The sequence below is a fragment of the Ensifer sp. VA4 genome, from assembly GCF_055710065.1.
The window spans coordinates 114,129-229,471 of the sequence record NZ_JBVQPO010000007.1 but is presented as its reverse complement, the minus strand read 5'-3'; the positions used below and the strand labels follow the sequence as shown (position 1 = coordinate 229,471).

General features: G+C 62.7%; 102 protein-coding genes, 1 tRNA gene and 1 pseudogene (2 of these 104 cut by a window edge). 51 read left to right on the top strand and 53 right to left on the bottom strand.

Features of this window, described 5'->3' with window-relative positions:
* The 5 genes from AC0C6X_RS14395 to AC0C6X_RS14375 all read right to left on the bottom strand — a co-directional run.
* On the bottom strand, positions 1 to 739 hold the 5' portion of the coding sequence (locus tag AC0C6X_RS14395; RefSeq protein ID WP_247958775.1) for a threonine ammonia-lyase. Its footprint begins 230 nt before the window's first position; the window shows 739 of its 969 coding nt (coding positions 1-739); the start codon lies at positions 737 to 739; its stop codon lies beyond the left edge, outside the window.
* A 140-nt stretch (positions 740 to 879) separates the two neighbouring features.
* Positions 880 to 2,127 (bottom strand): kynureninase, encoded by a 1,248-nt coding sequence (gene kynU / locus AC0C6X_RS14390; RefSeq protein ID WP_472953700.1) that lies wholly within the window; start codon positions 2,125 to 2,127, stop codon positions 880 to 882.
* 15 nt (positions 2,128 to 2,142) lie between these two features.
* Positions 2,143 to 3,066, bottom strand: coding sequence for an ABC transporter permease (locus AC0C6X_RS14385; protein ID WP_472953697.1), 924 nt, complete (start codon positions 3,064 to 3,066; stop codon positions 2,143 to 2,145).
* Between the two features lie 5 nt (positions 3,067 to 3,071).
* A complete protein-coding gene (locus tag AC0C6X_RS14380) occupies positions 3,072 to 3,851 on the bottom strand; it encodes an ABC transporter ATP-binding protein (protein WP_173519034.1) in 780 nt (259 codons plus the stop codon).
* 64 nt (positions 3,852 to 3,915) lie between these two features.
* The gene (locus AC0C6X_RS14375; protein WP_173519035.1) at positions 3,916 to 4,899 is read right to left on the bottom strand and encodes an ABC transporter substrate-binding protein; all 984 of its coding nucleotides are present in this window, start codon (positions 4,897 to 4,899) and stop codon (positions 3,916 to 3,918) included.
* 161 nt (positions 4,900 to 5,060) lie between these two features.
* Between AC0C6X_RS14375 and AC0C6X_RS14370 the strand changes: the two genes are divergently transcribed.
* From AC0C6X_RS14370 to AC0C6X_RS14310, 13 genes are all read left to right on the top strand, one after another.
* Positions 5,061 to 5,834 carry a GntR family transcriptional regulator gene (locus AC0C6X_RS14370; RefSeq protein ID WP_247958779.1) on the top strand — a complete coding sequence of 258 codons (774 nt, stop codon included), beginning with the start codon at positions 5,061 to 5,063 and terminating at the stop codon, positions 5,832 to 5,834.
* 97 nt (positions 5,835 to 5,931) lie between these two features.
* Positions 5,932 to 6,456, top strand: coding sequence for a MarR family winged helix-turn-helix transcriptional regulator (locus AC0C6X_RS14365; RefSeq protein WP_247958780.1), 525 nt, complete (start codon positions 5,932 to 5,934; stop codon positions 6,454 to 6,456).
* A gap of 212 nt (positions 6,457 to 6,668) precedes the next feature.
* Positions 6,669 to 8,990 carry a bifunctional salicylyl-CoA 5-hydroxylase/oxidoreductase gene (locus AC0C6X_RS14360; protein ID WP_472953799.1) on the top strand — a complete coding sequence of 774 codons (2,322 nt, stop codon included), beginning with the start codon at positions 6,669 to 6,671 and terminating at the stop codon, positions 8,988 to 8,990.
* Positions 8,987 to 9,763, top strand: a complete 777-nt coding sequence (locus AC0C6X_RS14355; RefSeq protein ID WP_247958782.1) for an SDR family NAD(P)-dependent oxidoreductase — start codon at positions 8,987 to 8,989, stop codon at positions 9,761 to 9,763. Before AC0C6X_RS14360 ends, AC0C6X_RS14355 begins: the two co-directional genes overlap by 4 nt.
* A gap of 1 nt (position 9,764) precedes the next feature.
* The gene (locus AC0C6X_RS14350; RefSeq protein ID WP_472953694.1) at positions 9,765 to 10,607 is read left to right on the top strand and encodes an enoyl-CoA hydratase family protein; all 843 of its coding nucleotides are present in this window, start codon (positions 9,765 to 9,767) and stop codon (positions 10,605 to 10,607) included.
* A gap of 2 nt (positions 10,608 to 10,609) precedes the next feature.
* The gene (locus tag AC0C6X_RS14345) at positions 10,610 to 11,803 is read left to right on the top strand and encodes an acyl-CoA dehydrogenase family protein (protein ID WP_472953693.1); all 1,194 of its coding nucleotides are present in this window, start codon (positions 10,610 to 10,612) and stop codon (positions 11,801 to 11,803) included.
* Between the two features lie 14 nt (positions 11,804 to 11,817).
* Entirely contained in the window at positions 11,818 to 13,005 is a 1,188-nt protein-coding gene (locus AC0C6X_RS14340) for an acyl-CoA dehydrogenase (protein ID WP_472953691.1), read from the top strand.
* Between the two features lie 10 nt (positions 13,006 to 13,015).
* Positions 13,016 to 13,444, top strand: a complete 429-nt coding sequence (locus tag AC0C6X_RS14335) for an acyl-CoA thioesterase (protein WP_472953690.1) — start codon at positions 13,016 to 13,018, stop codon at positions 13,442 to 13,444.
* A complete protein-coding gene (locus tag AC0C6X_RS14330) occupies positions 13,422 to 13,817 on the top strand; it encodes a RidA family protein (protein ID WP_173519042.1) in 396 nt (131 codons plus the stop codon). The genes AC0C6X_RS14335 and AC0C6X_RS14330 overlap by 23 nt, the downstream gene beginning before the upstream one ends.
* Before the next feature lie 11 nt (positions 13,818 to 13,828).
* A complete protein-coding gene (locus tag AC0C6X_RS14325) occupies positions 13,829 to 15,811 on the top strand; it encodes a 3-hydroxyacyl-CoA dehydrogenase NAD-binding domain-containing protein (protein ID WP_472953688.1) in 1,983 nt (660 codons plus the stop codon).
* Positions 15,804 to 17,006, top strand: coding sequence for a 3-oxoadipyl-CoA thiolase (pcaF, locus tag AC0C6X_RS14320; RefSeq protein WP_472953685.1), 1,203 nt, complete (start codon positions 15,804 to 15,806; stop codon positions 17,004 to 17,006). The genes AC0C6X_RS14325 and pcaF overlap by 8 nt, the downstream gene beginning before the upstream one ends.
* A 231-nt stretch (positions 17,007 to 17,237) precedes the next feature.
* A complete protein-coding gene (locus AC0C6X_RS14315) occupies positions 17,238 to 17,360 on the top strand; it encodes a hypothetical protein (protein WP_282439093.1) in 123 nt (40 codons plus the stop codon).
* 312 nt (positions 17,361 to 17,672) lie between these two features.
* On the top strand, positions 17,673 to 19,742 hold the full coding sequence (locus AC0C6X_RS14310; RefSeq protein WP_472953684.1) for an ATP-dependent helicase: 2,070 nt from the start codon (positions 17,673 to 17,675) through the stop codon (positions 19,740 to 19,742).
* Between the two features lie 60 nt (positions 19,743 to 19,802).
* On the opposite strand, the gene AC0C6X_RS14305 is transcribed toward AC0C6X_RS14310, so the two are convergent.
* From AC0C6X_RS14305 to AC0C6X_RS14295, 3 genes are read right to left on the bottom strand one after another with little or no spacing between them, the layout of a single operon-like run.
* Entirely contained in the window at positions 19,803 to 20,579 is a 777-nt protein-coding gene (locus AC0C6X_RS14305; protein WP_472953683.1) for an SDR family oxidoreductase, read from the bottom strand.
* An 11-nt stretch (positions 20,580 to 20,590) separates the two neighbouring features.
* Entirely contained in the window at positions 20,591 to 21,739 is a 1,149-nt protein-coding gene (dgoD, locus tag AC0C6X_RS14300) for a galactonate dehydratase (protein ID WP_173519046.1), read from the bottom strand.
* Positions 21,740 to 21,792: 53 nt separating this feature from the next.
* Positions 21,793 to 22,554: a FadR/GntR family transcriptional regulator gene (locus AC0C6X_RS14295; RefSeq protein WP_247958784.1), complete on the bottom strand. Its 762-nt coding sequence runs from the start codon at positions 22,552 to 22,554 to the stop codon at positions 21,793 to 21,795.
* 193 nt (positions 22,555 to 22,747) lie between these two features.
* Here AC0C6X_RS14295 and AC0C6X_RS14290 point away from each other — a divergent pair, with 193 nt between their 5' ends.
* The 4 genes from AC0C6X_RS14290 (at position 22,748) to AC0C6X_RS14275 (ending at position 27,286) form a co-directional block, all read left to right on the top strand.
* On the top strand, positions 22,748 to 23,731 hold the full coding sequence (locus AC0C6X_RS14290; RefSeq protein WP_472953679.1) for an arabinose ABC transporter substrate-binding protein: 984 nt from the start codon (positions 22,748 to 22,750) through the stop codon (positions 23,729 to 23,731).
* Between the two features lie 178 nt (positions 23,732 to 23,909).
* Positions 23,910 to 25,442 carry an L-arabinose ABC transporter ATP-binding protein AraG gene (gene araG, locus AC0C6X_RS14285; protein WP_173519048.1) on the top strand — a complete coding sequence of 511 codons (1,533 nt, stop codon included), beginning with the start codon at positions 23,910 to 23,912 and terminating at the stop codon, positions 25,440 to 25,442.
* Positions 25,439 to 26,389, top strand: a complete 951-nt coding sequence (gene araH / locus AC0C6X_RS14280; protein ID WP_173519049.1) for an L-arabinose ABC transporter permease AraH — start codon at positions 25,439 to 25,441, stop codon at positions 26,387 to 26,389. The genes araG and araH overlap by 4 nt, the downstream gene beginning before the upstream one ends.
* 3 nt (positions 26,390 to 26,392) lie before the next feature.
* A complete protein-coding gene (locus tag AC0C6X_RS14275) occupies positions 26,393 to 27,286 on the top strand; it encodes an aldose 1-epimerase (RefSeq protein WP_472953677.1) in 894 nt (297 codons plus the stop codon).
* A 52-nt stretch (positions 27,287 to 27,338) separates the two neighbouring features.
* Here the strand turns inward: AC0C6X_RS14275 and AC0C6X_RS14270 are convergent, their stop codons facing one another.
* The 4 genes from AC0C6X_RS14270 to AC0C6X_RS14255 form a co-directional block, all read right to left on the bottom strand.
* On the bottom strand, positions 27,339 to 29,009 hold the full coding sequence (locus AC0C6X_RS14270) for a DHA2 family efflux MFS transporter permease subunit (protein ID WP_472953675.1): 1,671 nt from the start codon (positions 29,007 to 29,009) through the stop codon (positions 27,339 to 27,341).
* On the bottom strand, positions 29,006 to 30,100 hold the full coding sequence (locus AC0C6X_RS14265; protein ID WP_472953673.1) for an HlyD family secretion protein: 1,095 nt from the start codon (positions 30,098 to 30,100) through the stop codon (positions 29,006 to 29,008). The genes AC0C6X_RS14270 and AC0C6X_RS14265 overlap by 4 nt, the downstream gene beginning before the upstream one ends.
* 47 nt (positions 30,101 to 30,147) lie before the next feature.
* On the bottom strand, positions 30,148 to 30,561 hold the full coding sequence (locus tag AC0C6X_RS14260; RefSeq protein WP_173519052.1) for a cupin domain-containing protein: 414 nt from the start codon (positions 30,559 to 30,561) through the stop codon (positions 30,148 to 30,150).
* A gap of 61 nt (positions 30,562 to 30,622) precedes the next feature.
* Positions 30,623 to 31,375 (bottom strand): SDR family oxidoreductase, encoded by a 753-nt coding sequence (locus tag AC0C6X_RS14255; RefSeq protein ID WP_173519053.1) that lies wholly within the window; start codon positions 31,373 to 31,375, stop codon positions 30,623 to 30,625.
* A gap of 270 nt (positions 31,376 to 31,645) precedes the next feature.
* Here AC0C6X_RS14255 and AC0C6X_RS14250 point away from each other — a divergent pair, with 270 nt between their 5' ends.
* On the top strand, positions 31,646 to 33,232 hold the full coding sequence (locus tag AC0C6X_RS14250) for a winged helix-turn-helix domain-containing tetratricopeptide repeat protein (RefSeq protein WP_173519054.1): 1,587 nt from the start codon (positions 31,646 to 31,648) through the stop codon (positions 33,230 to 33,232).
* Positions 33,233 to 33,325: 93 nt separating this feature from the next.
* On the opposite strand, the gene AC0C6X_RS14245 is transcribed toward AC0C6X_RS14250, so the two are convergent.
* The 3 genes from AC0C6X_RS14245 to AC0C6X_RS14235 all read right to left on the bottom strand — a co-directional run bounded on the left by AC0C6X_RS14245 (position 33,326) and on the right by AC0C6X_RS14235 (position 35,875).
* Positions 33,326 to 34,345: a 2-dehydropantoate 2-reductase gene (locus AC0C6X_RS14245; protein ID WP_247958788.1), complete on the bottom strand. Its 1,020-nt coding sequence runs from the start codon at positions 34,343 to 34,345 to the stop codon at positions 33,326 to 33,328.
* A gap of 64 nt (positions 34,346 to 34,409) precedes the next feature.
* The gene (locus AC0C6X_RS14240; protein ID WP_472953670.1) at positions 34,410 to 35,264 is read right to left on the bottom strand and encodes an EamA family transporter; all 855 of its coding nucleotides are present in this window, start codon (positions 35,262 to 35,264) and stop codon (positions 34,410 to 34,412) included.
* Entirely contained in the window at positions 35,261 to 35,875 is a 615-nt protein-coding gene (locus AC0C6X_RS14235; RefSeq protein ID WP_173519057.1) for a nitroreductase family protein, read from the bottom strand. The genes AC0C6X_RS14240 and AC0C6X_RS14235 overlap by 4 nt, the downstream gene beginning before the upstream one ends.
* Before the next feature lie 104 nt (positions 35,876 to 35,979).
* Here AC0C6X_RS14235 and AC0C6X_RS14230 point away from each other — a divergent pair, with 104 nt between their 5' ends.
* The 5 genes from AC0C6X_RS14230 to AC0C6X_RS14210 all read left to right on the top strand — a co-directional run bounded on the left by AC0C6X_RS14230 (position 35,980) and on the right by AC0C6X_RS14210 (position 42,352).
* A complete protein-coding gene (locus AC0C6X_RS14230; RefSeq protein WP_472953668.1) occupies positions 35,980 to 36,870 on the top strand; it encodes a LysR family transcriptional regulator in 891 nt (296 codons plus the stop codon).
* Positions 36,871 to 37,024: 154 nt separating this feature from the next.
* A complete protein-coding gene (locus tag AC0C6X_RS14225; protein WP_173519059.1) occupies positions 37,025 to 38,209 on the top strand; it encodes a glycoside hydrolase family 5 protein in 1,185 nt (394 codons plus the stop codon).
* Positions 38,210 to 38,407: 198 nt separating this feature from the next.
* Positions 38,408 to 40,240 (top strand): adenylate/guanylate cyclase domain-containing protein, encoded by a 1,833-nt coding sequence (locus tag AC0C6X_RS14220; protein WP_472953666.1) that lies wholly within the window; start codon positions 38,408 to 38,410, stop codon positions 40,238 to 40,240.
* Positions 40,241 to 40,800: 560 nt separating this feature from the next.
* A complete protein-coding gene (locus tag AC0C6X_RS14215) occupies positions 40,801 to 41,967 on the top strand; it encodes a DUF2778 domain-containing protein (protein ID WP_472953664.1) in 1,167 nt (388 codons plus the stop codon).
* Positions 41,968 to 42,085: 118 nt separating this feature from the next.
* Positions 42,086 to 42,352, top strand: a complete 267-nt coding sequence (locus tag AC0C6X_RS14210) for a DUF2277 domain-containing protein (RefSeq protein ID WP_472953662.1) — start codon at positions 42,086 to 42,088, stop codon at positions 42,350 to 42,352.
* A 628-nt stretch (positions 42,353 to 42,980) separates the two neighbouring features.
* Here the strand turns inward: AC0C6X_RS14210 and AC0C6X_RS14205 are convergent.
* Both AC0C6X_RS14205 and AC0C6X_RS14200 read right to left on the bottom strand, forming a co-directional pair.
* A complete protein-coding gene (locus AC0C6X_RS14205; protein WP_432704688.1) occupies positions 42,981 to 43,277 on the bottom strand; it encodes a hypothetical protein in 297 nt (98 codons plus the stop codon).
* 170 nt (positions 43,278 to 43,447) lie between these two features.
* The gene (locus AC0C6X_RS14200; RefSeq protein ID WP_472953659.1) at positions 43,448 to 43,975 is read right to left on the bottom strand and encodes a BA14K family protein; all 528 of its coding nucleotides are present in this window, start codon (positions 43,973 to 43,975) and stop codon (positions 43,448 to 43,450) included.
* Here AC0C6X_RS14200 and AC0C6X_RS14195 point away from each other — a divergent pair.
* The 3 genes from AC0C6X_RS14195 to AC0C6X_RS14185 all read left to right on the top strand — a co-directional run bounded on the left by AC0C6X_RS14195 (position 43,911) and on the right by AC0C6X_RS14185 (position 46,798).
* On the top strand, positions 43,911 to 44,111 hold the full coding sequence (locus AC0C6X_RS14195) for a hypothetical protein (RefSeq protein WP_173518217.1): 201 nt from the start codon (positions 43,911 to 43,913) through the stop codon (positions 44,109 to 44,111). The genes AC0C6X_RS14200 and AC0C6X_RS14195 overlap by 65 nt on opposite strands.
* Before the next feature lie 135 nt (positions 44,112 to 44,246).
* Complete coding sequence (locus AC0C6X_RS14190; RefSeq protein WP_247958795.1) at positions 44,247 to 44,936, top strand: hydrolase; 690 nt, start codon at positions 44,247 to 44,249, stop codon at positions 44,934 to 44,936.
* A 227-nt stretch (positions 44,937 to 45,163) separates the two neighbouring features.
* A complete protein-coding gene (locus AC0C6X_RS14185) occupies positions 45,164 to 46,798 on the top strand; it encodes a PAS domain-containing sensor histidine kinase (RefSeq protein ID WP_472953658.1) in 1,635 nt (544 codons plus the stop codon).
* 31 nt (positions 46,799 to 46,829) lie between these two features.
* On the opposite strand, the gene AC0C6X_RS14180 is transcribed toward AC0C6X_RS14185, so the two are convergent.
* Both AC0C6X_RS14180 and AC0C6X_RS14175 read right to left on the bottom strand, forming a co-directional pair.
* A complete protein-coding gene (locus AC0C6X_RS14180; RefSeq protein ID WP_472953657.1) occupies positions 46,830 to 47,369 on the bottom strand; it encodes an invasion associated locus B family protein in 540 nt (179 codons plus the stop codon).
* Positions 47,369 to 50,467: an autotransporter family protein gene (locus AC0C6X_RS14175; RefSeq protein ID WP_472953655.1), complete on the bottom strand. Its 3,099-nt coding sequence runs from the start codon at positions 50,465 to 50,467 to the stop codon at positions 47,369 to 47,371. Before AC0C6X_RS14175 ends, AC0C6X_RS14180 begins: the two co-directional genes overlap by 1 nt.
* 227 nt (positions 50,468 to 50,694) lie before the next feature.
* On the opposite strand from AC0C6X_RS14175, the gene AC0C6X_RS14170 reads away from it, so the two are divergent.
* Together AC0C6X_RS14170 and AC0C6X_RS14165 are read left to right on the top strand one after the other, a co-directional pair.
* Positions 50,695 to 51,789: a sensor histidine kinase gene (locus AC0C6X_RS14170; RefSeq protein WP_173519067.1), complete on the top strand. Its 1,095-nt coding sequence runs from the start codon at positions 50,695 to 50,697 to the stop codon at positions 51,787 to 51,789.
* On the top strand, positions 51,786 to 52,589 hold the full coding sequence (locus AC0C6X_RS14165) for a LytR/AlgR family response regulator transcription factor (protein WP_472953653.1): 804 nt from the start codon (positions 51,786 to 51,788) through the stop codon (positions 52,587 to 52,589). The genes AC0C6X_RS14170 and AC0C6X_RS14165 overlap by 4 nt, the downstream gene beginning before the upstream one ends.
* A gap of 29 nt (positions 52,590 to 52,618) precedes the next feature.
* On the opposite strand, the gene AC0C6X_RS14160 is transcribed toward AC0C6X_RS14165, so the two are convergent.
* Positions 52,619 to 53,512 (bottom strand): LysR family transcriptional regulator, encoded by an 894-nt coding sequence (locus AC0C6X_RS14160; protein ID WP_173519069.1) that lies wholly within the window; start codon positions 53,510 to 53,512, stop codon positions 52,619 to 52,621.
* Positions 53,513 to 53,658: 146 nt separating this feature from the next.
* Between AC0C6X_RS14160 and AC0C6X_RS14155 the strand changes: the two genes are divergently transcribed.
* From AC0C6X_RS14155 to AC0C6X_RS14145, 3 genes are read left to right on the top strand one after another with little or no spacing between them, the layout of a single operon-like run.
* Positions 53,659 to 54,270 carry a glutathione S-transferase family protein gene (locus tag AC0C6X_RS14155; RefSeq protein WP_173519070.1) on the top strand — a complete coding sequence of 204 codons (612 nt, stop codon included), beginning with the start codon at positions 53,659 to 53,661 and terminating at the stop codon, positions 54,268 to 54,270.
* A gap of 59 nt (positions 54,271 to 54,329) precedes the next feature.
* Positions 54,330 to 56,396, top strand: coding sequence for a 2Fe-2S iron-sulfur cluster-binding protein (locus tag AC0C6X_RS14150; RefSeq protein WP_472953650.1), 2,067 nt, complete (start codon positions 54,330 to 54,332; stop codon positions 56,394 to 56,396).
* Positions 56,397 to 56,447: 51 nt separating this feature from the next.
* Entirely contained in the window at positions 56,448 to 57,668 is a 1,221-nt protein-coding gene (locus AC0C6X_RS14145; RefSeq protein ID WP_472953647.1) for an adenylate/guanylate cyclase domain-containing protein, read from the top strand.
* 11 nt (positions 57,669 to 57,679) lie between these two features.
* Here AC0C6X_RS14145 and AC0C6X_RS14140 read toward each other — a convergent pair whose 3' ends face one another.
* Positions 57,680 to 57,961 (bottom strand): DUF6074 family protein, encoded by a 282-nt coding sequence (locus tag AC0C6X_RS14140; RefSeq protein WP_472953646.1) that lies wholly within the window; start codon positions 57,959 to 57,961, stop codon positions 57,680 to 57,682.
* A gap of 355 nt (positions 57,962 to 58,316) precedes the next feature.
* Between AC0C6X_RS14140 and AC0C6X_RS14135 the strand changes: the two are divergent.
* The 6 genes and pseudogenes from AC0C6X_RS14135 to AC0C6X_RS14110 all read left to right on the top strand — a co-directional run bounded on the left by AC0C6X_RS14135 (position 58,317) and on the right by AC0C6X_RS14110 (position 66,222).
* Positions 58,317 to 60,034, top strand: a pseudogene (locus AC0C6X_RS14135) (ABC transporter ATP-binding protein).
* Positions 60,035 to 60,127: 93 nt separating this feature from the next.
* On the top strand, positions 60,128 to 61,690 hold the full coding sequence (locus tag AC0C6X_RS14130; protein WP_173519074.1) for a D-aminopeptidase: 1,563 nt from the start codon (positions 60,128 to 60,130) through the stop codon (positions 61,688 to 61,690).
* Positions 61,691 to 61,771: 81 nt separating this feature from the next.
* Entirely contained in the window at positions 61,772 to 62,557 is a 786-nt protein-coding gene (locus tag AC0C6X_RS14125; RefSeq protein WP_472953645.1) for a pseudouridine synthase, read from the top strand.
* Positions 62,558 to 63,135: 578 nt separating this feature from the next.
* Positions 63,136 to 63,444, top strand: coding sequence for a DUF982 domain-containing protein (locus AC0C6X_RS14120; protein WP_173519079.1), 309 nt, complete (start codon positions 63,136 to 63,138; stop codon positions 63,442 to 63,444).
* Positions 63,445 to 63,764: 320 nt separating this feature from the next.
* Complete coding sequence (locus AC0C6X_RS14115) at positions 63,765 to 65,411, top strand: caspase family protein (RefSeq protein ID WP_247958807.1); 1,647 nt, start codon at positions 63,765 to 63,767, stop codon at positions 65,409 to 65,411.
* Positions 65,412 to 65,736: 325 nt separating this feature from the next.
* Positions 65,737 to 66,222, top strand: a complete 486-nt coding sequence (locus tag AC0C6X_RS14110; protein ID WP_173519081.1) for an adenosine-specific kinase — start codon at positions 65,737 to 65,739, stop codon at positions 66,220 to 66,222.
* A 19-nt stretch (positions 66,223 to 66,241) separates the two neighbouring features.
* Here the strand turns inward: AC0C6X_RS14110 and AC0C6X_RS14105 are convergent, their stop codons facing one another.
* From AC0C6X_RS14105 to AC0C6X_RS14095, 3 genes are all read right to left on the bottom strand, one after another.
* A complete protein-coding gene (locus AC0C6X_RS14105) occupies positions 66,242 to 66,373 on the bottom strand; it encodes a hypothetical protein (RefSeq protein ID WP_349508018.1) in 132 nt (43 codons plus the stop codon).
* A gap of 5 nt (positions 66,374 to 66,378) precedes the next feature.
* Positions 66,379 to 67,755, bottom strand: a complete 1,377-nt coding sequence (locus AC0C6X_RS14100) for a carboxymuconolactone decarboxylase family protein (RefSeq protein ID WP_472953643.1) — start codon at positions 67,753 to 67,755, stop codon at positions 66,379 to 66,381.
* A 71-nt stretch (positions 67,756 to 67,826) separates the two neighbouring features.
* A complete protein-coding gene (locus tag AC0C6X_RS14095) occupies positions 67,827 to 68,411 on the bottom strand; it encodes a substrate-binding domain-containing protein (protein ID WP_173519082.1) in 585 nt (194 codons plus the stop codon).
* Between the two features lie 127 nt (positions 68,412 to 68,538).
* On the opposite strand from AC0C6X_RS14095, the gene AC0C6X_RS14090 reads away from it, so the two are divergent.
* The gene (locus AC0C6X_RS14090; RefSeq protein ID WP_173519083.1) at positions 68,539 to 69,459 is read left to right on the top strand and encodes a LysR family transcriptional regulator; all 921 of its coding nucleotides are present in this window, start codon (positions 68,539 to 68,541) and stop codon (positions 69,457 to 69,459) included.
* 229 nt (positions 69,460 to 69,688) lie between these two features.
* On the opposite strand, the gene AC0C6X_RS14085 is transcribed toward AC0C6X_RS14090, so the two are convergent.
* The 17 genes from AC0C6X_RS14085 to AC0C6X_RS14005 all read right to left on the bottom strand — a co-directional run bounded on the left by AC0C6X_RS14085 (position 69,689) and on the right by AC0C6X_RS14005 (position 89,372).
* Positions 69,689 to 71,017, bottom strand: a complete 1,329-nt coding sequence (locus tag AC0C6X_RS14085; protein WP_472953640.1) for a sigma-54-dependent transcriptional regulator — start codon at positions 71,015 to 71,017, stop codon at positions 69,689 to 69,691.
* Positions 71,014 to 72,780: a sensor histidine kinase gene (locus AC0C6X_RS14080; protein WP_472953637.1), complete on the bottom strand. Its 1,767-nt coding sequence runs from the start codon at positions 72,778 to 72,780 to the stop codon at positions 71,014 to 71,016. Before AC0C6X_RS14080 ends, AC0C6X_RS14085 begins: the two co-directional genes overlap by 4 nt.
* A 174-nt stretch (positions 72,781 to 72,954) precedes the next feature.
* A complete protein-coding gene (locus tag AC0C6X_RS14075; protein WP_173519086.1) occupies positions 72,955 to 74,235 on the bottom strand; it encodes a dicarboxylate/amino acid:cation symporter in 1,281 nt (426 codons plus the stop codon).
* Between the two features lie 65 nt (positions 74,236 to 74,300).
* Positions 74,301 to 75,719 carry an aspartate ammonia-lyase gene (gene aspA, locus AC0C6X_RS14070; protein WP_173519087.1) on the bottom strand — a complete coding sequence of 473 codons (1,419 nt, stop codon included), beginning with the start codon at positions 75,717 to 75,719 and terminating at the stop codon, positions 74,301 to 74,303.
* Between the two features lie 320 nt (positions 75,720 to 76,039).
* Complete coding sequence (locus AC0C6X_RS14065) at positions 76,040 to 76,231, bottom strand: DUF4147 domain-containing protein (RefSeq protein WP_247958883.1); 192 nt, start codon at positions 76,229 to 76,231, stop codon at positions 76,040 to 76,042.
* Positions 76,232 to 76,465: 234 nt separating this feature from the next.
* Positions 76,466 to 79,438 (bottom strand): NAD(P)-dependent oxidoreductase, encoded by a 2,973-nt coding sequence (locus tag AC0C6X_RS14060; RefSeq protein ID WP_472953634.1) that lies wholly within the window; start codon positions 79,436 to 79,438, stop codon positions 76,466 to 76,468.
* A gap of 129 nt (positions 79,439 to 79,567) precedes the next feature.
* Positions 79,568 to 79,702 (bottom strand): BCCT family transporter, encoded by a 135-nt coding sequence (locus AC0C6X_RS14055; protein ID WP_376741684.1) that lies wholly within the window; start codon positions 79,700 to 79,702, stop codon positions 79,568 to 79,570.
* Positions 79,703 to 79,826: 124 nt separating this feature from the next.
* On the bottom strand, positions 79,827 to 80,159 hold the full coding sequence (locus AC0C6X_RS14050; RefSeq protein ID WP_173519091.1) for a cupin domain-containing protein: 333 nt from the start codon (positions 80,157 to 80,159) through the stop codon (positions 79,827 to 79,829).
* Positions 80,160 to 80,169: 10 nt separating this feature from the next.
* Positions 80,170 to 81,174, bottom strand: a complete 1,005-nt coding sequence (locus AC0C6X_RS14045) for a quinone oxidoreductase family protein (protein WP_472953632.1) — start codon at positions 81,172 to 81,174, stop codon at positions 80,170 to 80,172.
* A gap of 29 nt (positions 81,175 to 81,203) precedes the next feature.
* Positions 81,204 to 82,082 (bottom strand): beta-keto acid cleavage family enzyme, encoded by an 879-nt coding sequence (locus tag AC0C6X_RS14040; RefSeq protein WP_472953630.1) that lies wholly within the window; start codon positions 82,080 to 82,082, stop codon positions 81,204 to 81,206.
* Positions 82,082 to 82,846, bottom strand: a complete 765-nt coding sequence (locus tag AC0C6X_RS14035; RefSeq protein WP_246304510.1) for an SDR family NAD(P)-dependent oxidoreductase — start codon at positions 82,844 to 82,846, stop codon at positions 82,082 to 82,084. Before AC0C6X_RS14035 ends, AC0C6X_RS14040 begins: the two co-directional genes overlap by 1 nt.
* Positions 82,843 to 84,546, bottom strand: a complete 1,704-nt coding sequence (locus AC0C6X_RS14030) for a dioxygenase family protein (RefSeq protein ID WP_472953628.1) — start codon at positions 84,544 to 84,546, stop codon at positions 82,843 to 82,845. The genes AC0C6X_RS14035 and AC0C6X_RS14030 overlap by 4 nt, the downstream gene beginning before the upstream one ends.
* Positions 84,547 to 84,610: 64 nt before the next feature.
* Complete coding sequence (locus tag AC0C6X_RS14025) at positions 84,611 to 85,654, bottom strand: branched-chain amino acid ABC transporter permease (protein ID WP_173519096.1); 1,044 nt, start codon at positions 85,652 to 85,654, stop codon at positions 84,611 to 84,613.
* Positions 85,654 to 86,532, bottom strand: a complete 879-nt coding sequence (locus AC0C6X_RS14020) for a branched-chain amino acid ABC transporter permease (protein WP_173519097.1) — start codon at positions 86,530 to 86,532, stop codon at positions 85,654 to 85,656. Before AC0C6X_RS14020 ends, AC0C6X_RS14025 begins: the two co-directional genes overlap by 1 nt.
* Before the next feature lie 10 nt (positions 86,533 to 86,542).
* Positions 86,543 to 87,271: an ABC transporter ATP-binding protein gene (locus tag AC0C6X_RS14015; RefSeq protein ID WP_173519098.1), complete on the bottom strand. Its 729-nt coding sequence runs from the start codon at positions 87,269 to 87,271 to the stop codon at positions 86,543 to 86,545.
* Positions 87,271 to 88,068 (bottom strand): ABC transporter ATP-binding protein, encoded by a 798-nt coding sequence (locus AC0C6X_RS14010; protein WP_247958818.1) that lies wholly within the window; start codon positions 88,066 to 88,068, stop codon positions 87,271 to 87,273. Before AC0C6X_RS14010 ends, AC0C6X_RS14015 begins: the two co-directional genes overlap by 1 nt.
* Positions 88,069 to 88,094: 26 nt before the next feature.
* Positions 88,095 to 89,372: an amino acid ABC transporter substrate-binding protein gene (locus AC0C6X_RS14005; protein WP_173519099.1), complete on the bottom strand. Its 1,278-nt coding sequence runs from the start codon at positions 89,370 to 89,372 to the stop codon at positions 88,095 to 88,097.
* A gap of 290 nt (positions 89,373 to 89,662) precedes the next feature.
* Between AC0C6X_RS14005 and AC0C6X_RS14000 the strand changes: the two genes are divergently transcribed.
* Entirely contained in the window at positions 89,663 to 90,712 is a 1,050-nt protein-coding gene (locus tag AC0C6X_RS14000; protein WP_173519100.1) for a LacI family DNA-binding transcriptional regulator, read from the top strand.
* 181 nt (positions 90,713 to 90,893) lie between these two features.
* Here AC0C6X_RS14000 and AC0C6X_RS13995 read toward each other — a convergent pair whose 3' ends face one another.
* Positions 90,894 to 91,844: a LysR family transcriptional regulator gene (locus AC0C6X_RS13995; protein ID WP_173519101.1), complete on the bottom strand. Its 951-nt coding sequence runs from the start codon at positions 91,842 to 91,844 to the stop codon at positions 90,894 to 90,896.
* Positions 91,845 to 91,948: 104 nt separating this feature from the next.
* Here AC0C6X_RS13995 and AC0C6X_RS13990 point away from each other — a divergent pair, with 104 nt between their 5' ends.
* Genes AC0C6X_RS13990 through AC0C6X_RS13950 form a run of 9 tightly spaced genes read left to right on the top strand, consistent with a single transcriptional unit; the run spans position 91,949 to position 101,256 of the window.
* Positions 91,949 to 92,809 carry a dioxygenase family protein gene (locus tag AC0C6X_RS13990; protein ID WP_246304513.1) on the top strand — a complete coding sequence of 287 codons (861 nt, stop codon included), beginning with the start codon at positions 91,949 to 91,951 and terminating at the stop codon, positions 92,807 to 92,809.
* A complete protein-coding gene (locus AC0C6X_RS13985; RefSeq protein WP_173519103.1) occupies positions 92,806 to 93,867 on the top strand; it encodes a maleylacetate reductase in 1,062 nt (353 codons plus the stop codon). Before AC0C6X_RS13990 ends, AC0C6X_RS13985 begins: the two co-directional genes overlap by 4 nt.
* Before the next feature lie 39 nt (positions 93,868 to 93,906).
* Positions 93,907 to 95,187, top strand: a complete 1,281-nt coding sequence (locus AC0C6X_RS13980; RefSeq protein WP_173519104.1) for an ABC transporter substrate-binding protein — start codon at positions 93,907 to 93,909, stop codon at positions 95,185 to 95,187.
* A 40-nt stretch (positions 95,188 to 95,227) separates the two neighbouring features.
* Complete coding sequence (locus AC0C6X_RS13975; RefSeq protein WP_173519105.1) at positions 95,228 to 95,947, top strand: ABC transporter ATP-binding protein; 720 nt, start codon at positions 95,228 to 95,230, stop codon at positions 95,945 to 95,947.
* Entirely contained in the window at positions 95,944 to 96,666 is a 723-nt protein-coding gene (locus tag AC0C6X_RS13970) for an ABC transporter ATP-binding protein (RefSeq protein WP_472953622.1), read from the top strand. The genes AC0C6X_RS13975 and AC0C6X_RS13970 overlap by 4 nt, the downstream gene beginning before the upstream one ends.
* On the top strand, positions 96,653 to 97,516 hold the full coding sequence (locus AC0C6X_RS13965) for a branched-chain amino acid ABC transporter permease (RefSeq protein WP_472953620.1): 864 nt from the start codon (positions 96,653 to 96,655) through the stop codon (positions 97,514 to 97,516). Before AC0C6X_RS13970 ends, AC0C6X_RS13965 begins: the two co-directional genes overlap by 14 nt.
* Positions 97,517 to 97,526: 10 nt before the next feature.
* On the top strand, positions 97,527 to 98,612 hold the full coding sequence (locus tag AC0C6X_RS13960) for a branched-chain amino acid ABC transporter permease (RefSeq protein WP_173519108.1): 1,086 nt from the start codon (positions 97,527 to 97,529) through the stop codon (positions 98,610 to 98,612).
* Positions 98,605 to 100,359 (top strand): FAD-dependent oxidoreductase, encoded by a 1,755-nt coding sequence (locus AC0C6X_RS13955; protein WP_173519109.1) that lies wholly within the window; start codon positions 98,605 to 98,607, stop codon positions 100,357 to 100,359. The genes AC0C6X_RS13960 and AC0C6X_RS13955 overlap by 8 nt, the downstream gene beginning before the upstream one ends.
* A 3-nt stretch (positions 100,360 to 100,362) precedes the next feature.
* Complete coding sequence (locus AC0C6X_RS13950) at positions 100,363 to 101,256, top strand: intradiol ring-cleavage dioxygenase (protein ID WP_173519110.1); 894 nt, start codon at positions 100,363 to 100,365, stop codon at positions 101,254 to 101,256.
* A 168-nt stretch (positions 101,257 to 101,424) separates the two neighbouring features.
* Here AC0C6X_RS13950 and AC0C6X_RS13945 read toward each other — a convergent pair.
* From AC0C6X_RS13945 to AC0C6X_RS13930, 4 genes are all read right to left on the bottom strand, one after another.
* Positions 101,425 to 101,520: transfer RNA gene (locus AC0C6X_RS13945), tRNA-Sec, on the bottom strand.
* 55 nt (positions 101,521 to 101,575) lie between these two features.
* Positions 101,576 to 101,830, bottom strand: coding sequence for a DUF4429 domain-containing protein (locus tag AC0C6X_RS13940; protein ID WP_173519111.1), 255 nt, complete (start codon positions 101,828 to 101,830; stop codon positions 101,576 to 101,578).
* A gap of 304 nt (positions 101,831 to 102,134) precedes the next feature.
* Positions 102,135 to 102,335, bottom strand: a complete 201-nt coding sequence (locus AC0C6X_RS13935; protein ID WP_173519112.1) for a hypothetical protein — start codon at positions 102,333 to 102,335, stop codon at positions 102,135 to 102,137.
* Between the two features lie 790 nt (positions 102,336 to 103,125).
* A complete protein-coding gene (locus tag AC0C6X_RS13930; RefSeq protein ID WP_173519113.1) occupies positions 103,126 to 103,722 on the bottom strand; it encodes a helix-turn-helix domain-containing protein in 597 nt (198 codons plus the stop codon).
* Positions 103,723 to 104,018: 296 nt separating this feature from the next.
* Between AC0C6X_RS13930 and AC0C6X_RS13925 the strand changes: the two genes are divergently transcribed.
* Positions 104,019 to 104,195, top strand: coding sequence for a hypothetical protein (locus tag AC0C6X_RS13925; protein ID WP_173519114.1), 177 nt, complete (start codon positions 104,019 to 104,021; stop codon positions 104,193 to 104,195).
* 112 nt (positions 104,196 to 104,307) lie between these two features.
* A complete protein-coding gene (locus AC0C6X_RS13920; RefSeq protein ID WP_173519115.1) occupies positions 104,308 to 104,535 on the top strand; it encodes a hypothetical protein in 228 nt (75 codons plus the stop codon).
* Between the two features lie 126 nt (positions 104,536 to 104,661).
* On the opposite strand, the gene selB is transcribed toward AC0C6X_RS13920, so the two are convergent.
* The 7 genes from selB to fdnG form a co-directional block, all read right to left on the bottom strand.
* Positions 104,662 to 106,701 (bottom strand): selenocysteine-specific translation elongation factor, encoded by a 2,040-nt coding sequence (gene selB, locus AC0C6X_RS13915; protein ID WP_173519116.1) that lies wholly within the window; start codon positions 106,699 to 106,701, stop codon positions 104,662 to 104,664.
* The gene (locus tag AC0C6X_RS13910; RefSeq protein ID WP_376741685.1) at positions 106,698 to 107,525 is read right to left on the bottom strand and encodes a tetratricopeptide repeat protein; all 828 of its coding nucleotides are present in this window, start codon (positions 107,523 to 107,525) and stop codon (positions 106,698 to 106,700) included. Before AC0C6X_RS13910 ends, selB begins: the two co-directional genes overlap by 4 nt.
* A complete protein-coding gene (gene selA, locus AC0C6X_RS13905) occupies positions 107,522 to 108,937 on the bottom strand; it encodes an L-seryl-tRNA(Sec) selenium transferase (RefSeq protein WP_472953615.1) in 1,416 nt (471 codons plus the stop codon). Before selA ends, AC0C6X_RS13910 begins: the two co-directional genes overlap by 4 nt.
* Positions 108,938 to 109,030: 93 nt before the next feature.
* Complete coding sequence (gene fdhE, locus AC0C6X_RS13900; protein WP_472953613.1) at positions 109,031 to 109,948, bottom strand: formate dehydrogenase accessory protein FdhE; 918 nt, start codon at positions 109,946 to 109,948, stop codon at positions 109,031 to 109,033.
* Positions 109,949 to 109,997: 49 nt separating this feature from the next.
* Positions 109,998 to 110,717 carry a formate dehydrogenase subunit gamma gene (locus AC0C6X_RS13895; RefSeq protein ID WP_173519120.1) on the bottom strand — a complete coding sequence of 240 codons (720 nt, stop codon included), beginning with the start codon at positions 110,715 to 110,717 and terminating at the stop codon, positions 109,998 to 110,000.
* Complete coding sequence (fdxH, locus tag AC0C6X_RS13890) at positions 110,714 to 111,655, bottom strand: formate dehydrogenase subunit beta (RefSeq protein WP_247958826.1); 942 nt, start codon at positions 111,653 to 111,655, stop codon at positions 110,714 to 110,716. Before fdxH ends, AC0C6X_RS13895 begins: the two co-directional genes overlap by 4 nt.
* 11 nt (positions 111,656 to 111,666) lie before the next feature.
* Positions 111,667 to 114,753 carry a formate dehydrogenase-N subunit alpha gene (fdnG, locus tag AC0C6X_RS13885; protein WP_210266632.1) on the bottom strand — a complete coding sequence of 1,029 codons (3,087 nt, stop codon included), beginning with the start codon at positions 114,751 to 114,753 and terminating at the stop codon, positions 111,667 to 111,669.
* 554 nt (positions 114,754 to 115,307) lie between these two features.
* Here fdnG and selD point away from each other — a divergent pair.
* Positions 115,308 to 115,343, top strand: the 5' portion of a protein-coding gene (gene selD / locus AC0C6X_RS13880) for a selenide, water dikinase SelD (protein WP_472953609.1). The gene runs 1,023 nt beyond the window's last position; the window shows 36 of its 1,059 coding nt (coding positions 1-36); it begins with the start codon at positions 115,308 to 115,310; the stop codon falls past the right edge of the window.

Genomic DNA, 115,343 nt, shown 5'->3' with positions numbered 1-115,343 from the left:
GCGCGACCGGCCAAAGCTTAGGCACCAACGACGGCGCGCCAATGCTCTTGATGAACGAGGGGCGCATTTCCACCGTCACGATCCGCCCTGCCGCAAGGGCGGCGCAAACCGGGGCAGCGCTGTCATCCTCGACCGCAAAGACACGGCGGCGGTCGGAAGCGATCTTGACGGCACTTGCGACCCCAGTGGTCAAGCTGCCACCGCCATAGGGAGTGAGCACCACGTCGACATCGGGCAAATCCTCGGCGATTTCCATGCCGATGGAAGCGTTGCCGGCAAGCACCGCCTGATCCGTCACCGGATTGATCAGCAGTTCCGGCGCGTCCGGCCGGTCCGCGCCGGTGATGTAATCCCACCACGTTTCTCGGGTGACGAAGCGCACCTCGCCGCCAAGCGCGCGCACGCCCTCGATCTTGGTCTGCGGCGCGCCGCGATACATGTAGGCAACCATCGGCGCGCCGACGAGGCGTGCAGCCCAGGCCATGCCATAGGCCATGTTGCCGGAACTGGTGACCGCCACGCCCTGCCGCAGAGCCGCGGGATCGCGCGACAAGACTGCGTTCAGCGCCGGGCGAAGCTTGAAGGCGCCGATCGGAGACAAAGTCTCCAGTTTCAAGAAGATCTGCCGGTTAGGAAGTCCGAGGTCGAGCCTGACCAGCGGCGTGCGCTTAAAGTGCGGCGCAATGCGCTGGCGGGCTTCGGCGATTTCATTCGGGGTCGGACGGTGTGGCGCAGTCATTGCTTAAGTCCCCCGTTTTCCGTCCGCTCACCTTCGGGCACGATGGCCCCGAACCAGTCCGCTGCTGGGCGGCGACCTTAATCTGCGCCTGAACAGAAGCTGCGGGCGAAATGCCGCCCGCAGTCCGTCAGCGCCATCACTCAGGTCACGGCTGCCCGGACCGCGAAACGCGCGTCCTCCCATGCACCGGTGCTGAGGATCTCTTCCAGAATCTCAACCGCCCGCCAGACGTCGGCATAGCTCACATAGAGCGGCGTGAAGCCGAAGCGCATGGTGGTGGGCGCGCGGAAATCGCCGATGACGCCGCGGGCAATCAGCGCCTGCATGACCTCGTAGCTGTTTGGATGGCTGAACGAAACCTGGCTGCCGCGCTTCGCGCCGTCGCGCGGGCTTTCGAGCTCCAGCCCATAGGCGCCGCATTTCGCCTCGACGAGCGTGATGAAGAGATCCGTGAGCCGGATGCTCTTCTCGCGCAACGCCGCCATGTCGACCTCGGCCCAGACGTCGAGCGCGCCCTTGAGCGCGCGAAGCGAAAGGATCGGTTGCGTGCCGCAGAGGAAGCGACGGATACCCTCGCCGGCGGCATAGTGCTGTTCGAAGGCGAACGGGCGGGCGTGCCCCCACCAGCCGCTCAGCGGCTGACGGATGTCGCCGTGATGACGGGTGGCCGCATAGATGAAGGCAGGGGCTCCGGGGCCGCCGTTCAGATATTTGTAGGTGCAGCCGACGGCGAAATCGACATTGGCGCCGTCGAGATCGACCGGCAGGGCGCCGGCCGTATGGCAGAGATCCCAGATGACCAGCGCGCCATGCTCCTGCGCCTTGCGGGTCAACGCCGCCATGTCACGCAACACGCCGGACTTGTAGTTCACGTGGTTGACGAGAACCACGGCGACGCTGCCGTCGATCAGGTCCTCGATCTCGGGCGCATCAACCCCTTCGAGACGCAGCGAAGCGCCGGGACGGGTCGAGACCACACCCTCGGCCATGTAAAGGTCGGTCGGGAAACTGCCGCCCTCGCTTACGATTACCGAACGATCGGGTCGCAAGGCCATGGCGGCATGCAAGGCCTTGTAGATGTTGATCGACGTGGTGTCGCAGACGACCGTCTGGCCGGCGGCGGCCCCGATCAGCCGCCCGACCCGATCGCCGAGCGCAAGCGGCATGTCGAACCAGCCTGCCGTATTCCAGCTACGGATGAGATCCTGGCCCCATTCCTCGGTCGCGGCCTTGCGCAGTTCGTCGAAGGCGGCGGTCGAGGCGACGCCCAGCGAGTTGCCGTCGAGATAGATGAGGCCCGGCGGCAGGATGAAGCGCTCGCGCATGGGGCGCAGCCAATCGGCTGCATCCATGGCCTCGATCGCAGCAAAATCAGGAACTGCATTCATGAAGGTGGTCCTTGTTTATTCGCGAACGGTTTCGCGGGCGGGTGCTGGCCCGCGGCTTCGCTTGAGGCTCGGAAGAGCCAGCATGGCGAGAACGAACAGGCCGGTCGCAAGTTTCAGATCCGGCGGCGGCATGCCGGCCGCCAGGCAGAAGGAGACCAGCTGATAGTAGACGATCGCGCCGACAAAGGGGGCTGCGAGCTGGCGCAGCACATTTTGCTTGCCGACGATCGCTTCGCCGATCATCAGCGCTGCAAGTCCGTTGATCAGGATGCCAAGCCCCATGTTGACGTCGGCAAAGCCCTGCGACTGCACCATCAGCGCGCCGCTTGCGGCCGAAAACGCGCCCGCAAGTCCTACGCCGCCGATCGTCGCCAGCCAGACATTGATGCCTTGCGCTTCCGCCATGTCGGGGTTGGCGCCGACGGCGCGCACCGCCGTGCCCTTCTCCGTCCGGAAGAAGTGATAGAGCAGGAAGAAGACGATGAGCGCAATCAGCCCGGCGACGACAATCTTGCTTGCCGGGAAGCCCGGCTGCAGCCCCGGCGCCCAGTCGAAGACCGTCGGAGCGCCGAAGACCGAGAGGTTCGATCGGCCCATGATCCTGAGATTGATCGAATAGAGCATCGTCATCATCAGGATGCCGGCAAGCAGCGTGTGGATCCGGAACCGAAGATGAATGAAGGCCGTGCAGCAGCCGGCGACGAAGCCGGCGACGAGCGCGATGCCGATTGCGGCAAGCGGCGACATGCCGGCCGCCATAAGGACGCCGCAGACGCAGCCGCCAAGCGGGAACGCGCCTTCGCTGGTCAGATCCGGAAAGCTCAGCATGCGGAACGGGATCATGATCCCGAGCACGACGAAGGCGAGGATCAGGCTCTGCGCCAGCGTCACCGGAACGAGCGAGATGAAGCTCGCCAGGGTGTTTTGAAGAATATCCATGATCGTCAGCTCGCCAGGAACATGCGGTCGGTTTTGACGGAGAAATGGCCGATCAGGTCCGGCACCGTCGTCTGGGCCTTGTCCTTGCCGTCGATTTCGAGACGCACGCGCCCGGCATCGAGCATGATGACCTTGTGGCCGAAATCCACCGCGTGCTGCATGTTGTGCGTCACCATCAGCGTCGTCAGCTTCAAGGCTTCGACCGCGCGGATTGTCGCCTGCATGACGATATCGGCGGTGCGCGGATCAAGTGCTGCGGTATGTTCGTCGAGCAGCAGCAGCTCCGGTTCGCCGCCAACCGCCATGATCAGGGACAGCGATTGCCGCTGGCCGCCGGAGAGCAACTCCACCCGCGTGTCGAGACGGTTTTCAAGACCAAGCCCCAGCAGCGACAGTCGTTCCCTGTAGGCGGCAAGCCGCGTCGCATTGAGCCCGCGGCGTAGGGTGCGCTTGTTGCTGCGAAGCTCCGCAAGCAGCATGTTTTCCGCGACCGTCATGCTGGCGGCGGTGCCGCGCATCGGGTCCTGAAAAACGCGGGCAAGCCGCATGGCACGCTTGTGGACGGGCATTGCCGTAACATCGTCGCCGTTGATGACGATCTGGCCTGAATCGAGCACCAGCGCGCCCGAGATGGCATTGAGCATGCTGCTCTTGCCGGCGCCGTTCGAGCCGATGACGACGCCGAACTCGCCTGTAGCAAGGCTGAGGTCGAGGCCGTCAAGCGCGACCTTTTCGTCCGCCTGCCCCTTGTAAAAAACCTTGCGGGCCGATCTGATTTCCAGCATTGGCTCCCCCTAACCATGGCGTGACGGCGCTCTTGGCGCCGTCACTGTTGAGACCAACTGGAAATCAGTCGACCACGCAGTTGCACTCGCCAGCGAGCGCCGCTGGTACTTCGATACTGAAGGCGGCCGTCGCCTTTTTCGAGATGAGCGGTGCGTGATCTTCATAGGCCGGACGCGACGGCGCGATGGTTTTCGGGTCCGTGCCCTTGAGGATCTCCGCTGCAATCTTGCCGGCATTGACGCCGACCTGCTCGTAGTTGACCGCAAAGCTTGCCGGCACGACGCCATCGCGGACGGCGCCGTCGTCGGAATTGACGATCGGGATCTGCGCCTGGCGTGCGGCCGCCGAAACGGCGCCGATCGCCGGCTGCAGCAGGTTGGACGCGGGCGTGTAGATCACATCGGCCTTGCCGGCGAAGGAGGCGATGCGTTGCTGGATGTCGTTGACGTTGTCGACGCCGACCTCCACGACCTCGAAGCCGGCGGCAGGGGCTGCTTCCTTGATCTTGTCGAGCAGTGCCGTGTCGTTTGCTTCACCCGGGTTGTAGGGCACGCCGAAACGCTTGGCTTCCGGCAGGAGCTTACGGGTAAAGGCCATGACGGCGGCCACGTCCTGAAGGTCCGTCGCGCCGGTCATGCCATCATCACCCGCCTCCCAGGATGGAACGAGCTTCGCGGCAACCGGATCGGTAACGGCGGAGAAGACGACCGGAATACCGGAGCCGGCAAGCGCCTTCTTGGCGATCTGCGACACGGGCGTGGTGATCGTGTAGACCAGCTTCGGCTGCTCGGCCTGCAGCTTGGCAATCATCTGCGGCACGAGCGAAGCGTCGAAGTTGGTGTGGCTCTCGGTGTAGACGACATCCTTGCCTTCGACGAAGCCGTTTTCAGCCAGCGCCTTCTTGAAGCCGGCGATCGACGCGTTCAACTGTGGATGTTCGCCGAAATTGGCGATCCCGATGCGGATCGGATCGGCGGCAGCCGTTCCCAGTCCCCATGCCATTGCGCCGGCGACGACCAACCCCGAAAGCCAAGTGCTCTTGCTCATAATCCCTCCCAGAATCTGACGAGCGTTACCGCCCTCCTCGGCGGCGTGCGGGGGATGATGGCGAGGGTCGGAGTTCTTGTCAAACAAATATATATATTTCCACGATCGAGGCAGAACTATATATATTTGTATCGATCCGATGCGGGCGCTAAGGGAACGTGATGCAGGACCACGAACAGTCGACCAAAACGGAATCGGCCTACCGGTTGCTACGCCGCGACATTCTGGCGACGCGGCTGAAGCCCGGTGCGCCAATGAAGCTGAGCGCGCTGCGCGAGAGCTATGGGATCGGCTGGACGCCTCTGCGCGAGGCGCTGTCGCGTTTGGAGGCAGAAGGCCTCGTCACGGCGATCAGCAATCGCGGCTTTGCCGTCGCACCGGTGTCACGCGAGGAGCTGGATGATCTCACCCGCGCGCGCCTCGCGGTGGAAATGCCACTGTTGATCGAGTCGATCGAAAACGGTGACAGCGCATGGGAATCCGCCGTCGTCACGGCGCACTATCGGCTGTCCCGCTGCAAGGTCTCCGTCGAACACTTCTCCGAAAGCGAGGTCGACGAGTGGGACGAAAAGCACGCCGGTTTCCATGCGGCACTGATCAGCGCGGCGCAATCGAACTGGCTCGCGCGCTTTCAGGCGACGATCTCCGATCAGCTTCGGCGCCACCATCGTTTCTTAAGCCTTGCCCCGACGATGAGGGCTGCCGCCGGCATGAGCGAGGGCTATGAGGAGGCCGTCGCAGCCTTGCAGGATGCCATGGCGATCACGCATCACACCGAGCTGATGGAGGCGGCACTCGATCGCGACATCGAGCGCGCCAAGGTGCTGATGGCGGACCACATCGGCTTTACCGTCAACGTCTATGTTCAATCCGAGGACGGCGGGCGCGCCTCGGTTTCCACGCGACAGGCGGCGCCCGGGCTTGCGTCCAAATGACGGCCCATGACAGCCTGTCCAAGAGCCGCAAACGCCTTTAAAAGCAAAAGCAGGAAGAGCCTGCCGATTTGCGCAGGATTAGAAGCGGACATTGGGAATGATGGGTGAAGACAAGATCGACACTTCGCCGGAATGGGTGGATGGCGAGACCAAGGCGCTCGAGGCTCCGGGCGATCACCGCGCCGAGCTGAGACTCTGGCTGCGCCTGCTGACCTGCTCGACGCTGGTCGAGAGCGAGATTCGCCGCAGACTCCGGGAAGAATTCGACTCGACCCTGCCACGCTTCGACCTGATGGCCCAGCTCGAACGCGCGCCCGACGGCATGGTGCTTGGCGAAGTCTCGAAGCGCATGATGGTTTCGCCCGGCAACATCACGGTGCTGGTGGAGCGCTTGACCGAGAGCGGCCATATCAGCCGCACGACGCTTCCGACGGATCGGCGCGTGCAGGTCATCGCGCTGACGCCCTTCGGCCGTGCCGAATTCGAGAAGATGGCAGCAACGCATGCCGATTGGATCTCCGAGCTGTTTGCCGGTGTTTCGCCGCAGGACAGCAGCGTGCTGATGGACGAGCTTGCCAAGCTCAAGCGGTCCATTATCGCCGCACTGGCGCGCAATAGCTGAGGCGCTCGCCCTTCCTTCCCCCTCGAGAACTTCCGAAACAAGCACGACGTCTCCGCGTCGTCTTCGACGCGCGCGCTGGCGTCGCATTTGTCCAAACAATTTTAAGCTTGAAATTTCTCCCGAACGAGTCCAACCTGTTCCAGCAGTCCGGGATGACGGCCAACGGCATCTCGACGGCGACACGCGCAGCCGGAGCTCGGGAGGAGAACCATATGCGGATCGTCTGTATCGGTGGCGGGCCGGCGGGCCTGTATTTTGCGCTGCTGATGAAGCGCCAGGACCCGGAACACCACGTCACCGTCGTCGAGCGGAACCGCGCCTTCGATACCTTCGGCTGGGGCGTCGTCTTCTCCGATCAGACCATGCAGTCGATGCGGCAATGGGATCCGGAGACGGCCGAGGCGATCGAGGTCTCGTTCAACCACTGGGACGATATCGAGCTGGTCTTCAAGGGCCGCAAGATCCGCACGACCGGCCATGGCTTCGTCGGCATCGGCCGCAAGAAGATGCTCAACATCCTCCAGGACCGCTGCCTCGAACTCGGCGTCGAGCTCCTGTTCGAGCAGGACGTCGAAAGTGACGAGCAGTTTTCCGATGCGGACCTGATCATTGCCTCCGATGGTGTCAACTCGCGGATTCGCAACAAGTATGCAGACGTCTTCCGGCCCGACATGGTCGTTCGGCCGAACCGCTATGTCTGGCTCGGCACGAACAAAAAGTTCGACGCCTTCACCTTTGACTTCCAGCGCACCGAACATGGCTGGTTCCAGGCACATATCTACCGCTTCGACGAAAACACCTCGACCTTCATCGTCGAGACCACCGACGAAGTGTTCAAGGCCCATGGCCTCGACCGGATGGACCAGGAGCAGTCGATCGCGTTCTGCGAGAAGCTCTTTGCCGAAACCCTCGACGGCCACAGGCTGATGACCAATGCGCGGCACCTGCGCGGCTCCGCCTGGCTGAACTTCGGCCGGCTGATCTGCGAGAAGTGGAGCCACTTCAACGGCCGCAGTCACGTCGTCTTGATGGGCGACAGCGCTCACACCGCCCACTTCGCCATCGGCTCAGGCACCAAGCTTGCGATCGACGATGCGATCGAGCTCACCCGGCAGTTCGACATCCTCGGCCACGACAAGGCCAATATCCCCGCGGTGCTCGCTGCCTATGAGGAGGTGCGCCGCGTCGATGTGGCCCGCATCCAGAATGCGGCCCGCAACGCGATGGAATGGTTCGAAGTGGTCGGCACGCGCTATGCCGACACGCTGGAGCCCGAACAGTTCATGTATTCGATGCTGACCCGCTCGCAGCGCATCAGCCACGAAAACCTTCGCCTGCGCGACAAGCACTGGCTCGAAAGCTTCGAGCGCTGGTTTGCCGAACGCGCCGGCGTCGAGCCGGCCGCAAACGGGGCGGTCCCGCCGCCGATGTTCACGCCATTCCGGCTCCGCGGCCTGACGCTCAAGAACCGCATCGTGGTTTCGCCAATGGCGATGTATTCGGCGACCGACGGCGTGCCGAACGATTTTCACCTGGTGCATCTCGGCGCACGCGCCATGGGAGGGGCTGCTCTCGTCTTCCCGGAAATGACCTGCGTCTCGGCCGATGCCCGCATCACGCCCGGATGCCTAGGGCTCTGGAACGACGAGCAGACATTAGCTTTCAAGCGCATCGTCGACTTTGTGCACCAGCAAACCCCCGCCAAGATCGGCATCCAGCTCGGCCATGCCGGGCGCAAGGGCGCGACCAAGGTGCCCTGGGAGGGGATCGACCAGCCCCTTGACCAGGGCGGTTGGCCGCTCATTTCCGCGTCCGCCCTGCCCTATCTCAAGCATTCCGACACGCCGCGCGAAATGACCCGTGCCGACATGGACCGCGTCGTCGCCGACTTCGTCCAGGCGACGGAACGCGCCCGCGATCTCGGCTTCGACATCCTCGAACTGCACGTGGCGCACGGCTACCTGCTGTCGAGTTTCCTGTCGCCGCTCACCAATCTGCGCACCGACGAATATGGCGGCGATCATGCGGCGCGAGCCCGCTTCCCGCTCGAAGTCTTCCGCGCGGTCCGCAAGGCGTGGCCAGATGACAGGCCTATGTCGGTGCGCCTCTCGACGCACGACTGGCACGAGGGCGGCAACACGCCCGAGGACGCGACGATCTTCGCCCGTCTGTTCAAGGAGGCCGGCGCCGACATGATCGATTGCTCGTCCGGTCAAGTGGTGAAGGAAGAAAAGCCGGTCTACGGCCGGCTGTTCCAGACGCCATTTTCCGACAAGATCCGCAACGAGATCCAGGTTCCGACCATTGCCGTCGGGGCGATCTCCGAAGCCGACCACGCCAATTCGATCATCGCCGCCGGCCGTGCCGATCTCTGCGCGATTGCGCGTCCGCATCTGGCTGACCCCTCCTTCGTCATGCATGAGGCGGCAAAGATCGGCTATGACGGCCAGCCCTGGCCGAAGCAGTACCACTCCGCCCGGGCGCAATATGTGAACAACCTGGCGCGTGCGGCGAGTTCGGCGGGCAAGCCATGAGCAAGAGGCACGCCCTCGTCACAGGCGCCGGCAGCGGTATCGGCAAGGCGATCGCGCTGGCGCTCGCCGCCGAAGGCCATGTCGTCAGCCTCGCCGGACGCCGCGCTATGCCGCTCGAAGCCGTACGGGACGAAATCGCTGCTGCGGGCGGACAAGCCCTTGTCCACGGCGGCTTCGATGTAACCGACCCGGAGGCCGTCGAGCAGGGCATTGCGGCCGCGATCGCTGAAGCCGGAGAGATCGCCGTTCTCGTCAACTGCGCTGGCGAGGCACCCTCGACCCCGTTCGAGAAGACCGATCTCGCACTCTGGCAGCGCGTGCTCTCGATCAACCTGACCGGGGTTTTTCTGGTGACGCAGGCAGCGCTTGCCTCCGTGCGCCGGGCCGGAAACGGCCGGATCGTCAATGTGGCAAGCACGGCGGGTCTCACGGGCTATGTCTATGTTTCGGCCTATTGTGCATCGAAACATGGTGTCGTTGGCCTGACGCGCGCTTTGGCGCTCGAGCTTGCCCGCACCGACGTGACCGTCAATGCCGTTTGCCCCGGCTTTACCGACACACCGCTGATCGACGGCGCGCTCGATACGATCAGCGAAAAGACCGGTCGCTCGCGCGAGGAAGCCCGTGCCAGCCTTGCCCGTTCCAACCCGCAGGGGCGCCTGGTGACGCCCGACGAGGTCGCCCACACGGTCTCCTGGCTGGTTTCGGAAAGAGCGACGGCGATCACCGGCCAGGCGATTGCGGTCGCCGGCGGCGAAGTTCTTGGAGGATAAGATGACAAACCCGATGCAGGCCAAGAAGCGCGCCTTCAAGGACCACAAGGCCAAGCAATTTCTGTTCGAAACGGATGCCGACGGCCGGGTCGCCACAATCACGCTCAATCGCCCGGAAAAGAAGAACCCGCTGACCTTCGAGAGCTACGAGGAGCTTTGCGATCTCTTCCGGTCACTCGCCCGCGCCAGCGACGTGCGCGCCGTGGTGCTGACCGGCGCCAGCGACAACTTCTCCTCGGGCGGCGATGTCTTCGAGATCATCGAACCGCTGACGCGCATGTCGATGCCCGATCTCCTGGATTTCACCCGCATGACCGGCGAATTGGTGCGCCAGATCCGCGCCTGCCCCCAGCCGGTCATCGCTGCGGTCGACGGTATCTGCGCCGGCGCCGGGGCGATCCTGGCGATGGCTTCCGATTTCCGCGTGGCCACACCGGAAGCAAAGACGGCCTTTCTCTTCACTCGTGTCGGGCTGGCGGGTGCCGACATGGGCGCCTGTGGCATTCTTCCCCGCATCATCGGCCAGGGCCGCGCGACAGAACTGCTTTTCAGCGGGCGGGTGATGACCGCGACGGAGGGACATGCCTGGGGCTTCTACAACGCGCTGCACGAACGCCCGTCGCTGCTTGGCGAGGCGCAGAAGTTCGCGCGCAGCATCGCCGACGGCCCCTGGTTCGCCCATGCGATGACGAAAAAGATGCTCGACCAGGAATGGGCAATGGGCATCGACCAACTGATTGAATCGGAAGCCCAGGCTCAGGCGATCTGCATGGCGACCGGCGACTTCCGCCGCGCCTTCGAGGCCTTTGCCGCCAAGGCGAAGCCGGAATTCAAGGGGAACTAAGCATGGGTTCCCATGATACGGTTCTGGGCTCGCCGACACGCGACCATCTCGACTGGCCGTTCTACGACGACAGCCACCGCGCGCTTGCCACTGAGCTGGATGACTTCGTAGCCCGTGGCGGCCTCGGCGGAATTGATCATGCAGATGCCGATGCAGCCTGCCAACATCTGGTCGCAGCGCTGGGCAGGGCAGGCGTGCTTCGCCATTGCGTGCCGAAAGCCTTCGGCGGCGTGAGCGAAGAGATCGACAGCCGCGCGCTCTGCCTCATCCGCGAGACCCTTGCCTATACCGACGGCCTTGCCGACTTCGCCTTCGCCATGCAGGGGCTCGGCACCGGCGCGATCAGCCTTTCCGGCCCCGAGGCGCTGAAGCGGACGGTTCTGCAGAAGGTCGCCCGCGGCGAGTGGATTTCCGCCTTTGCCCTATCGGAGCCCGAGGCGGGATCGGACGTGGCGGCGATGGCCTGTGCAGCTCGCCGCGACGGTGATCACTTCGTGCTCGATGGCGAGAAAACCTGGATCTCGAACGGCGGCATTGCCGACGTCTACACCGTCTTTGCCCGCACCGGCGAAGCGCCCGGCACACGCGGCATTTCCGCCTTCGTGGTTTTCGCCGACACGCCCGGCTTCACAATCGCCGAACGCATCGAGACGATCGCGCCGCATCCGCTTGCTCGGCTCCGCTTCGACAATTGCCGCATCCCGGCCTCGCAGCTTCTCGGGTCCCCCGGTGAAGGCTTCAAGATCGCCATGCGCACGCTCGACATCTTCCGCCCGTCCGTCGCGGCGGCGGCGATCGGTTTTGCCCGCCGCGCGCTCGACGAGGCAGTGGCGCATGCAAAGAACCGCAAGATGTTCGGCGCGACCCTTGCCGATCTGCCGACGGCGCAAAGCACGCTTGGCGAGATGGCGACCGCAATCGACACTGCGGCACTTCTCACCTGCCGCACAGCGTGGCAACGCGACGTGCGGAAGCGGCCGACGACGCGCGAGGCGGCGATGGCCAAGATGACCGCGACCGAGAACGCGCAATGGGTCATCGACCAGGCCCTGCAGCTCTTTGGCGGTCGCGGCGTGCGCGTCGGCGAAATCACCGAACGGCTCTATCGCGAGATTCGCGCGCTCAGGATCTACGAGGGCGCGACCGAGGTTCAAAAGCTCATCATCGGCCGCGAGCTGATGAAGGGCCGATCATGAAGGGGATGTCGAACATGCATGGTTCGAAGGCGTCATTCGACTGGCAGGATCCATTCAACCTGGATGCGCAGTTGACCGAGGAAGAACGCATGGTGCGGCGCACCGCGCAAGGCTATGCCGAAGATCGGCTGGCGCCGCGCGTGCAGGAGGCCTTCCGCCACGAAAAGACCGACCCGTCGATCTTCGCCGAGATGGGCGAACTCGGCCTGCTGGGGCCGATGGTGTCAGAGGCGTATGGTGGGGCCGGCCTCAACTATGTCTCCTACGGCCTGATCGCCCGCGAGATCGAGCGCATCGACAGCGGCTACCGCTCGATGATGAGCGTGCAGTCCTCCCTGGTGATCGTACCGATCTACACCTTCGGCAGCGAAGACCAGAAGCGCAAATACCTGCCTGGCCTGATTGCCGGCACCAAGATCGGCTGCTTCGGCCTGACGGAACCCGACCATGGTTCCGATCCCGGGTCAATGATCACCAAAGCGGCCAAGGTCGACGGCGGTTATCTGCTCTCCGGCTCCAAGACCTGGATCTCCAACGCCCCGATCGCCGACGTCTTCGTCGTCTGGGCAAAAACCGCCGATGGCGCGATCCGTGGCTTCATACTCGAAAAGGGATGGAAGGGTCTGAGCGCACCGGCAATCCACGGCAAGGTGGGTCTGCGGGCATCGATCACCGGCCAGATCGTCATGGACGAGGTCTTCGTTCCGGACGAAAACATGCTGCCTGATGTGGCTGGGCTGAAAGGCCCCTTCACCTGCCTCAACTCCGCCCGTTTCGGCATCGCCTGGGGCGCCCTCGGTGCAGCCGAGTCCTGCTACGAGTCGGCACGCCAATACGTCATCGATCGCAAGCAGTTCGGCCGGCCGCTTGCCGCCAATCAGCTGATCCAGAAGAAACTCGCGGACATGGCGACGGAGATTGCTCTTGGTCTCCAGGGGTGTTTGCGCCTCGGACGGATGAAGGACGAGGGAAATCCGCCGGTCGAGTTAACGTCGATCCTCAAGCGGAACTCCTGCGGCAAAGCGCTGGAGATCGCCAGGATCGCGCGCGACATGCTCGGCGGCAACGGCATTTCGGACGAGTTTCCGGTGGCCCGCCATCTCGTCAACCTCGAAGTGGTCAACACCTATGAGGGCACGCACGACATCCACGCACTGATCCTCGGTCGCGCCATCACCGGCATCGCCGCTTTCGCGAACTGAGGTCGGATCCATGTTCAGGACCAAGAGACCGCTGCGTTTCGGAGACTGCGATCCCTCGGGGATCGCCTATTTCCCGTCCTACCTCCACATCCTTGTCGGGGTGACGGAGGACTTCTTCGCGTCGCTCGGCTTTCCCTGGAAGGCGATGAACGACGAGCGGCGCATCGGCGTGCCGACGGTGCGCCTCGATCTCACCTTCGTTCGCCCCGGCTTCCAGGGCGACGAGCTCGATTTTGCGCTGGCGGTCCGCGGTATCGGCCGGTCGTCGCTCGATATGGAGCATAGGGTCTTGGCCAGAGACACCGTGCTTTGGACGGCGAAACAGCGGGTCGTTGCCACCTCGCTCGACAATCACGCTTCTTTGGCATGGCCGGACGACATCCGCGCTGCGCTGACACAACATCTGGAGACGACCGATGCACACCATCCTGCAACCTGAAGGCTGGGCAAAGCCCATCGGTTATGCCAACGGCGTGGCTGCAACGGGCCGCACCGTTTTCGTCGGCGGCCAGATTGGCTGGAACGCGCAGTCCGAGTTCGAGACCGACGATTTCGTCGAGCAGGTGCGCCAGACGCTGAAGAACGTCGTCGCGGTGCTCGCCGCCGGCGGCGCCGAGCCGCATCACATCACCACGATGACCTGGTACTTCACCGACAAGCAGGAATATGTCGGCAACCTTCGCGGCATCGGCCAGGCCTATCGCGAGATCATCGGCCGGCATTTCCCGGCCATGGCCGCGATGCAGGTGGTGGCGCTCGTCGAAGACCGCGCCAAGATCGAGATCCAGGCCACCGCCGTCGTTCCTGATTGAGGCTTGCCGACATGGCCGAGATCCGATTTTCCGAGAGCGTTTCCGCCCGCCTTGAAGCGGGTGTCCTCGTCGTCACCATCGATAACCCGCCCGTCAACACACTCTCCGCGCATGTTCGCTCCGGCCTGGTGGCGGCGCTCGATCATGCGGCCAATCTTCCAGCGGTCGCAGGCGTCGTGATCGCGGGCGCCGGCAACACCTTCATCGGTGGCGCCGATATCAGGGAGTTCGGCAAACCACCGATCGAGCCGACGCTTCCGGAGGTGATCGAGCGTATCGAGACATTCGACAAATCGGTCGTCTCGGCCGTCAATGGTGCGGCCCTTGGCGGCGGCTGCGAGGTAGCGCTCGCCTGCCATGGCCGCGTTGCCGGCGGGAAGGCATCGTTCGGTCTGCCCGAAGTCAAACTCGGCCTTGTCCCGGGCGCCGGCGGCACGCAGCGCCTGCCGCGTCTGGTCGGCATGATCGCGGCGATCGATCTCATTGGTACCGGACGGGCCGTCAAGGCGGCCGAAGCTGTGACGCTTGGCCTTGCCGACAGCATTGCCGCCGATCCGGTAGATGCTGCACTGGCTTTTGTGCAGGAACATGTCGGCAAGCCGCTCCGTCGGACCGGCATGATCGCCGTTCCCTCGGCGGACGCCGCCGCGCTCAGCGCGGCGGAAGCAAAGGTCCTGGCAAAAGCCCGGGGCCAAGCGGCTCCCACCGAGGCGGTTCGCCTCGTCAAGGCAGCCGGCGAAGTCGACCTGAAACAAGGGCTGACGGAGGAACGGGCAAGCTTCCTGCGTTTGCGTGATTCAGCAGAGTCCGCGGCCCTCCGGCACGTGTTCTTTGCCGAGCGCGCCGCCGGCAAGGTCGAGGGACTCGACAAGGTATCGCCCAGGCCGATCGAGACGGTCGGCGTGGTTGGCGCGGGGTTGATGGGATCCGGTATCGCCGTCTCCGCCCTGGTCTCCGGCTATCGCGTGGTGGCACTCGAGCAGACGGAAGAAGCGGCCGCCAGCGGGCGGGCACGCACTACCGAGACCCTCGACAGGACCGTGCGCTCCGGACGGCTGACGGCGGGCGGCCGCGACGACTGCCTCGCGCGGCTGCAGACAACAACAGAAGCGGAAGACCTCGGGAATGCCGACCTCGTCATCGAAGCGGTGTTCGACGATATCAAGGTCAAGACGGAGCTGTTTCAGAGGCTCGACGGCATCGTCGCCCCCAGCGCCATTCTCGCAACCAACACAAGCTACCTCGACCCTGATGCGATTGCCGCGGCGACAGTCGATCCCTCGCGCGTTGTCGGCCTGCACTTCTTCTCGCCCGCCAACGTCATGCGGCTCGTCGAAGTCGTCGATTGCGCCAGGACAGCGCCCGACGTGCTGGCGACGGCCCTTGCCTTCGTCAAACGCCTCGGCAAGCTGCCGATCGTTTGCGGTGTGACCGAAGGTTTCATCGGCAACCGCATCTTCTCCGCCTATCGCCGCGAGGCGGAGTTCATGCTGGAGGATGGGGCACTGCCGCAGGAGATCGATGCCGCGCTCGAGGCCTATGGTTTTCCGATGGGGATCTTCGCCGTCAACGACATGGCCGGGCTCGAGATCGCCTGGGCGCGCCGCAAGCGCCAGGCGGCGACACGCGACCCCGCCGCGCGTTATGTCGAGATCGCTGACAGGCTCTGCGAAGCGGGACGTCTCGGCCGCAAGAGCGGGCGCGGCTGGTACGCCTATCCCGATGGCGAGCGCACCGCCGATCCCGAGGTTACGGCGGTGATCGAAGCGGCGCGAGCGGTGAAGAACATCACGCCGCGCGATTTCACCGCGGCCGAGATCATGAGCCGGCTTTTGAAGGCGATGGCCGACGAGGGAACGGCCCTGCTGGCAGAAGGCATTGCCGCACGCCCCGGTGACATCGATCTGGTGCTGATCAACGGCTACGGCTTTCCCGCACACAAGGGCGGGCCAATGTTCGCCGCAGAGCAAAGCAAGGACAAATCCCATGGGTGAAGCCTATATCGTCGGCGGCGTCCGCACCCCCATCGGCCGTTATGGCGGCGCGCTCGCGAGCGTGCGCCCGGACGATCTAGCGGCCCACGTGATCCGCGAGGCGCTGGCGCGTGTTGCGTCCGTGCCGGCCGAAGCGGTCGACGAGGTCGTGCTCGGCTGTGCCAACCAGGCGGGCGAAGACAACCGCAATGTCGCGCGCATGGCCTCCTTGCTTGCGGGATTGCCGGATACGGTTGCCGGAACGACGATCAACAGGCTCTGCGGCTCCGGGCTGGATGCAGTCGGCTATGCCGCCCGCGCGATCCGGCTCGGCGAGGCGGAGATCGTTGTCGCCGGCGGCGTCGAGAGCATGTCGCGCGCGCCCTTCGTCATGGCGAAGGCCGAAGGCCCGTTTCAGCGCAGCGCCGAAATCCACGATACGACCATCGGCTGGCGCTTCGTCAATCCCGTCATGAAGGACCTCTACGGCATCGACTCCATGCCGGAGACGGCTGAGAACGTCGCCGCCGAGTTTTCAATCTCGCGGGCCGACCAGGATGGTTTTGCGCTGCGCAGCCAGGCGCGTGCCGCGGCCGCACAAAAGAGCGGCCGGTTCGCCCGCGAAATCGCTCCCTACGCGATCAAGGGACGCAAGGGTGAGACGACGCTCGTCGAAGGAGACGAGCATCCGCGCGAAACGACGATCGAAAAGCTTGCCGGCCTGCCGACGCCGTTCCGCGTCAATGGCTCGGTGACCGCCGGCAACGCCTCCGGCGTCAACGATGGCGCGGCCGCGCTCATCGTTGCCTCCGCCCGCGCCGTCGAGCGCTACGGCCTTCGGCCTCTCGCACGGGTCGACGGGATGGCAACCGCGGGTGTTGCGCCGCTCATCATGGGCATCGGCCCGGTCTTTTCCACACGCAAGCTCCTGGAGCGCTTTGGCCTTGGCATCGGCGACATCGATATCGTCGAACTGAACGAGGCCTTCGCGGCGCAGGCTCTCGCCTGCATGCGTCAACTCGGGCTTGCCGACGATGCGCCCCACGTCAATCCGAATGGCGGCGCCATCGCGCTCGGCCATCCGCTGGGCATGTCCGGCGCGCGCCTGGCGCTGACGGCGGCATTGGAGCTCGAGGCGCAAGATGCGAAGCGTGCGGTCGCCACCATGTGCATCGGCGTCGGACAGGGCATCTCGATGCTGCTGACGCGGCCGTGACGCCCGCTTCCCGGAACATCGATGTCCAACGGCCGACCCGACCGCCGGGCGGCCGAGGCGAACCGCCTTCCGTTCGCGCCCGATTGCGCGGGCGGGAGGTACGTTCCACGGCCAGCACCTCGCGTGCAGAGGCGCGCCATCGACGCTCAGAAATAGCGTCCATAAGTTTACGCCCCCGTTACCAAATCCAGCCACCATCCTGTCAGGCATGATGCCGAGGGGAGAGCAATGATGGGCTATGATTGGGATGGCGCACGCGGGCGCCGCATGAAGATCGTGCGTTTTGGCACGGCCGTCGCTTTGGCTGCCCTTTTGGTATCGGTCGCGGCACAGGTCGTGACCCGGGCGATCTGAGCGTCGCAAACGGTTGAGCCTGTGCGGTGCACCGAAGGTGCAGATCTTTCCGGATGCCGAGATCAACAGTCCGGGATCTCGTTCTTGAGATCAAAAATCCCACCGTCCACGGCTCAGCTCCTGCATCGCAACCGGTGAAAGCCGGCGTGCCGGCTTTGCAGCGGCGAACGAAGCTGATACGTTCCATTTTTGTTCCGAGTCATCTGCTTCGCGCGGCGAGTCTGCGGCTACGAAGCGGAATCCGTGAAGTCTTTCAAAGGGATGAAACGGCGCGAGGAATTGGGGAATCTTGCTGACAACGCCTGGACACGAATGAGCGCCGCCTATCTCGAAAAACTGAACGACCGCCAGCGCGAGGCGGTGGTGCATGGTGTGGGATTGCCGCAAGGCGAAGTCGGCGGCCCTCTGCTGATCATCGCCGGTGCCGGTTCGGGCAAGACGAACACGCTCGCCCACCGGGTGGGACATCTGATCGTGAATGGCGCGGACCCGCGCCGCATCCTGCTGATGACCTTTTCCCGCCGCGCCGCCGCGGAAATGACGCGCCGGGTCGGGCGCATCTGCCGCCAGGTGCTCGGCGATAATGCCGCCGTCATGACCGATGCGCTTTCCTGGGCCGGCACGTTCCACGGGATTGGTGCGCGCATCCTCAGGATCTATGCCGAACAGATCGGCCTCGGCCCGGATTTCACCATCCATGATCGCGAAGACAGCGCCGATCTCATGAACCTCGTCCGCCACGAGCTCGGCTTCTCCAAGATGGAAAGCCGCTTTCCGACAAAGGGCACATGCCTTGCGATCTATTCGCGCGTTGTGAATTCGGACAGCTCGATCATCGACGTGCTGAAGACGGCCTATCCCTGGGCCACGAGCTGGGAACAGCAACTGAAGGAACTGTTTGCCGGCTATGTGGAGGCCAAGCAGGCGCAGAACGTGCTCGACTACGACGATCTGCTTCTCTACTGGGCGCAGATGGTTTCCGATGCGGAACTGGCGCAGGACATCAGCAGCCGATTCGAACATATCCTGGTCGATGAATATCAGGATACGAACCGCCTTCAGGCCTCGATCCTGCTGTCGCTCAAGCCCGAGGGCCATGGCCTGACGGTCGTCGGCGACGACGCCCAATCGATCTATTCCTTCCGGGCCGCGACGGTCCGCAACATCCTCGATTTCCCGAGTGCGTTTTCGCCGCAGCCGGCCGACGTCATCACGCTCGATCGAAATTATCGCTCGACCCAGCCGATTCTTGCGGCCGCCAATGGCGTCATCGGGCTTGCGCGGGAGCGGTTCACCAAGAACCTCTGGACGGACCGGCAGTCGGAGCAGCGCCCTCAGCTTGTCACCGTCAAGGACGAAACGGATCAGGCCGCCTACATCGTCGAGCAGGTTCTTGCCAACCGTGAGGTCGGCATGGCGCTGAAGCAGCAGGCAGTGCTGTTTCGCTCTGCCAACCACAGCGGCACGCTCGAAGTCGAGCTTACCCGCCGCAACATTCCCTTCGTGAAGTTCGGCGGCCTCAAGTTTCTCGACAGCGCCCATGTCAAGGATCTGCTGGCAACCTTGCGGTTCGCGCAGAACCCGCGTGACCGGGTCGCCGGCTTCCGTCTGTTGCAGATGCTGCCCGGAATCGGCCCACAGACCGCGGGCAAGATCCTCGACGCGATCGCCGCCGATCCGGAGCCGCTCGCAGCGCTCGCAGAAATCCCGGCGCCACCGAAGACCGGAGAAGATTGGGCAAGCTTCGTCGATCTCGTTTGCGCCCTCCGCAAAGCCGACACCGGATGGCCGGGAGAAATCGCGACGGCGCGGGCCTGGTACGAACCCCACCTCGACCGCATCCACGAAGACGCCGAAACGCGCAAGGCCGATCTCCTGCAGCTCGAGCAGATTGCCGGCGGCTACCAGAACCGGGAACGATTCCTGACCGAATTGACGCTGGATCCGCCGGACGCCACCAGCGACCAGGCAGGCGTGCCGCTGCTCGACGAGGACTATCTGATCCTCTCGACCATTCACTCGGCCAAGGGACAGGAATGGCGCTCGGTCTTCATGCTCAATGTCGTCGACGGCTGCATTCCGTCCGACTTGGGCGTCGGCACGACGGCCGAGCTCGAAGAGGAGCGGCGGCTGCTTTATGTCGGCATGACGCGGGCGCGCAACCACCTCGCGCTGGTGACGCCGCAGAGGTTTTTCACCTACGGCCAAAACAGCCAGGGCGACCGGCATGTTTACGCGTCAAGAACCCGCTTCATTCCAGCGACGCTGCTGCAGTTCTTCGAGACGACGAACTGGCCGAAGATCTCGGCGGCCGCCGGCGAACGCAGCGCCAAGCAGATCCGCATCGATGTCGGAGCCCGGATGCGCTCCATGTGGAAGTGAGGACGAGCCCGCGACCGCGATCCGCAGGAAACGGCGCGTATTTCAGTATGTTCCTGCGTCTCACGGATGGTGCAGTACGCTCATTCCGCCATCGACCGTGAGGCAGGTGGCGTTCATGAACGGGCACTCGTCCGAAATCATGAAGAGTGCCGCCTTGGCGATTTCCTCCGGCGTGGCGATGCGGCCGCCGGGATGGAGCTTCATCGTTTCCGCCTCCGCCGCGACCGGGTCCGGAAAGCTGTTCCAGTAATCCACGACCTTCTGAGTCCTGACATATCCCGGTGCCAGTGCATTCACCCGCACGGCCTGGCCGGCATATTCCAGCCCCAGCGCCTTGGTCATGCCGAGAAGCGCATGCTTGGCGACGGGGTAGGGAAAGGTGTGCGGAATGATGGTGAAGGCGTGGGTGGAGGCGATGTTGAGGATGACGCCGCCGCCGGCCGCGATCATTCCCGGCAGCACCGCCTTGCTGCAGTTCCACGCGCCCTTGAGATTGATGTCGAAGCAACGCTGCCAATCAGCATCGGAGAGTTTCAGCGGCTCGAAGAACGCGTTGATGCCGGCATTGTTGACGAGTGCATTCGGCTGGCCGATCTCACGGGCGGCAGTGGCGACCGCTTGCTCGATGGCATCCGCATCGGTGATATCGGCCGCGGTGTAGCCGACCTTTCCGCCCGTCGCGCGCAGCCGCACGGCCTCGTTCGCCAGCAGATCGCCGTCGCGGTCGATGAGGAAGAGGCTCGCGCCTTCCGCAAGGAAGGCCTCGGCGATGGCGAGGCCGATGCCCTGTGCCGCACCGGTGATGACGACGCGCTTGCCCTCGAGACGACCCGCCATGTCCGCGCTCCTCACCACTCGGCGACGCTGCCGTCGGCATGGCGCCAGATCGGATTACGCCAGCGATGACCTTCCTTGGCCCGTTCGACGACATATTGTTCGTCCACTTCGATGCCGAGGCCGGGGCCTTGCGGGATCGACACGAAACCATCCGCGTAGTGGAACACTTCCTTATTCGAGATGTAGTCGAGGATATCGTTGGCCTCGTTGTAGTGGATGCCGAGGCTCTGTTCCTGGATGAAGGCGTTATAGCTCACGGCGTCGACCTGGAGGCAGGCGGCCAGCGCGATCGGTCCGAGCGGGCAATGCGGCGCCAGCGCCACGTCATAGGCTTCCGCCATCGCCGCGATCTTGCGGCACTCGGTAATCCCTCCCGCATGCGAAAGGTCCGGCTGCAGGATGTCGACATAGCCGTCTGACAGCACCGACTTGAAGTCCCATCGCGAATAAAGCCTCTCGCCAAGAGCGATCGGGGTCGAGCAATGGTTGGCGATTTCCTTCAGCGCCTCGCGATTTTCCGAAAGCACCGGCTCCTCGATGAACATCAGGTTGAAGGGCTGCAGTTCCTTCGCCAGCACCTTGGCCATCGGCCGGTGCACGCGGCCGTGGAAATCGACGCCGATGCCGATATGCGGGCCGATCGCCTCGCGGATCGTCGCGATGGTTTCGACCGCCTTTTCCACCTTCTCCCAGGTGTCGACGATCTGCATTTCCTCGCAGCCATTGAGCTTGATGGCCTTGAAGCCGCGGGCGACGACGTCGCGGGCATTGTTGGCGACATCCGACGGACGGTCGCCGCCGATCCAGGAATAGACCTTGATACGGTCACGCACCTGACCACCAAGCAGCGCATGGATCGGCTGACCATAGGCCTTGCCCTTGATGTCCCAGAGCGCCTGGTCGATGCCGGCAAGCGCGGACATATGCACCGCGCCGCCGCGATAGAAGCCGCCGCGGTACATGACCTGCCAATGATCTTCGATCAGCAGCGGATCCTTGCCAATCAGGTAGTCCGAGAGTTCGTTCACCGCCGCTTCCACGGTCAGCGCACGCCCCTCGACGACCGGCTCGCCCCAGCCGACGATGCCCTCGTCGGTCTCGATCTTTAGGAACAGCCAACGCGGCGGGACGATGTAGGTCGTGAGCTTGGTGATTTTCATGGTGCGATATCCGCTGGGTGCAAGAAGGCGGCGACGGCCGCAAGGAAAAAGGGTCAGCGCGCCGAAGGGGCGGGCCGGTGACGTTCGACGGCAAGCTTGAGGTCGCGGGCCGCAAGGTCGAGCATGCGCATCGAACAGTCGCGCGCCCGTGCCTTGTCGCGCAGGCGCAGCGCCTCGACCAGCTCGCCGTGAATATCGACAGCTTCGTCACGACGATCGGCCACTTCGTTGGAAGCATGCAGCGAGAACTTCAGCGCTGCCTGGATGATGCCGACCAGCTGCAGAAAAACCTGGTTGTGGCTGGCTTTGAGCAGGCAGGTATGAAAGGCGACGTCGGCGTCGGTGAAACCGATCAGATCCCGCTCGCCGTCACGCATCCCCTGCCAGGCGCGCTCGAGATCGGCGATCTCCTGCACGGTCGCGCGCTCGGCTGCAAATTCCGCCGCTGCCGGCTCGATCGCCCGGCGCGCCTCCAGAATGCAGTTCAACAGATCGAATTCGAAGATGCGTTCACCGATCCATTCGAGCACCTGAGAATCGAGGATGTTCCATTCGTCCTTGTTGCAGACGATCGTGCCGACCCGGGAACGGCCGCGCACCATTCCCTTCGATTCCAGCACCTTCAGGGTCTCGCGGATCACGGTCCGGCTGACGCCATAGCGATCGCAAAGATCGTTTTCGCGTGGAAGGAACGAACCGACCGGGAAGATATCGGCGCAGATGTCCGAGGCGATGGCGCGCGTCACATTCTTTTGAACGCGGGGGCGGCGCTGGCCGCGCTCCTCAATGGCACTTTGGTCCTGCTGCTCTTCCACCGCCACTTTTCCTCTCCCCTCGCATCTCCTCGTCGCTGAATAGCGCAGACGCCGGAACGCAACAACGCGCCGAAGCACACTGCTATCGTTATACACCACTAGCTCATTCATCATACAAAGGCAATTGACGAATATGATGATTCATCATACACAAATGCTTACTGCAGGAGGCAGTTCACCAGGGAGAGACATCATGCGCTTTATCAAGGCAGCCATTCTGGCTGGTACCGTCGCCGTGCTCACGGCTACCTCGGCCTTTGCTGCCGACGTCAAGATCGGCTTCATCGTCAAGCAGCCGGAAGAGCCGTGGTTCCAGGATGAATGGAAGTTCGCCGACGTCGCCGCCAAGGAAAAAGGCTTCACCCTCGTCAAGATCGGCGCCGAAGACGGCGAGAAGGTGCAGTCGGCGATCGACAACCTCGGCGCCCAGGGCGCGCAGGGCTTCATCGTCTGCACACCAGATGTCAAGCTCGGCCCCGGCATCGTCGCCAAGGCCGCCGCCAACGAACTCAAGCTGATGACCGTCGACGACCGGCTGGTCAACGCCGATGGCAGCCCGATCGAAGACGTTCCGCATATGGGCATTTCCGCGACGAAGATCGGCGAGGCCGTCGGCCAGGCGATCGTCGACGAGGTCAAGAAGCGCGGCTGGGACATGAAGGACGTCGGCGCCATCCGCGTTTCCTACGACCAGCTCCCGACGGCGGTCGACCGTGTCGAGGGTGCCCTTTCGGTGCTCAAGGCCAACGGCTTCCCGGAAGCCAACATCTTCGACGCGCCGCAGGCCAAGACCGATACGGAGGCGGCACTCAACGCCTCGACCATCGTCTTGAACAAGAACGCCGGCATCAAGACGTGGGTCGCGATCGGCCTCAATGACGAAGCGGTGCTCGGCGCCGTGCGCGCGACCGAGACGGTCGGCATTCCCGCCGACAACATGATCGGCGTCGGCATCGGCGGCGCGGATTCGGCGATCAACGAGTTCAAGAAGCCTACGGCTACCGGCTTCTTCGGCACGGTCATCATCTCACCGAAGCGTCACGGCTACGAAACCGCGCTCAACATGTATGAGTGGATCGCCAACGGCAAGGAGCCGGAAAAGCTGACACTGACCGCCGGTCAGCTTGCGCTGCGCGACAACTACGAAACCGTACGCAAGGACCTCGGCATCGAGTGATCGCGGTCCCGCGACACCAGATCACGATTGTTTTGGGTCGGACCGACCCAAAACAATAAACGTGATCGATTCCAGTAGTTTAGAGCGGGAATCGGGCGGAAAAACGCGCACACTTTTCCTCATCCCGCTCTATCGACCCGGCGGCTCGTCCGCCGGGCAATCCGCCTCGGAGCCGCGCATGCAAGACTTTCTCGAATTCCGATCCATCTCCAAAGGCTATCCCGGCGTCCAGGCGCTGTCGGACGTCTCGTTTACCGTGCGCAAGGGCGCCGTTCACGGTCTCATGGGCGAGAACGGCGCGGGCAAGTCGACGCTCATCCGCCTGCTGTCCGGTGACCAGGCAGCCGACGAGGGTGAGATCCGTATTGAAGGCGAGGCGCAAGGCTATCGCTCCGTGCGCGATGCCTTTCGGGCCGGTGTCATCGTCATCCATCAGGAACTGCAGCTCGTTCCGGAACTGACGGTGGCCGAAAATCTCTGGCTCGGCCACTTCCCCGGCAAGGGCGGTGTCATCGATCGCCGCCAGTTGATCCGTGTCGTCGGCGAGAAGCTTACGGAAATCGGCATCGACGTCGATCCGTCCGCCAAGATTGCTTCGCTCTCGATCGGCGAACGCCAGATGGTCGAGATCGCCAAGGCGGTCATGCTCGATGCACGCGTCATTGCGCTCGACGAGCCGACATCGTCGCTGTCCTCGCGAGAAAGCGAAATCCTCTTTGCGCTCATCGAACGCCTGCGCTCGAACGGCACCGTGATCCTCTACGTATCCCACCGCCTCGATGAGATTTTCCGCCTCTGCGACAGCCTGACGGTATTGCGCGACGGCAAGCTTGCCGCCCACCATCCTGACATTTCCAAGGTGACGCGCGACCAGATCATCGCCGAGATGGTCGGGCGCGAGATCGCCGACATCTGGGGCTGGCGGGGTCGCGATCTCGGACCCGAGCGCCTGCGCGTCGAGGCGATCGCTGGGCCGAAACTGAAAACGCCTTTAAGCTTCTCCGTCCGGCGCGGCGAAATCCTCGGCTTCTTCGGCCTGATCGGTGCCGGCCGCAGCGAAATGGCACGGCTCGTCTACGGCGCGGACACGCGCTACCAGGGAACGGTCGTGATCGACGGTGCGAAGGTGCCGGCCGACAGCCCGCCGCAATCGATCCGCGCCGGCATGGTGCTGTGCCCGGAGGACCGCAAGTTCGACGGCATCGTCCAGGGGCGCAGCATCGAGGAGAACATGGCGATCTCGTCGCGCCGGCACTTTTCGCTTTTCGGCGTCCTCGATCTCAAGAAGGAAGCGGAGCTTGCCGACCGCTTCATCGCCAAGCTTCGGATACGCACGCCCTCGCGCAAGCAGGACATCATCAACCTCTCCGGTGGCAACCAGCAGAAGGTCATCCTCGGCCGCTGGCTTTCCGAACAGGGCGTGAAGGTGCTCGTGATCGACGAGCCGACGCGCGGCATCGACGTGGGCGCCAAGTCGGAGATCTATGAAATCCTCTACGATCTCGCCGCGGAAGGCATGGCGATCGTCGTCATCTCCAGCGAGCTGCCGGAGGTGATGGGCATCACCGACCGCATCCTCGTCATGTGCCAGGGCCGGATCGCGGCCGAGATCGCGCGCGCCGATTTCGACGAACGCCGCATCCTCGCCGCCGCCCTTCCCGATGTGGCAAACGCCAGCGAACTTCCAACCGAGCAGGTTCAGCCGTCATGACTTCACTGAAAAAACTTCTTCTCGGCGAACAGGGTCTCGTCGTCATCTTCGCCGTCGCCTTCGCCATCGTGGCGCTGACGGTTCCGAACTTCCTGACGGAGCGCAACATGCTCGGTCTCCTGCAGTCGGTCGTCACCATCGGCATCGTCGCCTGTACGATGATGTTCTGCCTCGCCTCGCGTGACTTCGATCTTTCGGTCGGCTCCACCGTTGCCTTTTCCGGCATGGCCGCCGTCATGGCTTCGAACGCTTCGGGCTCGATTCTCGTCGGCCTCATCGCGGCGCTGATCTGCGGTGGCATCGTCGGCCTCGTCAATGGCGTGGTGATTGCGCACTTCCGCATCAACGCGCTGATCACGACGCTTGCCACCATGCAGATCGTGCGCGGCTTCGCACTGATCGCCTCCGACGGTCGCGCCGTTGGCATCAACGATCCGGGGTTCTACCAGCTGGCGCTGTCGAAGTTCCTCGGCATCCCGACGCCGATCTGGGTGATGGGCGTCTTCTTCGTCGTCTTCGGCTTCGTGCTCAACCGCACCGTCTTCGGCAAGAACACACTGGCGATCGGCGGCAATCCCGAAGCCTCGCGCCTTGCCGGCGTCAACGTCTCCAACATGCGCATCTGGATCTTTGCGCTGCAGGGTCTTGTCTGCGCCGTTGCCGGCGTTCTCCTTGCCTCACGCATCACCTCGGGCCAGCCGAATGCGGCGACGGGCCTCGAGCTCTCGGTCATTTCGGCCTGCGTGCTCGGCGGCGTCTCGCTTGCCGGCGGCCGTGCGGCAATGACCGGCGTGATCGTCGGCGTTCTCATCATGGGCATCGCCGAGAACGTCATGAACCTGCTCAACATCCAGGCCTTCTACCAGTATGTCGTACGCGGACTGATCCTTCTGCTGGCCGTGCTGCTCGACAATCTGCGCTCGGCCGCCGCCGGCCGGCGCGGCTAACGCATGGCGGAAGACACCGTCCTTCTCGAGAATGACGACGGGCTCACCGTCGAAGTGAGCCCGCTCGGCGGCGCCCTCCTCGCCGTCCGCTGGCGTGGCACGCCGGTGCTCGCGCCGACGCCAGCTCCAGGTCTTGCCTCGAAGGTGCTCGGCGCCGAAGCGTGCTTCCCACTCGTGCCCTTCGGCAACCGCATTAAGGACAATGGCTTCCACTTCGAAGGCCACGATTACACTCTGACGCCCAACACGTCCGATGCGCTGGTTCTGCACGGCGATGCCTGGCTTCAGCGCTGGTCGATCCTTCGCCGGGACGGACATTCGCTTGCGCTGCACTACCGGCAGGAGGCAAGCGCCGTCACGCCCTTCGCCTATGAAGCGGTGCAGACGATAACGATCGATGGTGCGAAGCTGACCCTTTCGCTCGCCATCACCAACCGCGCCGCGCGGGCGCTCCCCTACGGACTGGGCCTTCATCCCTATTTTCCGCGCCGGCGGGGAATGCGCCTCTTTGCCCACGCCGACCGCTATTGGACGGAACGGGAGAACCACCTGCCGGGCGCAATGCAGCCAGTTCCGCAAGATTTGAACTTCACGGCCGGCGCGCCGCTACCACCGGGCTGGCTGAACAATGTCTTCGAGGGCTGGGACGGCAAGATGCGCATCGAGTGGCCGGAAACCGGCCTTGCGCTTTCGCTGGATGCGGACGAGACCTTTCGCTTCTTCGTCCTCTATTCGCCCTCCATCGATGCCGACTTCTTCTGCTTCGAGCCGATGAGCCACCGACCGAACGCCCACCACCAGCCCGAAAACGGCGGTCTCGTCAGACTGGCGCTGGGAGAAGTCTTGAACGGCACCGTCACATTGCGGGTCGATCAACTGGGACCGTCAACGACCTAGCTATGCCTTCAGGAGGTTGGCCATCCGGTCCCGACCGGAAATCCTGAGGTTGTCAAAGCTTCAGTGATTCACGGAGAACCGGAGGAACAGGCCGATCAAAGGTGCGGCCGTGTATGCCGCTCTTCGGATGCGCCTGCGGTAGCTCTACGCGCCGTATCGTGCGCATCTTTGCGTGACGGGCAAGCACGATCTTGATGCCAATCAACAGGGGAGCGGCGAACAGGAAGAGCAGAGCGACCGCGGCGAATGCAGCGTCGAAGGCGATCACGGTCGACTGCCCTGTCACCATACGACCGACTAAGTTCGTCGCTGCCCGGCCGGCTGCGACCGGATCCAGCCCTTTCGCCGTAAGCATGGCCGTGGTGGCCGCCAGCCGCTCGAGGACAGCGGCTCCGCCGGTGGTGACGTTCGCGCCGAGCACCGCGACATTCGCGACCACATTGTGATCGATCATCGTCTGGAGTGCCGCAACACCCATGAGGCCTCCAAGCTGGCGGCCCGTGTTGAAGAGGCCGATACCGGCAGCGAGTTTTCGGCGGTCGAGGTCGCTGAAAGCGATCAAGGTGATCGACAGAAACAGAAAGCCAAGCCCAAGACCGCGCAACAGGACCGCAGCCATCATGTCATCCGCGCCGCTTTCGCTGGTCGACCCGGACAGCATCCACATGGCCGCCATGATCATCAGAATACCAAAGGGAACGGTCGCGAATGGAGGGATGCGGCGAACCTGGATGAGAAAGGCGGCAACAAGCAGGGCGCCGGCGAAAAGCATACCGCTCGGCAACAGGAGCTGACCCGCATCTGTCGGCGTGAACGCGAGAACCGATATGGCAAATGACGGGATCAGGAATGCGCTCCCGAACAATGCGGCGCCGGCAACGAAACTGACGATGAAGGCGAAGGAAAAATCGCTCGATCCGAACAGGGTGAAATCGAGCAGGCCGCGCCCCAGAACTTGCTGACCAAGAAAGGCCAGCAGCGCCGCAATGCCGATCGCCGTCAGCCAAAAAATGCGAGGCTCCTCAAGCCAGTCCCATCGGCTACCCTGGCTAAGGACATAGGTGCTGCAGGAAAGCGTGATGGAAAGCAGCACGAAGCCGATCCAGTCGAACGGCCGGTGCGTGGTTTTAGCTCCCACCCGATCGCCCGCGGTCAGGAGGAGCCCTGCCGCCGCAAGCGACAAGGGGACATTGCCGAAGAAGATCCAGGTCCAGGAATGGTTGTCCACCAGCCAGCCCTGAAGCGCCGGCGCGACCGTCGCGGGAGCAACCACGGCTCCGATGGCAAACAGGGCCTGCAGGAGCGGCTGGCGGGATCGCGGATAGGCAAGAAAGATGACCGTCTGTCCGGCGACCAGAAGGACGCCGCCGGCGAAACCCTGAACTACTCTGAGAGCGACCAGGAGCTCCAGCCGAACGGTAGCTGCTGCGATGCAGCAGGCTAGGCCCATGGCCAGCGTCGAGACGATGATGAGGTTCACCGGTCGCACTTGGCTGAGCAGCCAAGGCGCCACCATGAAGCCGACGAGCTTGAGCGTAGTGTAGCCGATATCAAGCCAGGCGAATTCGTCTGAAGTGGCATGGATGTCGCCAATGATGTCGCTTCGCCCGAGCGAGAGGACGGTGCTGGCGACCGCCTCCGTCAGCGCGGCCAGCACAACGCCCGTCAAGAGAAGCACGCCTGCGGCCGATGCATCGCGGTTTGATATCGCAGCGGCGGTCACGACCCGCTCTCCAGATCAACCTCGACACGGGCCGACAGGCCAGGCACGAGCCGGCCGGGCAACGGATTGCCCATGAACCGGATTTTGACCGGTACGCGCTGGACGACGCGGACAAAATTCCCCGTCGCGTTATCCGCCGGGAGCAGGCTGAAAGCGGATCCGCTGCCAGGGGCGAAACTGTCGACCGTGCCTTGAAGGCGCTCGTTCGGGTAACCGTCGACGGTGATGTGAACGCGCTGTCCCGGTCGGATTTCTTCGAGCTGCGTTTCCTTGAAGTTTGCTACGATCCAGACATCATCGATCGGGACGATGTCGAGCAAGGCGTTGCCAGGCGCCACGAACCGTCCGACGCGAACCTGGCGATTGCCGATAACGCCATCGACCGGCGCACGGACGACTGTGCTGTCGAGGTCGATCTGGGCGAGATCCCGGGCCGCCCTCGCCTGGGCCACGGCGGCGACGGCCGCTTCGCGCTGGGCGGCGAGAACGGCGATGCGCTGCCGCTGCGCCTCGACCGTCGCGGAAGCCGCCGAAACGCTCGCCTCCGCTCGCGATCGCGCCGCTTCGCTTTCATCGACATGAGCCTGACTGATGGTGTTGCTGCGAATGAGTTCGCGCCGACGCTCGTAGGCTTTCGCCGCCAGATTCATCTCAGCTACCGCCGAGCGCTTCTGCGCTTCTGCCTGCCGGATGAGGACGTGCTGAAGCTCGGTCTCGGCATCGACGTTGACGAGCCGCGCCTCGGCCGCGTGCACATTGGCAACAGCCTGTGCAAATTGCGCCCGATAGTCCCTGTCATCGATCCGGAAGAGGATGTTACCCCTTCGCACAGCCTGATTGTCCCCAACATCTAAGGCCGTGACATATCCGGAGACCTTCGGTGCGAGCGACGTCACGTCCCCTCGGACATAGGCGTTGTCGGTCGTCGCCGCTCCGTGCGAACGGCTCCAGGCCCACCCGCCGGCCACAGCAACAACGGCGCCGAGGCAGAGCATCAGGCCGGCGAGCTTTTTCTTGTTGGGCCGCGCGAGGGGAGCGGTCGCAGTGTCTTCGCCGGTGGCCATGGCAACCTTCTCCTCGAACGTGTCCATCGTCTTCGTTTCCTATTGATGTCGGGCAAGGCCAAAAGCCTGTCAGTTCATTCACCGATCGGCGTTGTCAGTTCCGTTTCGCCGGTGTCGACAACAAATACCGCGAGCAGTCGTGCGGGCTCCGTCTCGCTGCCGTTCGCGCTGACGCCGTGGCGGGAGCCCGGCTCTTCGTAGAAGTTTTCGCCGACTCCATAGACCTTTTCCGGCACGCCGTTGACGCTGCTGCGGATCGAGCCCTCAAGCACGGTCGCATATATGAAAGCGGACTTTGGATGGGTGTGCGCGGGCGATCCACCGCCTGGGCCATATTCGACGAGCACGCCCTTCATGCTCTTGCCGGGAACATTCGGAATAGGACGATCGAAGACGACCGTCACCTTGCCGGCAGGCCGGTCGGCAGCCGACGCTTGGGCGATCGAGAGGACGATTATGGCCGAAGCCGAGAGAAAACGGGCAAGCATTGCACTTCTCCTTTTCCTTTGATGAGCCGAAGGCGGGCTTAAGAGGGTCGAGGCGCGCGTCTCAGCGTGCAGCGTTCTGGCCAAGCCAGTCATCGAAGTGGATCGCGCCGAGGCGCGGGTCCTTGCCGGGTGTCAGCGATTGGTCGTCGAGAACGGCACCGAAGTAACGCGCGCGAACGTCCGGTACGACATTGCGCCCATCCTGAGTCGCCCGCAGGAAGCGTCTGACAACTTCGTCGAGCGGTATGGCGTCTGGTCCGGCGACTTCGATCGTTGCATTAAGCGGCGGCGCGAGCGCGACGTCGGCAAGCGCGGCGGCGACGTCGTCCGAGGCGATCGGCTGAAACAGCGCTGGTGACAGGCGAACCTCATTGCCGACGGTCGCCGATTGGGCGATGCCGCCAACGAACTCGAAGAACTGCGTTGCGCGCAGGATGGTATAGGGAATGCCGGACGCCTTGATGAGAGTTTCCTGCGCAACCTTGGCGCGAAAATAGCCGTTTTCGGGAAGACGCTCACTGCCGACGATCGAGAGCGCGACGTGATGGCGCACGCCGGCCGCGGCTTCGGCCGCAAGCAGGTTGCGACCGGACGTTTCGAAGAAGTCGAGGACTGCCTGGTCTTCCCAGACCGGCGCATTGGCGACGTCGACGACGATCTGCGCGCCGTCCATCGCTTCGGCCAGACCTTCGCGGGTGATGGTGTTGACGCCCGTATTGGGGGCAGCCGCGAGCACGTCATGGCCCAGTTCGCGAAGGTTCTTCACAAGTTTCGACCCGATGAGGCCCGTGCCTCCGACGACAACGATCTTCATGAGCTCTCTCCAACTTTCCGACGCAACCACTGCAATCGATGGAGGAAATATGGCAGCCAGGGTCCGGGAAGTCCCCCAACCGAGATTGAATTGTCCTTCAGGCGAGCTTGGTTTTTCGTCCAAAACGGCACTTGCCGGACCGGCATCACAGCCGCGGACGGTGCACCCCGTTACACCCCGTGTTATCAATAGCCGTGTTATCAATATCAGACACGAACAGCCAATTGCCTCGGCCCAGAGCCATGGGCGCCTGGCCAGGGAACACCGATCTTGCAGTTCATGTTTGGAGACTACGTGCTCGATCAGCAGCGCCGGGAATTGGCGCTGAAGGGTGAGATCGTGGCTATCGGTCCCCAGGTCTTCGACCTGCTCCTTTATCTCGTCACCAACTGCGACCGCGTCGTTAGCAAGGATGATCTGCTGGAGGCGGTGTGGGCCGGCCGGATTGTCTCTGACTCGACGATTACCAGCCATATCAACGCGGTCCGCCGGGCCATCGGCGACAATGGCGAGGAGCAGCGCCTGGTCCGCACGGTGGCGCGCAAGGGTTTCCGCTTCGTCGGCGCGATCACCATCGAAAAGTCAGGGGAGCCCGACGGGTCCGATACAGTTGGGCAAGCCGCCAGCAAACTGCGGGACGCGCCTGCGGTTCTTGTCCTTCCCGACAAGCCCTCCATTACCGTCCTGCCGTTCCAGAATCTGAGCGGCGATCCCGGGCAGGACTACTTTGCCGACGGGGTGGTGGAAGACATCATTACGGCCCTGTCGCGGATCCGCTGGCTGTTCGTGATCGGCCGCAATTCGAGCTTTACCTACAAGGGCCGGGCGATCGATGTGACGGATGTCGGGCGGGAACTCGGCGTGCGTTACGTCTTGGAGGGAAGCGTCCGCAAGGCAGGCAGCAGGGTGCGCATCACCGGGCAGTTGATCGATGCCACGAGCGGAGCGCATCTCTGGGCGGAGCGCTTCGAAGGCATGCTCGACGACATCTTCGAACTCCAGGACCAGATCGCTCAAAGCGTCGTGGGGGCGATCTCGCCGCAACTCGAACGAGCAGAGATCGAGCGTGCGAAGCGTAAGCCGACCGAAAGTCTGGACGCTTACGATTACTACCTGCGCGGAATGGCGAAGCTGCACAGCGGCACCCACGAGGCGATCGAGGCAGCGCTGCCTTTGTTCTACAAGGCAATCGAGCTCGATCCCGAGTTTGCCTCCGCCTATGCCGGAGCCGCCTGGTGCTATTTCTGGCGCAAGCTCAACGGCTGGATGGTCGATCGGGAAAAAGAGATCGACGAAGGCATGCGCCTGGCACGGCTGGCGGTGGAACTCGGGCGCGACGATGCGGTGGCGCTGACCAGAGGTGGCCATGCCATTGGCCATCTCGCCGGCGATCTCGACGGCGGCATCGCTCTCATCGATCGCGCGAGGCTGCTCAATCCCAACTTCGCCCCTGCCTGGTTTCTCGGTGGTTTCCTGCGAATCTTCCGCGGCGAGACGGAGGGCGCGATGGACAATCTTGCCCACGCCGTTCGCCTCAGCCCGCTGGATCCGGAGATGTTTCGCATGCAGGCCGGGACCGCGCTCGCGCATTTCTGCGCCGGTCGGTTCGATTCCGCGGCCGTCTGGGCCGAGAAGGCGCTTGGAAACCTGCCGAGCTTGCTGGTTGCGGTTGCGCTGCTTGCGGCGAGCCAGGCGCTCGCCGGACGGCAGGAAGAGGCCCGACAGGCCATGCAGCGACTGCGTTTGCTTGATCCGACTTTGAGAGTTTCTAACCTCAAGAACTGGCTTCCGATTCACAGGGCGGCAGACCTCGCGCGCTTCGCCGAGGGCCTGCGACTGGCGGGATTACCGGAGTAGCGACACGAGCGCGTCATCCTGCTTCCGACCGTCAGTGCATCATCGAGGACTGTCTGCGATGCCGAGCGCCTGTCTGCGAAGACAGCGCTCTTTCTATCCTGAGCGCGCGCTCTGCCTGAGGTCGGCAAGCAACGCTTCTGCCTCCCACGCCTTCGGCCCGGAGGCGGCGGCCTCCTTGACTAGCGTGCACAGCCGCGCGTTGACCGGTGCCCGACGATCAAGCCTTGCCGCAAGCGCGACGACTGCGCCATTGATCCAATCCACTTCGGGGAAGCGGCCGGCGGCAAGGTCGTCGGCCATGGAGGAGCGCGCCGTGGGGTCGATCTTCAGCATGCGACCGGCAATGATCCGGAACAGGGCATCCGGCAGGCTCAGGACGGGCGGCAGCCAAGCTGGTGGCAGCGGTGTCAGGCGTGCCGGCTGGAGGCGCCCCTCAGCGGCCAGCAGCGAAAGTGCTTCCCGCTGGGCAATCGCCAGACAAAGGCGAAAGCCCCGCATCCGGAGCTCTTCACGCAAGGGCAAGCCGGAGAGCGCGTTGATCGCGTTGTTGAGGTTCATCAGCAGCTTCGCCCATTGCACCGCTTCCATATCGCCGCGCAGGTCGAGCGCCAGTCCCGCGGCCCTGAAGAGCGGTACGGCCGCGGCCGTCACCGGGTCGTCCTCGACGGCAATGCTCCCTTCCGTTGCACGATGCAGATGAGCCGGTCCGGGTGCCGTCACGTTGAACGGAACCATGCCGCGCAGGATTTTGGCAGACGGCAGAAGCTGCTGCAGGATCGCTGTGTTGCTCACCCCATTCTGAAGGCTGAGGACGCGAATGCCGGAGCGTAGCACCGCGCAGAGCTCTTTCGCAGCAACCGCGGTCTGCCCGGACTTGACCGTCAGGAGGATGAGATCGCAAGCCGCCAGGCGAGAAACCGACTCGGAGTAGACGACCCGTTCGGGCGCGACGAAATCGTCACGTCCGTCCAGATCGGTGAGGCGCAATCCATCTTTCTGCCAGGCGGCACCGCGGGCCGACCGGCCGACGAAAACGACCTCCGCGCCACCAGCCAAAAGGCACCCGCCGACAAAACCGCCGACCGCGCCGGCACCGAACACTCCGATCTTCACGACACCCGCCCCCTCCCGCATGCCTGGGAGTATAGGCCGGCATCGTCGCTTTCCAACTCGTCGTTCATGATCGAGCGGAAACGCCTTGACTGAGCCAGATGCTGCCGACGACCGACAGGATGCCGACAAGCTGAAAGGCATTCAAGGACTGGCCCAGGAATACCCATCCGAGCAGGACGGCGGTCAGCGGGCTCAGGAAGAGAAGCGCCGACACCGCCGCCGAATCCACCCGACCGATGCCGCGAAACCAGAGAACATAGGTCAGCGCCGCGCCGATCAGGCTCAACCAGGCGAGCGCAAGCAGATTGGGAACGGTCGGCAACGGCACCGCCGGCTCGAAGACAAGGGCGACGGGAACGAGGAGCAAGCCACCGGCCGTAAGCTGCCAGGCCGTGGAGGTGAGCAGCGATTCCGGCGACTTCCATCTTCGGGCCAGGACATTGCCGAAGGCCATGGAAACTGCCCCGGCAAGACCGGCTGCGATCCCGACCTCGTCGAGTGCGGCCTGCGGTGTCAGCACCAAAAGGGCCACACCGACAATGCCGACCATGGCCGCGACAACCGACAAGGGGCGGATCGGCGCCTTCAGGAGAAGCGCCGCGATGAAGACGACGACCAAAGGCTGGACCGCCGCAACGGTTGCAGCGACGCCGCCTGGAAGCCGATAGGCTGCGACGAACAGCATGCTCAGAAAGATCGAGATGTTGAGCGCGCCGAGCGCAAAGGCGCGAAACCACCAGATGCCGGTCGGCAGTCGCCGGACGATCAGCAGCAGGAGCAATCCGGCTGGCAATGCGCGCAACAGGGAGACCGTCAGCGGCGAGAAGCCCTGCAGGAACTCGGTGGCGACGATATAGGTGCTGCCCCAAATGACGGGAGCGATTGCCGTGAAGGTGATATCGGAAAGGTCGGCTTTCATGAGAAGTGAAGAACCTCGGCGAGCGGTCGGCGTGGTTTTTGCGGCCAGTTTCCGGGTGCAGCGCGGCCAACCGCGACAAGCATTGCCGGCAGTTCGTCCGGCCCCAGATTGAATTCCTGCGCCACGCCCTCGGCATCGAAGCCTCCCATCGCGCCGGACGACAGTCCCAACGCTTCGGCGGCGTAGATCAGGGTCGCGGCACCGAGGGTCGCCGAACGCACCGCTTCGTCGCGGGCAACCTTTGCATCGGCATATTGCGCGCGCACGGCTTCCTGCCAACCGGAGACCATCTCGGTTTGCATGTATCCAGTCTCGACGAAGGGACGCAGCCTGGCAGCGAGCGCCGCGTGATCGGGCAGCAGGCCGCAGATGATGAAGGTGACGGCGGCTTCCGAGACCTTGGCTTGCCCGTGCGCCACCTCACGCAGCCTGGCTTTGCCTTCCGGTGTGCGCACAGCGATGAATCGCCAGTTCTGAAGATTGTAGGCCGTTGGCGCGTGGGTCGCGAGGCGCACCAGTTCCTCGATTTCCGCGTCCGCCAACGCATGGGTCGCATCGAACCGATTGGCGGACGCGCGCCGTTCGATGAGGGCGATCATGGGATGTGTCATTCTTTGAGTCCGATTGAAGGTCATTCGGACCGACCGTATTGAAATCACCCGCGATTGATAATATCGCCATTTCACAAGACATCATTCACCGGTGGAAAACTATCGTGGATCGCTATACCGCCCTCCAGGTCTTCCGCCACGTGGCCGAACTCGGCAGTTTTGCCGAGGCCGGGCGTAAGCTCGGCCTGTCTCCTGCCGCAATCAGCAAGAATGTTGCCGAGCTCGAAGCAAGCGTCGGCGCGCGGCTCATCAACCGAACCACGCGACGCATGGCGCTGACGGACGAGGGGAAACTCTATCTCGAGCATGTCGTGCGCGGACTGGATGCATTGAAGGATGCCGACGCGGCGCTATCGCCCATCCGGCAAACGCCGGGCGGAACGTTACGCGTCGCCGCTCCGATGACCGTGACACTGATGCGACTTTCCTCCGTCATCCCCGAGTTCCTGTCCCGCTACCCGGACCTCAAGCTCGATCTGCATCTCGACGACAGGCGCGTCGATATCGTGCGGGAGGGATTCGATCTCGCCATTCGCGGCAGCGACAACCTGGAGGATTCAAGCCTGATCGCCAGGAAACTCGCGGTCATGCCGCATGTCGTCTGTTCGGCACCCGCCTATTTCGAGGCGCATGGCGAACCGACGGACCCCGTGGACCTGAAATCGCACAACTGTATCCGCTTCAGTCTTTCGGGCCATGCGGACTTATGGGAGTTTCGCAAGGGCAGTCGAACTGAAAAGGTGACCGTGAAAGCCCGCTATTCCGTGACGTCAAGCCTTGCCGTTCGCGACGCACTGCGCGCCGGCTTCGGGATCAGCCTGATACCCCTTCCTTATGTGGAAGACGACCTGAGGACCGGTCGACTGCAGCGTGTACTCTCCGATTGGGATGCGGTCGAAACCACGCTCTACGCCATCTACCCCTCGCGACAGCACGTCGCGCCGAAGATCCGGGCGTTTCTCGATTTTCTCGCCGAAACATTCAGCAGCCCGTAGTCACGCGTCCGGGCGCCGCGATCAGGCCGTCGCGCGACCGGCAGGTGATCTGGCCGCTGCAAGCAGAAAACGTCTGGCCCTGTTCCCTGGGAAACATCGGCCAGGCGATGCGCCAGGTTACCGGCACTCGGACCAGATCCCGAAGGATGACCTTATGCGCCTGCTTGCCGCCACCCTCTTCGCTCTCAGCCTTGCCGGCCCGGCCAATGCGGCTGATCTGATGACGTTCTGGGACAAGCCCCAGCATGGCGGCAACAGTTTCAACCGGCTGCCGCCGGACGAGGCCTATTTCAAGGCATTGGCGGGCTATGGCGCCACGTGGGTGCGCCTTTCCTACGACAAGTGGAAGCCGGCAAAACGCGACTACCTGATCGGCGACGCCGACAGATATGCGGGTATTCCGGCCGCCGATCTCGAAACGTTGAAGGCGACGCTCGACCGCGCCGACGAGGCCGGGCTCAAAGTCGTGATCGCACCGCTGTCGCTGCCAGGCATGCGCTGGGCCCAGAACAACGACAATACATTCGACGGCCGGCTTTGGCGCGACAAGGCCTGGTGGGACCAGGCGGCAAATTTCTGGCGGGATCTGGCGCGTGAATTGAAGGACCATCCGGCGGTCGCCGCCTACAACATCGTCAACGAACCGGCACCGGAGAAGAACAACGGCCTTGCCGAGCACGCCGATCCGCAGGCGATGCAGGCCTGGTACGCCAGCACGCAAGGCAGCGCCGCGGATCTGGGAGCCTTCTACGAGACCATCATCACCGCCATCCGCGCGGTCGATCCGGCAACACCCATCATGGCAGATGCCGGCTGGTATGGGGCAGCTGACGCGTTTTCCTACTGGCCGTCAGGGCTCACGGACCAGAAGGTGCTCTACAGCTTTCACATGTACGAACCCTATGCGGCGACGAGCGCGCCCAACATCAAGCGCGACAAACCCTATGCCTATCCGGGCAAGGTGCCCTTTGGCGAAGGCGAAGAGACCTGGGACAAGGCGCGAATGGCCGGCTATCTGGCAAAGCCGGTTCAATGGGCCAAGGACAGGGGCATCCCGCTCAATCGTCTCGTTGCCGGCGAATTTGGCTGTATGCGGCGCTGGTCGGGCTGCAAGACCTATCTCGAGGACGTGTTGACAGCGCTCGACAAGGACGATCTGCACTGGGCCTTCTACAGCTTCCGCGAAGATGCCTGGGATGGCATGGACTATGAGCTCGGCTCGAGGGCCGTGGCCTGGGAATATTGGCAGCAGATGGAAGCCAACGAGCGCGACACGACGCCGCGCAAGTCGACGCTGGAGTTTGCGCCCATCAGCAGGCGCCTTGCCAATGATCGGTGATCAGTTTTGCCGGAGCGCTTGGAATCTGGCTGTACGGTGGCCGAACCGTCACAAAGCGCTCCATTGCTACGCACATCACGTCGCGGCCTTCGCCCAACCAATCGGACCCGATCCGCTTGGAAAAAGGGCAAGAATCGTTAGAACAACTTTTAACCTTGCGAGCGCCGCGACGTCCGTGGTGCATTGAAAACTTGGGGCATGTCTGTGGAGACGACCGGGGCGGCCGACGCCGACACACGAAAGCGAACGATTTCCCTGTCGCGCACGCTGGCGATCGTGATGGCGGCGTTGGTGGCGCTGACCGCCGCCGTCATCCTCTCCGTCGTCTGGTATATGTCGGCCGGTGCAACCCGCGAATTACTCGCCCAATCGGCCCATCTCGGCCTCGACGCCGTCCAGACGAAAATCGGCAGCCGGTTCGCCCCGGTTGAGGACCAGCTGGCGTTCCTCGCCAAGGAAGTCGGGGCCGGACGCCTCGATCCGAGCGACACCCTGGCCCTGGAGCGCGTAATGACTGGTGCGCTGGCGGCGACCCCGCAGGTTCGCGTGCTCTCCTTCGTCAGGCCAAACGGCGAAATCTTTGGTGTGACCCAGGGCCCCAAGGGGGTCTTTTCCTTCGCCGACACCATCAAGACCGACAACGAGCGCATGGAGATCGACCAGACGCGCCGCAGCGGCAAAGCCCAATGGGGGCCGGTCTATTTCGTTCCGGACCCGGCGATACGCACATCGGTCACAAACCGACAGCAACCGGCAAGCGCGGGAGACCAGTTTGCCGGCGTCTTCAGGGCAACGATCACGGTTGATGCCATTTCGGACTTCCTGCGCCAGATCGCCGTCTCGAATCCCGGGACGACACCCTTTGTCCTTTATGGCCGCGACCAGGTACTCGCCCATCCCCTGATGGCGTCGGGCCATCCATTGTTATCCGCGTCGCACCGGCTGCCGAAGCTTGACGAACTTGGCGATCCGTTCCTTGCTGCACTGTGGGAGGGGGAACCTCAGACCTTCCATGACTCCGCACTGGAAGCGCGCTTTGTGGAGGCGGGCCAAGACGACCGTGTCATTCTCACCCGCGAGATCAGCGGCTATGCACCGGCCCCTCTCATCGTCGGCGTCGAGATACCGATCGAATCCCTGGAAAAGCCTATATGGGACCTGCTGCGCGCCGGCATAGCCGGTCTCGTGGTCCTGCTCGCAGCTATTGTCATTGCATGGGTCGTCAGCCGCCTGATCGTTCGCCCGGTTGCCAGCATGGCGCATGAGGTCCGTGCCGTCGGCATGCTCGACTTTGCGGCTCTTCACCCCCTGCCCGGCAGCCTGTTCACCGAATTGAACGAGCAGGCGCGGGCCTACAATACGATGCTGACCGGGCTGCGTTGGCTCGAGACCTACGTGCCGAAGAAACTGGTACGCCATCTCCTTGGAAGCGGCGATCTCGTCTCGACGCAGCGAACGGTGACGATCATGTTTACCGACGTGGTCGATTTCACCGCCACGGCTGAAAAGACCACCGCTGCCGAAGTCGCCACGCTCCTGAACAGGCATTTCGACTTGCTCGGCCGTTGCATCGAGGATGAAGGCGGCACGATCGACAAGTTCATCGGCGATTGCGTGATGGCATTTTGGGGCGCCCCCGATGACCAGCCGGATCACGCCGATCGCGCCATGCGCGCGGCCCGCGCCATTACCCTCGCGGTCGCGGAGGACAACGCGGACCGGCGTCGGCAGGGACTGTCTCCCCTCCGCGTGCGCGTCGGCGTCCATTCCGGGCCGGTCATTTCGGGTAATATCGGCACGAGCGGGCGGTCCGCCTACACGATCGTCGGCGATGCGGTGAACGTGTGCAATCGCCTGGAGCAGCTCGGCAAGTCGGTTGCGCCAAATGAAGAGATCGTCGTGCTCCTGAGCGGTGAAACAGTCGGTTTCCTGACCGAAGACCGCTCCGACCTCACACCACTTGGCAAACACTGCCTTCCCGGTCGGACGGAACAGACGGAAATCTACCGGTTGCCGACCAAAGCGGGATAGGCGGCCCGCCGGTGCCGCCGGTCTGCTCAGTTCGTTGCCATTCGCCTCCAGGAGAAATCGGCCGCGCTCCGGCTGTCGGTATGCGTCCGCAGTGACGGACAATGGGCGCTGCCCGCGCTCCGCCTTTTCGGTCTTCTCGCAGGTGACAGACAATCCTGAAGCGCATTCGTCGGCGGGCAGCGCGCGCTGCGAGCAGACCCTTTCAGAATTTCGGATGGCTGCTGATAAAAATGCTGCTTTTCGCCGGCTGGAAAGCAAAATTTAACCATACTTCTCCATCCTTTGTCCATCAGTCGTCAAGAAGGGGACAATCCGGAAAGTCGCGTAGCGATGGTCGCTCGCCGGCCTGGGGCCTTTTGCGTGAATTTCTGGCTTGATTTGCGTTGTTGAGTAAGATCATTCGCCCACAGTCTTTGAATCGTCTGTTGCGTCCATTGTTGATCACTTGTTGCGGCACCGCTCTTGTCGGCGCGGCTGCGTGGTCACTCGTCGGTATGGTCGCGATGGGCGGTTCCTTCGCGCATGGTTCGGGGCGCCTGCTGCCCAAACCGCAGCTCCATTTGGCTGAAAAAACGAAAGAGCGCGCCTGGGACAAGCACGCCAGGGTCAACCAGGCGACGCGGCTCGTCGCGGCCGCCGCGGCGCAGCCATTCGTCTCCGCAACGAGATTTGCGAACGATCCCGAATTCCCGAGAGATGCCGAATTGCTCGGCAAGAGCGCGCGTCTCGCGGCGACAGTGAAGAAGGCCGTATTGGCGTCCGAACAGCTCGCCAGCACTTCCGCTCCCTCGGTTTCCGCCCAATCTCGCCAAGTGACCGCGATGGCCGGCGTAGCCGCGCCGGCGCGCTTCGCCCCGATGACCACCGGTTTCGCCGACAAGCCGGCGATCCAGCTCGCCTATGCCACCCCGTCTCAGAGCCACGTGGAAAGCGGCGCGTTCTCCGCCGTGCTGACCGCGCCTCCCGAGGACGATCTCGCCGAACAGCCGGATCCGGACACGGCGGATGACACGGCCGCGCTGCCGAGCCATGAAGACACGCCGTCCGTCGGTCCCATGCCGGAGTTCCGCCCGCGCAGCGAACAAGCTGAGAAGCCCGCTGCCGAAACCCAGAAACCTGCGACGAAACAGGCCGAAGTCGAGGCTGCGGCGAAGCCCGAAGAGACCGGAAAGGCCGGCGAACGCGAAACGCAGGCAAAGCCGAAGGTCGCTTATGCGCGGCCGCAAGATCCGGCGGAAAACAGTTCCGGCACCGGATTCGGCCAGGCGCTGCGCAACATGTTCGGCGGTGGAGCCAAGGCCGGCAATGGCGTCGCCGTCTACGACATTACTGCCGCCAAGGTTTACATGCCCGACGGCAGCGTGCTCGAGGCCCATTCCGGCATCGGCAAGATGGCCGACAATCCGCGTTACGTGGACGTCAAGATGACCGGCCCGACCCCACCGCACACCTACAATCTCAAGATGCGCGAGACGCGCTTCCATGGGGTCGAGGCGATCCGCATGCTGCCGGTCGACGGAAAGAACAAGCACGGCCGCGACGGCTTCCTGACGCACAGCTACCTGCTGCGCGGCGGCCGGGCGGAATCGCATGGCTGTGTCGCCTTCGCCGACTATCCGCGTTTCCTGACCGCCTTCAAACAGGGCAAGGTCAAGCAGATCGTCGTGGTGCCGAGTGGCGGACGCGCGGCCGGTCTGCGCCTGGCACAGAACGGCAGGAGTTCCTGACGGGAAGCGTCCGACAGTCGGATTGCAGGACAAGGACGGTGAAGGTCTTCCGCCAATGGGGAACGGGCATTAAGATCCGGGCCTCAGGAGCGAGAACGAAGAGGACCGGGAGCTCGTCATGTGCCGAAACATAAAACCCCTGTTCAATTTCGAGCCGCCGGCGACGGACGCGGAAATCCATGACGCCGCGCTGCAATTCGTGCGCAAACTGAGCGGAACGACCAAACCGTCCAAGCGCAACGAGGCGGCCTTCGAGCACGCGGTCAATTCGATCGCCGCATGCGCCCGGGAATTGCTCGATTCACTCGAAACGTCGCAGCCGCCGCGCAACCGCGAGGAAGAGGCCGCCAAGGCCCGCGCCAGGAACGCGATCCGCTTCGCCTGAGTCGACGCAGCCTCATGCCTTGGCTGCAAGGCCGATTGCGGAGCGGAGGGAGGAAGCAGGGGCCAGAAAGAAAAAAGGGCCGACGGAAGACCGCGGCCCATAAGGTGTGAAGGTCAATAAACCTCCAGAGGGGAACAGCTGCTGCGGCGGCATTGGGAGGAGAACCGCCATGTGCATCAGCTGTGGGCTTTATGCCTGATTTTTGACCATCTGGAAAACAATTATTGTGCAATGCAGCTATGCGCTTGCCGCACAGGAGCAAATCCACGCCATGCTTCGGCGAAGCGGCGCCTACGACCAAAGAAAGATCTGGATAGAGGATCGGGACCGGCGCGAAACACCGGTCCCGATGATATAGCTGCTACACTAGCGACCGTGGGATCGGCCGCATCTGCATGCTAGGGCGGTTTTCTCGATCCGAAAGCCCGGCCTCGGAGCTGCCCGGGTTGTCCGCATTCTATCCACCGGTTGTGCACAGGCCGATCTTGCCGCAACGCCTTGGCAGAGCTCCCATTTTTTTGGCTCTGTGATTTGCGCTTTCTTCAGCGGGGGGGGGGGCTGGGCGGATTCGCCTGCGGACCTCATGCCAGCGATTTCTGGCGGGTTTCCGCATCGATGAGGCAGGCCGCTATCGCAGCCGCGAGCAACAGGCCCGCAAAGGTGCCGATCGCAGGCCCACAAAGCCGATCAAGGACGGGGCGAGCAGACCGCCGACACGGCCAGGATCAGAAGACTGCGGCGGCGCAGATCTCCGGAGAAGATACCGGCACTCGGTGAGGCCGCAGGAAGCATGATCGACACCGCTGTTTCGAGTTGAGGCGGCGATGGTGACGAGCATCCGATTGACGATGGCTTTTGCTTCGACGGCCTTGCCGCCGATACCAAAGGCAATGCGCTCTTCGTCGCCCTCATTCGCGATCTGCACAGGATCAATTCCGATATGCCGCCGCCGGCGACCCACTGGTTCAGGCAGCCGGACTGTTGAACAGCAGCCGGATCAGAAGCACCGTGCCGGCAGGTGCTGCCGGCTGACCGAAAGGCGGTGGTCACTCTATTCGTCGAGCGGTGACCTTCTCAAGAAAGCCTGTGGACTCGTCAGTAGGGCGAGACGCAGATCCGCCGCGGACCGTAATAGGGCTGGAACGTGTTGTCGTAAGCCCTGTAAGACCGGTAACGGGCATAGCACCAGCTTGTATGCGCGTCGCCGCCGTAATAGGTCTGACGATAATAGCGCGGCGCATAGTAGCGTGGCGCATAGTAGCGTGGCGCATAGTAGCGTGGCGCATAGTAGCGCGGACGATAGTAGGTCGGGCCATAGTAGCCTTGGTCGTAATAGCCGTCACCGTAGTAGCTTGGGCCATAGTAGCGCGGCTGCGCCAGCGCTCCACCGATGATCGTCCCGACGGCCAGCCCGCCGAGCGCCCAGGCCCAATCGTCACTGCCACCGTGATGGTGTCCGCGGTAGCCACCGTGGTAGCCGCCACCGTATCGCCGGTACTGAACCAGTTGCGCTTGCGTCGCCTCGATCTTCGGGACGTCCGCGGCTGTAGGAAATGCCATGGCCGACGGAACGCTCGTCAGCGTCGACGCCACGGACAAGGCAATGATCGTTAGCCTGTTCATCGGCTTACCTCCATTTTCCCTGCTTGACCCCAATTATACATCGGAAATGGCGCCGAAGCACTGCGTTGGGATGCTGCGCCCGGTCGTGGTCGGTGGAAGCCAAAGCCATTCCAATTATTTCATTTACTGCAATTAAATTGCAGATATTATTTCTATTCTTCGGCGCGATCAGCCGCGCTAATCTCACTTCATCGGCAGCAACCGACGGGCCAGGATGGCCCAACGAATTCCATACCCCGCCCGCCGGCGGCCACCACTGAGGAGAGAAGACATGTCCAGCAAGCTCGAAGTCCTGACCCCCGCCAACAGCCAGCTGATCTTCATCGACCAGCAACCACAGATGGCTTTCGGCGTTCAGTCGATCGATCGGCAGGTCCTGAAGAACAATGTCGTCGGCCTGGCCAAGGCGGCCAAGGTCTTCAACATCCCGACGACGATCACGACTGTCGAAACCGGTTCCTTCTCCGGCCACACCTACCCCGAGCTGCTGAGCGTCTTCCCAGAAAACGACATCCTCGAGCGCACCTCGATGAATTCATGGGACGATCAGAACGTCCGCGACGCACTGGCAAAAAATGCCGCGAACGGCCGAAAGAAAGTGATTGTTTCCGGGCTCTGGACGGAGGTCTGCAACACCACCTTCGCACTGTCCTGCATGCATGACACCGACTATGAGATCTACATGGTTGCCGATGCATCCGGCGGCACGTCCGTCGATGCGCACAAATACGCCATGGACCGGATGGTTCAGGCCGGCGTCGTCCCGGTCACCTGGCAGCAGGTCCTCCTGGAGTGGCAGCGCGACTGGGCGCATCGGGAAACCTACGACGCGGTCACTGCAATCGTGAAGGAGCATTCCGGCGCCTACGGCATGGGCATCGACTATGCCTACACTATGGTTCACAAGGCAGCCGAACGCGTCGCACATGGCAAGACGATCGGCCCGAACCCGGCGAAGTGATCGCCAAGCCTGCTTGGGTGAACACCAGCAAATACGCACAGTCGCCAGGAAGAAGACAAGGCCGGCCCTGAGGGGGCGGCCTTTCCGTTCAGTCCGCATCCACGCGCCCTAGCAACCCGGCGGTGATCCAGCTTTGGGTCAGGTCCTGTCGCAAGCAGCTCCCAAGTGCAACTTCAGCATTAACGATTAAGGAATACACCCGCTTTCCAAATTATGTTGACGGTCCGATGTTCCGCGCGCATTTTAGAAAGCAACAGTTTTCCTATTTTGCCTTTCGCCCCGCCACACGGGGGAAAGGAACCGGCCATGATCTTGAACCTTTACTGCGGCGCGTGCTGGAGCGCGGCGAGACAGTGGTTGCGAAAGACCGTCCCTTTTATATCGAGCGTCACGGTTACCCCGAAACAGTTTATTTCGATATCTCCTATTCGCCCGTCCGCGACGAAAAACAAAAAGTTCGTGGCGTTTTCTGCATCGTCAACGAAACGACGGAGCGGGTGAAGTTCGAGGGCGCCTTAAAATCAAGTGAAGAGCGACTTCGCGCCATTTTCTCGCAGTCGGCCGCCGGCATCAGCCAGACGGACCTGACGGGCCGCTTCCTTCTGGTCAACAATCGTTTCTGCGAAATCGTCGGCTACAGCGAAGCCGAACTGCTGACGTTACGGATGCACGACATCACCTTTCCCGAAGACATCGCCGAAAGCGCTCGCCTGTTCAAAAGGATGGCGAGCACCGGCCAGAGCTATGAAATCGAGAAACGCTATCTGCGTAAAAATGGAGGACTCGTCTGGGTTACGAACTCGGTCTCCGTGCTCCGCGACGAGCGCGGCAATTTTCGGCAGACCGCCGCCGTCATCGTCGACATCACCGAGCGCAAGCGCGCCCAGGAGGTCGAGCGTCGCCTTGCGGCCATCATCGCATCCTCAAACGATGCCATTCTTGGCATCGATCTCAGGATGAGGATCACGACCTGGAATGCGGGCGCCGAAAGGCTCTACGGCTATTTGGCGGAAGAAATGGTCGGCCGCTCCGTCATGACGCTGGTTCCCGAGGATCGAATTGATGAAGAACCTGCGATCCTCAGACAGGTCAGCGCAGGCCTCAAGGTTGAGCCATACGAAACCAGACGGCTCCACAAAGACGGCCGATGCGTCGACGTCCTCCTCAGCGTTTCGCCGATCTATGACGCCTATGGCAGCATCGTCGGCGCTTCGAAATTGGCTCACGACATTACGGTGCGGAAGGAGGCGGAGCGCCTTCAGACCGTCTTGGTCGGTGAACTGAACCATCGCGTCAAAAACGTGTTTGCGACCGTCCTGGCAATTGCCCGGCAGACCCTCGGGCGCAGCGACACAACGGATGTCGGAGAGGTGGAGGCTTTTGAGGCGCGTCTTGTTTCGATGGCACGAGCGCACGACCTGCTCACCCATGGAAATTGGGAACGGGCGGAGTTGAAGACGATCATCAACCAGGCAATCTCCCCCTACGCACGGGAACGGTTTGTCGTTTCCGGCCCGCAGGTCCAGGTACCGCCGAGGATGGTCGTATCGCTGTCCTTGGCGCTGCATGAACTCGCTACGAATGCTGCAAAGTATGGCGCGTTATCGACCGGGCGCGGCCGGATCTCGATCACCTGGTCTCTGCAGACCGGCACACCGACCCGGTTGACGCTGCGCTGGCAGGAATCTGGCGGTCCGGTGGTAAAGCACCCATCGCGCAAAGGGTTTGGCTCGCGCCTAATTCAAACCCTATTGGCTGCCGAACTGAATGGCCAGGTGGAGATCAGCTATCACCCGTCGGGTCTGGTGTGTTCTGTCGATGCGGCCCTACAAGGCGGGTGGGACGAACCCACCTCGCCCTGATTGGGCCGTGACACGCAAGCACGACGTTGGCCTACGCCTTGCCGGAAAGTGCAAGCACGCGGTCCAATGCCGCCGCAAAGCCTTTGAGCGACACCGAGAACGCGACGTCCTTTTCCGTATCGCTCGCATGGCCACCGATTTTCAGCGTCGTTCCACTGCGCAGCGAGGCGACCGTGCCCTCGGTAAAGGTCAACGATACGATGCAGCCGATGGGCAGGCAGGTTCGGAATGGCGTCGGCTTGCCGCCGGTCGCCTCATCGACGCCAAGCGTGACGCCCTTTTCCAGATAGAGGCCGAACGGAAGCGCGAGGCTCCCCTCCAGACCGGCCGTTTCAGCCGGCCGAAGCTCGAGCGTCAGCACATGCTGGCCGCTCTTGTGAAACTGCCGCTGTGACAGGATGCAGTGCCTTTTACCCTCGACCTCGGCGCAGGCCACGCTCCAGTCCTCATAAGTTTCGGAAAGCTGGGAGGGTGCAGAAGCCTTTCCAGCCGCCGCGTCCTCGCCATGGAGCGGCGTGCTGGCGACGAATGTCGCCACCAGCATTGTCGAGAGCCACACGAACCGACGCATCAGAAGCGTACGTCAAGCTTGGCGTCGACCGCATTCTGCGTCGTGCCGGAGCCGAACTGGCCGGTGTAGGTGATGCCGAGGCTGGCATTGCCCGTCAGTGCGAAATCGATGCCGGCCTCGATGATTGCGGCATCTTCGGCGATCGGCGTCCCGGCCACCGAGAACGCACTGCCCGTGCCAAAGGCCATGGTCGAGAACGGCGTCGTGTCGCCGAAGGCGTGTTGCCAGCCGAGCATGCCGCGCACCTTTGCGTCGGTCGGGCCAAGGCTGAGCGGCGCAGAAGCACGCAGACCGAGCGTCGTGAAGGTCGTATCGGTTGTGTTGCTCCGGCTCGAAAGCGCTGCCGCGGCACCGCGCTCGGTGAAGCCGTCAGTGTGCAGGCTGACATAAGCGAGGTTCGCAAAGGGCTCGAGCGCGACACTCGGCAGATCGATGCGGTAGCCGACTTCGCCGAACGCCTGGAAGGTTCCGGCATCGTAATCGGCCTTCAACTGGTCGGTGAAACCGGGGAAGGCAACGGAGCGCGCGGTGTTGATCGAATGCCAGGTGTAGGCCAGGCCCGACCGCAGCGCGACATCACCCCAGCGGCCGCCACTATAGACACCGAGGTGGTAGTTGTCGCTGTCGCCGCTGGAGGCACGGCTGTCGACATCGAAGTTCGTCCGGCTGTAGGCGGCCATGATGCCGATCAAAGCATTGTCCGAGACCGCGGCATCGAAGCCGGTGACGAAACCGCCCGTCGACTGGTCAAGCGCGCCAGCGTTGCCGTTGCCGTCGGTGTTGGTCCAGGAGCCGAACACCTGGCCCCAGCCGGCCATCGCCGGCCGGGCCACCGATGCCGCGTTGATCGCCCCGACGGCACCGGTTGTGATTTTGTCTTCCGGACCATAGGCCAGAACCGGGACATCCGCCGCTGCCACGTCGTCGAAGGCTGCGCGAATGCGGTCGTTCGCGGCGTTGCGCAACAGACTGCTGTCGTTGATCAACGCCGTCTGCGCCGAAGCATGGACTTCGCCCGACAAAAGGTCGAAGGCACGACGTGCTGCATCGCCGTCCAGCAGGATCAGGGCATTGTAGAGCCCGAGCGAAGGGCCGCTCTGGCCGAGCGTGTTGAGGGCCAGCGCCGCCTGTCGCTGGTTGCCCGTGGCAGCTTCGCCTTCAAAGACGCCGGGCTCGGGTTCGCCGGGTTTCGGTTCGCCGGGCTTGGGTTCACCCGGTTTCGGCTCGCCCGGCTTTGGTTCCCCGGGCTTCGGTTCGCCTGGCTTGGGCTCCGTGCCCCCGTTTTTGACCTTGATCTTGAGGTCGACCTGCTTTTCCTTCTGGTCGAGCGACACTTCGAGGAAGGCGGATTTCGAGATCGCTTCGGCGAACTGCCCCTCGATCGCCCGATCCGCGGTCAGGATCGTATAGGTCTGTCCGGTCTTGTAGCTGGTGTTCGCGTCGAGTGCGGTGACCTGAACGTTGGTACCGCTGCCGATCTTGGCGATACCGGTGTTTTCGTTGGTGCCAATGCTCTTGACGACGATCCGGTCGGAACGGCCGTCGCCGGCGATGTCCGCCTCGTAGATCGAACCGGTCGCCATATCGAGCCGCCCCATGACCGTCAGCGTGCCGGTGGAACTGTTGCCGGGCGAGATGATCGCCTTCGAGTCGATGTAGGTGTCGCCGACTGTGCCGGAGCCGCCCAGCCTGCCGAAAGAGGTCGAGTTCGGATCGCGGATGCGGTTCATCTCGCCGAACACGTCCACCTCATTCGTATAGAAACGATCGCCCTCAACCCGTCCCGTCTCGCCGTCGACGATCAGTGTTCCACCGGTCACTTCGAACCGGGTCTCGCTGTAGTCCGTAATGCCGGTATCCGGATCATTGTCGATCGTGTCGAGGTTGCTCTTCAGCACCAGCTTGCCGCCGGAAACGTTCACCTTGCCGTAGAATTTCGTCAGGTCGCCGCTGACGATGGTTTCGCCGGAGAAATTGCTGATCGTGCCCTTGCCACCGATCGTGTTGGCAAACTCGTAACCCGCGTTCGTATGGTTGAAATTGACGTAACCCCTTCGCGGGCCGAAATCGATCTTCGCCGCCGGATCGACCGTGCCCGCCGCCTGCGCCTGCCGAGCAATGGGCTCGGCGATATTGTTCAGGTCGACTTTGCCGCCGATCGTCAGGCTGCCCATGCCTTCGTTGTTGACGCCACCGATGCCGGAAAGCACGATGCCGCCGCCCGCCGAAAGCTTGCCGCCGTTTGCGACGGAAAGGTTGACCCTGCCGCTATCGCCGATCGTCAGCGTGTCGGCAACCTTGAGCTCGCTGCCGGCGCCATCGACATAGGCTTGGATTGTGTCGACGCTCTCGTCTTCCTGCAGGACGGCGGTGTTGGTCGAGACGACGGCGCCCTTCTCGATCGTGAGGCTGTCGCCGATCGTCAACTCGCCGGTATTGACCCAGCGCGAATTCTCGCCAGTCACCAGAACCGTGCCGTTCTCGAAGTAGGCCGTCCTGGAATTGATGAGACCGCCGTTCTCGATCCTGACTGCGGCGGTGTTGAGCGTCAGCGCACCATCGGCGACACCCAGATAATCGGTGGAAAGCATGGAGCCGGCGCCGCGCACCACGAGCGTTCCGTCGCCTTCCTGTAGCGAACCGACATAGGTTTCCTTGGCTGAGACCGTGCCGCCGTTCTCGATGATCAACGTGCCCTTGCCGCCATAGATGCCGTTTTCGAAGCCGCCGACGAAGAGCGCGCGATAGCCGTTCGGATTGCTATCGACAATGTTCCAGGTCGAGCCTGGACCGGAGACGACGACCGTTCCGACGGAACCGCGGCCATCGGCGATGTAGCCGTTGGTGCTTTCAACCTTGGCGCCGTCCTTGATCGTCAGGGTGGCGCCGCCGGTGCCGCCGCGGATCACCAGGTTGCCGTTGATCGTATGGTCGCCGGTCCAGGTTGTGTCGCCCGGAACGAGCAACCCGGCCGCGTTCGCCGGAGACGGGATGAACGGTGCGGCCGCCAGCATCATCGAGAGAAGACCGGCGCGGCCAAGCGCGGTCGAACTCAGAAGGTTGATCCTCGAAACGTCCGCCTTCGCAGAGATAATCAATGTCTGCCCCTTTTTCATTTGCACATGTTTGCGCACAACTCCCAGGCGAACGGTTTCGCCGGGACGCGCGGGTCATGGGCGGCTATAGCAAGCCGGCGAAAGGGGAGAATTCGGGTTTCTGCAAACGGCAAATTGCAGCGCTGAAGGGTTGTGGCTTTCTGCAGACGGCTTGATTTCGCCGACGAACGGCAATCGACATCGGCGCCCGCTTCAACCATAAAAATGGCATGAAACCAGAAGATGAAACCAATTCAGTGGACGAAGGCGCCTATATCGCCAGCGTGCGGCGCGCGACGCTCTGGCTCGGATTTCTCTATTGGTTCATTGAATTCATCATCAGCAGCATCCTGTGGGGCATACTCGGAATCGATCCGATCATGTCGGCACCGGGAAAGCTGCTCCTGATGATCTGCGGCATGACCTTTTCCTATGGCATCGCCGCGGCGATGTTTGGCGTGCGGCGGCACCATATCGCAATCAAGATCGTCGTCGGTTTTGCAACTTCGCTCGTGGCCGCATTCGCCAATACCGGCGTCGACTTCATGCTCTACCTTGTGATCGTGCGTCCCGATCCGATCACGGTCGACTGGACCAGCATCGGCTATACGCTCGTCTACAGCATGGCGACCTTCGTCGGCTGGTCGTTCTTTTTCGTCGCGCTGCTCTACAGTTTCGAGCTGCGCGAACGCGAGCGACGCCTGGCGATCACGCGCGAGGAGGCGCTCGCGGCGCAAATGCGGGCTCTCCGCTACCAGGTCAATCCGCACTTCCTGTTCAACACGCTGAACTCCATCGCCGGACTGATCGAGGAAGGGCAGACCGTTGCCGCAACGCGCATGGTGATGTCGCTTTCAAACTTTCTGCGCACGACCCTGGAGCTCGATCCCTTGCACGACGTGCGGCTGGCGGATGAACTGGCCCTGCAGGCCGGTTATCTTCACATCGAAGGCGAGCGTTACTCCGACCGGATGAAACTCAGGATGGACATTGCCAGCGGCCTGGAAGAGGCGCTGGTGCCGAGCCTGATCCTGCAACCCCTGATCGAGAACGCGGTCAAACACGGCGTCGGCCGCTCGCCAGAACAGGTCGAGATCGTCATCAGCGCGGCCAAGGTCGGCCAGGCGCTCGAAATCACCGTCGAGAACGATATTGCCGCAGAGGCCGACAATGGCCGGCGCCAGACCTCCGGCACCGGGATCGGCCTCAAGAATGTCGCCGACCGCGTCCAGGCGCGCTTTCCGGGTGTCGGCGCCTGTGTATCCGGGCTGGTGACGCCCAGGCGTTTCAGAGCCGCAATTACGATACCGCTGAGGCTTGCATGAACGAAATCCAGACAGTCTCCCTTTCGATCCTCGTCATCGACGATGAGCCGCTCGCCAGACGTCGCCTGCTGCGCCTGCTCGGCGCAATGCCAGACGTCGAGGTATTGGGAGCCGCCGGCAATGTCCAGCAGGCCTGCGACCTCATCGCCGAGCTGCAGCCGGACGTGATCCTGCTCGATATCCAGATGCCTGGCGGCACCGGCTTCGACATCCTGGGGAAGCTGGGGAGCAATGCGCCCGCAGTCGTCTTCGTGACCGCCTTCGATCACTATGCGCTTCGCGCCTTCGAGGCGGCTGCCGTCGACTATGTCACCAAGCCGATCGAGGCGAACCGCCTGCGCACCGCAATCGAGCGGGCGCGCGTGGCGATTGCGGCGCGAACGAGCACCGAACGTGTATTGGAACTCAACGAAACCGTGCATGCGCTGCGACAGGCACTGCGCAAACACGAAGCCCAGTCGGCCGATCTCTGGATCAAGTCCCGCGGAGAATTCGTTCGCATCGCGCTTGATCGGGTCGTGCGTTTCCAGGCGGAGCGCGACTATGTCCGCATCCATATCGAGGGTCGGTCCTATCTGCATCACGAAAGTCTCGCATCGCTCGAACGCCGGCTCGACCCGGCCGAGTTTCTGAGGCTACATCGCAGTTCGATCGTGCGCCGCGACTGCATCATGGGACTCAAGCAGGCCCCCTTTGCTGCCCTTATCGCCCTGCTCTCCGATGGCAGCGAAATCCGCGTCGGGCGGACCTATGCGCGCCATATCCGGCCGACCACCGCCGAGCGCCCACCAAGCGCTTGAAGGGCCGCGCGCGGAAGATCGCGACATACTTAGCGCAAGACTCCGCGCAGCCGTGGCACCGCAAAATCCACGAACGCCCTGAGCTTCATCGGCACCAGACCCTGCGGCAGATAGACCAGCTGGACCGGAAGCGGCGGGTGTTCGAACGCCTCCAGCAAGGGAACGAGCAACCCCTCTGCGACGGGACGCGCCACCTGATAGGAAAGCACCCGCGTCAGGCCGAGGCCGGCGATGGCGGCATCGACGGCCGATTCCGCCGTGTTGACGATCAGCCGCGACCGGATCGGCGCAGCCAGTTCGCGCCCATCGTCGAGAAAGCGCCAGACATGGGCGGCCGTGACGTTTTCGAAGGTGATGCAGTCATGCTCGGCGAGCTTGTTCGGATGCTGGGGCGCGCCGAGCCGCGCGACATAATCGGGGCTTGCATAGACCACGCGGCGGACGGTGCCGAGCTTGGTCGCAACCAGATTGCTATCGGGAAGATTACCGATCCGAAGCGCCACGTCGATGTGGTCGTCAACGAGATTGGCAAACCGGTCACTCAGCGCCAGCCGCATGTCGATCTGGGGATGAGCCTTCAGGAAGTCCACGACGACCGGAAGGACGTGCAGGCGGCCGAAGACGATCGGAGCAGAGATCGTCAGGTCGCCCTTGACCGCGCTGTATTCACCGGCGGCCACTCTTTCCGCCTCTTCGACGCGCGCCAGGATCTCCTTGGCCGCTTCCACATAGGAGCGGCCGGTTTCCGTCAGAAGGACTTTGCGGTTCGTCCGGGTGATGAGCTGGGCGCCAAGATGCGTCTCGAGTTCCGAAACTTTCCGGCTGACGGTGGCAAGCGGCACCTTGAGCTGCCGCGAGGCGGCCGACAGGCTGCCATTCTCGATGACGGCAAGCAGAACGCCCATGGCGTCGAGACGGTCCATTCTTTCCTTCCAAAAAATGAGAATCTGACTACCGAATATCCATTCTACTGCCAAAAATTGGAAAGTCATAGATTGCTCTCGAAGGCGGTTCATCCCGAACCGCCGGAGGGCCGCGACGGTTCTCACGCACTCGAGGGACATCCCCCATGAAACTCTATCGCCATCCGCTGTCCGGCCATTCACACCGGGCGCAGCTCTTTCTGTCGCTGCTCGGCGTACCGCACGAACTGATCGACGTGGATCTCAAGGCCCGGGCACACAAGGAGCCGGAGTTCCTGAAGCTCAATCCGTTCGGTCAGGTTCCGGTTCTCGATGACGACGGCACCATCATTGCGGACTCCAATGCCATCCTCGTCTATCTCGCCAAGAAGCTCGGCCGCATCGACTGGCTCCCGGAAGATCCGGCCTTGGCCGCCAAGGTACAGAAATGGCTTTCGGTTGCCGCCGGCGATATCGCCTTTGGCCCGGCGGCTGCCCGGCTCGTCACCGTGTTCGGCGCCAATCTGCGGGCGGAAGAGGCGATTGCCCGGGCGCATCGCGTGCTGGCGCAGATCGATGCTGAACTGACCGGCCGCGACTTCCTGCTCGGCGCCCGGCCGACCATCGCCGACGTTTCGCTCTACAGCTACGTTTCCGCCGCGCCCGAGGGCAATGTCGACCTCTCCGACTATGCCCAGGTCCGGGCCTGGCTTGCCCGCATCGAGCGCCTGCCCGGCTTCGTCGGCTTCCAGAAGACGGCTGTCGGCCTCGCCGCCTGACGAACCGGGCCCCGGGGCAGCCACCCTGTCCCGCCCTCACCCCAACGAGGTTTCAGATCATGCCGGACAATGCACAACAGAAACGGCCGGACTCTCCCTGGCACGAAGGCGAACTTGCCATCCAGCGCAGCCTCGGAGTCGTCGAACGCATGGATGCAACGGGGCGGAACTTCGTGCGCAGCTTCATGCCCGAGCAGCACCAGCGGTTCTTCCCCATGCTGCCATTCGCTGTCTTCGGCGCGGTCGACGCAAAAGGTGACGTCTGGGCGACGATGCGCGCCGCAGCCCCCGGCTTCATGCAGGCTCCCGACGCCTTGAACCTCGACGTGCGGCTGCCGCGCGAACCCGATGATCCGGCGGATGCCGGCATGGATGACGCCCATTCGATCGGCATGCTCGGCATCCAGCTCGAAACCCGGCGCCGCAACCGGCTGAACGGCGCGATCCTGCGTGAGGGCGACGACGGGTTCACCATTCGTGTGCGCCAGAGTTTCGGCAACTGCCCGCAATATATCCAGCTCCGGCAATTCTCCTTTTCCCGTGCCCCGCACGATCCGGCATCGCACCGGCCGGTCCGCTACACGGCGCTCGACGAGCGCGCCCGGGCGATCATCGCCAATGCCGATACCTTTTTCGTCGCCTCCTATTTCGACCGCGATACCGGCGAGCGGCAGGTCGATGTCTCCCATCGCGGCGGAAAGGCTGGTTTCGTCGAGATCGGCGACGATGACGTTCTCACGATCCCCGACTTCTCCGGCAACCTGTTCTTCAACACGCTCGGCAACTTCATGGTCAATCCGCGCGCCGGTCTGCTGTTCATCGACTTCGCGACCGGCGACATGCTGCAGCTGACCGGTAGCGCCGAGGTCATTCTGTCTTCGCCCGAGGTCGCCGCCTTCCAGGGTGCCGAACGCCTGTGGCGCTTCCGGCCCGAACAGGTCGTTTATCGCCAGGATGGCCTGCCGCTTCGCTGGGCCTTCGAGGATGGTGGTTGGTCGCCCAACCTGCTGACGACAGGCGACTGGGAGCAAGCGAAGGCACGCCTGCAGGCCGCGACCCTGGCCGAAAAGTGGCGGCCGTTCCGGGTTGCGCGCGTCGAAGAGGAAAGTACGACGATCCGCTCGCTCTACCTCGCGCCGGACGATGGTGTCGGCCTCATGGCCCACCGGGCCGGCCAGCACCTGCCGATCCGGATGCGGACAGACGCGAACGGCAAGGCTCTTGTCCGAAGCTACACGCTCTCCTCCGCCCCGACCGATGCGCTCTATCGCATCAGCGTCAAGAAGGACGGCATCGTTTCACGGCAACTGCATCGACTCAAACCCGGTGACCGGATCGAAGCGCGTGCGCCAGCCGGCAGTTTCACGATCGATGGCACGGAGCGGCGACCGGCGGCGCTGATCGGCGCCGGCGTCGGCATCACGCCGATGGTGGCCATGCTCCAGCACATCGTCCACGAGGGTCGCCGCAAGCGCCGCACGCGTCCGACCTGGCTTTTTCAGGCCGCCCGCTCCTTGGAGGAACGTGCCTTCGACCGGGAAATCGCCGCTCTGGTCGAGGAAGGCCAAGGCAATATCCGCCTCGTGCGCGCGCTCAGCCAACCGGAGGGCGCGACCGAAGGGCAGGACTATGACGTCAGTGGCCGGATCGATCTCACTCATCTGAAAGCCACCCTGCCTTTCGACGACTACGACTTCTATCTGTGCGGCCCGGCGGCCTTCACGCAGTCCCTCTATGATGGTCTTCGCGCGCTCAATGTGGCCGACGCCCGCATCCATGCGGAAGCCTTTGGGCTCTCGTCGCTGACACGGCGGCCGGATGGCGGTTCTCAGCCGATCATGGCACCGCCGGCGAGCGTTCCCGTCCACGTCGTCTTTGCGAAATCCGCCAAGGAGGCCCGCTGGCAACCGGGCGACGGCAATCTGCTCGATCTCGCCGAAGCGCGCGGGCTGACACCCGAATTCGGCTGCCGCAACGGCAGTTGCGGATCCTGCAGGACGTCGGTGCTCGAAGGAAAAGTGACCTATCCGTCCGCGCCCTCTTTCCCGGTGGCAGAGGACGAAGCGCTGATCTGCTGTGCCGTTCCGGCTGAAGACGAGGAACACAAGCTGCATCTTTCGCTCTAAGCCATGTATCGGCTATTGATGGACATCGTCAGTAGCCGTGCGGGATGCAGAATGAACGATCAACAGATCCGCGATATCGTCCTCTGGCTTTCGGAGCAGGGCCTGAAGGGGCTGGATGAGCCGGAGCTGTTCGCTGGCTTCTGCGAGCAGTGCCGTGCAGCCGGCCTCGACCTTGCCCGCGCACTGGGGCTGATCGACACGCTGCATCCGGAATTCGAAGGCCGCGCCTTCCAGTGGAATGACGAGACGGATGTGACGCCCGATGTCATCCAGTACGGCTCGACAACGACCGGCGAAGCCCTGTTGAATTGGCAGAATTCCATCTTCTACCACATGCTCAACGATCATGAGCCGGAACGGCGCACCCGCCTCGCGACCGAGGAAACCGTCAGCTTCACGATGCTGAACGAGCTGAAGGAGCAAGGGCACACCGATTGCGTCAGCATGATCCACCATTTCACCGATCAGGGTCGCGTCGGGGGAATGGATTGTTTCTATTCCTATTGGACGACCCGCAAGCCGTCCGGTTTCGCCGAGGACGACATCGCTGCGCTCCGGGCCCTGTTGCCGACGCTCGCGCTCGCGGTGAAGACCGGCTCCTGCATGCGCATCATCAGCACGCTTGCCGATGTCTATCTTGGCGCCGACGCCGGAAAACGCGTTGTCGAGGGAAGCATCGCCCGCGGTGCGGCGGTGCGCATCGAAACGGTCATGTGGTTTTCGGACCTCAGGAGCTACACCCGCATCTCGGACACCGCCTCGCCCGACCAGATCATCCCGCTGCTCAACGATTATTCGGGCACGGTGATCACGGCCATTCACGACCATGGTGGCTGCGTGCTGAAGCTCATCGGTGACGGTGTGCTTGCGATCTTCAATGCCGACGACCCGGCTACCGCCTGCGCCAACGCCATTGCGGCCGAACGGCAGCTCCGCCGCATGCTCACCGAGCTCAATACGAGCCGGCAGGCGGAGGGCAAGCCGACGACCGACGTCTATCTCGGCCTCCATATCGGCGAAGTGTTCTACGGCAATATCGGCAGCCAGACCCGACTCGATTTCACCGTCGTCGGTCCGGCCGTCAACGAAGTGAGCCGCATTTCATCGATGTGCCGTTCGGTCGAGCGGCACATGATCATGTCTTCTGATTTCGTCGAGGCCTGCCCGCCGGAACATCAGGTCCATGCGGTGTCGCTGGGGCGTTTCGCGCTGCGCGGCATCGCGCGGGCAAAGGAGCTGTTCACGTGGGATCCGGAACTGCCGGCGAACTGAAAAGCGTGCCGTTACTGGCTCATCACGCCCTGAGAGACGCGCGAGAGATGGCGGTGCTGCAGCTCGGCTTGAACCTCACCCTGGAAGTCCATCACCTGCCGGCGCACTTCGTCTTCCGAGCAGCCGCAGGCAAGAAGTTCGTCGGCGAGGGCGCGGCACCGGCGGCGCCAGAATTGCAGGGCTTCGGCGCCATGCAGATCTTCAAGCTCGACGGCAGCGGTGCGGATGGCGGTCAATCTCCTTGCCACCGGAAACGGAACGATCGTGCTCGCATCGGATTCCGTGGCTTTCACTGATTGCTTGCCTGCCATCTTCTCATTTGCCCCCTGGAGCTTCGTGCGTTGACGCGAACGCATGAAGACGCCCTACGCTTGTCGATGTCGAGCACCTCACGCGCCTGCGGTGTCCCCAACCGCAGGCGAAGCACTCTGGTGATTCCTGTTCTACGAAGCCTATGGTTAACGTTTCCTTCCCGCCGCCGCCGCCAGATGCGGATTGACCGCTTGTGGGACAGAAGATGTCGGCCTCGTCAAACCGGCGACACGGTCGTCCGCTTTTCTGGGTTGGTTTCCGACATAAAACATGACATTGGAATTCATATTTATACCCACCACCCTCGGTCGCCGCCCCCCCAGTGAGTGCAGCTGCATGTTGAAGCGTTTCTTCGCGTTTTACCGCCCCTATCGCGGCCTGTTCATTCTCGACTTTTCCTGCGCCGTGCTTTCCGGCCTGCTCGAGCTCGGCTTCCCGATCGCAGTGAAGCTGTTCGTCGATCAGCTTTTGCCGAGCCAGGAATGGACCCTGATCCTGTTGTCCTCGGCGGGACTACTGCTCGTCTATCTGCTCAATACCGGCCTGATGGCGACGGTCACCTATTGGGGCCACATGCTCGGCATCAACATCGAGACGGACATGCGGCGGATGGCCTTCGACCATCTGCAGAAGCTCTCCTTCTCGTTCTTCGACAACCAGAAGACCGGTCATCTGGTCGGGCGCCTGACGAAGGACCTCGAGGAAATCGGCGAAGTCGCCCACCACGGGCCTGAAGACCTGTTCATTGCGATCATGACCTTCATCGGCGCACTCTTGCTGATGCTGATGGTGCATTGGCAGCTGGCGCTGATCACGGCCGCCGTCGTGCCGATGACAGCCTGGGTTACCAGCCGCTACGGCGGGCGGATGACCCGGAACTTCCGCAACCTTTACGGCCGGGTGGGCGATTTCAACGCCCGCATCGAGGAGAATGTTGGGGGGATACGGGTGGTACAGGCCTTAGCCAAGAAGCGCATGAGCGCAGCCTCTTCGAGACCGACAACCAGAACTATCGCCGCACCAAGCTCGAAGCCTATCGCATCATGGCCGCGAGCACGTCGCTCAGCTACATGAGCATGCGGCTGACGCAGCTGATCGTCATGATCACCGGCTGCTACTTCGTGCTGACCGGCGAGCTGACGAATGGCGGCTTCGTCAGCTTCCTGCTTCTGGTCGGCGTGTTCTTCCGCCCCGTCGAGAAGATCAACTCGGTCATCGAGACCTATCCGAAGGGTATTGCCGGCTTCAAACGCTTCCTCGAACTCATGGAAACCGAGCCCGATATCGAGGATCGGCCAGATGCTGCCGACGTCACCGACCTCAAGGGTGACATCACCTATAGCGGCGTCTCGTTCGGCTACAGCGCCGAGAAGCCGATCATCCAGAACATCGACCTGACGATCCATGCCGGCGAGACGATCGCCTTCGTCGGTCCCTCGGGCGCCGGCAAGACGACGATCTGCTCGCTGCTGCCACGCTTCTACGAGGTCAGCGAAGGTTCGATCACCATCGACGGCACTGACATCCGCGACATCACGCTTTCCTCGCTGCGTGGCCAGATCGGTATCGTCCAGCAGGATGTCTTCCTCTTCGCCGGCACCATTCGCGGCAACATCGCCTATGGCCGGCTCGGTGCCAGTGAAGCCGATATCCTGGATGCCGCCCGGCGCGCCAAGCTCGACGGCACGATCCAGGCGTTGCCGGACGGCATGGACACGGTGATCGGCGAGCGCGGAGTCAAGCTTTCCGGCGGGCAAAAGCAGAGGCTGGCGATCGCCCGCATGTTCCTGAAGAACCCCGCAATCCTCATCCTCGACGAGGCGACCTCCGCGCTCGACACCGAATCGGAACGGGCGATCCAGCAGTCGCTGGCCGAACTTTCCAGGGGCAGGACGACATTGATCATCGCGCACCGGCTGGCAACGATCCGCGATGCCGATCGCATCGTTGTGGGCGACGGCAGCCGCATTCGCGAACAGGGACCGCACGAAACACTGCTCGCCGCCAAGGGCGCCTATAGCCGCCTCTATCACGCCCAGGCAGGTACCATCTGATGATGGCCATGGCAGCGTAGGCATTGCATGCGGAAGGAGGGGACGATACGAACGGAACACATTGCACCCTCCGTCCGCCAGATCCTTAGCGCCATGAACACTCCTGATCTTTCCGTCCTTGAACGCGCCATAGCAGCCTTGCCGCAGCACCACCCCGGACCGGGCGGCGTTGCCGGTGTGGTGAGAGACGGCGAGGTCCTGTTTCGCCACGCCTGGGGCTATGCCGACCTGACGGCCCGCAAACAGATGACGATGGCGACGCGGATTCCGATCTGCTCGATCACCAAGCAGCTAACCTGCGCGGTGCTGCTGGACGCGGTTGGTCGTCCCGAGAAGCTCGACCCCGCGCTCGACGCCTATCTCCCCTTGCTCGAAGGCAAGCGCCCGACCGCTGCCCATCTCTGTCACAACCAGTCCGGACTTCGCGACTACTGGGCGTTGACGGTGCTTGAGGGCGCCAGCCACGATGGTGTCTTCCGCCGTGAGGATGCACGCCCGCTGCTGTCCAAGGCGCGCTCGACGCATTTCGAGCCCGGCACCCGCTATTCCTACTCCAACGGCAATTTCCGCATTCTCGCCGACCTGATTGAAGAGCATACCGGCCGCTCAATGGCGGAACTCTATCAGAGCTCCGTCTTTGGTCCCGCGGCCATGCAGACCGCCGCCCTGACCCCGGATACCAGCCTGCCGCCGGACGGTATCGTCGGCTACGAGGGCAACGAGGCGATCGGCTATTTCGAGGCGCTCAATCGCATCTATTGGGCGGGCGACGCCGGTGTTTCCGCCTCGCTCGACGACATGCTGGCCTGGGAGTGCTTCATCGACGGGACGCGTGACGATGCGGACGGGCTCTATCGCCGCCTTTCTGCACCGCAGACCTATGCGGATGGTCGCCCGGCACCCTACGGCTTCGGCCTCGCACACGAGATGATCGGCGATGTCGCGATCAGTGGTCACGGTGGCGCGCTTCGCGGTTTCCGCTGCCGCAGGCTTTACGCACCCACCGAGCGTCTCTCCGTCGTGGTGATGTTCAATCACGAAGGCGATGCCCATGCGGCTGCAACGACGCTGATGAAGATCGCTCTCGGCCACGAGGATACCGAGACCACGTCCGGGAGCTGGGACGCGCGGAGCACCGGAAGCTACCTGGATCCGGAAACGGGCCTCGCCCTTGTCGCCAGACCGACGGCATCGTCCCGCATCGAACTGCGGTTCGCGACTTCGCCCGAAACGCTTGCCGTCAGTGCCGACGGCAGCGCCCGCTCGGCGGCGGTGACCCTGACCGCGCAAGGCGCCGCGCTTCGCATGGAACGGCCCCGCGAAAATCTGACGGTGAATGCCGAACGTATTTCCGGCACGGCGTTCCCCGACATCGCCGGCCGCTACCATTCGGCTGAACTCGACGCTCATCTCGACATCGTCTCCACCAATGGCGTCTTCTACGGCGGCTTCGACGGTGCGCTCGGCACCGGAGCGATGCATGCCATGCGACCGCTGGCCGAAGACGTCTGGCTCCTTCGCTGCAAGCGCGCGATGGATGCACCGGCACCGGGAGACTGGACCATGCTCGTCCGGCGCAACGCGCAAGGCGAGGTTGCAGGCCTCACCATCGGCTGCTGGCTCGCCCGGCGGATCGACTACACGAAAATCGGCTGAGGCCGTGATCGAGGCGCCGGATATGCTAAGCAGAGGCGCGGCGATGGGCCGCGACATGACCAGAAACCGGAAGACCACGGCGTGAAACAGAAGCGACCAACGGCTGCGCGAGACAACGGCCGCCGCCCCGCAGCCGATGCCGGCAAGCGCGTGACCGTTGCCCGCGCACTTTCCAAGCTCGGCTACTGTTCGCGCACGCAAGCCGAAAAGCTCGTTCTCGAAGGACGCGTCAGCGTCAGCGGACGCAAGGCCACGAGCCTTTCACATTGGGTCGACATCGACAAGGATAGCATCGCGGTCGATGGCAAGCCGGTGCATGCCGAAGAGAAGATCTATCTGATGCTGAACAAGCCGCGCGGATTGGTCACCACTCGGCACGACCCCGAGGGCCGGCCGACGGTGTTCGATTGCCTGACGGAATCCGACTTGTCTTTCCTGTCCCCGGTCGGTCGCCTCGATAAAGCCAGCGAAGGGCTTCTGCTCTTCACCAACGACACAGTGCTTGCCCAGCGCCTGCTCGATCCTGAAACACATCTCGGCAAGGTCTACCACGTGCAGATCGCCGGTCAGGTCGGTGACGGGCATCTCAGGCAGATGGTTGCCGGCATCGAGGAAGGCGGCGAGGTGCTGCGCGCCGCACGTGCCGTCCATCTCAAGGGTGGCGACAAGAACACATGGATCGAAGTGGAGCTGGAAGAGGGGCGCAACCGCCAGATCCGCCGCATGCTTGATGCGCTCGGCTTCGAGGTTTTGCGCCTGCTTCGCGTTTCGATCGGGACGATCGCGCTTGGCGACTTACCCAAAGGCGCCACCCGTACACTCACGGCGGAAGAAATCACCTATCTGAGACAACGCACGGGTCTTTGACGGGCCATGCCGGAACATTCGAGTGCCTCGAGACCCAGGCTGGCCGCTGCAATTTTTAGGAACACCCTGCCGTGAGGTGGGCGGTCATCTAATGCGACGTCCGAAACGACGACCTCACTCCACCGGAACATGCACGCGACAAGCGCGTGGTTGGCCGGTAGCCGGTTCCGACCTCAATTCTCCCGCATGGCCCTGCGAAATGTCCGTGCCAGCGGCTCGCCGATATAGGCGAGCATCGTTGTGCCCGAAAGAATGAGCGAAAACGGCACCGCTAATCCTGCGGCCGCAATACTTGCGGGGAAGAGGTGATGCTGGCGGGCTCAGTCGCGACGCGATGGTCCTTCTGCCCCGGAAGAGAGCCGAAAAGGCTTCGAGATCCAAGAACGCTACCGGCGACAATCGACTAAACCGAAGAGCGGCCTCGATGCGAACCTCTACGTCATTCGCATAAATCCGTACGACGAACGGACGAGCCCCGCCCCCTTGGTACCTGCCGTGTTGACGTTGAACCGCGGGGGCCGTCGCTGTATCATTTTGGTGTTCTTTTTCATCCTGTTAGCCTGCGGAAGGAGGACATTATGCGCCTTCCTGAGATACCTTGGGCGGTCCCGCTATCTGTTCGTTTGCAGTCAGGATCGAACCGCATTTTTGCATCGGTCTACGACGCACTGGACTTTCTAGAACATGAATGGCCGATACGGCACGGACAAGGCTATGAACGCGCCGTCATAACGTGCCGCTGTGCGCTGAATCGCTCTGTTCCAGCAGCGGTTGCTCGTGATGCCTTCATCGGTGCGTGCTTGGAGGCTGGTATGGCGACGTCAGCGGTTGCCAACCACTATCACCATGCCAGCCCGGGATCTCACGGCAACAAGCCATTGAGCTGACAACGCCAAGCGTGGCTGTGGCCTGATTGAACTCCGATCTTCACCGATAACCACTTCCAGAATGTGGTGATGGGGATCCGACCGATCCAGCCAAGAAACGACGAGCGGACTGCGTACCGATTATGTGACTACACCCGACGGCGCCGCTAAGCTTCGACAACATTCGGGTCTTGGTTGACGACATGCGCGCCTGGGATCATTCTTAATTCATCCCGACTGCAATCCCTTGGGCTGGTCCGATGCGCTGACAGCGACAATCGGAGGTGTGCCTGCCAAACGTCGATTTCGACTTGGGAGCATGGTCGGTGGGGCTGGCTCCTATGTATTTTCTTCGTGCGGCCGTTGTGCTCTCGCTCTTTTTTCTAAGCTCGTACGCTTGGGCCGAAAAGCGCGTCGCGCTGGTCATTGGAAACTCGGCCTACCAGCACGCGCCACAGCTTACGAACCCGCAGAATGACGCCAGCGACATGGCGTCGAAATTGACAGGACTGGGATTCGTGGTGGTGACCGGCCACGACCTCGACCTGGCGGGAATGCGTCGATCGATCCGAGAGTTTGTGGGAAAAGTCGAAGGCGCTGACGTGGCGCTCTTTTTCTATGCCGGTCATGGGCTGCAGGTAAACGGGGCCAACTACATGATCCCGGTCGACGCGCAGCTTCGTTCAAACAACGATCTGGATTTCGAGGCGTTGCCGATCGAGCTCGTGCTCTCCGCCATGGAGCGTAATGCCAAGGTCAACTTGGTGTTCCTCGACGCGTGCCGTGACAATCCACTGGCCGTGACACTGGCACGCTCCCTGGGAACGCGGTCAATGGTCGTCGGGCGGGGGCTAGCGAAACTCGATACCGGCGTGGGCTCTCTGATTGCGTTCGCAACTCAGCCGGGAAACGTTGCCCTTGATGGGGCTGGCAGGAACTCCCCGTTCACGACGGCCTTGCTGAAACACCTCGGCACACCCGGGCAGAGCATAACGGATGATCTGATTGCAGTGCGTCGCACCGTGTTACAGGTCACGGACGGCAAGCAGATTCCTTGGGACAGCTCATCCCTGACAGGCCCCGTTGTTCTAAATCCATCGCCGGTCCTGGCCCCAGCAACGAGGCCGCCGGCGACAGCGGATACCGACAGAACCGTGGAGCTTGCCTACTGGAATTCCATTAAGGATTCGACCGAAAGCAATTTCTTCGAAGCATACCTCCGGGAATACCCCAATGGCGCGTTCGGAACGCTTGCGAAATTGAAGATCGCGGCGATCGGAGCGCGCGAAAAGGAAAGGCAGGCGGCGGAGCAGGAAACGGCCGATTCCAAACGTGCCGTAAACCTTGAAGGCAACGCCGGGCCAACTGACGTTGCTGTTCTTGGACAGGCCAACTCAAGGGCACAGGCGTCAGGTGCGCCGGCGGCCAACATGACGGCCGGTGAACTCGCGTTCGCCGCCCAAAGGGAACTGGCGCGCATCGGATGCCTCAGCCGGGTTGACGGCAAATGGGGTGACAGCAGCCGGAAGGCCCTGCAGGCATATGCCGGGCGCAAGGGACTGAAGCTTACCTCACTCGCACCGACCGAGGAGCTTTTGAATGGGCTGAAAGCGATCGGGAATCGTGTTTGTCCGCTAGTCTGCGGCAACGGATTGGAAGCCCGCGACAACCGCTGCGTGGAGCTCGGCCTGAGTGCCTTCGACGGCACATGGCGGATAATAAGGCATGCAAAGACGGACTGCGGCGACTGGCGCGAACTCTCGTCAACCGTTTTCGTAAGTCACGGCACAGTGTCGTCGAGCTCTGGGTTCTCGGGAAAAATCTCCAGCAACGGAGCCGTCACGATTAGCCACACGTTTGTCCATAAGGGAAGGAAGGGAGGCAACATCCTGACGGGGATGATAAAAGGAGATAAAGGGACCGGCAAGTTCAGGGGGACCGGAGCAGGCAGCGGTTGCTCCGGAGTTATTACTATGGGCAAGATGTAGCGTGAAGGTAGTGTCAGGGAGACTTCGATGTGCGTGCGACCTGCCCCGAACTTTCATCCAGCGGCGACATTCTTAAAGCCTGCGGCGCGATCCACTTCAGCGTCATAGGCAGATCCCTGGGCCGTGCGCGTCGAGCCGACTGGATCTTCGCTCGGTTCCTGCGCGATCGTAAGTCCAATGGAGAAAGCGTTTGCCAAGGTAGCAACGGCCCGCAAGCGGTATTCCGCCGCTCCGTCGCTTTAGGTCCCAGCGCAACATGGCCGCTTGAAATCACCCTGCACGGGCCTAGCTACCATTACATTGCCTACCTTGAAGGAGCGCAGCCATGGAACTCACCGTGGTGCCCATCGTCAAGCCGGACGCCGCCAACTTCATTTTCGGCCAGTCGCATTTCATCAAGACTGTGGAAGACCTCCACGAGGCGATGGTGGGCGCGGTTCCTGGCATTCGCTTTGGGCTCGCCTTCTGCGAGGCCTCCGGTAAGCGGTTGGTGCGCTGGTCGGGTAATGACGAACCCATGCTCGCCCTTGCACGAGACAACGCATTGGCAATTGGCGCCGGGCACACCTTCCTAATCTTCCTGGGTGACGGATTCTTTCCCGTCAATGTGCTGGCCGCCGTGCGTGCCGTGCCGGAGGTCTGCCGCATTTACTGCGCGACGGCCAACCCGACACAGGTGATCGTCGCACAAACGGAGTTGGGTCGCGGCGTGCTTGGGGTGGTGGATGGCGCCTCACCGCTGGGTGTCGAAACGGATTCAGACATTGCGTGGCGGAAAGACCTGCTGCGGCAGATCGGCTACAAGCTTTAGTGCCTGGATTAGGCCCATGTCAGCGCGCCGGTGCGGCCCGCGCGCCACCGAAGGCCATCCCAATCCAGGTATGGCCGGTGGCGCGTTGGAACGGACAGGCCGAAATCTCCTGGCCGGCACGGGCAATACCGATGATGACCATTCGAGCCACGCAGGTTAGGGACCCTCCTCGGCTTCGGTTGCGTGAAACACCTGGCTTGCCGATGCCATCGCCGCCTGCACACGACTGAAACCGGCATAGGGCAGCATGTGGAGAATGGCCTCCGTCACTTCCTGTCGTGTGGCTCCGGTGTTCAGCGCCCCTTGGACGTGAACCTTGAGCGGTATTTCGTCTGCTGCGGTTCCACGCGCCGCAAGCGCGGCGACAGCCGCCAGTTCGCGCGATTTGAGGTCGAGACCGGGCCGCGAGAACACATCGCCGTAGGAAAATTCGAGGATGTAGCGGCCGAGATCGGGAGCGATGTGACGGAAGGCTTCAACCACGGCGTGGCCAGAGGCCCGGCTGATGTCGCCCATGGCTGCGACGCCTCTGTCGAAGCGGGCCTCGTCCGTCTCTGCCTGCGTACGCTCCTCGGCCAAGCCCTCACTTGCCTTTGACGGTTCAGCCAGACCGCCCGGCTTCTCCGCTTCTGCGAATGCGGCGAGTGCCGGTTCGACTGCGGTGAGCGCCTTTGGCCAACCGATGTAAACCGGCAGCTGGATCAGCAGTTCCGTGATTTCGGCCCGCGTCCAACCGGTCCGCAAACAGGCCTCCACGTGAAAACGCACCGTGCTATCGAGATTGCCGATCGCAACCACCATGGCGAGGGTTGCAAGTTCCCGGTCCTTGACCGCAAGGCCCGGCCGGTTCCAGATTTCGCCGTGGGCAAACTCGACCGTCAGCCGATCAAGATCGGGAGATGGGCCAGATCCGTCGACCGCGCGGCGGACAAGTGCGCCGGCGTCGTCTTTGCCTGTCTTGAGCAGCTGTTGCACCCCGAGCACCCAGTCATCACCTTCCGGTCGACCGGAGGCGGTGTCGACGGCAACGCCGCGCGCAGCAAATACGTCCCTGGCCAGAAGCATGGCGTCCTGGGCGAAGGGAAAGCCGCCGTAGACCACACTATGAATCAGGGTCTCGACAACCTCACGCGGGTTCCAGCCGGTCTCCAACATGCCGGCGATGTGAAAGCGAAGTGCAGGCCGCGCTGTCCCCAGGACGGTGATGACGGCCACATTGATAAGCTCGCGGGTTTTCTGCGAAAGGCCGGGCCTTGCCATCACGTTGCCATAGGCATCTTCGATCAGAATCCGGGATAGATCCGCGGAAAGCGGATCGAGCGTTCGGCTGAAGTCTGCGCCGCCAACGGCGCTTAGCGCCTCAAGCCCCTTTGCGCGCCGATTCTCGGCTGCGGCATCAACCCCTTGTGCGGAAGCGGGTTCGCCGAGTGCGGCGGTAGCCACCAGGCCTGCAGAAGTCTTGAGCATGGTTCGTCTGTCCTGATCTATCGTGCCGTCGCCGTTCAGCTCGGCATCTTTCCACTTGCTGGTCATTGTCTTCGGATCCTTTTGGTCTCACGACGCTGTGCTTCGGGGCGCGCCTAGTTTGACCACGTTGCCTGGAGTCAGCCGTCAGCCCGGATCGCTTCGGCGATAAGCGGGACGAGATACGGCTCGGTCCATTCTGCGGAGAGTGCGATGGATGTCGTCGTGCCCATCCGATAGAGGCGACCGCCCGAAATCGGCCCCAGCGCCTCTTCGACCTCGCGCACAGCGTTGTCTGACGTGGAGAAGTTCAGAAAGAAGACGTGATCGGCAGGGGAGCGCCGCAACGCGTGGAGGCAGAGAGACGTCACGCCCGAAGCGCCGACATCGACGCCTTCCGGTAGAACAGGCCTGAAGCCCAACTGTTCAAGAACGCGCAGGACCGGGCCACCGACATTGTTCTCCGTGTTGAAAACGTAGAGCGTCGGCCCATGGAGTTCGGCGAGCAGCACGCGTTCACCGGATGCCAGTGCATCGGCGACGCTCGCCTTTGCGGCATTGATTGCGTCGGCGACGGCAACCGCTTCGATTTTCGTCTGCGCGACCGCTGGCGAGACAAGCGCAAGGCTGATCGCCGGAGCCGCCAGGCTCGTGATTGCCAGATGAAGCGATGTGACGAGCGAGACAGTCTTCCGGTGACGGGAAATGGTGGAGGGGCTGGGCAAACATCTTCTCCTTCAGCGGGCTCGAGTTGGTCGAGCGGCGATTGGATCGGTCTGAGGGACCGAAGGAACGCGGCCATTGAAGGTCTAGCGATTGCGATAAATCCAATGAATTAATAATATCGCCGCCATGAAAACAGTTAATATCGCCAGCATCGACCTCAATCTCCTGGTCGTGTTCGACGCCCTGGTGGCGGAAGGACATGCGACCCGTGCCGCCGAACGGATCGGGCTCACGCAGCCGGCCGTCAGTCACGCACTCAATCGACTGCGCGCCCTCTTCGGCGACCCTCTGTTCGTTCGCTCGCCGCGCGGCATGATTGCGACGCCGGTTGCGCTTGAAGCCGCTCCGGCCATCCGCTCGATCCTCGAACAGGTCGAAGTCGTGCTGCGCGGCGGCCAGGCATTTGAACCAAGAGAGAGCGCACGCCAGTTCGCACTCGGCTTGTCCGACTATGCGGCCTACGTGCTCTTGCCTCGACTGACTGCGCGCCTGGAACACGAAGCGCCGAACGTCTCGCTCGTGGTCCGCAACACCAGTCACGGCGTCGGCCTGCCGATGCTGGAAGAAGGATCGGTCGAACTCATCGCCGGCAACTTCCCCGGACCCCCTACGCACCTGCGCGAGGAGCTGCTCTACGAAGAGGATTTCGTCTGCGCCGGCCGGGGCGATCACCCCGCCCTTGCTGGCCCTCTCGACCTCGACCGCTATCTATCGCTTCGCCATCTCCAGGTATCGACGAGGGGCAATCCGTACGGTTACGTCGATGCCGTGCTGGCCGAGCGCGGGCTGAAACGAAAAGTGGTGGTCACCGTCGGGCACTTTCTGATGGCACCATTCCTGGTCGACTCATCGGACCTGGTGGCAACGGAACCCCGCCGGCTGTTCGGGCGGCTGCCAGGAGGGCTGCCGCTTCGGTTCTTCCCGCCGCCCATCGGAATTCCGCCCTTTCGGGTCGTTCAGGCCTGGCATGCGCGCCATGAGGCGGATGCGGGACACCAATGGCTTCGACGCGTGATCCGAGAGATATCGCAAGAGACGGATCAATAGCGTCGCCGAAAGTTGCTCCGATCGATTGGGGCGGCCAACGCCATCCGATCCACTTGCGCCCGACCGCGCCGGCGTCCAATGTCGATGATTTCGAATTGGCCCCGAAGCCAATCGCGCCGCTCGTGCCATCGTGAAAACAGCATGGAACTTCAGAGGGCGCTAATTCCCCAAACGACCACTGCATCAAAGATGCCGAGATGTCTTCGCAGTGCCAAGCCCCAGATCGGTATCACGTCAAACCGTACTTGCGGATTTTATCGTGCAGGGTCGCCTTTGGCGTCAATAATTCCTCGCTGGTGCGGGCGAGGCTATTGCCGTTGCGACTGAGGGCTTCGGCGATCAGCGCGCGCTCGAAAGCTTCGACGGTTTGTGCCAGAGGACGAGAGGTCGCATCCGCCGCTCCGCCGAAAGGCGGAAAGCCGGTCTCGATGCCCAGCACGCAGCGCTCAGCGACATTGCGCAACTCGCGCACATTGCCCGGCCAATGATAGGCAAGCAGCCGCCTTGTCCGCTCGGCATCGGGATCGAGCACGGCCCGCTCGTGACGTGACGCCGCCTGCAGGGCAAAATGCTCGAACATCAGGCCGATGTCCTCGCGGCGTTCGCGCAGGGGCGGCAAGGGTAGCGTCGCGACATTCAGCCGATAATAGAGATCGGCACGAAACTCTCCTCGTTCCGCAAGCGCCGCCAGATCCACCTTGGTCGCAGCGACGACGCGGCAGTCGATGGAGATCGGCGTGTTCGATCCAAGGCGCTCGAGCGTTCGCTCCTGCAGCACCCTGAGCAGCTTCACCTGCATGGCCATCGGCATGCTCTCGATCTCGTCGAGAAACAGCGTGCCGCCACTGGCGTGCTCGATCTTGCCGATCCGGCGCTTTGCGGCACCGGTGAAGGCGCCCGGCTCGTGGCCGAAGATTTCGCTGTCGAACAGGTTTTCGGGGACCCCGCCGCAATTGATGGCGACGAAATTGCCGCTCCGTCTCGGGCTGGCATCGTGCAGGCAGCGCGCCACGAGTTCCTTGCCGGTTCCTGTCTCCCCCTGGATCAGTACATCCGCGGCGCTGTTGCCGAGCTCGCCGATGAGGTGACGCACCCTCTCGATAGCGGCAGAGTCTCCGATGATGCGAGCGGCGGTCATTTGCCTGTTCTCGAGCCGCGCGCGCAGTTCGCGCACCTCCAGCGTCAGCCTGCGATTTTCAAGCGCTCGCCGCACGACCTCGACGAAATAGTCGGGCGAGAACGGCTTCTCGATGAAGTCGTGTGCTCCGTCCTTCATCGCTTGAACCGCCAGAGAAATGTCGCCATGCCCGGTCATCAAGACGACCGGCAGGTCGCGGTCCTGCCGCAGAAGATCATGCATGAGCGCCATGCCGTCGTCGCCCGGCAGGCGGATGTCGGTAACGACGATCCCCGCAAAGTCGACAGGAACGAGCCGTCGCGCCTTCTCGGCGCTCTCCACCGCGTCGACATCCATGCCTTCAAGTTCGAGTGTCTGCTGGCATCCAAGGCGGACGTTCGGTTCGTCCTCGACGATCAGGACCTTGAGGTTGTCGCTCATGGCGTTTCTCCGATACCGGGTGCGGGCAGGACGACGGTGAAAACCGCACCGCCCTGAGGGTGGTTCGCCCCGGTCAGCGCTCCACCGAAATGGTGCACGATTTCCGACGAAATCGCCAAGCCGAGCCCCAAGCCCCTGTTGCTTTCCTTCGTCGTGAAGAAGGGTTCGAAGAGGTGCTCGCGCACGTGTTCCGGCAGGCCCGGCCCGTTGTCATGGACCTCGATGACCGCGCGTCCATCTTCGCGCCAGCCGCGAAGGCGTAGAGCAGGCGACGCTGCGTTTTCGATGGCGTCCAGCGCATTGGCAATCAGGTTGACCATGACCTGCTCCAAACGGTTGGCATCGCAGAGCGCCGTAATCTCGCCCGTCGCGATCTCGGTGGACACGTCTACATTCGCGCGGCGCAGGCGCTGTTCGAGCAGGAACAGTGCGTTGCCCACCGAACGTCGGACATCGATCGGACCCGGCGTACCCGAGGATTTGCGGGCGAAGGACTTGAGCTGGTTGGTGAGCGTGCCCAGCCCATCGACGATGCTGCCGATGCGGTCAAGGTTGCTTTCGGCAGTCGCCACATCACCCCGTCGGAGGAACTTGACCGCATTGCCGGAAAGCGTGCGCAGCGCCGCGAGAGGCTGATTTATCTCATGGGCAAGGCCGGCGGAAATCTGGCCGATCGTAGCCAGCTTGGCGGTATGGACGAGTTCGTCCTGCGCGGCCCGCAACGTCCGTGTCCGCTCCTCAACCTTGCGCTCCAGCTCGTCATGGGCGCGCTGCAGCGCTTCGCGAGCCCGCAGTTGGTCGTGCAGATGCCGCCGCCGCTGGTCGAGCAGCACAAGTACAATTCCGACGAAGGCACTGGCGATCGCCGCCAAAGCAGCACGGGTCCAGGCGATCGCCCTGACCTCACCGGCGGGGGAAAGCACCGTCAGCGACCAGCCGGTGTCGCCCATCGGGGCGGTCTGCGCCAGAAAGTTGCCCGACAGCTTGGAACCGCCGCCGACGTCCGCCGATGGCGCAAGCCGCACGAGGGTGGCATTTTCGCTGAAAGCCTCCTCGCGCCGCAGTCCGAGCGAGGGAAGCGGGCGGGCGTTGTATTGCAGGCTGCGCTCCAGACGCCGCCGCTCTTGGTCCGGCAGCGGGCGCAGCGTAGTGAACTTCCAGGAGGGTACGGACGCAAGGATGACGACGCCGTTCTGGTCCGTGACGATGACCGGCACTTCGACGGTCGCCCAGGACTGCTCCAGCTGTTCAAGGCTGACTTTGACCGCAGCCACGCCGACGACCGCGCCTTTCGCGAGCAAAGGCGAAGAGAGATAGTAGCCAGGCTCGCCGCGGGTGGTACCGATGCCGAAAAGCCGGCCGGGCCGCCCCTGCATGGAATCGTTGAAATAGGACCGGTAGGACAGGTCCTCGCCGATGAAGCTGTCCGGGCGGTTCCAATTGCTGGCGGCGACCACGTGCCCCCCGCGGTCGAGCAGGTAGATCGACAGCGTGCCTGCCCGCTGGTTGAGCTGCTCAAGGTAGCGGTTGACGGTGTCGGTGAGCGGCTTACCGTGCGCGATCAGGTCGATCACGTCCCGCTCCAGGCCGAGCGTCGCCGGGAAATAGGCGTATTTGTCGATCTGCCTGTTCAGGCTGGTGGCATAGAGCTCGAGGCGTTGCGTGCCCGTTCTCTGTAACTCCGCCAGGCCCAGGGTCTCGCTGATGCGAAAGCCCGCAAGGCCGACAACCAGCGCCACGGCGGCGAGGCCGGGGAGCAACAAACCGTATTTGCGGACAAAAGAAGCGATCGACATTGGGAACGAATGGGAGCGGATGCACACGCCGCAGCACTATTGTTGATCCGGCTCCCTACCACATCCGATGAGGCCGAGCGAGCTTGCGGTGATCTGCCCGCCTATCAAGAGAAAGCGGGCAGACAGTCATTGGGCGTCGGCCTATTCGGCTGCGACCAGTCTTTCGCGCGTGCGCTGTTCCGCTTCGTCAGGAATGTCGAGCGCGTTTTCCCACTTGGCGACGACGGTCGTGGCAATCGCATTGCCCAGCACGTTGGTGGCGGTGCGCCCCATGTCAAGGAAGTGGTCGATGCCCATGATCAGAAGCACGCCGGCCTCAGGCAGGTTGAACATCGGCAGCACGGCGGCAACGACGACCAGCGCGGAGCGCGGCACGCCGGCTATGCCCTTGCTCGAAACCATGAGGACCAGCAGCATGACGATCTGCTGTTCCATGGTGAGCGGCAGGCCATAAGCCTGGGAGATGAACAACGCAGCGAAGGCCGTATAGATCATCGAGCCGTCGAGGTTGAAGGAGTAGCCGAGCGGCAGGACGAAGCCGATGACGCGCTCCCTCACACCGAAGTCTTCCAGCTTCTCCATGACGCGCGGATAGGCCGCTTCGCTGGAGGCGGTGGAGAAACCGACGAGCATCGGCTGGCGCACTTCCTTCACCAGGCGGAACACGTTCGAGCCCAGCACCAGGAAACCGGCACCGATCAACACGGCCCAGAGCACGACGAGCGTCGTGTAGAAGCTGCCGACGAACTTGCCGTAGACCATCAGGATGCCGAGGCCCTGGACGGTGACGACGTTGGCGACCGCGGCAAAGACACCGAGTGGGGCGAAGCGCATTACATAATCCGTCACCTTCAGCATCACCGGGACGGCACCTTCGATGACCTCGATCAAGGGGCGGGCCTTCGTGTCCTTCAGGCTGCCGAGCGCAAGACCGAAGAACACCGAGAAGACGAGGATCTGGAGGATCTCGTTGTTCGCCATCGCTTCGAAGATGTTGCGCGGGAAGACGTGGGTGATGAAGTCCTTGAGATTGAGCGACGACGTCTTCAGGTCGGCGGTGGCCGAAATGTCGGGCAGCGGCACGCCGACATTAGCGCCGGGTTGGAAAAGGTTGGCGAACACGAGGCCGATCGCCAGCGATGCGAGCGACGCCATCAGGAACCAGCCGAGCGCCTTGCCGCCGATGCGCCCGACGGTGCGGGCGTCGCCCATACCGGCCATGCCGGCGACGAGTGTGGTGAAGATCAGCGGCGCGATGATCATCTTGATCAGCCGCAGGAAAATGTCCGTCACCATCGCGAAATATCCGGCGATGTCCTTTGCTGCAGCCGGGCTGCCCGACAGAACATTGCAGCCATAGCCGACGATGACGCCCAGGATCATCGCGATGACGATCCAGGTCGTCTGCTTGTTTATCTTCATGATAATCTCCTTCCTCCCTCCGCTCGGCTCATCCGGGCGGATTTTCAGTCAACAGTTGGGGTGGTTCAGTTGCGCGCGATGATCGGGCGCGGTTTGGTCAGCGCCTCCGGGCGCAAGGCTTCGGCAAGCGTTTCGGCCGTCATCAGGCCGCGCGCCTCCACGAGTTCGGCGACGCCTTTGCCGGTCCGGTGGGCCTCGGCCGCGATCTCGGTCGCATTGGCATAGCCGATGATCGGGTTGAGTGCAGTGACGATGCCGATCGAGCCCAGCACGCTTGCTTCCAGGCGTTCGCGGTTCGCGGTGACGCCGTCGACGCATTTGTCGGCGAGGATCAGGCATCCCTGGCTGAGGTGGCCGATGCTCTTGAACAGGCTGTGGGCGATGATCGGTTCGAAAGCGTTGAGCTGCAGCTGGCCCGCCTCGGCGGCGAAGGTCACCGTCAGGTCGTTGCCGATCACCTCGAAGGCGATCTGGTTGACGACTTCCGGGATCACCGGATTGACCTTGCCGGGCATGATCGAGGAGCCGGCCTGGCGCGGCGGCAGGTTGATCTCGCCGAAGCCCGCCCGCGGGCCGCTGGAAAGCAGCCGCAGATCGTTGCACACCTTGGAAAGCTTCACCGCGACGCGCTTCAAGACACCCGAAAGCTGGACGAAGCTACCGCAATCCTGTGTGGCTTCGATGAGATTGGGCGCGGTGATCACTGGCACGCCGCTGATCTCGGCAAGCAACCGGCAAACCAGGGATGCGTAGTCGGGATGGGCGGTGATGCCCGTGCCGATGGCGGTGGCGCCGAGGTTGATCTCGCGGATCAGCAGCGCAGCCTCGCGCAACCGCTGCTCGTCTTCGGCCAGCATCACCGCATAGGTGGAGAACTCCTGCCCCAGCGTCATCGGCACTGCGTCCTGCAACTGGGTACGGCCCATCTTGAGAATGTCGTGGAATTCGTCCGCCTTGCGCTCGAAAGCCGCCCGGAGATGCGCCATGGCATCAATCAAACGGAAGATGCCGCTATAGGTCGCAAGCTTCAGCGCCGTCGGATAGACGTCGTTGGTGGACTGGCCAAGGTTGACGTGTTCGTTTGGATGTAGATGCCGGTAATCACCGCGTACGCGCCCCAGGACCTCGAGCGCCCGATTGGCGATCACCTCATTGGCGTTCATGTTGGTGGAGGTGCCGGCGCCGCCTTGGATCACATCCACGACGAATTGGTCGTTGAGCGCGCCGCCTTCGATTTCCCGGCAGGCCGCAACGATCGCCTCCGCCCGTTGAGCATCGAGCTGCCCCAGTTCCAGATTGGCCCGTGCGGCCGCCATCTTGATCTGCGCGAGCGCGCGGATCAGGTCCGGATAGTGGGAGATCGGAATTCCGGTCACCGCGAAGTTTTCGACGGCACGCAGGGTGTGAACGCCGTAGTAGGCGTCCATGGGGACCTCGCGGTCCCCGAGCAGGTCATGCTCTACGCGGCTCAAGGCAACAGTCATTGAATGTTTTCTCCTCTCCATCCACCCGCTGCCGAGCGGGGGTTGCCTTGGGAGAGCAACACGCGTGCCAATTCGAGCGGACGCGAGCAGCGCCGCTAAACCATTGAAATCAAACCATCCTATTTGCCGTCCCGTTCGACCATGTTCGGATTTCCGGATGAAGCATGGCCAGCGCGTTCGGAAACCCGAATGATGTGACCCCGTTCCGACAGCAAGCCTACTTCCTGTCGTCGTTGCCCAAACGAGACTCGTCCTGATGCCGGGCTTTTGCTTAGCCAATTCGCTTGGACATGATCCGGCATTGGCAGGGATTTTTGGATTTAGCTGCCTCCACGCCACTGTCGCAATTGCGCCCGCGAACGAACGAATGCGCGCGTGATGAGCAACGCGAGCCGGTAAGTCTGAGCTATCGCGTCCGCGAGCGCCATGCCCGCGGGCATCGGCAGCAGCGCCGAGCCGCCGCCGGAATTGAGCGCGATTACGAGATCCTTCGCAGACAGACTCGAGACCACCTTCAAAGCCGCCTCGAAGGCGAGGAACCCGCCTCGTCAGGTACGGATGCAATCCTTCGATAATTTGGATCCTGTCGCAGGCGTCGCCGAACCCTTGCCCGCACCGACCACAACGGTGCGGCCCTTCGGGCGCGGCGATAGATTGACGACGATCCTTTTGCCGGATCGGCAGCAGCGACCACCATTAAAGAGCGAGGTCGAGAACGGACGACGCTCGTCGGCCGACAACCAGTATCACTCCTCCGCTGGCCCGTAGAGGCCGAGCTTTTCGAGCAGTGTCCGCTGCCGATCGACACTTTCAACGAGCAAGCCGGTGTAGCGATCGACGATCCGGTCGCGATGGTCCGGATCGGAAACGGCAGAGAGTGCGCCGAGGATCGCAGCGACCCTTTCGGACGTCCGCCGCAGGTCCCCAAGGAGGTCCGCCTTGCCGCCGAGTTCGGTGACCGCTCTCTTCGAGACCCGGCCGATGCCGGCGGGAGTGCAACTGCCTGCCGACACATAGCCAATCGGCAGGTCACCCTTGAGATTGGTGACCGACTTGAATTGAATGGCATCGAAGATCTGGTCGACTGCCTGCTTCGCACCGGTCACGCGCGTGGGATGATCGGTGTCCGCAGCAGCATGCGGCAGCAGTTCGAGCTTGCCCTTATGGCGCTCCTCGAGCGGCAGGTAAGGCAGCATCGGTCCGCTGAGCTTGCCGGTCGCGGCATCCTTGAAGAGGTCGGCGTCGATCGCGGCATGCGCGATCTTGCCGGATGACAGCGCCTCGTCGAGCGCGACCGCATCGACGACCTCGCCGCGGTCGTAATTGACCAGCACGGACCCGTCATTCATCGCGCCGAGCACCTTCGCATCAACCGTCCCGGCGTTGGAATAGACGCCGCTTGCCGCGTCGAGGCGACCGAGACCAATATGAACGGAGAGGACGTCGGCACCAGCCGCCGCCGCGACCGGACTTGCGGCATAGTCGAAGCCCTCCGCCTCGATCCAGCGCTTGTGATGCTCGCGGGCGTAGATCGCCACCTTCATGCCGAAGGCCTTGGCGAGCTTGGCGACTTCACGACCGATATTGCCATAGCCGAGAATGGCGATCTTCCGGCCTTCGAGCTTGGCGGTGGGAAAATCCTTGAGCTGACGGCCGGTGTCGAAGTCGCCCTCGGCGACCATCCGGTGCAGCCTGTGGACCGGCAAATCGGGAACGACCTTCACGACCGCCTTCATCGCCATCTGGGCGGTCGCCCGGCTGTTGATCCCCGGCGTGTTCATGAGCGGCGCCTCGCCGCCCTCGCCATTGCCGCCGCCCCAGGAGGCCGAGCCCATGTTGCCGGTGCCCGCGCCAATGCGCACGCCGCCGAGCGGGAAGACGGAGGCCTTCGGAATGAAGGTCGCCGCGGCAATCAGCGCGTCGTACTGGCCCTTATCGGTCTGCGGCAGGATCTCAGCCTCGGTGCTGAGATTCGGCTGGTAGAAGAAATGGATGCGGCCCTTCTCGAGCGCCGACCGGTCGCCGATCGGCCCGAGATGGAAGACACCGCCCTTTTCCTCGATATAGGCCTTCACCTCGCTGTGATCCGGCTGGCCGTCGGCGCCGAAGCGCAGGCCGATCATATCGGCGATCAGCACGGTATAGGCACGCGTCAGATCGTCCTTGCGGACGGGCCCATCGGCCTTGGCCGGAGCCTCGAAGGTGACGCCATTCTTCGCCAGTTCCTCTTCAAGAACGACGATCTTGGCACGCAGATAGGCGTATTGCAGGTTCTCCAGAAGCGCGACGACATCTTCCGGCTCGCGGATGCCGCCGACCCAGGCGCGGTAGTCGCCGGGCGTGCCCGGGAAGGCATTGACGTAGCGGGCCGCGTCGAGGCCGGGCTCGTAATCGCCGTTCGGGTGGGTAATGCCCTCATAGCCGAGCAATTGTTTCGAACGGGCGATGATGCGGGCGTGGATGGCAGGATCGCTGATGCCACCGTCCTCCACCTTCAGCAGTGTCACGGCCGCGCCGCGCCGCTCGGCATCGGTGACCGTCAGCGACAAAAGCGGATGCGCCTTGACCCACTCCTCGACCACCTTGCGATTGGCGGCGGATCGACGGTTGAGATCGACGACAGAGCCAACCCGAGCCTCCGACTGCAACAGGCCGAAGGTGGTCTCGGCAAAGGCGAGCGCGCTGTAGGTGTTGATGACGCCGCCGAGCATGCGATCTTCGGCCGGGTCGTAGAACGGCCCTGCGTCGACGGAGCGCTTGGCCGAAAAGGGCTGCCTGGGATCGACGGGCGGCGCAATCTTCAGTTGCCGGGGGATCGCCCAGGCGGGAGATTGCTGGTTCTTCTCGATCAGTGCCAGGGCGTGCGGCGTGAAGGAGGCGACAAAATAGCCCGAAATGCCGCCGATCGCCTTCTGGAAAGGCATGAACAGGCAGCACTTCACCATAACGGCAGCGACCAGTTCGGGCTCCCACGGCATGGCACCCAGCATCGAGGTTGCGTCGAACACCGCATGGCGGTTTGTCGGATCGCCATCGATCCAGTTCAACAACTCGCGGATCTCGCCGCTGGTATAGGCATTGGCACCGGTCGTCTCGTGGCCAACACCGACGAAGATCGAAACGCCAAGGGAGGAGAGCTCTGCCGCAGTCGGAATGACGCCTTCGGAGGCGGCGAAATGGATACGGCTCTCGCAACCCTTTTCGGCGAAGCGCTGCATTTCGATCAGCTGTGTTGCCCAGGACTGGCGGAAGAAGCCCGCGGCCTTGGACGGATCGCTCTCCGGCCGCGGCGTATCGACATAGATGCGTTGGGAGGTGTCGTTGGCATTCATCAGATGCTGGACGCAAACGGTGAAACCACTGTGGCCACCGCCGAGCCCGACTGCCATGCGGTTCGTCTTCGGAAAGCCGAAATAGCGATGGATCGCCCGCATCATGTCGGTCAAAATCTTATCGGCCGGATAGCCTCGGTGCATGCTGCGGGAAATCTCGGCGGTTGTGAAGCCGCCAATGTCGTTGCCCCTGTCGTCGAACTTGCGATAGGTCTTCTCGATCCAGGCGTCGAACGCGATCCGCCGCAGGCGGCTGTCCACTTCGTCGGTGGTTGCATCGGTGATCGGGCCGACACCGAAGAATGGGTTGGACGGCGGCCTCGGCGCGCCCGATTTGGTCAGTTCGATTGCCTTCAGTCGCTGTTCCTGCATCTGCGCGATATTCATCGTGATCTGCCTATCTGTTCTCGAGGCGAAGGATGATCGGCATAGTGGATCGAACCCATCGGAAAGAAGACTTCATCTGCGGCGAACAGCAGGCGAAATGCGCCATGGGCGCGCTGTAAAGCATGCCCATCACGATCGCGCCGGCATCCACGCCCAGGTCACGCCGCGCGGAATGAGGAGCATACCGATCACAAGATCGCGGATCGTGCGGACACGCGAGATGCAGGCAATGAGCACGCCGACGAAGGGCGCCAGAAGCCCCACCTCGCCCCTGCCTAGCGCGCCGTGTCCATTTATGGGAGATGCGAGCGATCTCAGTCCCGCACGACGATTCCTCGCCTTATTCATCTCTGTTAGCTGCTGGGCTTCATGCCCATCGACATGAAGCTCAAGTCGGCATTGCGAGCAGGATCGATGCCGGCGCGTTCGTCCGGTTGACCAGCGCCCGCGCCTCACCCGGTGCCAGCCTGCAACTGTCGAGCAAGCCGAGCGTCACGCTCCCGGTTGGCGTTTCGATTGTCACCTCGCCCGCAACGACGATGTAAATCTTCTCCACCTCGGCCGCCTTGAGAGACGTCCGGCCAGCGGGAAGGAGATGTGACAGACCGATCCAGATCGTGTCGGTTTCCGTCGCCTCCTTGCCTTGAAGCCGGAGGCAGCGCATGTCGTAATGCTCTGCTGCCTCGTAAGCCTTGGCCGCGGCGTAGCGCGTGACCTGCATCCGGCTCTCCTTACGGCTTCAGCAGCACGCGGTCGGCCGTGCCGCGCAGCACCGAGGCATAGGCCTTGGCCGCATCCGCAAGGCCATAGACAGTCGCCGGGTTGATTGGGAACGGCTTCAGTTTGCCTGCTTCGAACATCGGCTTGAGCTTGTCGAAGATGCGTGCGCCCTCGACGGAGGAGAGAGCCAGCGTATCGATGCCGATATATTTGTGGCGGCCGCGGAAGAAATTGAAGATATCGAAGGGCACGGCGCGATCGAAGGTGGAGATGAAGATCTGCCGCGCCTGCTTCGCCATGGCATTGTTGCCGATTTCGAAATAAGGGCTGCCGACCGTATTGAAGACGATGTCGGCGCCATGACCGCCGGTCTTTTCCTTGACGATCGCGGCAACGTCGTCTTTGGCGCTGTTCAGCATATCCACCGGAGCGTTCGTGTGGGCAAGCAGCGGCTGCTCGTTATATTCGAGCGCGAAGACCCGTGCGCCGGCAAGCGTGGCAAGCTGGATCGCCGCCTGGCCAACCTTGCCGTTGCCGCCACAGACGAGCACGACGTCTGTCGGCTGCACGCCGCCGGCCTCACGCAAACCCTCATAGGCGGTGATGAAAGGAACGCCAATCGACCCCGCCTCTTCCATCGTGAAGTTCGAAGGTTTGGCGCGCACGGCCTTCTGATCGAGAACCATCCATTTGGCGTGGCTGCCATCCTGGGTGATGCCGAGCTCACCGCCGCCCCCCCAGATTTCCATACCGATCATCGAAGCCGGTCCCTCGCGCACGACGCCGCCGAAGTCGCGTCCCGGCGTGCGTGGCCAGATGGCATGCGGCATGTGTCCGAGAGACGCCTTGACGTCGCTGGGGTTGACACCGGCCGCAACGATCTCGACCAGCACCTGGCCAGGGCCCGGCCGCGGAATGGTCACATCGGCCAGATCAATCTTGAGATTGTCGAGATCGGGCGATTTCTCGTTGACCCTCAACGCTTTGGCGATTTTTGCGTCGACCTGGATATTCATGTCTCATCTCCCTGAACTGGTTGTCAAAATCATGCCGGAAGGCCGAGCATTTCGCGCGCCTGTGAGGGCTCGGCGATCTTGCCGCCGAGCTTCTCGATCAGGTCACGAGCACGCTCGACGAGTTCGCCGTTGCCTTTGGCGAGCACGCCCTTGGCGATGTAGGAATTGTCTTCGAGGCCCACCCGCACATGGCCGCCGAGCAGATAGGACTGCACCGCCATCGGGAAAGACATTCGGCCGACGCCGAACCCGGTCCAGACGGCATCGCCAGGCAGCATGCGAGCGGCGGTCGCCATGATATCGGTCGTCGACGGAAAGCCGTATTTGACGCCGGTGACGATCGTAAACATCGCGGGCGACTTCAGGGCGCCCGCTTTCAAGAGGTCGTGCGCGAGCTGGATGTGGCCCGTGTCGAACACTTCGAGCTCGGGCTTGGATCCCGCGTCGTTGATGATATCCGCCATGACCTTCACGTTCTCTGGCGTGTTGATCACCACCTCCGAGCCGAAGGTCATCGTGTTCAGGTCGAGCGTCGCAATGTCGGGCTTGAGCGCCGCGATGTGCTCGACGCGCCGTTCCGGCCGCATCAACGTGGTGCGCGGCCCGGCGACGGCTGGATTGTCCTCGCTCGGATGGTACCGGCCGCCCGGACCGGTGGTGATATTGAGGATCAGGGCGTTGTTCCTGGCCCGAATCCGCTCGACCACCTCCCGATAATATTTGAGCTCCATCGACGGCTTGCCGGTCTCCGGATCGCGGACGTGGATGTGGGCGATGGCGGCGCCCGCTTCTGCCGCTTCCAGGCAGGAATTGGCGATCTCCTCGGGCGTGACGGGTAGACCGGGGTGGTTTTCCCGCGTGGTGAGATTGCCTGTAACCGCACAGGTGATGATGACATTTTGCTGCATCACAGATGCCTCCCACCATCGACGACGATCCGGTCGCCGGTCGAGAATTTGAGATGTGTCGCGCAGGCGACGATCGCCTCGGCCACATCGAGCGGCGAGGTGATGCGCTTCAGCGGCGTCGTCGCAGCAACTTTGTCGTTGAACTCCTTGCCGCGGCCGGGGACGAACTGAGTGTCAACCGCGCCCGGCGACACCGAGAGTACACGGATGGCTGGTGCCAGTGCGCGAGCGAGCGATTTCGTCATGATGTCGAGCCCCGCCTTGGCGCCGCAATAGGCGACATTGGAGCCGACGCCCGTGAAGGCGGCGATCGAGGAGACATTGACGATGAGCCCGTCGCCACGCTCCGTCAGTGCGGGCGCGAAGGCGCGGATGGTCGCGAAGACACCGCGCCAGTTGTTGACGAAGATCTCATCGATGAGGTCGTCCGTTAGCGCATCAAGGTCGCCGTGCGGGATGGGCTTGGTGATTCCGGCGCTGTTGACGAGAATGTCGGCGCCGCCCATTTCGCCGAGGACGCGGTCCCGGAAGGCCCCGATGCTGCTGCTGTCTTCGATCGAGACAGCCTCCGCCATGTGGCCATCCCCCGCCAGGCTCTCCTTCAGCGTCCGGGCTTGTTCGGTGGACGACCGGTATCCGATCGCCACTCGGGCGCCCGCTTCGGCGAGAAGCCGGCAGGCCTCGCGCCCGATGCCGCCGGAGCCGCCGGTGACGACGGCCACCTTGCCGGCGAGCGGCAGTCGATGTTCATACGTTGCCATCATGACTTGGTCCCCGAGATCGGCGGCACGGGAAAGGTCGACTCGCCCTCCGTCAGGCGGAACTGATATTCGCAGGTGTAGAAGGGCGACGGCGTATCCGGGTGATCGGGATGCGGCTCGCGATGCTCGACGAAATCGCCGACGATCTGCTGCTTGGCGCCGAACACAACATCATCTGCAAGCGCCTCCGACGTATCGGAAAAGATCTGCGTGATCAGGGTCTTGTATCCGGGCGCCGAGACGATGAAGTGGATGTGGGCCGGACGCATCGGACGCCGCCGCTGGGCATGCAGCAATTCCCCCACCGGTCCGTCAGTCGGGACCGGGTAGCCGGCGGGTTTTACCGAGACGAAGTGGAACGAGCCTTCCGCGTCCGTATGAAAGACGCCGCGCAGGTTGAAGTCCTCCTGGTCCGGATCCTGGTTCTCGTAAAGGCCAACAGGAGAGGCCTGCCAGACATCGAGCTTGGCGCCGGCAATCGGCGTGCCGTCGACCCCGGTCACCTTGCCCTGGAAGAAGAGCTTCGGCCCAGGTGTTTCCGAGCGAGCAATGCAATCGCCACAGGCGCAGGCGGGAGCCTTGCCGCGGTAGAACGGGCCGAGCAGCGCGGACATAGTTTCGCCCTGCATGCCGTCATTGTTGATGAGGTCGATCAAGGTCGACGCGCCGAGAACGTCGGCGGCGAGCACGACCTCATTGTTGGTCTCATTGGTGTGATGGCCGAGGGCGGCGATCCATTGCAGCGCCTTTTCGAATTCCGCCTCGGTCGGAAGCGTCTCGATGATGAAGGCATGGAGGTGACGCGTCGCGGACTCCATCAGCGTGCGCAGGCGCGCGTCCGGTGTGGCCGCCATCGCCGTGACGACCGTCGGCGTCACATCCTCGAGGGTCGATATCAGTTTCGGTTCGACTTTTACGTGTTGCATGACATGTCTCCTGGCTGTCGCAGCCGGCCTCAGGCGGCCGTCGTCTTCAGGGATTGCAGGTGCGGGTATTTCTCGGTCAGCAGCGACCCGTGGTAGTCGGATGAGGTCCAGCCAGCGGCCGACGGCCGGTGACGATGCCCACAAGTGACCAAGATTGATGTCGTCCATGCGCACGATGACCGGCATGATGGCGATGTCGGCGAGCGACAGAATGCGGCCGAGGACAAAGGGGCCGCCGCTCTCGTCGAGCCAGCGCGCGAAGCGGTCGACACCGCGCTGCAGGCGGCCGAGCGCTTCGTCCATCTCGGCCCTGGGGAAGCCGGTGCGGCCCATCTTCAGGAGGAACTCGCGGCGCAGAGGCTTGCTTTCGCAGACGGCCAGAAACTCCTCCGCGGTCATCGCCTGATAGTGTGGCAGGAAGGCGAGATTGTAGGAAGGTACGCGCACGGCCGGTGTCGGCACCTCGTCGATGTAGCGCATCTTGGCCCGCATTTCGGCGACCTTGAGCGGGTCGGACGGGCGAAGCGGCGCCACCTCGGGATGGATGTCCTCGAGATATTCCATGATGACGGAGGAATCGAGCACCGAGGTCCCGTTATGAACGAGCGCCGGCACCAACCCGTTGGGGTTGACCGCCAGGTACTCGGGCTTCAACTGGTCGCCCCGGAAGAGGTCGAGCTTGTGCTCGACGAAAGGAAGCCCCTTCGTGTGCAGCGTGTAGCGAACGCGCTGGCTGCAGGTCGATTGCGGTGCGTTATAAAGTTCGTACTCGGACATGCCTTCCTCCTCCTGCGGTTCTGCAGGTCAGTCATGTTGCGGTTCGATGTGTCGGGGCTGGAGCTCAGTCCCAGTTGAGCACACGCGGCAGCTTGCCGCGTCGCGCGAGCGTTCCCACCAGGCCGAGCGGAAAGAAGATCAGCCCGAGCGCCATCACCAGGCCGGTGCCAAGGATGTTGAGTTCCGAAGCGCCCATCATGGCAACGAAGAGCTCGTTGAGCGCAACGATCAGCACGGCGCCGATGACAGGGCCGGCAACGGTTCCCTTGCCGCCGAGGATCGCCATCAGCACGAGGTTCACCGCGATCGGCATGATCAGGAAGATATTGGGGCGGAGATAGGTGATGTACTCGCCCCAGACGGCGCCAGCCATGCCGACGAAGAAGGCCGAGAGCGCGAAGGCCATGACCTTGTAGAAGCGCGTGTCGATGCCGGCGCTTTCCGCCTTGATCTCGTCCTTGGAAATCGCCCTGAGGCCAAGGCCGAACTTGGAGTGCTTGATGCGATAGCTCGCCCAGACGCTGAAGGCGGCGATCGCCAGCATGGCGTAGTAGTAGGGGATCTTCGCCCAGAGCACCGGTAGACTGGTGACCGGCAGCGTGACGCCATTGGCACCGCCGACGAATTCCCAGTTATCAAACAGGATGCGGGCGATCATCAGGAGCGCGATTGACGAGATGATGAAGCTCGGACCGCGAACCTTGAGCGTGACCATGCCTATCAGATAGCCGATTACGGCGGCGACGAGGCCGGCAAGCGGCGCGGTGACGATCGTCGAGACGCCGAAACGGGCCAGGATCATGCCGGAGAAATATCCGCCGATCGCGAAGAACACGGCGTGGCCGAGCGAGATGTAACCGGCGAAGCCGCCGAGGATGTTCCAGCCCGAGGCCATCGCCACATAGCTCGCGGTGAAGAGCACCATGTGCAGCACGTAGTTGTAGTTGCCGGTAAGCTGCAGCAGCGGCAAGGCGACAAGAACCGCCATCAAGGCGAGCGGGAACCAGGCTGCCCGCGTCTGGTCGGCCTTGCGGGCGAGCTTCTCGTTGTGCAGGCGGCGCGCTTCGAGGACGCCGCTGGTAGTGGATTGCTGAAGCGTGACGGTCATCATGCCATCTCCGGTTTTTCGCCGAACAGCCCCTGGGGCCGGACGAGCAGGATGAGGAAAAGAGCGACGAAGAAGGTCAACGTCGACCACGTCGCGCCAATCCAGGCGCCGACGAAGGCGGCAATGACCGACAGGAACAACGCGGCCACGACCGTGCCGAGAATGCTGCCCATGCCGCCGAGCACGACGACGGACATCAGCATCGCAATCCACTCGCCGTGTTTCGCCGGGAAGAAGCTGAAGACGAAGCTGACCAGCGAACCGGCCGCGCCCGCAAGCCCGATGCCGATCGCAAAGGCGAGCACGCTGATGAAGTTGACATTGACACCGAGAAGCTCTGCCGCCTCCCGGTTTTGCGTCGTTGCGCGGATAGCATAGCCAAGACGGGAGTATTTGAGGAACAGCGTCAGTCCGACGATGATCGTCAGGGAGACGATACCGGCGTAAAGCTGGCCCTTCGGGATGAAAAGGTCACCGATGAAGAAGGCATCGGTCGCATAGTCAGGCGAGACGATGCGCTGCGTGTTGGTGAAGAGCCCGCCGAGCGCGCCTTCGACGACCATGGCGAGCGCAAAAGTCAGGAGCACGGTCATCTCGGAATATTTGGCGCTTTTCGTCTGCCTCTCGAGCATCAGGCGGTAGAGCAACACGCCGATAGCCGCCATGATGACGGAGGCGACGGGCAGCATGACAATCGGATCGACGCCAAGAAGCTTGAACGCCCAATAGGTGATGTAGGCACCGGCGATGATGAGCGACGGGTGCGCGAGGTTGACGATGCGCATCACCCCGAACACCAGCGACAGACCGGAGCCCATCAGCGCGATGACGCCACCGAGAGCTAGGCCCAAGATCAGAATTTGAAGTATTTCAGCCATCATAGCTCCTTCAGGCGGCTTTCTTGCCGCCGAGATAGAGTTCCTGGATGCGCGGGTCGGACAGGATCATCTCGGCTGGGCCCTCGAAAAGCGTGCGGCCGAGGTCGAGCACCACGCCCCAATCGGAATTCTTGAGCCCCATCAAGGCGTTCTGCTCGACGAGTAGCACCGTGACGCCCTCCGCCGACATCATCTTCATGATGTCGAACATCTCCTGAATGACCTTCGGAGCGAGTCCGAGCGATGGCTCGTCGAGCATGACGATGGCGGGCTTGATGATCAGCGTGCGGGCCATCGCCAGCGTCTGCTGCTGGCCGCCGGACATGGTACCGGCGTGCTGGTCGGCGCGCTCGCGCAGGATCGGGAACCGCTCCAGAATGCCGTCGATCCGCCGCTCCAGTTCCTTCTGGTCGTTGAGGATGAAGCCGCCCATACGCAGGTTTTCGCGCACGGTCATTTTCGGGAACAGCGCCCGCTCCTGCGGCACGAAGCAGATGCCCTCGCGCAGGATCTGGTCCGGGCGCATGCCGTTCAGGCGCTTGCCCTTGAAGATCACGTCGCCCTTGCGGATCGTCAGCATGCCGCAGATTGCTTTCATCAGGGTCGATTTGCCGGCGCCGTTCGGGCCGATGATGCAATGGACCTTGCCGGGTTCGACGGTGAGATGGGCGCCGTCGAGGATCGCCGGACCATCGCCGTAGCCGGCGGTGATGTTGGTGACCTGAAGAAGCTCGCTCATCACGCCGCCTCCGCTTCCAGGATGCCACCAAGATAGGCTTCGAGCACCTGCGGATCCTGGCGAACGACATCCGGCGTCCCCGAACAGATGACGCGCCCCTGCGCCATCACCACGACCTTGTGCGAAAGACGCATGATCAGGTCCATGTTGTGCTCGACGATAAGCACTGTCAGGCCCTTCTCGTTCAAGGCGCGGATGTGACCGATGATCTCTTCGAGAAGTGACGGGTTGACGCCGCCTGCCGGTTCGTCGAGCAGGATGATCTTGGGATCGGACATCAGCAGAGCCGCAAGATCCATCAGCTTCTTCTGCCCGTAGGAGAGATTGTGGCCGTCCTCGTAGGCGATGCGGGTGATGCCCAGGAACTCCAGGATCGACATCGCCTTGTCCTTTTCCTCCGCGCTCATGGCGGGACGGAACAGGCCGGACCAGCCATCGACCCGCGATTGCACGATGACGTTCTCGATAACCGTCATGTCGGCGAGATTGCGCGAGATCTGGAAGGTTCGGCTCAAGCCGCGCGCCGTCACCTTATGTGGTCTCAGATGATCGATGCGATCGCCGTCGAGCCGGATCTCGCCCGATGTCGGCGTGACGGTGCGACTGATGCAGTTGAACGCCGTGGTTTTGCCGGCGCCATTCGGGCCGATCAATGCGGTGATCGATCCCTTCTCGACGGTGAAGCTCGCACCGTCGACGGCTCTGATGCCGCCATAGTGCTTGCAGAGATTCCTGACTTCGAGCATGCGCTCGACCTCCCGTTCCTTCAGTCCACAGGAATGTCGCGAGCCGGACATTTACCGCCTCGCGTCGGCTTCACCGGTCAGAAGCCGGCCTTGGGGTAGCTGAAGGGCACGACGCCTTCGAACTCGCCCTTCGGATAGACGAACTTGAGGTTGCCACCCTGCCACTGGGTCATGATGTGGGATTTGTTCTGGGCGAGGCCGCGCTCATCCCAATTGAAGCGGCCGAGCACCGTTTGCACGGGTGCATCCTTCGTGCGCGCGTGCAGCCATTCCGCCATCTTGGCATTGTCGGTGGAACCGGCGCCAGTGATTGCCTGCTCGATACCCTGGCAGACAGCGAACGGGATGGCGCTGTCCTCGTCCGGCTCGACGCCGTAGGCAGCGGTGAAAGCCTTGACGAAATCGCCATTGCTGAACGGCTTGCCGGCGAGCGTGCTCTCGAAGGGCACGTCCTTGTGCCAGGTGGTGTGGATCATGACGCCGTCGGCCGCGTCCTTGCCGACGCCTTCGATGAATTCGTTTTGCGCGCCCTGGCTCAGGTAAACGAGTTTCGGCGTGGCCCCAACGGTCTTCAGCGCGCGGGTCAACTGCACGGCTTCTTCCGCCGAGGCAGTGAGGCCGACGACCATTTCGGCGCCGGAGCGCTTGATCGAGTTGGCGAGGTTCAGCCAGTCGTTGAAGCCTTCCTCCGGCCACTTCTCCTGCATCACGACCTTGATGCCGGCATTGGCGAGGTAGCCCGGAGCGAGATCGGCGATCTCTTTGTCGGTCGCCGGATCCTTGACCTTTTCGCCGAGCAGGCCGGCGGCAATCGCATTGGCAAAGAAGTCGTCCGCAGACACGATCGCAGCGCTCTTGGGCCCCTCGCCTGCCGGGATCAGGTCGTGGATGACAGCGGTCACGTCCTTTCCGGTATATTCGGCCGCACTCACCTGGAAATAGAAGAGGTTGCGGTAGCCCTGCTCGTAGATGCGCAATGCGCCGCCGGAGGGAACCGCGTGCACCATGTTGTACTTCGACAGGATCGCGGCGACGGGGAACGTCAGGCGGCTCGAGAACGTCCCGTAGACGGCGTCGACCTTGTCGACATTGATGAAGCGTTCGTATTGGTTGATGGCGGTCGCCGGATCGGAACGATTGTCGCTGACGATCAGGTCGACCTGCCGGCCAAGAATGCCGCCCGCTTCATTGATCAGCTTGGTGCAGAGCTCGTAGCCCCGCTTGTGCTTTTCGCCGCTGACGGACAGGCCGCCTGTGATCGGCAGCGACGCGCCGATACGGATGCTCTCCGCGTGCGCGGCGGTTGCTGCAAACACCATTGCGGTCGTTGCTGCCAGAATTCTTGCCAGAGTCATCGATGCTCCTCCCATCAAATCGGCTACCGGTTGTCTTCATTGCCCCTTATGTCATGCAATCGATTGCATACACGGACGCAAAACAAACTAATAAACGCCTGGCGCGTGCCCTGCGATCTCCTCCATCGTCATTAGGGCACAGCTTGGCACAGCCGCCTCGTATCGGCCACGCCTTTGCAATCGATTGCGTAATGTATCTAACACGGCTAATATGTCGCGTCAAGATGATTGTGCAATCGATTGCCTCGACGCTCGAACGCGGTAGAATGGGATACGGACGGAGTAACCAAATGAAGAAAAAGAGAATTACGCTCAAAGACATAGCCCGCGAAACCGGCGTTCACGTCTCAACCGTCTCGCGGGCGCTCGACCCCATCGAACGCAAGTCGATTACCGACGACGTCGCCAATCGCATTCAGGCCGCGGCCGAACGGCTCGGCTATCGTCCGAACCGCATCGCCGCCGGATTGCGCACCAACCGCACGATGACCGTGGGCGTCATGATTCCCGACATCACCAACCTGGTCTTCCCGCCGATCCTGCGCGGCATCGAAAGTGTGCTCGAACCGCTCGGCTATGCCGCGATCATCGTCAACACCGACAGCGAGCGCGACCGCGAGGTTCGCCTGCTTGATGTGCTTCGCGACCGAGGCGTCGACGGCATCATCCACGCTGCCGTGCTGCGAAGCGATCCTTCGATCGCGCGGGCTGCCCAAGACGGCCTGCCCGTCGTCACGCTCAACAGAAAGGTGGAGCAATCCACGATCCCCAGCGTGGTCAATGACGAAGATGCCGGTATCTGCGAGATGCTGCGGCATTTGAAAGAGCTCGGCCACACCCGCATCGCCCATATCGCCGGGCCGCAGGAACTTTCCACCGGTCAGCTCCGCCTCTCCGCCTTCCGCAAAGCGGCCGATGACCAGGCGATAGAGGTCGACGAGGCGCTTATCCGGGTGGCGACCCGGTTCAACGAGGAGGATGGAGCCCGCTGCCTTCTTGAACTGCTCGATGGCGGTAATGTCTTCACTGCCGTCCTCTGTGCCAACGACCGGCTGGCGCTCGGCGCCATCGAAGCCCTGCGCGACCGCGGCATCGACTGCCCCGGGCAGATCTCCGTGAGCGGCTTCAACGACATGCCGCTGCTCGACCTTATCCGACCGAAACTCACGACCGTTCGCATTCAGCAGTACGAGGCAGGTCGTACGGCAGCGAAACTGCTGATGCGGCTGGTTAATTCCGCCGAAGACGACGCGATACCACTCGAAACCGTTCTGCCCGTGGAACTCGTCGCCAGGGAGAGCACGGCCCCCGTGGCCGCCGGCGGTCCGAGTTCTCGATAACAGGGACCGGTCAACACAAGATCGTTGAACAGTTCGAGCGGTTCATCAAGCGTTCATTGACTGCAGATTCTTGAACTCGCCTACATCAGACTGCGGCGATATCCGCTCGCCGAGCACATTCGTAAGCTCGGCCAAACACAGCTGCCTTGCGGTCACCGGGTTAGCGTGGGCGCCTATTCAGCTAAACACCCCACACCACGGCCTGTTCATGTCGATGAATCAGGTGCTGAAGCCGGTCGAAGCTGTGGCGGATATGTTGCGAGAATTTCTCGATGGCCGGGGTATGCGCCGAGGTCGCGCGGCTCAAGAGCCCGAGAGCGCGTTCCGGGTGCGGGACCGAAACCGGAAGTGCCGTGATCGATTTTTCGTTGCGTAGCGCAAAAACGACGCTGTGCGGAAGCACGGTCAAGGCGTCGATACCCTTGAGGTAATTGACGAGGCTCATCAGCGAGCCGCCTGTGTAGCGTATCTTGATCTCGGTCGCCCCGAAGGAGAGCAGCAGGCTATGAAGATCCGCAAGCAGCGGGCTTCCCGGCGGCGGCGCCACCCAGGGATATTCGAGAAGCTGCGACGGCTGCGGCCGTCTCTTCAGCAGAAGCGGATGCGTCACCCGGCAAGCGACGACGTTTCGACCGGGAAGCACCTTCTGGAACGCCAAGCCCGATCCCTCCTCAAGAATGTCGATCGGGCAGATGGCAAGATCGATCTGATCGCCCTTCAAGGCAGCGCGCAGATCGGCCATGTAGCCGTAGCTCTGGTCGATCCGGACGTCAGGGTTTTGCACCTGGAAGTCTGCGATCATCGGCGCAATCAAGGCGTCCATGAAAAATGGCGTGCCGCCCACGCGTACGAGACCGCTTTTGCCGAGGCGAAAGCTCTCGATCGTATCGGACGCCTTGCGCGAGGCCGACAGCATGACCTGACCGTGATCGGCGAGCGCGCGCCCGAGCGGTGTCGGCTGCAGCGGCCGCCGCCCCTTGACGAAAAGCGGTTCGCCCAGGCGCCTTTCGAGCATGGCAATGGTGCGGGAGATCGCCGGCTGCGACAGCCCGAGCAGCGCCGCGCCTTCGGTGACGCCGCCCGCTTTCACGACCGCAGCGAGCTGGACAAGATGGCGTTCGTCTATCTTCATAACAATTGATTATATTAACTGAGAGTAAAATCATCAATCGCGCCTGGGCCCCGTGGTAGCTTTCATTTCAGCCAAGTGTCTGGAGGAGTGTGATGCGGGGCGCGATGGTTTCGAATCCTAACGAAACAGCCTTCGCCGAGGCTTTCGCACAGCGAATTTCGAAAGCCGATGACGGCGCGCTGCCGCAGGTGCTGCGCACGGTCGTGACCCACCTCCACGGGCTCATCAGGGAATTGCGCCCCAGCGCCGCCGACTGGCGCAAGATGATCGAATTTTTGACCGAGGTCGGTCACACGACCGACGAGCGGCGGCAGGAATGGGGTTTGCTGTTTGATCTGCTTGGTGCCTCGGCGCTGGTCGACGAGATCAATTCGCGTCGGCCGAAGCAGGCGACGCCCAATACTGTCCGTGGGCCCTTCTTTCGCGCCGACACGCCACAGCGCGCTTCCGGCAGCAATATCTCGCTCGATGGCGTCGGCGAGCGGCTGGCGGTTTTCGGACAATTGCTCGACCTCGACGGGCACCCGATCGAGAGCGCAGAGGTCACGACCTGGCAGGCGAACGCCGCCGGTTTCTACGAGAACCAGCAACCGGACCTGCAGCCGGAGTTCAATCTGCGCGGCGTCTTCAAAACGGACCGGGAGGGACGGTTCGACTACCTGACGGTGCGCCCGACCGGCTACAGCGTCCCGGTAGACGGGCCGGTGGGCAAGCTCCTTGGTCAAGCGGGTTGCTCGCTCCGGCGCCCAGCCCATCTACATTTCATCGTCACCGCCCCAGGATTCCATCCGATTACGACGCATATCTACGACGGCAGCGATCCCCATATCGACGAGGACGCGATCTTCGGGGTCAAGCCGGAACTGGTGCACGAATTCAAATGCTTCGACATCGGCGGCAAGTCCGGCTGGCGGCTGGACTTCAAGTTCCTGATGGCGAGGGCAAGGCAAGGATCTGCGTCGTGAGGAACAGTTTCACCTATCAGGGCAGCGCAGCGCACATCGTCTTTGGCGAAGGCAAGAGCGACGAGGCAGGAGCTTGGGTCGAAAAGCTTGGGTGCAAACGGGCGTTGGTGCTTTCAACGCCCCATCAACGGGCAGACGCGGAAACACTGGCGGAGCGGCTCGGGCCACTTGCCGTCGGCGTCTTTGCCGGGGCTGTGATGCATACGCCGATCGATATCACGGCAAAAGCGATGGAAGCGGTCAAGCAAAGCGGCGCCGACTGCCTCGTCTCGCTTGGCGGGGGCTCCACCACCGGGCTCGGCAAGGCGATCGCCTATCGCACCGACCTGCCTCAAGTCGTTATCCCGACGACCTACGCCGGCTCGGAAGTAACGCCGATCCTCGGACAAACGGAAGGCGGCCGAAAGACGACCGTTCGGCATGCTTCGATCCTGCCGGAAGTGGTGATTTACGATCCGGGACTGACGCTTGGCCTGCCGGTCGGCATGAGCGTGACGAGCGCGCTCAATGCCATGGCCCATGCGGTCGAAGCACTTTATGCGCAGGACCGTAACCCGATCTCTTCGCTGATGGCAGCCGAAGGCCTGTTCGCTTTCAAGACGAGCCTGCCGAGGATCGTCGAGGCGCCGGGAGATCGCGAGGCGCGAGCCGAGGCGCTTTACGGAGCCTGGCTCTCGGGCACCGTGCTCGGCACGGTCGGTATGGCGCTGCATCACAAGATTTGCCACACGCTCGGCGGCACCTTCGACACGCCGCACGCGGAAACGCACGCAATCATGCTGCCACATACGGCCGGCTACAACGCCGCGGCCCTGCCTGACCTGCTTGGGCCCGTGGCCCGGATGCTCGGCGGTTCGGTTGGCGGTGGCCTGTGGGATTTCGCAAAGTCGCTCGGCGCGCCGCTTGCCCTGAAAGATCTCGGGCTCTCCGAAGCCGACCTCGATCGCGCAGCCACGATTGCGACCGAAAACCCCTACTGGAACCCGCGGCCGATCGACCGCCAGTCCATTCGGGCGCTGCTGCAGGATGCCTGGGAGGGCAACCGGCCGACGAACTGATGACACCCTTCGGGAGGAAGGGCATTGAGAGGAGGAACCATGCTGACGAGACGCGATTTTCTGAAGACGACAGCCGCAGGTGGCGCTGTCGCCTTTTCATCGGCACTTTCGATGCCGGCGATAGCCAAGGGCACGGCAATCAAGCTTGGCTATGTCAGCCCGCAGTCCGGGCCGCTCGCCGCCTTCGGCGAAGCCGACAAGTTTGTGATCGATGCCTTCCTGGCGACAACCAAGGCCAAGGGCCAGAACTTCGAGGTTGTCGTCAAGGACAGCCAGTCGAATCCCAACCGGGCGGCGGAAGTCGCCAAGCAGTTGATCGTCGTTGACGAGGTCAATCTCGTCCTTGTCGCCTCGACGCCGGAGACGACGAACCCGGTCGCAACCACCTGCGAAGCCGAGCAAATGCCCTGCATCTCGACGGTCGCGCCATGGCAACCCTGGTTCATCGGCCAGCAAGGCAATCCCGGCGATCCAGCCTCGTGGAAACCGTTCGACTATGCCTATCACTTCTTCTGGGGTCTCGAGGATGTCATCGCCGTCTTCACCAACATGTGGGCTCAGGTGGAGACGAACCACAAGGTCGGCGGGCTCTTTCCCAACGATGGCGACGGCAATGCCTGGGGCGACGGGACCGTGGGTTTCCCTCCAGTCCTCGAAAAGCTTGGCTATGGCCTCACCGATCCCGGCCGCTACCAGAACATGACCGACGACTTCTCGGCGCAGATCAATGCGTTCAAATCGGGCGGATGCGAGATCGTCACCGGCGTGGTCATTCCCCCTGATTTCACGACCTTCTGGAACCAGGCCAAACAGCAGGGTTTCGTGCCGAAGGTCGCCTCGATCGGCAAGGCCCTGCTCTTTCCGCAGGCAGTCGAAACGCTGGGCAAGGCTGGGCACAATCTTTCGTCGGAAGTCTGGTGGTCGCCGAGCCATCCTTTCGCCTCGTCGCTAACTGGCGAGACATCCGCTCAAGTGGCCGAAGCCTTCACCAAGGCGACCGGCCGGCCCTGGACCCAGCCGATCGGTTTTGCCCACGCCCTCTTCGAACTGGCCGTCGACGCCGTTACGCGGGCCGACGATCCGACCGACGGCGATGCGCTGGCTCAGGCGATTGCCGCCACCAGGCTCGACACGCTCGTCGGTCCCGTAGCCTGGGACGGTAAAGGCTTGCCGCCCTTTGCCGCTCGAAACGTGGCCAAGACGCCGCTCGTCGGCGGTCAATGGCGGCTCAAGGACAGCGGCGGTTACGACCTCGTCATCACCGACAACAAGACGGCGCCGAACATTCCCGTCGGCGGGAAAATGGAAGCGATCGTGTGAGCGCCTCAAGGCGTGGGACGGTGACCGAGGAGGGTCAGGCATGTCTCTGTTAGAACTCGAGCGGATCTCGAAGCGCTTCGGCGCGCTGACCGTTGCCGACGAGATCAGCTTCTCGGTCGGCGAGGGCGAGGCGCTCGGCATCATCGGGCCGAACGGCGCCGGCAAGTCGACGCTGTTCAACCTGATTGCCGGCAACATCGCCCCCGACAGTGGCACCGTCCGCTTCGGCGGCATGGATGTCACCCGAACACCGCCGATGGGCCGCTGTCTGTCGGGCATGGGGCGGACTTTCCAGATCCCGCAGCCCTTCGAAAAACTGACCGTCTTTGAGAACCTGCTCGTCGCCGGCAGTTTCGGCGCGCGGCGGCGCGAGGCGGAAGCCTGTGACCGCTGCGCCGAGATCCTGGTGGACACGGGCCTGTTCGACAAGGCGAATGTTCTGGCCGGCGGCCTTACCCTGCTGCAGCGCAAGCGGCTGGAACTGGCAAGGGCGCTCGCCACCGAGCCGAGGCTGTTGCTGCTGGACGAGATCGCCGGCGGCTTAACGGAAGCCGAATGCCACCAGTTGGTCGCGACCATCAGTGCCATACAGCAGAAGGGCGTTGCCGTCATCTGGATCGAACATGTGCTGCATGCGCTGACCTCGGTGGTGGAGCGGCTGCTGGTTTTGAACTTCGGCAAGGTGATCGGCATCGGAAAACCCGACGAGCTCATGGCGTCGCGTGCGGTCCAGGAGATCTATCTGGGGATCGAGCTATGACAGCGATGCTCGAAACCAGGGGCCTCAGGGCCTTCTACGGTGACTTCCAGGCACTCTTCGGCGTTGATATCGCCGTTGCCAAGGGGGAAACCGTCGCGATCATCGGGGCCAATGGCGCGGGCAAGACCAGCCTGATGCGCGCCATCTCCGGCATACTCGCGAGCGAGCCGGGCATGATCGTCTATCGCGATGAACCGATCGGTGCGCTGGCAGCACCCGATGTTCTTGCCCGCGGCATCGCCATGGTGCCCGAGGGACGCCGGCTGTTCCCGTCGCTGAGCGTCGAGGAAAACCTGCTGATCGGCGCCTATCGCCGCAACGGAGAGGGACCTTGGACGCTCGAGAGTGTCTATGAGCTCTTCCCGATCCTGCGCGAGCGTCGAAACAACCCAGCGACAGCCCTTTCCGGCGGCCAGCAGCAGATGGTGGCAATCGGCCGGGCGCTGATGTCCAACCCGGACGTGCTGCTTTGCGACGAGATCAGTCTCGGCTTGGCGCCGGTCGTCGTTCGCGACATCTATGCGGCCTTCCCGCGCATCCGCGAGACCGGTGCTTCGATCGTCATCGTCGAGCAGGACATCGCCCAGGCGCTGAAGGTCGCAACCCAGGTCTATTGCCTGATGGAAGGGCGGGTGACGTTGTCTGGGCATCCGGAGGCGCTGACCCGCGAGCAGATCCACCAGGCCTATTTCGGAGCGCCGCGCCATGGGCATCATTGACACGATCGTGCAGGGCGTTCTGCTCGGTGGGCTCTACGCCCTCTTTGCCGCCGGCCTCAGCCTGGTCTTCGGCATCATGCGGCTCGTCAATCTCGCCCATGGCGACCTGATCGTGCTTGCCGCCTTCCTGATCCTTCTGCTGTCCTCGGCGCTCGGCCTCAATCCATTTTTCGCGGCACTCATTGCCGCGCCGCTGATGTTCGTTGCCGGTTGGGCACTGCAATATTTCGTGCTCAATCGCACGCTCGGCAACGACGTCTTGCCACCGCTGCTCGTTACTTTCGGTATCTCCACCGTCCTCCAGAATGGCCTGCTCGAAGCGTTTTCCGCCGATAGCCGCCGTGTCTCCATCGGTGCGCTGGAGGGTGCTTCGACCGGTCTCGGCCCGCTCAACGTCGGCCTGATGCCGTTGATAACTTTTCTCTCGGCTCTCACCGTCATCTTCGGCCTGAACCAGCTGATCTATCGGACGGCGCTGGGACGCGCCTTCCGGGCAACGTCCGACGATATCGTGACGGCTGGGCTGATGGGCATTCGCCCACAACGCATCTTCGCGGTCGCGACCGGGCTTGCCATGGTCGTGGTGACGATCGCCGCACTCTATCTTGGCACGCGCGCCAACTTCGATCCGACGTCAGGTCCGTCGCGGCTGATCTACGCCTTCGAAGCGGTGATCATCGGCGGCCTCGGCTCGCTCTGGGGAACACTTGCCGGCGGGGTCATCCTCGGCGTTGCGCAGACACTTGGGGCGGCCGTCAATCCGGAATGGCAGATCCTTGCCGGGCACCTCGCCTTCCTCGCCGTTCTCGTCATCAAGCCGCGCGGGCTATTCCCCCGCGCCGTCGATTGAGGTCAAGCCGATGTCCATCGCCATTCCGTCCTTCAAGGTCGAAACGCGGAGCGGAACCTCATCGCTTGCAGCCTTGGCGGCATTTGCCGGCCTTGCGCTCGCGATTGCAGCTCCCCTCGTCGTGTCCCGCGGTGTCGTGCAGGATCTCTTCTTCATCCTGACCACGCTGGTGCTCGCGCAGAACTGGAACCTGCTTGCCGGCTATGCCGGGCTGATCTCGGTCGGTCAGCAGGTTTTCGTCGGCTTTGGCGCCTATGCGATGTTCGGTGCGGTCATTCTGGCTGGCCTCGATCCCATCGCCGCCATTCTGATTGCCGGCGCTCTTTCGGCACTTCTTGCCATTCCGACGGCCTTTTTCACCTTCCGGCTGCAAGGGCCCTATTTCGCCATCGGCACCTGGGTGGTGGCCGAGGTGGTGCGGCTGCTGCTTGCTCAATGGAAGGCGCTCGGCGGCGGCACCGGCACCTCGCTGCCGCGCGATGCCACGCGCGATATGATAGGCGTTGACCTCATCCGCGACCTCTTCGGCATGAAGGCGGCCGCGGCCAGCGATGCCCTCACCTATTGGATCGCACTCCTGTTGGCGCTCGCGACTATCGGCTTCATCTACCGCCTGCTGCGCAGCAAGCAGGGGCTCGGCCTTGCCGCCGTGCGCGACAACGAGCAGGCCGCCCGGGCCGTCGGCGTCGACGCCCGGCGCATGAAGGCGCTGGTCTACGTGGCGACGGCGTTCGTCACCGGTGTGGCCGGTGCGCTGATCTATGTGCAGAAGGCGCGCATCTCACCGGACGCGGCCTTTTCCGTCACCGACTGGACGGCCTATGTCATCTTCATCGTCGTGATCGGCGGCATTGGCACCATCGAAGGGCCGATCGTCGGCGTCGTTCTCTTCTTCCTGCTGCAGAAGCTCTTTGCGGATTTTGGCTCCTGGTACCTGCTGGTCCTTGGCGTCATCGGCATCCTCGTCATGCTCTTTACGCCGCGCGGCCTCTGGGGTCTGTTCTCCGATCGCACCGGCATCCAGCTCTTTCCGGTCCGCCGCACGTTGATCGGCGGACCACCCGCACACACGCCTAAGGGAGGACCAAATGGCTGACATCACAACCGACGTACTCATCATCGGCACGGGGCCGGCCGGGTCCGCCACCGCCGCGCTGCTTTCGAGCTACGGCATCGAAAACATGGTGATCAACCGCTACCGCTGGCTGGCCAACACCCCGCGCGCCCATATCACCAACCAGCGCACGATGGAGGTGTTACGCGATCTCGGCCGGGACGTGGAGGACGAAGCCTATATGTTCGCCGCCGAGCAGGATCTGATGGGCGAGAACGTCTTTTGCACCTCGCTTGCCGGCGAAGAGATCGGCCGCATGAAAAGCTGGGGCAAACATCCGGTCTCACGCGCCGAACACCAGCTTTCCTCGCCGAGCCAGATGAACGACCTTCCGCAGACCTTCATGGAACCGCTGCTGTTCAAGACGGCTTGCTCACGCGGCACCCAGGCGCGGATGTCGACGGAATATCTCAGCCATGTGCAGGATGACGACGGGGTTACCACGACCTGTCTCGACCGGTTGACCGGCAAGGAATTCACCGTTCGCTCAAAATATCTGATCGGCGCGGATGGCGGCAACTCGAAGGTCGCGGAGGATGCCGGACTCAGCTTCGAGGGCCGGATGGGCGTTGCGGGATCGATGAACATCCTGTTCGAGGCGGACCTGTCGCGCTACGTCGCGCATCGCCCTTCGGTGCTCTACTGGGTGCTGCAACCGGGAGCCGACGTCGGCGGTATCGGCATGGGCCTCGTGCGCATGGTCCGCCCCTGGAACGAGTGGCTGATCGTCTGGGGATACGACATCAACCAGCCGGCACCGGCCGTAGACGAAGCCCACGCGAAGAAGGTGGTGCGCGACCTGGTCGGCGTGCAGGATCTCGATGTTACGATCAAGCAGGTCTCGACCTGGACGGTCAACAATATGTACGCGACGACGATGTCGAACCGACGCGTCTTCTGCATGGGAGATGCCGCGCACCGCCATCCGCCATCGAACGGGCTCGGTTCCAACACCTCGATCCAGGATGCCTTCAACCTTGCCTGGAAACTCGCCTTCGTGCTGAAAGGTCAGGCTGGCGAAACGCTGCTCGATACCTACACCGCGGAGCGGGCACCGGTCGCCAAGCAGATCGTCACGCGCGCCAACAAGTCGATTGAAGAGTTCGGCCCGATCTTCAAGGCACTCGGCCTGCTCGATTCCATCGATCCCGTGAAGATGCAGCAGAACATGGACGGGCGCTGCCGCGATACGCCGGCGGCGGAAGAACAGCGCGCCAGCATCCGCAAGGCGATCGCCGCAAAAGTCTACGAGTTCGACGCCCACGGCGTCGAGATGAACCAGCGCTATCGTTCGGATGCGATCGTTACCGATGGTCAGCCCGAGCCGGTCTTTACCAAGGACCCAGAACTGCACTTCCAGCAGACCACCTGGCCGGGGGCCCGGGTTCCGCATGCCTGGGTCTTTTCGAATGACGGCAAGAAGGCCTCGACGCTCGATCTCACCGGCCACGGCCGGTTCACCGTGCTCACCGGGATCGGCGGACAGGGCTGGATTGAAGCGGCGAAGGTCGTCGGCCACGAGCTTGGTGTCGATATTGCGGCCCACGTCATCGGCGCGCGGCAGCATTGGGATGATTTCACCGGCGACTGGGCCGCACTCAGCGAAGTGCGTGACAGCGGCATCGTTCTCGTGCGTCCTGACCATCATGTCTGCTGGCGCTCGAAAGGGCTGCCGGCAGATCCCGTCGCAGACCTTCGCCGGGTCATGACATCAGTCCTTGGGAGGTGATCCATGGAAGCGCATGAGAAAGGCTTCTTCACCGAAGAAAACTCGATCGAGGTCGTCACCGGCCGCAACAGGAACGCCAAGGACGAACGGCTGAAGCAGATCATGGAAGTGGTCACGCGCAAGCTGCACGAGGCGGTGCGGGAAATCGAGCCGACGCAGGAGGAGTGGATGGAGGCCATCCTCTTCCTCACACGCACGGGGCAGATGTGCAACCAATGGCGGCAGGAGTTTATCCTGCTGTCCGACACGCTCGGCGTCTCGATGCTTGTCGATGCCATCAACAACCGCAAACCGTCGGGTGCCTCGGAAAGCACCGTGCTCGGGCCGTTTCACGTGCAGGATGCGCCGGAGCTCGAGATGGGGGCCAACATCTGCCTCGACCAGAAGGGCGAGGAGATGGTCGTCGGCGGACGCATCCTCGACACCGAGGGCAGGCCAATTGCCAATGCGCTGATCGACGTCTGGCAAGCCAATGACGAAGGCTTCTATGACGTGCAGCAGAAGGGCATCCAGCCGGAATTTAATTTGCGCGGCGTCTTTCGCACAGGGCCTGACGGCGAATATCGGTTCCGGGCGGTAAAGCCGAAATACTACCCGATCCCGAATGACGGTCCGGTCGGTCAGATGCTGGAGCATCTGGGCCGCCACCCCAACCGCCCGGCCCATCTCCACTACATCATCAAGGCCGACGGGTACGAGACGCTTATTACCCACATCTTCGATCCAGATGATCCGTATATCCATTCGGATGCGGTATTCGGTGTGAAACAGAGCCTGCTCGCGACCTTCCGGCACGTTGAGGACCCGGCACGCGCCAAGGAATACGGATTCTCCGACCGCTTCTGGGAAGTGAACCACGACTTCGTGCTGGCGCGGTCAAAGGGCGGCACCCGCTGACACGATCCAGGAACCACTACCTTGCCGAGGTGATCCGGAAAAGTACCGTCGCTCAGGCCGCGGGCCCTTCCGCGGCACAACCACGCCGAGCACTCTTGGCGCGCCGTGCCTTGGACGCGGAAGCAGGCCGTCTTCGGAATGCGCCCACGCAAGGGTGAGGTTCCGCCTTGGCGGAAGAGAGTGGGAGTCGAACCCACCAAGGACCGTCTGTCAGCCCCTCCCGGATTTGAAGTCCGGACATGCCACCGGGCATGCATCTCCTCCAAACATTTGACTTCTATTGTCTTTTCTCTTTGGCGATCCACCTCGACATAAGCCTTTAATTCAGCAAAGCCGCTTGGTTTGCACTCGTGAACATGACCGTATTCTCGTCGGTCGTGGCGTCCCATACGCCACTCTCAACCCCGCCCGCTACAGACAACTGAATATACCCATTGGTGAAGCCAGCCTTTTTGAACTGCACCGCCGTTATGCTGCTAAACGGGATGCTCTTTTCACCGGACAGTCCATGCGCAAGGAACGCGAGCGCCCCCTTGCGCTGTATAACCAGCTTGTCCTCGAAAATTTCGATCACCCCCCGACGCCCTGCAACTTCATGTTAGCCCCCCACGCTCTACAACCATGATGGTGCAATGCTCTCACAGCGCAGGTTGCAGTCAAGGCTTATTTAGCCTTCTCTAAATTTTAACGTGTGTTATCGTCCGGCGGGAGGGGGGTCAATTACTTGGACTGGGAGCGGTGGTTCTGTTCTGAGGAGGCGGCTCACGAAGCCGGGTGGAGAAGAGCCTACAAGTAGTCATCAGGAGAACATGCCGCCCCATCTGGTGCAAGATTTGGTCGGGCGGATCGGCCCTGTAGTGCGGCGCATCCATGACGATCTACTGGGACAGCAAGAAGCTGCTTTCGGATTGGCTGCTCTCGATTTCGAAAATCTCGCGCTTCAGACGCGCAATGTGCGCATACGAATACTGCGCATCCTCTAACAGCATACCGGCTCGGTCTTCCGCGAATTTCGCCTGGCGGCGATGGTTGTCGATCTGCGCCAATTTTTGTTTGATCCGAGAATCGTCCCTGGTCATTCCCAGCCTCCCTGGAAAGCGCCCTGGGCCGACATCTTAGACGAACAGCGAAGTTTGTCGATTTACCCATCCGGCGGATGCCGCTTCAACCCTTTCGGATAGTGGCTTTCGCCAATCGTGTCGGAGGGAAAGGGGCGGCGCGACCCGTAAGGTACTTTCTGGAGCACATTGGCAGACTAGAGCTTTTCCTTCAGGACGACGGCACTTTGAGGGAACATGCTTCCGCGATCAGTTATCGGCTTCGGTCATAGGAGAGGAAAGGGTCGTCCGCATGGCGTTCAATGATGATGAGTACGTGTCGGCCTGGCAGAATGGTGGAAGCACCGCGGTTGAAGACTTGCTCCGTGAACGTTGCCCAGATGATGATGCTAGAGTCCGAGTGCTGCCGCGCCTCGATGATCTCGGTACGTGGGATATTCTGTGGCACCGGTCGTCGGATACGGGTGAGCTCGACTACGGAATAGTTCGATCCCATCTCGGCTAGACGATGCAACAAAAAAGGCCGGATGATCCGGCCCTTCCGTGATCTCCTCCCGCCGCTGCCAGTACATCCGTGGTCAGCAGGCGAGAGGGACCGTATGCCTCCAATATAGGCGTGATTGAAATTTATTCAAATCGGAAATCAAAAGGCCTCGCCCTGCAGCGGCAAATGCTCGGGCACGCGTTCGCCCTTGTCTTGATGCAGGCGCCACGCTGGACGGCGGAAATCGGCGTCCCACGCAGAGATTTTGAGAGCAATTGACGAGACGTCACGCGTTCTGAAAGGCAGTTACAACAGCGTTCCGCCCTTTCACAACGGCTTTCCTGGGAGCCCAATGCCGACGGCCAAACGTCTCTTCAAAACCGACATCGACGAGCGGCTCGTCGCGTAGACTTTCATGGCGAAGCGTGAAGTAGGCGGTGAAGCTCTCACCCACGCCGATTTTCTTCGGAAGACCGCCGCTGAACATTCCGGGTGTGTGATCTTCTCAATCGGAAAATCGTGAAGGGGGTTCAGTATAAAGAGCTGAACTTTCTTGAACCATCTCTTGCGAGAACGGTCCACCGCCAAGTAGAGCGTAACATTCCCCGGCCCGAGATTTGTCGCAAGCAAGGAGATGACCTTGAATCCGTCATCACTGCCGCCAATAATCGTATTAACGGAGAAATGAACGCTGACTTTGGCCTTTGGATAGATAAACTTCGACCAAACGTTCCAGATAAAGCACGCAAGAGACACGAAAAACGAGCACAGGCTTATGACTAACGCCCAATCGGCAGTGGTCATCCTCTCGACGCTGCTCACGCGAGCATCTTGCCCCGCCTCGAAGCGGTTGACCGTGTTTGCTCCCACACCCGCCTTTTGTGCGAGTTCCTGGGTGCTCCAATTGAGGGCTGCACGCCCCATTCGACACTGATTTGCAAATCCGCGATCGCCTCGAAGCTCACATAGAGCGGGTGATTGCTCTGCTCGATGAGATCGACGGCGCCCCGACCTTGAGCCGGCGCTTGCCTGGCCCTTCCACGGCCCGCAGTGGCTTTCCGAGGCCGGTATCGCTGACGATGACCGGGAATGGGAGGACGAGCGGGAATGGGACCCCGCGGAGATGGGCATCGCTGATAGCGACGGCGCAGCCGAACAATGGCCGGGATTTGGTCTGGCCGGGAGCTACACACTATGAGCGCGATCAGCAGAAGACCCTCTTGGGCGGCCCTGCAGGTACGGCCGGTGGCGTCATCGGTACCGCCATTCCCTTGCCGGCGCCGGCCGCGGTCGACGATCCTGTTATGACGCCGGAGGAACGCATGCAGGCAGCGATCGAAGAACTGCAGGCTGCGGACTCTGTCGCGATACCGAGCGTGAAGCGGTGGCGGATCTGATCCCGAGCACGGCTGCCCGCTCATTGTGACAGCATTCACGTTCTGAGGGGGAGGATGGGAGATGGATGGCCTATCAACCCTCCAAGCCCTTATAGACGCCCATAGGGCCGCTATGGGGCGCTATGACAGCCTTCCAGGCGGTGATGTGCCTGATGACATCGCCGCCGAGATGATGCGAACCGGTGGGGCGCTGTGCTCCTACCGGCCGGCGACGATCGAAGGAGTCCATTTCAAGGCCGCCCACATGGTGACCTGTGACGCGTTCGTCGGCGGAGAAAATGGAGATCCAGATTTTACGCACCTGCAGTTGGTGAGCGGGTTTCTGCCGGCGACACCGTGAACAGCACGGGAACATCATTGCTACCATTTTGCTACCCAACGCGGTAGCACCGACCGAAATCCAATAACACGATCTAACATAGGGGGCAACGATAACGCCGGAGCTTCCGGCACTTTGAAGGATGGGTCAGGACGGGGAAGTACGACCGCGATCAAATTTGAAGTCCGGACGCCCCACCGGGGACGCATCTCCTCCTCGCGCGTCCGATCGGACGAGTGGCACTCCAGGGACAGCATTCGGCAAATTGCCGAAGAAATCCAGACGGCTTCGGTTGAGGCGGCGGAGGTCCCCGCGCCTGAAGGTGACGCTGTGACGATCGAAGAAGTCAAGGATCTGGATAGCAACCTTGCGACCGTTTTCGAGGCGATCGCGAAATTGCATCGCAGTGAACCAGCCCTGGTCGGCGACCGCACCGATCTCTGCCGTGATAGCGATCATCTCGGCGACCACCTGGCGCAGGAAGAAATGATCATGCGCCACTTCGTGCACCCGGCCCATGCGGCTGCCGAGTTTCAGGAGACGGCGCGCCTGCACCTCCGGGATCGCCAGCAACACGGCAATATCGCGCACGCGTGGCGGGCGGAAGCGTTCGGATCCACCGAGCAGCGGCTCGATCTGACGCCAGAGCCGTTCGTCAGCGGGGCCCATGGTGACCTGATGTTCGACAAGCCGCACCCAGGCGCCATCCACCACAATCTCTACCGACGCGACGAGGGCCTGCAGGGCCGCGCGGAACGCCGGTGCCGGCAGGCGCAGCGGAAGCGCTGTCCGCAACCGCTCAACACCCATGCCCAGCAGATCCGGATTTTCCGCATGAAAAACCGTGAGCCGGGCAAGAATGTCGCCTCGGAGTTTCTCCCAGCTTTGCAAGGACATGACGAGCCTGGCGGCATCCGATGGCAGTTCAATCACGCCTAGGGATCGCGCCAGAGCTTGCGCTTCCGCGGCAGCAATCGCCCGATCGCGGCCGAAGGCGCCGATGTCGATGAAGAAGGGTGGAATGGCGAGTAGCGCTTCGATCGTCTGTCGTACTTCGCTCAAGCACAGTGCATCGAGTTGCGCCATCCGTTCCGGCGTGCGGCGCTTCCTTGCGGGGGCGCGCAAATCCAGGAACCGACCGCCGCCGATCGTGCGCCGGGCGGACGTATCGCGAACAACATAGCGGTCACCGGCGGCCGCCGCGATCGGCCGGTCCAGTACCAGTTGGACGCGCGCGCGCGTTCCTGGTGACACGGCCTGTTCGGCCAAGAGGACGATGCGGGCTCCAACTTCCACGGAGGCGTGATGAAGCCGCACCGGGAACCAATGGCCGATCGGCTTCGGCTCGGAGCCAAGCACGCGTAAAGTCGCGTCGATGCGGTCGGTCGGCGCATATAGGCCGGGGTCGCAGATCACGTCGCCGCGGCCGACGGCCGCCTTCGTGATGGCGGGACCAACGAGGTTGAGCGCGCAGCGATCGCCAGCGCGACCGGTTTCGCTTTGGCTGTTCTGCGCGTGGATTGATCGCACCCGTGCCTTGAGGCCCGAAGGGCTGACGACGATATAATCTTCGACCGACACCTGGCCCGAAAGAACGGTTCCGGTGACGACCGTCCCTACGCCCTGGATAGTGAAGGAGCGATCAATGGCCATGCGGAAACATCCGTTTGCTTGCCGCTGCGTGAAACGCCGTGCCACGTCGAGGATTTCGTCGCGAACCGTCGCCACACCTTCGCCCGATATCGACGAAACCGGGATAATGGTCGCATCCGCAAGCGCCGTTTCCGCGAGGTGGTTGCGCATCGCCTGCTCGACGGCCGCAACGCGAGCGTCTGTCACGAGATCGGCCTTGGTGATGGCGATGACCCCGTGCCTGATGCCAAGCAGATCGACGATAGCGAGATGCTCGCGCGTCTGCGGCATGACGCCGTCGTCGGCCGCGACCACGAGCAGCACGAAATCGATGCCGCCGGCGCCTGCAAGCATGGTGTGGATGAATTTCTCATGGCCGGGCACGTCAACGAAGCCGATCGTCTCCACGCCCTCGACCGGCATATAGGCAAAACCGAGCTCGATCGATATGCCGCGGTCCTTCTCCTCCTTCAGCCGATCCGTGTCGACTCCGGTCAGCGCCCGCACGAGCGACGTCTTGCCATGATCGATGTGGCCGGCTGTGCCTACGATCACCTTTGATCCCTCTCATTCGTGGGCCGAAGCGGCACCGCCGCCTCGGAGAGCGGCAGCGAGGCTCGCCGTTCGGCCTCCTGCAATTCCTCGTCATTGAGCGCGGCGCGCACGACGTCGAAGAACGGCGCCGCCAGCGCACTGCCTCCGCCGCGCGCCCTTATCAGCCAGGCAAAGGCCTCGATCGGGTCGTGGGCTGTGCCGCTTCCAAGATGATAGGCCGCGCCAAGCATCGCCTGACCGTCGGCATCGCCAGCGCACGCGCCGCGCCGCCACCAGTAGGCAGCCTCGACCGGATCACGCGCCACCCCGATGGCATTGTGATAGAGCATGCCGAGCCGCGTCATTGATGCCGCGGAACCGTTCTGCGCGGCCGCCAGCGCCCACCGACAGGCTTCGGCAAAATCGGGCTCGATGAGATCTCCTTCGAGCGCCATCCAACTCAGCATGTCCTGAGCTTCCGCGTCATTTTGTTCGGCGGCCTGGCGGTACAGGCTTGCTGCGCGCTCGTAGTCCGGCGGGATCCCCTCGCCCTTGAAGAGAAGCGACGCGAGGTTGCGCTGACCGACAGGATCGCCGGCCTCTGCAGCAAGACTGAGCCAGCGATAGGCAAGGCCGGCATCCCGGGCGACTCCCAAGCCGCCGGCAAAGCATGCGCCGATATTGTTCTGGGCCCGGGCATTCCCCGCCTGTGCAAGAGGTCCCCAAAGGGCGAGAGCGGTTTCGTAGTCGCTGTTGCGCGCTGCGGCGAGCGCCTTTGCCATGGGTGCTTCCGGGCCCCCCTCACCCTTGGGCGGCCTTCCAAAGAGACGGCTGAGAAGGTTCACGATGCAGCTCCCTCTTCTGCCAACGGTTCGAGGACCGCGAGATTGGCGACGAAGCCTTCCTCGTCCTCGAGGCAGCGCAGGTCCAGAATGAGCGACCCGCGTTCGATGCGGCCGATGACCGGCATCGGCAGGCGCCTCAGGGCCGCGGCCAGTTCGGCAAGCATGCGGCCGCTGCCGGACAATGACGCAAGTGCCAGACCCGCGCTCGGCACGGTGACGAGCGGCAAGGCGCCGGAACCGATCTGGCTGCCGCAATCGATGACCGAGACTTTGAATGCGCCATTGACCGCCCGCTCCACCGAGGGGCACAACCGCTCGGCCTGCTGGCGGACCTCGGCCTGCGGACGCGCGAGCAGACGCATCGTCGGAAGGCGCTCGCTCAAGCGGTCCGGGTCGCGATAGAGCCGGAGCGTTGCCTCCAGTGCCGCCAAGCGGATCTTGTCAAGGCGCAGCGCCCGCTTCATCGGATTCCTGTTGATCCTTTCGAGGAGGTCGACGCGCCCGACGATGAGGCCGGCCTGCGGTCCACCAAGCAGCTTGTCGCCGGAAAAAGTGACGATATCGGCACCGTCGGCGACTGCTTCGGCGGCGGTCGGCTCATGAGCGAGCCCGAAGCGGTCGAGATCGGCAAGTGTGCCGGAGCCGAGATCGTTGATCAACGGCAGCCCGTGCTCATGGGCGATTGTCGCCAGCTCGCGCGCCCCGACCTCCTTGGTGAAGCCCTCGATGCGGTAGTTGGAGGTGTGGACCTTCAAGATCAGTCCGGTCTCGGGCCCGATGGCGTCCCTGTAGTCCCGGGCATGAGTGCGGTTGGTGGTGCCGATCTCGACGAGTCGGACCCCGGAGCACTGCATGATGTCCGGCATGCGAAACGCCCCGCCGATTTCGATAAGCTCTCCGCGCGAGACGATCGCTTCCCGGCCGGCCGCCAGGCTGTTCAGCGTCAGCAGCACCGCGGCGGCGTTGTTGTTGACCACGGTCGCACCCGCCGCGCCAGTTAACTCGCAGATGAGCGCGCCCAGGTGATCGTCCCTCTCCCCGCGTCTGCCGCTCTTGAGGTCGAATTCGAGCGCGACTGCTTCGCGCATCGCAGCCGTCGCGGCATCGATCGCCGCCTCCGCCAGCAATGCGCGGCCGAGATTGGTGTGGAGCACTGTTCCCGTCAGGTTGAATAGCGGGCGCAGCGTCGATCGATCATTTGCCTCGAGCGCCGCGACGGCAGCCGTGGCAATGGCGTCCGGAGAGGGAACCTCTTCGCCTTTACGCACGTCCTCCCGGATCATGACCAGGACACTCCGCAAGGCTTCGGTCACAGCTCGCCGCCCGAAGCATTCGATCGCTTCGACAAGGGTCGCCGATCTCAGAAGCTCGTCCACCGAGGGGATGTCACGCAACCTGGCATTGGCGTCCATTCCGGCTCTCCCTGGGGCGCGCCTCGACCCGATCCCACCAAGTTAGAGCGGGATGCCGGCGGATAAACCACTCAGACCTTTCCTCATCTCGCTCTAGATTCCGGCCAGAAGCGGTGCAAACCCACCCCGGCGATAGGGACCTTCACGCATCAGGAGATCGAGGCTGAGGCTCGCAACATCGTCGGCAATCGGCTCGGTCGCCGGTGCTCTGTTCTGATAGAAGATCTTCGTCCAGCCATGGCATTCGTCGCAGGTTTCAGCCTTGACGGTGCCACCGTGGTTCTCGATCTCGCGATAGCCGATCCCCTTGGTGGAGCCGCAAAGTACGCACTTAATGCGGACATGGTGCCAGAGGGTCGAACAAAGCGAGCAGCAGCAGAAGCGCGCGCCGTGCGAGCCCGGCCAGCCGACGACCATGGACGAAGCGGGCCTGCCACCGCAGGCCGGGCAAATGCCGTCGGCGACTGGCCTTAATGTGGCGGGGTCAAGCACGGATGCCAGCCGAGCGAACTGCACCTGAAGCGCGGCCCAGACGAAGATGTGCTCGGCAACCGCGTCTTCAGGCAATGAGCCGGAAAGGATGGTTTCGGCCATGGCAAGACGTGCTTCACGATCGGCGCCGATCACCCGAGCGAGGGCGTCGGCAGCCGCGGCCGGCTTTTCGATCGCGTCAGCGGCGGCGAACAGACGGTCGAATGTGGCGTGGATTGCTTCGCCGTCCTCGATCCTGTTGCAGTGGAGCGGCGGCATTTCGAACTCACGGGCGCGCAGCAGTGTCGCGGCGTCGGGGCTCTCGGCGGGCGGGAGGTCGGCTTGGATGAGGTGCTGCGCGGTCGTCAGTCCTGCAAGGAAGTTGAGATAGGGTGCAAGGCCGCTCACCTCGGCCAGATGACTGAAACGCGTAGCTCGCGTGGCAAAGAGGGACGCGATGTTTGGCAGGCGCGCAAAGGGTGGCGAGGAGACGTCTCCAATAGCGGTCGGATCGGGCGCTGCGGCGTCTTTGCGTGTCATCACACTCCCTCACGAACCCGACGGGTCACGTGATGCGAACCCAGAAAAACTACTCGGCTGCGGTCCTTTTTCTGTCTGCCGTCGGCTCTTTCGTCGGCGGTCTGGCGACCAGTTCGCGCAGCCACTTGCGGTGATATCGCCAGGCCCAACCGCCCGTCACGGATCCACGTACCATCGCCCGTATCGTACCCTTTACCCAGATCGCTGCATAGACGTGGGTGATCCAGACGCTGATCGCGAGGATGGCGGCGATCGAGTGCACCAGAAGGGCCCATCGCTGCTGCTCGATCGTGGTGTAAGCCGCGAAATACTGATTCCATATGACGATACCGGACCCTATCAGCACGATGATCAGGGTCGACATGGACCAGAAGACCAGCTTCTGCCCGGCATTGTACTTGCCGACCTCAGGCAAGCGTTCGTCATGGGCAGCGAGCACGTCGCGCACGCGTGCAAGCCAGGTGCCGTCTTCCCGTTTCCAGAGGTTGAGCTTCCAGAAGCGCAAGAAAAGACCAAGGAAGCTGAAGAAAAGGACGACACCGATCCAGGGGTGAATGGTCCGCACCCATTGACCGCCGCCGAAGAGCGCAGACAGGAAGAAGAGCCGCGGGTGGAACAGGGATAGGCCGGAAAGCGCGAGCAGGACGAGGCTCGTGGCGGTGATCCAATGGTTGATCCGCGCGCCGCCGGTATAGCGATCGACCGTGACGGGTTTGCCGGGGTGAACGCTGTCGCCTTTCCCGACGTCATATCCACTATCCGTACTCATGAGGACCGATCTCCCGTGAGCCGCTGAGCCGCCTCCTCGTCTTCTTCGGAAACGCGGTTCGGGCCGTTGACCATGTAATGCAGGAAGCCGGTGACCGCCGCGACGCCCATGACGGCGAGGCCGGCATATTTCGTCACGCCCTTCCACGCCTCGACGATCGGGCTGATCGCCGGATTGTTGGGCAGACCGGCATAGATCTCCGGCTTGTCGGCATGGTGCAGCACATACATGACATGTGTGCCGCCAACGCCCGGCGGATCGTAAAGGCCCGCACTGTCAAAGCCGCGAGACTTCAGGTCGGCGACCCGCCCCTCCGCATGTTTCTTCATCTCCTCCTTGGTGCCGAAGACGATCGCCTGCGTCGGGCAGGCCTTGGCGCAGGCCGGTCCCTGACCGACGGCGATGCGATCAGAGCAGAGCGTGCATTTGTAGGCGGTGTGATCGACCTCGGAAATCCTGGGAATGTTGAACGGGCACCCTTTGACGCAATAACCGCAACCGATGCAGTTCTCGTGGACGAAATCGACGATGCCGTTCGAATATTGAACGATAGCCCCGGGTGCGGGGCACGCCTTGAGGCAGCCAGGGTCCTCGCAATGCATGCAGCCGTCCTTGCGGATCAGCCATTCCAGATTGTTCGTATCCGGATTCTCCCACTCGGTGAACCGCATCAGCGTGAACATGTCGGGGGTCAGGTCGTGTGGATTTTCGTAGATGCCCGTATTGCTCTCGAGTTGCGGATGAGTGTCGTTCCATTCGATGCAGGCCGATTGGCAGGCCTTGCAGCCGATGCACTTCGAGACGTCGATGAGTTTCGCCACCTCGGTCTGCCGCTGGGCCGGCGGCGTTACCGTAGACGCCGATCGCCGCATCAGGTCCCTTTCGCCGAACTTCGGCTCTTGAGGTACGGTGGTGGGGTTTGGGACGGGAGGGAACATGGCACAGCCTCCTACGCCACCGGCCCAGCAATGGGCTCGATATTGACCAGGAACGCCTTGTATTCTGGCGTCTCGATGTTGGCGTCGCCCACGAACGGCGTCAGCGAGTTCGGACCGAAGCCTTTTCTAGCCGCGCCGGTGAAGCCCCAGTGCAACGGTATGCCCACGACGTGGACCGGTTTGCCGTCGCAGATCAGCGGCTTTATCCGCTTGGTGACGACGGCCTTGGCCTGGATCGATCCGCGCTTGGACCAAACGCGCACCCAGCCACCCTTGGTGATGCCCTTCTCGGCCGCGAGTTCCTCGGATATCTCGACGAAGAATTCCGGCTGCAGCACAGCATTCGTCCGGCAATGCTTGGTCCAATAGTGGAAGTGCTCGGTCAGCCGGTAGGACGTCGCCGCATAGGGGAACTCCTTCGAGGCGGTTTCGGCGAATTGTTCGAAGTCGCCCTTGAATACCCTTGCTGCGGGATTGCCGCGCACCTTCGGCGCCACGAGGTTGTCGAGCGGCGATTCGAACGGCTCGTAATGCGCCGGGAACGGCCCGTCACGCATCAAGCCGCGCGTGAAGAGGCGCGAGACACCCTCGGGATTCATGATGAACGGTCCGACATCTGTGGGCTTGGCTGTCGGCGCGATATCGGGCACGTCATAACCCGCCCATTTTGCGCCGTCCCATTCGATCAGCTTGCGGCTCGGATCCCACGCCTTGCCGTTTACGTCCGCCGAGGCTCTGTTGTAGAGGATGCGGCGGTTGACCGGCCAGGAGAACGCCCACTTGGCATAGGCGCCGGTCTCGTCCGGGTCGGATGTGTCGCGCCGGGCCATGTTGTTGCCGTTCTCGTTGAAGCAGCCGGAATAGATCCAGCAACCACTCGAGGTCGAACCGTCGTCGCGCAGCGCCGCGAAGCCCGGTAGCAGCTTGCCGGCCTCAGCCAAGACCTTTGTCGGGTCGGCAGCATCGTAGACGGTGGCAAGCGCCTTGCCGTTGATCTCCTTGGCAAGCTCTTCGGCTGTCGGTTCCCCGGCATCCGCATAAGCCCAGTCGAGATTGATGATCGGATCAGGGAATGCTCCGCCTTCCTTGCGGTAGAGTTCCTTCAGCCGCACGTGGATCTGCGCCATGATCCAATTGTCGGTCCTTGCTTCACCGGGAGGCGTGCCGCCCGGCCAATGCCACTGCAGCCAGCGGCTGGAATTGGTGAGCGAACCTTCGTCTTCGGCAAAACAGGTGGAGGGAAGCTGGATCACCTCCGTCTGGATCTGCGAAGGATCGACATCGTTGAACTCGCCGTGGTTCTCCCAGAATCGTGCCGTCTCGGTGTCGAGCGGATCCATCGTGACGAGATATTTGAGTTTCGACAGCGCGTCCGTCACCTTCTTGCGGTTCGGCGCCGCAAGCAACGGGTTGAAGCCCTGACACAGGTAACCCGTCATCTTGCCCTGGGTCATGAGCTCGAGGGCGCGCAGGATGTCGTAGCCTGGCACGTCGAGCTTCGGCAGCCAGTCATAGGCGAACTGGTTTTCCGGTGTGGCGGCAGCACCCCACATCGCCTTCTGGAAGCTTACGAAGAACTTCCTGTAGTTCTGCCAGTAGCTCATCTGGTTGGGCCGCAGCGGCTTGAAGCCGCGTGTCGACATGTAGGTCTCGAGGTCGATCTCCTTTTCATTCGGCAGCGTCAGGTAGCCGGGGAGCAGATTCGACATCAGCCCGACATCGGTCAGGCCCTGAATGTTCGAATGGCCGCGCAGTGCATTCATGCCGCCGCCGCGAATGCCGATATTGCCGAGGATCAGCTGCAGCATCGCCATGGCGCGGATATTCTGCGAGCCCTTGGAATGCTGCGTCCAGCCGAGCGCATACATCGAGGTCATCGCCTTGGTCGGCGACGAGCATTCCGCGATCATTTCAGCGACCTTCAGGAACTTGTCCTTCGGCGTGCCGCAGATGCGCTCCACCATTTCGGGGGTATAGACGGCGACATGCTCCTTTAGCAGGTTCCAGACGCAGCGCGGATTGGTCAGCGTGTCGTCCACCGTCGCATAGCCGTCAGGCCCGATGACATAGTCCCAGGTCGACTTGTCGTAATCGCGCTTTGCCTCATTGTAGCCCGTGAACAGCCCGTCCTTGTAGGCGAAGCCGTCCTTGACGATGTAGCTGGCGTTGGTGAACGCCTTGACGTAGTCCCACTGCACCTTGTCGTTGCGAATGCAATGGTTGATCACGCCGAGCAGGAAGGCGATGTCCGTTCCCTGGCGGATCGGAGCATAGAGATCGGCGACCGACGCAGAGCGGGTGAAGCGCGGATCGACGACGATCAGCTTCGCACCGCGGTTGGCCTTCGCCTCGGTCACCCATTTGAAGCCGCATGGATGCGCTTCGGCGGCATTACCGCCCATGATGATCACGAGGTCGGTGTTCTTGATATCCGTCCAGGAGTTGGTCATTGCGCCGCGGCCGAATGTTGGAGCCAAACTGGCTACCGTAGGGCCGTGTCAGACACGCGCTTGGTTGTCGAAGACCAACATCCCGGCGCTGCGGACGACCTTGTAGGTCTCCCATGCCGTTTCGTTCGTTGTCGCCGAGGCCGCGAGGAAGCCGGTCGTTATCCACCGGTTCACCGTCACGCCATCCTTGTTCTTCTCCACGAAATTGGCGTCGCGGTCATCCTTCATCAGCCGCACGATCCGATCGAGCGCGTCATCCCAGTTGACCCGTTCGAACTTGTCCGACCCCGGTTTGCGGATCATCGGATATTTCAGCCGGGTGTCGGACTTGACGAAATCGAGCAGCGCCGCGCCCTTCGGACAGAGCGTGCCGCGGTTGGTCGGATGGTCGGTGTCACCCTCGATATGGATGATCTCCGCCTGCTCGCCCTTCGTCCGGTCGCCCTTCGAATACATGATGACGCCGCATGCGACGGAGCAATAGGGGCACGTGTTGCGGGTTTCGGTGGTGTTTACCAGCTTGAAGGTGCGGATCGCTTCGGCATGCGCTGCTTCGATGTCACCGAAGCCAAGGGCACCGAGCGCAGTGGCCGCAACCCCGGCACCGGCTGCGCCGAGAAATTGGCGCCGCGAGAGTTCCATGTTCATGCCATGATACCTCCCTGAAAACCGGCTTTGCCAACAGGGGCGCGCCGGAAACCTTGGTACGCCTTTGCATACTCAGGCATAACTCGGCCTTAGAAATTAAAATCTTAGCTGTCCGTATTCCATTGTCAATTTAATAAGAAAGATAAACATGAAAGCCATTCTCCATTTAAATCCAAAGCCATCATATATTTGAGCTGCCGACCGTCGCTCCCCGTTGCGGGGCATAAACGAAACCCGAATTGACGCCCTATTCGCGATCGACCATATTCAATTCATGAGCTTGCTCGCCGCTCCCGAGTTTCGGGGCGCTCCACATCGAGCTGACATCGCGCCGCCGCAGCCGGCGATCGCTTCGAGCTGTGCCCGCTCATATTCTGCGACATTCGAGCAGAGGGACCGGCATTCGATTCCCTCAAATATCCGCCGGCGGAAGTCAGTTCAACAGGGCCCCCGTAACTTCGCGCGGGACGCGATTGGATGCGTGATCCGTTCGCGTGAAATTTGTGACGGACTGGGAGCGAGCAGAAGATCCTTGAGAAGCATGGGAGGCCATCATGGATACCTCGACTGCAACGACGCCCCTCCGGCTG

Bases quoted from the DNA above. Each gene is read 5' to 3' on its own strand.
- kynU (WP_472953700.1), bottom strand. From the start codon at position 2,127: ATGAATGCAGTTCCTGATTTTGCTGCGATCGAGGCCATGGATGCAGCC.
- AC0C6X_RS14385 (WP_472953697.1), bottom strand. From the start codon at position 3,066: ATGGATATTCTTCAAAACACCCTGGCGAGCTTCATCTCGCTCGTTCCG.
- AC0C6X_RS14380 (WP_173519034.1), bottom strand. From the start codon at position 3,851: ATGCTGGAAATCAGATCGGCCCGCAAGGTTTTTTACAAGGGGCAGGCG.
- AC0C6X_RS14375 (WP_173519035.1), bottom strand. From the start codon at position 4,899: ATGAGCAAGAGCACTTGGCTTTCGGGGTTGGTCGTCGCCGGCGCAATG.
- AC0C6X_RS14370 (WP_247958779.1), top strand. From the start codon at position 5,061: ATGCAGGACCACGAACAGTCGACCAAAACGGAATCGGCCTACCGGTTG.
- AC0C6X_RS14365 (WP_247958780.1), top strand. From the start codon at position 5,932: ATGATGGGTGAAGACAAGATCGACACTTCGCCGGAATGGGTGGATGGC.
- AC0C6X_RS14360 (WP_472953799.1), top strand. From the start codon at position 6,669: ATGCGGATCGTCTGTATCGGTGGCGGGCCGGCGGGCCTGTATTTTGCG.
- AC0C6X_RS14355 (WP_247958782.1), top strand. From the start codon at position 8,987: ATGAGCAAGAGGCACGCCCTCGTCACAGGCGCCGGCAGCGGTATCGGC.
- AC0C6X_RS14350 (WP_472953694.1), top strand. From the start codon at position 9,765: ATGACAAACCCGATGCAGGCCAAGAAGCGCGCCTTCAAGGACCACAAG.
- AC0C6X_RS14345 (WP_472953693.1), top strand. From the start codon at position 10,610: ATGGGTTCCCATGATACGGTTCTGGGCTCGCCGACACGCGACCATCTC.
- AC0C6X_RS14340 (WP_472953691.1), top strand. From the start codon at position 11,818: ATGCATGGTTCGAAGGCGTCATTCGACTGGCAGGATCCATTCAACCTG.
- AC0C6X_RS14335 (WP_472953690.1), top strand. From the start codon at position 13,016: ATGTTCAGGACCAAGAGACCGCTGCGTTTCGGAGACTGCGATCCCTCG.
- AC0C6X_RS14330 (WP_173519042.1), top strand. From the start codon at position 13,422: ATGCACACCATCCTGCAACCTGAAGGCTGGGCAAAGCCCATCGGTTAT.
- AC0C6X_RS14325 (WP_472953688.1), top strand. From the start codon at position 13,829: ATGGCCGAGATCCGATTTTCCGAGAGCGTTTCCGCCCGCCTTGAAGCG.
- pcaF (WP_472953685.1), top strand. From the start codon at position 15,804: ATGGGTGAAGCCTATATCGTCGGCGGCGTCCGCACCCCCATCGGCCGT.
- AC0C6X_RS14315 (WP_282439093.1), top strand. From the start codon at position 17,238: ATGGGCTATGATTGGGATGGCGCACGCGGGCGCCGCATGAAGATCGTG.
- AC0C6X_RS14310 (WP_472953684.1), top strand. From the start codon at position 17,673: ATGAGCGCCGCCTATCTCGAAAAACTGAACGACCGCCAGCGCGAGGCG.
- AC0C6X_RS14305 (WP_472953683.1), bottom strand. From the start codon at position 20,579: ATGGCGGGTCGTCTCGAGGGCAAGCGCGTCGTCATCACCGGTGCGGCA.
- dgoD (WP_173519046.1), bottom strand. From the start codon at position 21,739: ATGAAAATCACCAAGCTCACGACCTACATCGTCCCGCCGCGTTGGCTG.
- AC0C6X_RS14290 (WP_472953679.1), top strand. From the start codon at position 22,748: ATGCGCTTTATCAAGGCAGCCATTCTGGCTGGTACCGTCGCCGTGCTC.
- araG (WP_173519048.1), top strand. From the start codon at position 23,910: ATGCAAGACTTTCTCGAATTCCGATCCATCTCCAAAGGCTATCCCGGC.
- araH (WP_173519049.1), top strand. From the start codon at position 25,439: ATGACTTCACTGAAAAAACTTCTTCTCGGCGAACAGGGTCTCGTCGTC.
- AC0C6X_RS14275 (WP_472953677.1), top strand. From the start codon at position 26,393: ATGGCGGAAGACACCGTCCTTCTCGAGAATGACGACGGGCTCACCGTC.
- AC0C6X_RS14265 (WP_472953673.1), bottom strand. From the start codon at position 30,100: ATGGACACGTTCGAGGAGAAGGTTGCCATGGCCACCGGCGAAGACACT.
- AC0C6X_RS14260 (WP_173519052.1), bottom strand. From the start codon at position 30,561: ATGCTTGCCCGTTTTCTCTCGGCTTCGGCCATAATCGTCCTCTCGATC.
- AC0C6X_RS14255 (WP_173519053.1), bottom strand. From the start codon at position 31,375: ATGAAGATCGTTGTCGTCGGAGGCACGGGCCTCATCGGGTCGAAACTT.
- AC0C6X_RS14240 (WP_472953670.1), bottom strand. From the start codon at position 35,264: ATGAAAGCCGACCTTTCCGATATCACCTTCACGGCAATCGCTCCCGTC.
- AC0C6X_RS14235 (WP_173519057.1), bottom strand. From the start codon at position 35,875: ATGACACATCCCATGATCGCCCTCATCGAACGGCGCGCGTCCGCCAAT.
- AC0C6X_RS14225 (WP_173519059.1), top strand. From the start codon at position 37,025: ATGCGCCTGCTTGCCGCCACCCTCTTCGCTCTCAGCCTTGCCGGCCCG.
- AC0C6X_RS14220 (WP_472953666.1), top strand. From the start codon at position 38,408: ATGTCTGTGGAGACGACCGGGGCGGCCGACGCCGACACACGAAAGCGA.
- AC0C6X_RS14210 (WP_472953662.1), top strand. From the start codon at position 42,086: ATGTGCCGAAACATAAAACCCCTGTTCAATTTCGAGCCGCCGGCGACG.
- AC0C6X_RS14195 (WP_173518217.1), top strand. From the start codon at position 43,911: ATGGCCGACGGAACGCTCGTCAGCGTCGACGCCACGGACAAGGCAATG.
- AC0C6X_RS14200 (WP_472953659.1), bottom strand. From the start codon at position 43,975: ATGAACAGGCTAACGATCATTGCCTTGTCCGTGGCGTCGACGCTGACG.
- AC0C6X_RS14190 (WP_247958795.1), top strand. From the start codon at position 44,247: ATGTCCAGCAAGCTCGAAGTCCTGACCCCCGCCAACAGCCAGCTGATC.
- AC0C6X_RS14185 (WP_472953658.1), top strand. From the start codon at position 45,164: ATGTTCCGCGCGCATTTTAGAAAGCAACAGTTTTCCTATTTTGCCTTT.
- AC0C6X_RS14180 (WP_472953657.1), bottom strand. From the start codon at position 47,369: ATGCGTCGGTTCGTGTGGCTCTCGACAATGCTGGTGGCGACATTCGTC.
- AC0C6X_RS14170 (WP_173519067.1), top strand. From the start codon at position 50,695: ATGAAACCAGAAGATGAAACCAATTCAGTGGACGAAGGCGCCTATATC.
- AC0C6X_RS14165 (WP_472953653.1), top strand. From the start codon at position 51,786: ATGAACGAAATCCAGACAGTCTCCCTTTCGATCCTCGTCATCGACGAT.
- AC0C6X_RS14160 (WP_173519069.1), bottom strand. From the start codon at position 53,512: ATGGACCGTCTCGACGCCATGGGCGTTCTGCTTGCCGTCATCGAGAAT.
- AC0C6X_RS14155 (WP_173519070.1), top strand. From the start codon at position 53,659: ATGAAACTCTATCGCCATCCGCTGTCCGGCCATTCACACCGGGCGCAG.
- AC0C6X_RS14150 (WP_472953650.1), top strand. From the start codon at position 54,330: ATGCCGGACAATGCACAACAGAAACGGCCGGACTCTCCCTGGCACGAA.
- AC0C6X_RS14145 (WP_472953647.1), top strand. From the start codon at position 56,448: ATGAACGATCAACAGATCCGCGATATCGTCCTCTGGCTTTCGGAGCAG.
- AC0C6X_RS14130 (WP_173519074.1), top strand. From the start codon at position 60,128: ATGAACACTCCTGATCTTTCCGTCCTTGAACGCGCCATAGCAGCCTTG.
- AC0C6X_RS14120 (WP_173519079.1), top strand. From the start codon at position 63,136: ATGCGCCTTCCTGAGATACCTTGGGCGGTCCCGCTATCTGTTCGTTTG.
- AC0C6X_RS14115 (WP_247958807.1), top strand. From the start codon at position 63,765: ATGTATTTTCTTCGTGCGGCCGTTGTGCTCTCGCTCTTTTTTCTAAGC.
- AC0C6X_RS14110 (WP_173519081.1), top strand. From the start codon at position 65,737: ATGGAACTCACCGTGGTGCCCATCGTCAAGCCGGACGCCGCCAACTTC.
- AC0C6X_RS14100 (WP_472953643.1), bottom strand. From the start codon at position 67,755: ATGACCAGCAAGTGGAAAGATGCCGAGCTGAACGGCGACGGCACGATA.
- AC0C6X_RS14090 (WP_173519083.1), top strand. From the start codon at position 68,539: ATGAAAACAGTTAATATCGCCAGCATCGACCTCAATCTCCTGGTCGTG.
- AC0C6X_RS14085 (WP_472953640.1), bottom strand. From the start codon at position 71,017: ATGAGCGACAACCTCAAGGTCCTGATCGTCGAGGACGAACCGAACGTC.
- AC0C6X_RS14075 (WP_173519086.1), bottom strand. From the start codon at position 74,235: ATGAAGATAAACAAGCAGACGACCTGGATCGTCATCGCGATGATCCTG.
- aspA (WP_173519087.1), bottom strand. From the start codon at position 75,719: ATGACTGTTGCCTTGAGCCGCGTAGAGCATGACCTGCTCGGGGACCGC.
- AC0C6X_RS14060 (WP_472953634.1), bottom strand. From the start codon at position 79,438: ATGAATATCGCGCAGATGCAGGAACAGCGACTGAAGGCAATCGAACTG.
- AC0C6X_RS14050 (WP_173519091.1), bottom strand. From the start codon at position 80,159: ATGCAGGTCACGCGCTACGCCGCGGCCAAGGCTTACGAGGCAGCAGAG.
- AC0C6X_RS14045 (WP_472953632.1), bottom strand. From the start codon at position 81,174: ATGAATATCCAGGTCGACGCAAAAATCGCCAAAGCGTTGAGGGTCAAC.
- AC0C6X_RS14040 (WP_472953630.1), bottom strand. From the start codon at position 82,082: ATGCAGCAAAATGTCATCATCACCTGTGCGGTTACAGGCAATCTCACC.
- AC0C6X_RS14035 (WP_246304510.1), bottom strand. From the start codon at position 82,846: ATGATGGCAACGTATGAACATCGACTGCCGCTCGCCGGCAAGGTGGCC.
- AC0C6X_RS14030 (WP_472953628.1), bottom strand. From the start codon at position 84,546: ATGTCCGAGTACGAACTTTATAACGCACCGCAATCGACCTGCAGCCAG.
- AC0C6X_RS14025 (WP_173519096.1), bottom strand. From the start codon at position 85,654: ATGACCGTCACGCTTCAGCAATCCACTACCAGCGGCGTCCTCGAAGCG.
- AC0C6X_RS14020 (WP_173519097.1), bottom strand. From the start codon at position 86,532: ATGGCTGAAATACTTCAAATTCTGATCTTGGGCCTAGCTCTCGGTGGC.
- AC0C6X_RS14015 (WP_173519098.1), bottom strand. From the start codon at position 87,271: ATGAGCGAGCTTCTTCAGGTCACCAACATCACCGCCGGCTACGGCGAT.
- AC0C6X_RS14010 (WP_247958818.1), bottom strand. From the start codon at position 88,068: ATGTCCGGCTCGCGACATTCCTGTGGACTGAAGGAACGGGAGGTCGAG.
- AC0C6X_RS14005 (WP_173519099.1), bottom strand. From the start codon at position 89,372: ATGACTCTGGCAAGAATTCTGGCAGCAACGACCGCAATGGTGTTTGCA.
- AC0C6X_RS14000 (WP_173519100.1), top strand. From the start codon at position 89,663: ATGAAGAAAAAGAGAATTACGCTCAAAGACATAGCCCGCGAAACCGGC.
- AC0C6X_RS13995 (WP_173519101.1), bottom strand. From the start codon at position 91,844: ATGAAGATAGACGAACGCCATCTTGTCCAGCTCGCTGCGGTCGTGAAA.
- AC0C6X_RS13990 (WP_246304513.1), top strand. From the start codon at position 91,949: ATGGTTTCGAATCCTAACGAAACAGCCTTCGCCGAGGCTTTCGCACAG.
- AC0C6X_RS13980 (WP_173519104.1), top strand. From the start codon at position 93,907: ATGCTGACGAGACGCGATTTTCTGAAGACGACAGCCGCAGGTGGCGCT.
- AC0C6X_RS13975 (WP_173519105.1), top strand. From the start codon at position 95,228: ATGTCTCTGTTAGAACTCGAGCGGATCTCGAAGCGCTTCGGCGCGCTG.
- AC0C6X_RS13970 (WP_472953622.1), top strand. From the start codon at position 95,944: ATGACAGCGATGCTCGAAACCAGGGGCCTCAGGGCCTTCTACGGTGAC.
- AC0C6X_RS13965 (WP_472953620.1), top strand. From the start codon at position 96,653: ATGGGCATCATTGACACGATCGTGCAGGGCGTTCTGCTCGGTGGGCTC.
- AC0C6X_RS13960 (WP_173519108.1), top strand. From the start codon at position 97,527: ATGTCCATCGCCATTCCGTCCTTCAAGGTCGAAACGCGGAGCGGAACC.
- AC0C6X_RS13955 (WP_173519109.1), top strand. From the start codon at position 98,605: ATGGCTGACATCACAACCGACGTACTCATCATCGGCACGGGGCCGGCC.
- AC0C6X_RS13950 (WP_173519110.1), top strand. From the start codon at position 100,363: ATGGAAGCGCATGAGAAAGGCTTCTTCACCGAAGAAAACTCGATCGAG.
- AC0C6X_RS13935 (WP_173519112.1), bottom strand. From the start codon at position 102,335: ATGACCAGGGACGATTCTCGGATCAAACAAAAATTGGCGCAGATCGAC.
- AC0C6X_RS13930 (WP_173519113.1), bottom strand. From the start codon at position 103,722: ATGGGGCGTGCAGCCCTCAATTGGAGCACCCAGGAACTCGCACAAAAG.
- AC0C6X_RS13920 (WP_173519115.1), top strand. From the start codon at position 104,308: ATGGGGCGCTATGACAGCCTTCCAGGCGGTGATGTGCCTGATGACATC.
- selA (WP_472953615.1), bottom strand. From the start codon at position 108,937: ATGGACGCCAATGCCAGGTTGCGTGACATCCCCTCGGTGGACGAGCTT.
- fdhE (WP_472953613.1), bottom strand. From the start codon at position 109,948: ATGACACGCAAAGACGCCGCAGCGCCCGATCCGACCGCTATTGGAGAC.
- AC0C6X_RS13895 (WP_173519120.1), bottom strand. From the start codon at position 110,717: ATGAGTACGGATAGTGGATATGACGTCGGGAAAGGCGACAGCGTTCAC.
- fdxH (WP_247958826.1), bottom strand. From the start codon at position 111,655: ATGTTCCCTCCCGTCCCAAACCCCACCACCGTACCTCAAGAGCCGAAG.